Raw genomic sequence first — 111,023 nt, 5'->3', positions numbered from 1 at the left:
TGCGCATGGCCGCCGGCTGCTGCGGCACCACCGGGTGCGGGGTGACGTTCAAACCCTCCACGACCACCAGCAGCAGCGGCAGCAGCGTGGCCAGCCGCAGCCACGGCCCGGGCCACGGGGGGACCCGCTCGGCGGCCAGCTCGCGTACCCGGGCGCAGAACGCGGTGACCGCGCCCGCGGCGAGCAGGCCGAGGAACAGGGTGGCCCAGAGCATCAGCCGACCGGGCGTGCGCAGCCCGTTCCAGCCCGGCAGGTACTCGAAGAGCGGCACGAAGGTGTAGGTGCCGCCGAAGAACCGGGTGCCCATCGCCAGGATCATGCTGATCAGCACCCCGGCGAGCAGGTAGAGCCGGTGCCGGACCCGCCAGACCGAGAAGAACAGCCCGCCGGCGGCCAGGGCGTAGAGCGCGAAGCCGGGCAGCAGGGTCATCTCGGGGTGCCAGGGCAGCACGGCCCGCGCCCCCTCGTGCAGCTGACCCCAGATCCGCGACTCCGCCGGGGCGGTGAAGAACCCGCTCGCGGGCGGCGAGTAGATGGCGATGTCGCCCAGCGTCCGGGCCGCGTTCGGGTGCAGCTCCGCGACCTTGAAGAACGGCACCGCCAGCAGCGCCCCGACCGCGCCGAAGAGCAGGCCGCCGACCAGGTCGGCGAGGAACAGCCGGCCGCCGAACGGGCGCTTCACCGGCCGGACCAGCCAGCGCCGGGCGAACCAGATCACCGCCGCCACCAGCACGATGCCGGCCAGCAGGTACGCGAACATCAGGCCGATACCGAAGCCGAGGCTGAGCTGCCACGCCGCCACCAGCCAGCCGAGGAACGCCCAGCCGGCGTGCCGGCGCTCGGGGCGGTACCCGTACCGCAGGGACCAGCCGTGGCCCCGGGCGAGCATCGCCAGCGCCAGCGGGATCCCGCCGTTGGAGACGATGTGCAGGTGCCCGGCCTGGGCCAGCAGCCAGGGGGCGTACGTGTAGCTGGCCCCGGCCACCGCGGCCCCGATCCGGCCCGCGCCCAGCTGGCGGGCCAGCGCGTACGCCCCGAGCGTGGCGAGCGCGTGCGCCAGCACGAACATGATGTTGTAGCGCACCAGGGCGGCCTCGGGACCGTGACCGATCATGCCGGCCGGCGCGTACCCGAGGAGGGTGTCCGAGAAGGCGAAGCTCCACGGGTCGGGGAAGAACGTGTTGGAGTTCCACAGCTGCGCCGGGTCGGTCAGCAGGATGTGCCCCGACCAGGCCATCTGCCAGGCCTGCAGGCTCGGGTCCCAGTAGTCCTGGGGCAGCGTGTAGCCGGGGTAGCGCAGGGTGGGCCAGGTCATCAGCACGGCCAGCGCCAGCACGGCGACGGTGGCCAGGGTCCACTCGTGGATCAGGAACCGGCCGACCGCGCGGACCGCCCGGCGGGGGCGGGTGAGCACCCGTTCCGGGGCGGGGCCGAACGCGGTGAAGGGGTCCTCCGGCTTCGTACTCTTGCCGGGCTCGGTCTTGTCGTCGGCCTTCGCCGGACCGGTCGGGCTCGCCTTTCCGGCACCGCCCGGGTCGCCGTCGCCAGCCGTCCCGTCGGTGGCCTTGCCCGCGCCGGCCTTCGCGGCGGCGTCGGTGGTGTCGGCCTTGGCGTCGGCGTCGGTGTCGCCCGCGCCGGCCGTCCCGTCGGTGGCCTCGCCCGTGCTGGCCTTCGCGGCGGCACCGGCAGTGTCGGCCTTGGCGGCGATGTCGCCCGCGCCGGTCCTGGCGGCGTCGTCACGAGCCGTTTCGTCGGTGGCCCCGCCGGTGCCGGCCGTCGTGGCGGCGTCGGTCGTGGTGACCGTGCTCTCGGCGTCGGTGGTGCCGGCCTTTGTCTCAGCGTCGGTGATGCCGGTCTGGGCGTCGCCCGAGCCGGCCTTGGCGGCGGTGGCGCCCGGGCCGGTCTTCGCCCCGGGGGCACCCGCGCTGGCCGCGCCGTCGCCGTCGCCCGGGGCGGTCTTCCCGCCGGCGGTCGCGTCCGACTGCTCAGTGGTCATGCCGCGGTCCCCAACTGCTCGCGCAGGAAGGCGATGTCGGCCGCCTGGCCCTCGACGCCACCCGGGGTCTCCACGATGACCGGCGCACCGGCCGCGCGGATCACCGCCACCACCAGTTCCGGGTCGATCGTCCCGCCGGTGAGGTTGTCGTGCCGGTCCTGGCCGGAGTTGAACGCGCCCTTGGAGTTGTTGGCGTGGATCAGGTCGATCCGGCCGGTGATCGCCTTGATCCGGTCGACCAGCCCCAGCAGCTCCTCGCCGCCGGCGTACGCGTGGCAGGTGTCGAGGCAGAAGCCCACCTCGTAGTCGCCGAGCGCGTCCCAGAGCCGGGCCAGCGCGTCGAGGTGGCGGGCGCAGGCGTTCTCCCCACCGGCGGTGTTCTCGATCAGCACCGGCAGCGGGAAGCCACCCGAGTCCGCCGCGTACGCGAAGGTCTTCCGCCAGTTGTCGAAGCCGACCGCGAGATCGTCGCCCGCGTTGACGTGGCCACCGTGCACGATCAGGCCCTTGGCCCCGACCTCGGCGGCGGCGGACGCGTGGCCGAGAAGGAGTTTGCGGCTCGGGATGCGGATCCGGTTGTTCAGCGTGGCCACGTTGATCACGTACGGCGCGTGGACGTAGAGGTCGACCTCGGCGTCGCGCAGCCGCTGCGCGTCCTCCCGGGGCTTCGGGGCCTTCCATCCCTGTGGATCGGCGAGGAAGAACTGCACGGCTTCGGCGTCCCGGGCGGTCGCCTCGGCCAGCGGGTCGGTCGGATCGACGTGGGCTCCGATTCGCATGGAGGGCAGCCTACGTCGCGCCCCCGACGCGCGGGGCGACCGTGGCGGGCCGGTTTCCGGCGTACGGACCGGGGTGGCGGGTCGGGGTCAGGCGTGAATCCGCGTCACCAGCCGGCCCGGCGGTCGTTGTCCGAGGTGGGATCGACGGTCGACGCCCCGCCCGGGCGCGGTCCACAGGCGCCCGGGCGAGGAGAGACCCCCGGTAACGGGGCGCCCCGCCGTGCGGCCCGGCACGACGGGGCGTGATCCGGCTCTTCACACCGAACGGCAGCGTGGCAGCGCCGCCGGGCAAATTCCTCCATTTACCCCAAGAGGTGACGAGAGCCGTTGTATGGTCAGACCAGGTGACAACACGATAAAGCTCCGCGGGGCGTCCTCGATCCAACCTCATCGGTGTGGTCGTTCCTCCCCAGGTCCCACCCAAGGAATGCGGACGGGACGCCCCGCGGCCCCGTGGATAGGGGTCCACCTCCGGCGTACGACGTCGGCGGTGGACCCCTGTCGCCGCGTCCGGGCCGTCCGGTCCGACCGGCCCGGTCATGATCGTCCGGACCGGGTATCCTGGTCCGGTTGTCCGCGTCCGGACGGGTTCCCCCGCACCGGGCACGGGCCACGACGCACGACCTCCTGCCACGGAAGGACCGTGGCCGCTTAGCCCACAGGAGGTGAGCACGTCTTGCGTCATTACGAGATCATGGTGATCCTCGACCCCAGCCTCGAGGAGCGCACCGTCGCCCCGTCGCTCGACACGTACCTGAACGTGATCCGGACCGCGGGTGGCTCGGTGGAGAAGACCGACGTGTGGGGCCGCCGGCGCCTCGCGTACGAGATCAACAAGAAGGCCGAGGGCATCTACGCCGTCATCGACCTCCAGGCGACGCCGGAGGCGGTGGCCGAGCTGGACCGCCAGCTGCGACTCAACGAGTCCGTGCTGCGCACCAAGGTCATCCGGCCGGAGATGCGCTGAGCATCTGACCCGGCACGTCCGGATCAAGCCTCATCGACGCTGTCAGAGGGCTCTGAGAGCCTGAGAGGGCGAAACGATGAGTGCGCGAGGAGATGGTCATGGCAGGAGACACCACCATCACGGTCATCGGCAACCTGACCGATGACCCCGAGTTGCGGTTCACCCCCTCCGGGGCGGCGGTCGCCAAGTTCCGGGTCGCTTCGACGCCCCGCTTCATGGACAAGGCGTCCGGCGAGTGGAAGGACGGCGAGCCGCTGTTCCTCTCGTGCACGGTCTGGCGGCAGGCCGCCGAGAACGTCGCCGAGTCGCTGCAGCGCGGCGCCCGGGTGATCGTGTCCGGCCGGCTGCGCCAGCGGTCGTACGAGACGCGCGAGGGTGAGAAGCGCACCGTCATCGAGCTGGAGGTCGACGAGATCGGCCCGTCGCTGCGCTACGCCACGGCGAAGGTGCAGAAGATGTCCCGCTCGGGCGGCGGTGGCGGCTTCGGCGGTGGTGGTGGCCAGGGCGGCGGCGGAGGCAACTTCGACGACCCCTGGGCCTCGGCCTCCCCGGCTCCCTCGCGCGGTGGTTCGGGCGGCGGAAACTTCGACGAGGAGCCCCCGTTCTAATGGCGCCGAGCGCCCGCGATCGCAAACCAGGAGCAAGAGCAATGGCCAAGGCTGCGGCACTTCGCAAGCCGAAGAAGAAGGTGAACCCGCTCGACAAGGACGGGATCACCTACATCGACTACAAGGACACCGCGCTGCTGCGCAAGTTCATCTCCGACCGCGGCAAGATCCGCGCTCGGCGGGTGACCGGCGTGACCTCGCAGCAGCAGCGGCAGATCGCCCGTGCGGTCAAGAACGCCCGCGAGATGGCGCTCCTGCCGTACACGGCCACGACCCGCTGAGAGGAGGCACCGACATGAAGATCATCCTGACCCAGGAGGTGTCCGGTCTCGGTGCCCCGGGCGACATCATCGAGGTGAAGGACGGCTACGGCCGTAACTACCTGCTGCCGCAGGGCTTCGCGATCGCCTGGACCAAGGGTGCGGAGAAGCAGGTCACGGTCATCAAGCGGGCCCGCGCGGCCCGGGAGATCCGCGACCTCGACCACGCCAACGAGGTCAAGGCCCAGATCGAGGGCCTGAAGGTCAACCTGAAGGCCCGCGCCGGCGACGGCGGCCGGCTCTTCGGCTCGGTCACCCCGGCCGAGATCGTCGACGCCGTCAAGGCCGCCGGTGGCCCGGCCCTCGACCGTCGTCGGCTGGAGCTGCCCGCCCACATCAAGTCGCTCGGCGCCTACCCGGTCAGCATCAAGCTGCACCCCGAGGTGACGGCCAAGTTCAACCTGAACGTGGTCAAGGGCTGACACCGACCGCACCACGAAAGGGCCCGCACCGGACCTCCGGTGCGGGCCCTTCTCGCTCATGCCGGGGCAGGCCGGTGCGCCCGCCGTGGCTCAGCCGATCGGCTGGCCGGTCACCGCGCTGATCATCACGGTGGACAGGCCACCGCCCACCACCGCCGCCGCCAGCGCCACCGTCGCCGGCCGCCACGTCGTACCGACCCGGCGCAGCACCACCGCGACGACCAGACTGCTCACCAGCGCCAGCCCGAACCGGGGCACGCCCGCGATCAGCGAGGCGAAGGCGTGCGCCCGCGGGGAATCGCAACCGCCGCCGGTGATGTCGGTGACACACCCCGCCGGGGCCCGCCCGTCCAGGAACAGCAACCCGACGAAGACCAGCAGCGCCGGCACCAGATAGCAGACCGCGGTGTAGATCAGCGGCCGGATCGGCCCGCCCGGATCCGGGTCGAGCAGGTCGTCCTCCAACCGGCGGCCCCACGATCCGCCGCCGACCGTCTCGATCCGCCGGCGCAGCGTCGACGCCCCGCCGCGGCCCCCGCCCACCGGATCGGCCGACGGGCGCCGGGCCGCCGTACGCGGCCGCGGGGCGGTGTAGGGGACCACCGGAGAACGCGGCGCGGACGTCGGCGTCTCCGTCCACCGCGGATCGTCACCGGCCAGCCGGGTCCCGGACCAGAACGCCTCGGCCTGCTCCGCCGACGCCCAGCCCTCCCGGGCCGGCGACGGCGGCACCGTCCGATCCCACTGGTCGACCTCGGCGTACCGGCTCCCCTGGCCGGTGGCGGCGGAGCCGTGCCACTGACCCGCGTCCGCGTAGCGGTCCCACTGGCCGGTGTCCGTGATGCGGTCCCACTCGCCGGTGTGCTCCGTACGCTCCCACCGGCCCGTGCCCTCCCACCGGTCGGCCGCGCCGGCACGGCCCCAGGCGTGCACCCCGGAGGCGTCCCACGGGTCCACCGCCGGCTGCTCCGCCGGATCCGGCTCGGCCGACCGGCGCCCGCCCCACACGTTGACGCCGGGACGGGACCAGGAGTCCGACGACGACGACCACCCGGCCCGTCGACCCGACTCCCGCCGGTCGCCTTCCGCGCCCGACGACGGATCGTCCGCCAGGCCCGACCAGGTCACCTGCGGCCGCCGGGTCCGCGCCCGACGCGGCCGGCTCCACGGGGCCGGCCCCGACACCGGCTCGTCCTCGGTGGACTCGGCCCGCCGGCTCCCGACGTACCCCTGCTCCTGCGGGGCGTCGACGGTCCACTCGGCGGTGTGCTCACTCACCGGACCCACAGCGATGGCCCGCGACTCGCGGCGGTCGCCCTCCCGGCGCCACCCGCCGTCCGCGCCCGCCCGCCAGCCGGCGCCCGAGTATGGCGGCTCGACCTCGTCGTCGGGGGCGGCGTGCCGGCCCGCGCCGTCCGCCCGGCGCACGCCGGACTCCAACGCCCACCGGGGAAGGTACGTGTCGACCGGCTCGTCCTGGCCGCGCTCCATCGCCCGGCGGCGGCTCGGGGTGCGGTAACGCCCGGACGCGTAAGGGTCTGCCGGGAGCGGATCGGGGTCGTCCCACGGGGCGACCGGCTGCCGCTCGCGCGGGCTGCCCTCCCCGCTTCCCCAGTCCCGGTAACTCACGGCCGGAGCGTGACCCTTCTCAACCGAAAGTGCAATCCGCTGTCCAGGTGTAGCCGTCCGCAGAGATAGTACGGGACGAACGGCTTCCAAGCCTCACCCGAAATCTGTCGTCCACAGGGTGTGGATTAGAAAAGCGCAGCTCAGGGCCCATGTGGATGGAATACCCCATCACTTTTCCACACCCTGTGCACACCCTGCGCACATGCCTGCACCCCGGCGTCCACAGGTTGTCCCGAGGCTCGTCCACCGGCATTGTTGAGCGCCTGACCTCGGGTTCCGTATCGTGGTCCCCCGACCGTCCGGGCGGTGGCCCCCGATCGACCGGAGGGTCGTTGGAGCTGTCAGACCCCGGTGGTAGAGCTGGATTCGATCCGTCGCAGCGAGGGGGGACCCGTGTCGGTCAGCGACGACACGCGGGCGGAGCGGGCCGGGGGGCCGTCGCCCGCGCCACCACAGCGGGACGCGCAGTTCGAGAAGACCCCGCCCCAGGACGTGGCCGCCGAGCAGTGCGTCCTCGGCGGCATGCTGCTCTCCAAGGACGCCATCGCCGACGTTGTGGAGATCCTCAAGTCCAACGACTTCTACCGCCCGGTGCACGCCACCATCTTCGACGCGATCCTCGACATCTACGGCCGGGGTGAACCCGCCGACCCGATCACCGTCGCGGCCGCCCTGGCCGATTCCGGCGACCTCGCCCGGATCGGTGGCGCACCCTACCTGCACACGCTGATCGCCAGCGTGCCCACGGCCGCCAACGCCGCGTACTACGCCCGCATCGTCGGCGAGCGCGCGGTGCTGCGCCGGCTGGTCGAGGCCGGCACCAAGATCGTCCAGCTCGGGTACGGCACCGGCCAGGGCGGCAGCCGGGATGTCGACGACGTCGTCGACCTGGCCCAGCAGGCCGTGTACGAGGTCACCGAGAAGCGGGTGAGCGAGGACTTCGCCGTCCTGGCCGACATGCTCCAGCCGACACTCGACGAGATCGAGGCCGTGGGCGCCCAGGGCGGCGTGATGACCGGCGTGCCGACCGGCTTCAGCGACCTCGACCGGCTGCTCAACGGCCTGCATCCGGGTCAACTTATTATTGTGGCAGGCAGGCCGGGTTTGGGCAAGTCTACGGCATCTATGGACTTTGCCCGAAATGCTGCTATTCGCTACAACCACGCGTCGGCGATCTTCTCGCTGGAAATGAGCAAGGTCGAGATCGTCATGCGACTCCTCTCGGCCGAGGCCCGCGTACCGCTGCACGTGCTGCGCAGCGGCCAGCTCTCCGACGACGACTGGACCAAGCTGGCCCGCTGCATGGGCGAGATCAGCGAGGCCCCGCTCTTCGTCGACGACACGCCGAGCATGAACCTGATGGAGATCCGGTCCAAGGCGCGGCGGCTCAAGCAGAAGCACGACCTCAAGCTGATCGTGGTCGACTACCTCCAGCTGATGACCTCGCCGAAGCGGACCGAGAGCCGGCAGCAGGAGGTCGCCGACCTGTCCCGTGGCCTCAAGCTGCTGGCCAAGGAGGTCGAGTGCCCGGTGATCGCGGTGAGTCAGCTGAACCGTGGCCCCGAGCAGCGCACCGACAAGCGACCGCAGCTGTCCGATTTGCGCGAATCTGGCTCAATTGAGCAAGATGCCGACGTTGTCATCCTGCTTCACCGCGACGACTACTACGACAAGGAGTCGCCGCGCGCCGGGGAGGCGGACTTTATCGTGGCCAAGCATCGAAACGGTCCGACGGACACCGTGACCGTGGCCGCCCAGCTGCACCTGTCCCGCTTCGTCGACATGGCCATCGTCTGACCGGCCCGGTCCTCAACCAAGCAGCGGGAACCAGCCGGCGGCCTCGCCGAGGTCGCGCCGGTCGCGGTCGGTGAGCGGCAGCCGGCCGGTGGCCTTGAGCAGGTACTCCGGGTCGTCCCAGCCGGTCGGCCGGACGGCGTCGTCGCTGAGCAGGCCGTCCACGGTGGCCACCGCCACGCGGGTCGGCGTCTCGGCGGGGAGCGGGGCGTCGGGCAGATCCACGATCAGGTCGAGGTGGTGGATGACCGCCTCGGTGGTCAGGGTGGCGAGGAAATCCGGTACGCGCAGCACGTGGCCCTGGGTGGTGACGTGCCCGTCGGGGTCGGCGGCGGCGGCCGCCCGGACGGCGGCGGGGGCGGTGTCGGTCCAGAGCCGGACGACCCCACTGGGACGGTCGAACGCGGCCGCCGAGCGGCGCGCCCACCAGGCGTGTTTCCGGCTGGCCTCGTCGTCGCCGCCCGGGGTGAACGCGCGCCAGTAGCTGACGTCGTCCACGTCGGCCGGGCCCGGCGCCGGGCTGGCCAGCGCGACCAGGGCCCGCTGGGCGTCGCACAGGATGTGGAAGAGCAGGTCGGCGACGAGCCAGCCGCGGCAGCGCGTCGGCCGTTGCAGGCCGGCGTCGTCGAGCGCGGTGACCACCGCGCTGATCCCGTCGTACGCCTGAGCCAGCGCCTCGTGCTGCCGGATCGTGGTCATGGGGTGCAGCCTGCCATGACCGCCGCCGGACGGCACGGCGGATTCCGGTCGGCACGGCGACGGCAGGCCGGACCGGTCAGCGACCCGGCCTGCCGTACCCACGCCGTCAGTCGAAGAGTTCGCCGAGGAAGCCGTGGTGCTTCTTGCGCCGGTAGTGGCCGTGGTAGCCGTAGTGCTGGCCGTGGCCGTACGCGGGCTGGGCGTAGCCGTGGCCAGGCGGCGGCGGAGGCGGCGGCGGAACGGCGCCGTACCCGGGCTGGTGCGGAGCGGCGGGCGGTGGCGGTGGCGGGGTGTAGCCGCCGGTCGCCGGGGCCGCCTGCTGCGGGGCGCCGTGCTGCCGGTTCCAGTTCGCCTCGGCCTCGAACAGCTTCTCGAGCTCGCCGCGGTCGAGGAAGATGCCGCGGCACTCGCCGCACTGGTCGATGATCACTCCGCTGCGCTCGTACTGGCGCATTTCTCCGTGACATTTGGGGCAGGTGAGCTGCATGGGACCGACGGTACCCGGTGCGGTCACGCGGTGGCCTTGAGCGTTTCCGTCACCTCGTCGTCGGAGACCTCGTGGAAGTCCTCGTAGTAGGCCCCGACCGCCATGAAGTCGGGTGGGGCCTCCAGGATGACCACCTGGTCGGCCTCGGCGGCCAGCATCTCGTACGCCTCCCGCGAGCCCACCGGCACGGCGACGACGATCCGGGCGGCACCCAGGTGGCGGGCCACCTGCACGGCGGCGCGGGCGGTGGCGCCGGTGGCCAGCCCGTCGTCGACGATGACCGCGGTCCGCCCGGCGAGGTCGAGCGGCGGGCGGCCGGCCCGGTAGAGGCCCTCACGGCGCTCCAGTTCGGCCTGCTCCCGCTGCCGCACCCCGGCCTTGTCGGCCTCGCTGATCCGGTCGGCGACCATCTCGTTGAGCACCTGCACCCCGCCGGGGCCGAGCGCGCCGTACGCCACCTCGGGTGCGTACGGCACGCCGAGCTTGCGAACCACGAGCACGTCCATGGGTACGCCGAGCCGTTCGGCGATCACCCGGCTGACCTCCACGCCGCCGCGTACCAGCCCGAGCACGATGACGTCCGGCCGTCCGGCGAGGTCGGTGAGCTTGTCGGCGAGCCTGAGGCCGGCGTCGGCCCGGTCGCGATAGGTGGTCATGTCTTCAGGTGTACGCCCTGCGGGCGGGGCGCGTCCGGGAGTTGCGCGGAAAGCCGGTCAGGCGGGCGCCGGCCGCCGGGCCCGGGTCTCCGCGAGCGCCAGCGCGGGGGCCAGCACCAGCAGGGCGACCGGGTAGAGGAGGTAGCCGAACCGGGTCGAGGGCATCAGCAGGATCGCCCCGAGCAGCCCGTACCCGCAGATCAGGGCGGTGGCGGCGGCGGTGCGCGGCGGGCGGCGCAGCAGCCGGACGGCGATCGCCACGCCCACCGCGACCAGCAGCGCGGCGGCGACGATCCGGCCGGCGGGCAGTGCGGTGGCGATCAGGTGGCCGGGGAAGGGGGACTGGGCGGGACTGGTCACCAGCCCGTGCCCGAGTGGGAAGCGCAGCACGTTCTCGACCAGGGCGTCCCGGTCCACGAGCAGGGCGGGGAGCAGCGCGACGACCGGCAGGCCGAGGGCGCCGAGTGCGGTGCGCGGGCTGGCCCGCCGGGTGGCGGCCCAGCAGACCAGCACGATCGCCACCGGCCAGGCGAAGAGCTTCAGCGCCCCGGCGACACCGACGGCCAGGCCGGCCCGGCCGGGCCGGCCGGCGGCGGCGAGGGCCAGCGCGAGCAGGCAGAGCGCGAGTACGGGCAGGTCGTCGCCGCCGGTGGCCAGGGTGAGCGCGCAGACCGGCAGGACGGTGGCCGCCTGTACGCCGCGCAGCACGGCGGCGTCCCGGCGGGGCGCGTCGGGGGCGGACGCGGTGCGCAGGGTGGTCACGGCGGTGGCCAGGACCAGGGCGGTGACCAGCGCGAACCAGACCCGGGCGTCGGTCCACCAGGCGTCGGTGGCGGCCCGGGGCAGCCCGAACAGCGCCATCCCGGGCTGGTAGGGCGTGTAGCCGAGCAGCTGTTCCGCCGGCGGCAGCGCGGCGATGGCGTCGTGGCCCAGGTAGGGGGTGCCGTGTTCGACGAGCCGGGCGCCGGCGTGCTCGACCACCACCACCTCCTCCTGTGCCCGGTCGGTACGCCCCGCCGCCCGCTGGACGCTCTGCGCCGCGATCGGCAGCAGCGCCGTGGCGGCCCAGGCGAACCCGGCGACCGCCCAGCGGGCGGGCAGCCCGGCGAGGGCCGTGTCGAGGTGGCGGCGCCGGGCGAGGAGTTGCCCGGCCACGAGGAGCGCGGCCAGCAGGTAGCCGACGGCGGCGACGGTGCCCCAGGCGCGGTGCGGTGACAGGGTGGAGGTGGCGGCGGTGACCCCGGCGAAGACCGCCGAGACGGTGTAGAGGCCCAGGTCGAGGGCGAGGCCACCGGCGGCGGAGTCCACGGCCTGCCAGCGGCGGGCGGCGGGGGCGGCCCGGTCGGGGTCGGCGGTCACGCCGGCCAGTCTGGCAGACCCGTCAGGGCCGCCCGCTTCCGCTGGGCATCCGGCACCGTCGGGCTTGATTGACTCAACATGCGGCAAACCGCTGTGTCCCGGCCTCGGGACCGCCCGGCATGCGCACCTTGGGTGGATCAACCGGGCTCGCCGGTCCGGCCGGTGGCGGCGCTGCCGGCGGTCCGGTTCCTGCCGCCGGTGCGGCGACCGGGCAGGCGGATCACCGCGCCCTCGTCGTGCAAGGGCGGGGCGAGGGCGCCGGGGCGCCCGCCCGCGCCCCGCTGGAGGGCGGCGAGCAGCGCTCCGGCCGGCAGGGGCCGGGCGAAGAGATGGCCCTGCCCGGCCGTGCAGCCCAGTTCCCAGAGCGCCCGCCGTTGCGGTTCGCTCTCCACGCCCTCGGCGACCACGGTCAGGTCGAGGCTGCGGCCGAGGTCCAGCGTGGAGCGGATCACCGCGGCGGCCTCCGGCGCGCTCTCCATCGCGGTGACGAAGCTGCGGTCGATCTTCAGCTCGTGCACCGGGATGCGGGAGAGCAGGGAGAGCGAGGAGTAGCCGGTGCCGAAGTCGTCCAGGGCCAGCCGTACGCCGGAGTCGCGGAGCCGGCTGAGCACCCGGTCGACCACGTCGAGCTGGCTGAGGGTGAGGGTCTCGGTCAGTTCCAGCACCAGCCGGTCGGGCGGCAGGTCGTGCGCCCGCAGCCGGGCCAGCACCGCCCCGGGGAAGCGGGGGTCGAGCAGGCTGCGCGGGGACACGTTCACCGACACGGGCAGATCGAACCCGGCGGTGCGCCAGGTGCCGGCGGCGATCAGCGCCTGGTCGAGAATCGCCTCCGCGAACGCGGGCAGCAGCCCGGAGCGTTCCACCGCCTCCAGGAAACGCAGCGGGTCGATCATGCCGTGCGTCGGGTGGTGCCAGCGGGCCAGCGCCTCCGCGCCCATGGCCGCGCCGCTGCCCAGGTCGACGATCGGCTGGAAGGTGACGGTGAACTCGTGGTCCGCGACCGCGCGGGGCAGCTCGCCGCCGAGGGTGAGCCTGCCCAGGTCGGCGGTGTCGCGGGTGGGGGCGTACGTGGAGATCCGCTGGCCGGCCCGCTTGGCCTGGTACATCGCCACGTCGGCGCGACGGAGCAGCTCCGGCATCCCGCCGCTGGCCGGCGCGACGGCGATGCCGCCGCTGGCCTCCACGCTGATCCGCATGCCGTCCAGGTCGAGCGGCTCGTGCAGCGCGCCCAGCAGCGACTCGGCCCGGTGCGCCGCGACCGCCGGGGCGGGCAGCCCGCGCAGCAGGACGGCGAACTCGTCGCCGCCCAGCCGGGCCACCAGGTCGCCGGGGCGGGCCGCCGCCCGCAACCGGTCGGCGACCTGGATCAGCACCTGGTCGCCGGCGCCGTGCCCGAGCGTGTCGTTGACCTCCTTGAAGTGATTGAGGTCGATCAGCACCAGCGCGGTGACCCCGTCGGCGTGGCGGGTGGTGAGCTGCTCGGTCCCCTCGTCCAGCAGGTGCCGGCGGTTGGAGAGTCCGGTGAGCGCGTCGTGGGTGGCGGCGTACTCGTGCTCCTCGGCGACCCGGGCCAACTCGGCGTACGCCTGGGCGTTGCGGACCGCGGTGCACAGCGCCGAGGCGAAGGTACGCAGCGTGTACTGCTCCCGCTCGGAGAGCTGGACGGGGCCGGCGAAGCGCAGCCGGAGCGTACCGATGCCGGCGTGCTGGTCATGCCCTTCGAGGGGGGTGGACAGCACCGAACCCTCGATCGCGCTGGGTTCGCCGGTCACGCCCTGGAAGGTGATGGCTCCTCCGGCGCCACGGACGAGGCGGTTCTCCTCGTGCAGTTCGATGTCGACCTCGTCGGCCGAGAAGAGTTCGGTGGCCTGGGTGACCGCCGTGGTCAGCACCTCGTCCAGGTCGACCACGTTGAGCGCGTCGGTGGTGCGGGCGAGACGTTGCCAGGCGTCCCGCTCCGCCCTGCTCCGCAGTCGTCCCGAGTACGCCAGGTGCAGGCTCAGCACGACTGGCGGGACGACGATGAGGAAGGTCGGGTTGATCCGGAGGATCAGCAGGGTCGAGAGGATCACCGAGAAGCGGGCGACCACGCTCGCCAACCGAAGGTCGATCTGCTGACGGAACCGGTTGCGGATCGGAGTCCGGGTTGCGAACGCGAGGACGGGAAACATCAGCAACTCGTCCAGCACGACGACCGTCAGGTATGCCAGCACCAGCGCTGGGAGCGAGTGCGTGACCGGTCCGGACCAGGGCCACGTCCAGCCTGAGAGGATCAGGACAATCCCGCCGACCGCGGCAAGGGTCATCTCCTTGGCGACGCCGAAGGCCAGCTTGATGGGCGAGAGCCGACCGAGCACCCGGATGATCGCGACGCCCACACCGGTGCCGATGACCACCCACGGCACCGGGGCGACGGCCAGGCCGATCACTGAGGCCGCGTCCGTCCAGGAGATGCCGTGCGTGGTGGCACGGATGCGGATGCGGACGTTGACGGTGGCGGCGACGGCGACGAGGAACGTCAGGGTGGCCGCCCGGGTCAGGTCCGCCGAAGTGGTCAGGCCCTGGGTGTAGATGAGCCGGAGGCTGACCACCAACGCGATCGTGGCCGCAAACACGACGAGACCGACAAGCAGCAACAGCCGCCGATCGGTCCCATTGTCGCGTGCGATGGCGCGAGTCACGTCTTCTGCCTCCACCGCGCTCATCTGGTAGCGGTGCGTGTACCCGTACTGTACGACCCGCCCAGGTACCCGGAAAGGTTTGATCACAGCCAGTCGTTGCCACGCATTGGCCTCACCCTTCACTTGATCCCGGGGGCCGCTTCTCGGGACCCCCACCGACGGGAGTCATGTTATGGCCTTTTAGGCCGAGTTGATGACATTAGATGTCCATATGCGCATAATGCGCGAATGCGGAAGCCTATTGTCACTCACTGTCTTTGCCTGAAGACTGAACGCATATTCAGTGATGTGCCCAATGGCGATTATCGAGCCCGCGAGGACGAGATGTCTCCAGCCGTTTGGTGTCCGCTGGACGGAGGCCTAGTGCTTGCCGGCCTCCTACCTGCGGTTCCACGGACAGAGAAAATGTCGTCGCTCTCTGATATCTTTTGAAGTCGTGCGGCGGATCGCGCGCAATCTGGCGTTAAGACGTCTTATGCGTGGCGTTGCGGGAATTGCAGAGTTGTTTGAATTTCGCCACCATTGCGGAGGAAGGATTGGCGGCGATCCGTCTCCTGGGGGCGCTCGAGGCGTGGTGCGGGCCTGCCCAGGTTCCGCTGGGTACGCCGAAGCAGCAGCTCGTGATGGCGATGTTGGCCGCCCACGCCGGTCGCGTCGTCACGACCGAGTCGCTCATCGACGAACTGTGGCCGGAAGAGCCGCCACGCTCCGCAATGGCGAACGTGCGGACGTACGCCGCGAACCTCCGCCGGGCGTTCGACAAACACGCGGGTCCCAACCTCTCTCGACTGTCCGGCGGTTACCGACTCGAGCTGACGGAGGACTCGGTGGACCTCCCCCGGTTCGAACGCCTCGCCACAGCCGCCGAGACGGCATGGGCGCGTGATGAGATCGACACGGTCGACCGGCTGCTGACCCGCATCGAGCCGCTCTGGCGAGGCTCCCTGCTCGCCGGACTGCCCCTCGGGCCGGTCCTTGCCGCTCGCCGGGCCGCCGTGGAGGAGCAGCGCCTGTCGGTGATCGAACTCCGGGCGAAGCTGGATCTGCGTGTCGGCCGCACCAGGTCGGCGATCGCCTTCCTCACAGACCACGTGGTCGTCCACCCGTACCGGGAACAGGCGCATGCTCTGCTCGTCCGCGCGTACTACGCCGACGGTGATGCCGGCGGTGCCCTGTCCGCCCTGAGCCGGGCCGAGGGCGCGCTCATGGAGCAGTTGGGCATCGAGCCGGGAGCCGAGCTGCGCTCGCTGCGCCACCGCATCATGAACCGCGAGCCGGTCGACCGGTTCCTTGAGGAGCCGGCGTACCCGGCCGATGCCCCGGCTCCGGCTTCCCCCGCCCGTCGGACCGAAGCGTTGGCCAGGACGGCCGGCAATCACCTGCCCCGGCTGGTGGCGAACTTCGTGGGACGCCGGCGGCTCACCGAACGCCTGATGGCGGAGACTGCTGCGGCTGAGGAACATCAGTCGCCGGTGCGGGTGGTCGACGGGATGGCGGGCAGCGGCAAAACCGCCTTCGCGGTGCATCTGGCGCAGCAGCTTGCTGATCGTCACCCCGACGCGCAGCTCTTCATCGACCTGCGCGGGCACTCCGGGGGCGTGCCGGTGGACCCAGCCGATGCGCTTACCGTGCTGCTCCGTCAACTCGGGGTCCCCGCCGGCCGGATACCGACGGACCGCGTGCTCCGCGCCGAGCTGTGGCAGCGCGAGCTGCGTGGGCGCCGGACCGTCATCGTGCTGGACAACGCGGTCAGCAGTGAACAGGTGCAGCCGCTCCTGCCGGCGGCGCCGGGCTCGGTCGTCCTCGTGACGAGTCGCCGTCGGCTGTCCGCCGACGACATCGGGCCACCCGTCCCGCTGCCGGCGCTGACTCCCGAGGAGGCGGTCCAACTGCTGGCGCGTACGGCCGGTGAGGGCCGGGTACGCCAGGAGCCGGCGGCAGCGGCCGAGGTGGTACGTCGGTGCGGCTACCTGCCGCTCGCCATCCGCCTCGCCGGGGGACGCCTCCTGCACCGGCCCACCTGGCGGGTCGCCGACCTGGCCAGACGGCTGAGCGACGGGCGGACGGTGCTGCGGCAGCTCGCCGTCGAGCAGCAGACGGTGGCCAGCGCCTTCACCGCCTCGTACGAACCGCTCGCCGAACCGGTCAGGCGGTTGTTCCGGCTTCTCAGCGTCCACCCCGGCATCCACCTCGACGCGCCGATGGCGGCCGCTCTCGCGGACCTGCCGTTGGACGTGATCGAGACGATGCTGGACGACCTCCTCGACCAGCACCTGCTCGAGGAGGTCGAGCCGGGCCGTTACCGGCTGCACGACCTGATGCGCCAGTACTCCGCCGAGCTGTCCCGCGATCCCCACGAGGTGCGCGACCGCGAGGAGGCCGCTGGTCGGCTCCTCGACCACGTGCTGCACGAGGTGGTCGGCCGGGCGCAGGCGCTCGAGCAACTCGCGCTGGGGGGCCAGCTCCGTCTGGGCCCGGCCCGTCGTCCCGACCTGCTGGGGCACTCCGATCCCGCGGACGTCGAGTGGTTGGAGCGGGAACGCTCCAACCTGCTCGCGCTGATCTCCTTCGCCGAGCAGGAGTCACACCACGGGTACGGCTGGCGGATCGCTCGTGCGATGTGGCGGTTCTGCTACATCCGGGGTTACTTCGACGACATCATCGTCACCCACCGAACCGGACTCGTCGCCGCCGAGAAGGGCGGCGACCAGGCGGCGCAGGCGGTCATGCACAACTACCTGGCCTCCGCGTACACCCGTACCGGGAGCTATCTGGATTCGCTGCGGCACCTCGAGGCGGCGGTGTCCATCTCCCGCGATCTCGGTGACCAGTTCAACGAGCATCGCTACCGGGCAAACCTCGTGGTCGTCCACATGCTGACGGGTGACCTGTCGCGTTCGGTCAGCCTCGGACGGCAGTTGCTCCGGGAGCGCCCCGGCGGGGCCGCCGTCGAATCGAGCCTGGCGCTGGCGAACCTCGGTCTCGCCCTCACGGTCATGGGACGTTACGAGGAGGCGCTCCACGCCCACCGACTTCACCTCTTCCTCGCGCGGTGCCGGGGAAGCCGGTACGACATCTCAAGTGCCTTCGGCCACATCGCTGCCGTGGAGAACCGGCTCGGGCACTTCACCAAGGCCGTCCGACTCATCACCGCGTCACTGCGGCTCCGCGACCGGACCGGCCACCGGTTCGGCGAGACGGAGGCCCGCAACGACCTGGGGATCGCGTACCGGCACCTGGGTCGGCTGGACGCGGCGCGGGAGCAGCACGAGTTGGCCCTCGACCTCGCCGTGGACTCGGGGGAACGGCACGTGCAGGCGGCCGTCTGGAACGACCTCGGTATCACCTTGGCGCTCGCCGGGCAGGCCGATGACGCCATGGCGGCTCACCGGCGCGCGCTTGAGTTGGCGACGCGGATCGCTCACCCGTACGAGCAGGGCCGTGCCCTCGTCGCGCTCGCCGACCACCTCGGCGACGACGAGCGGGAGCAGGCCCGCCGGTACCGGCAGCGGGCCCTGGCGATCTTCCGCCGGATGGGAGCGCCGGAACGGGAGGCGCTGGAGCGGATCCTCGCCAGGTCGGGACGCAACTGAGGAACTTATCGATTTCTTATCGCGGGGTCCCCTAACGTCTCCCCGGTCGGCGAACGGGGGAGGTCCTGCACGGGGGAAGGGCCGAGTCGACGAGACGCCCGCCGGCGGGTTCCCCCCAGCGACCGGCCGGCGGGTAGGTGGGGAGGAGCGCCACCGGCACCCGCTGCGGCGCTCCTCCCCACCGGTACGGGCGGCGCGTCGTACCCGGGGGGATAGGCTCCGGCGGTGACCGAACCCGCGCAGCTCACCCACGTCGACCCGGCCGGCGCGGCCCGGATGGTCGACGTCTCCGAAAAGGCGGTCTCCGGCCGGCTCGCGGTCGCCGCCGGCCGGCTCCGCACCACCGCCGAGGTGGTGGAGCTGCTGCGCCGCGACGGCCTGCCCAAGGGCGACGCGCTCGCCGTCGGCCGGCTCGCCGGGATCATGGGGGCCAAGCGCACGCCCGACCTGATCCCGCTCTGCCACCCGATCGCCCTGCACGGCGTCACCGTCGACCTGCGGCTCACCACCGACACCGTGGAGATCACCGCCACCGCGAAGACCGCCGACCGCACGGGCGTCGAGATGGAGGCGCTCACTGCCGTGGCCGTGGCCGGGCTGGCCCTGGTCGACATGGTCAAGGCCGTCGACCCGGCCGCCTCGATCGACGCCGTACGCGTGCTCCGTAAGGAGGGCGGCAAGACCGGCGAGTGGGTGCGGCCGGAGGACCGGCCGTGATCCGGGCCCGGGTCGTCGTCGCGTCCAACCGGGCAGCCGCCGGGGTGTACGCGGACACCAGCGGTCCCCTCCTCGTCGCCGGCCTGCGGGAGCTGGGCTGCGAGGTCGACGAGCCGGTGGTGGTGCCGGACGGTGACCCGGTCGGCGTGGCGTTGCGGGCGGCCCGCGACGAGGGCGTCGACGTGGTGCTGACCAGCGGGGGCACCGGCATCACCCCGACCGACCGGACGCCCGAGGTGACCCGGGCGCTGCTCGACTACGAGATCCCCGGCATCGCCGAGGCGATCCGGGCGCACAGCCGGGACAAGGTCCCCACCGCCGCCCTGTCCCGGGGGTTGGCCGGGGTGGTCGGCCGGATGCTGGTGGTCAACCTGCCCGGGTCGCGGGGCGGGGCCAAGGACGGGCTGGCCGTGCTCGGGCCGATCCTGACCCACGCGGTGGACCAGCTCCGCGGCGGCGACCACTGATCATGCTTCGACCGCTCCCGACCGGCCGGCGGCCCCGGTGCGGCCCTCGCGCCGCCGGGCGACGCTCCGGGCCGGATGACGGCCGGTCCGGCGCCGCGCAGCGCCCTGGACCCATCGGCCCCCGGGCCGGCGATAGGCTCGCCGGATGAGCACGGAAACCGCAGCCGCCGCGGCGCAGGTCGCCGCGCCGCCGGCCGGGTGGGAGGAGGCCCGCTCCCGGGTGTACGCGGTCGGCCTCGCCGCCGCACTCCCCGCGGTCGACCGGCCGCTCGCCGACGCCGACGGCCACACCCTCGCCGAGCCGCTCACCACGCGTACCGACCTGCCGGCGTTCCCCACCTCCAGCGTGGACGGCTGGGCGGTGCGCGGGGACGGTCCGTGGCAGGTGGTGGGGCGGGTGCTCGCCGGGCACACGCCGGCCCCGCTGACCGAGGACGGCACCACCGCCGAGATCGCCACCGGCGCGATGGTCCCCGCGGGCACCACCGCGATCCTGCGGATCGAGGAGTCGACCCGTACGGCCGACGGCCGGGTGGCCGGCACGCCGCGCCAGCAGCCGGAGTGGCGGGAGCCGGGCGAGGAGGCGTACGCCGGGGAGGAACTGCTGCCGGCCGGCACCCCGGTCGACCCGGCGGTGCTCGGCCTCGCCGCGTCCTGCGGCCACGACACCCTGCGGGTCCGGCGGCAGCCGCGCGCCGCACTGCTGGTCTTCGGCGACGAGCTGCTCACCGCCGGCCCGCCCGGCGCCGGCCGGGTCCGCGACGCCCTCGGCCCGGCGGTGCCGGCCTGGCTGCGCCGGTACGGCTGCCAGGTGCGCCCGGCCGACGTGGTCGGCCCGGTCGAGGACACCCTCCCCGCCCACCTGGCCGCCCTGCGTGGCGCGCTGGCCGACGCCGACCTGGTCTGCACCACCGGCGGCACGATGCACGGGCCGGTCGACCACCTGCATCCCACGCTGGCGGCGCTCGGCGCGGACTACGTGGTCAACACCGTCGCGGTCCGCCCGGGCTTCCCGATGCTGCTGGCCCGCGTGGTGGACGACGCCGGCCGGGTCCGCTTCGTGGCCGGCCTGCCGGGCAACCCGCAGTCGGCGATCGTCGCGCTGGTGTCGCTGGTCGCGCCGCTGCTCGCCGGGCTGGCGGGCCGGCCGATGCCGGTGCTGCCGCAGGTCACCCTCGCCGAGCCGATTCCCGGCCGGGGCGACTACACCCACCTCGCCCTGGTGCGGGTGGACCGGGCCGCCGGCACCGCCCAGCCGCTGCGCCACGTCGGTTCGGCGATGCTGCGCGGGCTGGCCGGGGCGGACGGCTTCGCGGTGATCCGGCCGGGCACCTCCGGCGAGGCCGGCGACCGGGTGCCGGTCGTACCGCTGCCGCTGACCCCTGGGGAGCGGGCGTGGTGAGCCCGGTCGAGGGGGTCGTCCTCGGCGCGGTGACCGACCAGCCGCTCGACCTGGCCGCGCACGAGGCGGCGGTCGCCGACCGGCGGGCCGGCGCGGTGGTCTCGTTCCAGGGCGTCGTCCGCGACCACGACCACGATCGCCCGGTCACCCTGCTCGAGTACGAGGGGCACCCCACCGCCGAGGCCGTGCTCCGCGAGGTCGCCGCCGAGGTCGCCGGCGACCCGCAGGTGTACGCGGTGGCCGTGTCACACCGGATCGGCCGGCTGGAGATCGGCGACGTGGCCCTGGTCGCGGCGGTCAGCACCGCGCACCGGGCGGCGGCCTTCGCGGCCTGCGCGAGGCTGGTCGACGAGGTGAAGGCGCGGTTGCCGATCTGGAAGCGGCAGGTCTTCGCCGACGGCACCGAGGAATGGGTGAACTGCCCCTGACCGGTCCGCCCGCCGACGGTGGCGGGGCGGACCGTCAGCGGCGGGCGGTCAGCTGGGCGGCGCGGACCAGCCGGTCGTGGTAGAAGGCGGGTTCGGCGCCGGGTCGCCACGGCAGCGCCGCGACCAGCACGATCAGCGCGATCGCCAGCGAGTTCTCCATGAGCGCGCCGAACAGGCCGTCCTGGTAGTGCGACACCTCGGGAAGCTGGTGCTCGTACGGCCAGATCGGGGAGACCAGGAAGAGCAGGTAGAGCGCGAGCGCGCCGACCCCGTGCCGCAGGCCGGTGAGCGTCGGGTACCAGATCGGCGGGCGCAGCGGCGGCACCCCGCCGGTGGGCGGCGTGCCGGCGATCCGGGCGGACAACCCGCGGCTCGCCTCACGGCGGCGTACCGCCGCGTCGGCCAGCACGATGATCGCCGGGATGACCCAGACCAGGTGGTGCGACCAGGAGATCGGGCTGATCACGTTGGCGGTCAGCCCGACCAGGGTGAACGCGGTCAGCTCGTCGCCGTCGGCGCGGGCGCTGGCCGCCCGGGACAGCCCCAGCGCCAGCACCAGCACCGAGAAGGCCAGCCAGAGCAGGCCGGGCGTCTCGATCGAGTCGTAGAGCCGGGCCAGCAGGCCGGCGAGGGACTGGTTGGCGGTCATGTCCGCCGCGCCGACCCGCTCGGTCTGCCAGAGCACCGAGCTGAAGTACGTCCGGGACTCCGCGCCGCAGAGGGCGAAGGTTCCGAGGGTCACCGCGATGGTGGTGCTGATCGCGGTCAGCGCGGCCCGCCACTGCCGGGTGATCATCAGGTACGCGATGAACAGCGCCGGGGTCAGCTTGACCGCGGTGGCCAGGCCGATGCCGACGCCCGCCCAGGTGCCGCTGTAGACGAACCGGGCCAGCGCCGAGTCGGCGGTGTCGTGGTGGGTCCCCCGCTTGGCCCGCCAGCGCAGCCCCACCATGTCCGCCATGATCAGTGCGAAGAGCAGCAGGTTGACCTGGCCGTACCCGAGGGTCTCCCGGGACGGCTCGATGGCCAGCGCCATCGGCGTGGCGACGGCGACGGTGAACCACAGGGGCCAGCCGAGCCGGTCGACGATCGGGCGCAGCAGCGCGGCCAGCACCACGGCGAGCGCGGCGATGCTGGCCAGGGCGTTGAGCCAACCGGCGGCCGCGACCGGCAGCCAGGACATCGGCAGCATCACGAGCCCGGCGAAGGGTGGGTAGGTGAAGCCCAGGGTCGTCGAGGGTGCGATGAAGTCGTACAGCTCGTTGCCGCTCGCCCACCACACCACGGCACCGTGGTAGATCTTCATGTCGAAGAAGTTGTACGGCCGCCCGAACGCGCCGATGGCGAGCCATGCGGCGTAGGCGACGGCGGCCACGGTGCCGGTCCGTACGACTGTCCTGCGATCGATCCCACGCGTTCCGCGACGGACTGGAGCGAGGCGGTCGATCCGTCTACCGACAGTCGCCGGCATGGCGGTGCCACCCCCGTACCAAGATCGTCCTACCCGTCCAGGTCCCGAACGGAGCCTAGAACGGCGCCTCACGTTGCTGCCTCCCGCGTTATCCGACCGTGTCCGATCCCACACACGTTTTTGACATTTCCACCGCGTTAACGGGTGTCGGACGGTTCAGGTGATTAGTGGCCTTGCGGGGGGTGGTGGGCGTATTGATGCAGGTCAGCCCGGAAGTCGGCGGGCAGTGGCCGCCGAGCGTGCGGCGATCTTCGCTTCCCGGCGGGCGGTCTGGACCCCACGACGGACGGAGCTCCGCGTGTGGTTGATCCGGTGACCCGCGCGCCAGCGCAGTCCGGGCTTGCCCTCGGTGTCAGCGGCGGCGAGGAGCAGACCGCCGAAGAGTCCGAGGTTCTTCAGGAAGTGGACCTGGTCGTTGTTCCTCGCCATCGGATCGTCTCTCTCCCAGAAGCGATGGGCGGCGACGGTGACCGGCACCAGGGTGCCGGCCAGGACCAGGGCGGCGGGCCGGTTGAACCTCCCGGTCGCCAGCATCAGCCCGCCAATGAGCTGGGTGGCCGAGTTGGCGCGGATCAGCGTCTCGGTGTCGGTGGGGAGGCGGGGGTGCAGGTTCTGGATCAGCGGGGTGGCCCGGTCGGTGACCGGCTTCGCGACCTGGGCCAGCCGGCCCGGGTTCTGGAGGTTGCGGGCGCCGCTGACCACGAAGATGCCGCTCAACATGACGCGGGCGAGGGTACGCACGGGCTTCATGGATCAGTCATACCCCGTCGCGCCGGCCGCCACCCCGGCAACGCCCGAAAGGGATCGGCCGACGTGGACGTCCGGCTCGGACCGATTTCAGCGACCGTCGCTGATGGACCGGCCGGGCGCGGTAAGGTCGCGCGGGTGACGACCCTGCGACTCCGACCCGAGGATCCGGCGGACGAGGGACCGGTCGCCCGGGTGCTGGCCGCCGCCTTCGCCCGCCCCGACGTGGCCACGCCGCCCGAGGTGGCCCTGGTCGACGAGCTCCGGCACAGCGCTGCCTGGATCCCCGAGCTGGCGATGGTCGCCGAGCACGGCGGCGAGGTCGTCGGCTACGCGCTGCTCACCCGGGTGCGGGTGTGCACCGACGACCACGCGTACCCGGCCCTGGCGCTCGGGCCGGTGGCGGTCGCTCCGCACCGGCAGCGGATCGGGCACGGTACGGCGGTGGTGCAGGCGGCCCTGGACGCCGCGACCGAGCTGGGGGAGCGGCTGGTGACGGTGCTCGGCGACCCGGCGTTCTACCGGCGCTTCGGGTTCGGCCGGGCCGACCGGATGGGGCTCACCAGCCCGTGGTCGGGGCTCGGGGAGCCGTGGCAGGCGCTGGTGCTGCCACCGTCCACCAGCGACGAGGCCCCGCCGGCGCCCGGCGAGGTGCTCTTCCCGCCGCCCTGGTCGAAGGTCTGACGCCGCCGGTCAGGCTGGCTGGGTCCGCAGGTAGCGGCCGAAGTGTGGGACGGTGAAGGCGACCGTGCCCCGCTCGCCGGAGTAGATCAGCCCCTTCTTGATCAGCGCGTCCCGGGCCGGGGAGAGGCTGGCCGGCTTCCGGCCCAGCGCGCGGGCGATCTCCGCGGTCGGCACCGCCGCGTCCATGTCGTCCCGACCGCTCTCCTCCCCCTCGACCAGGGAGAGCGCCGCCATCGCCCGCATGTACTCGCGTTCGGCCGGGGTGGCCCGCTCGAACCGGGAGCCGAAGAAGCCGACCGCCAGCTCGGCCTCCGCCTCGGGCGCGGCCACCCGGACGTCCGCAGCGGTGATCGGCGAGCGCGGGGCGTGGTCCCAGGTCGCCTTCCCGTACGCCTGGACGAAGTAGGGGTAGCCGCCGGACTTCTCGTAGAGCAGGTCGAGCGCCTTCTGCTCGTACTCGACCTCCTCCCGCTCGGCCGGCGCGCAGAGCGCCTGGTCGGCGGCGATCCGGTCCAGCCGGTCGATGCGCTGGTAGCGGAAGAGCCGCTCGGAGTACGACTTCGCGGCGCTGAGCACGGCCGGCAGGTGCGGCAGCCCCGCACCCACCACGATCAGGGGCGCGCCGAGCTGGGACAGCTCGTGGCAGGCGGCGCAGAGGGCGGAGACGTCCTCCGCGCCGAGGTCCTGCATCTCGTCGATGAAGATCGCGATGCCGGTGCCCACGTCGGTGGCGACCGCCGCCGCGTCGCTGAGCAGCTCGACCAGGTCGATCTCGATGTCGCCGGAGTCGGCGCGCCCGCTGCTGGCCGGCACGTCGATGCCGGGCTGCCAGCGGTCGCGCAGCTTCGGCGCGGCTCCGCCCCGGCCGGTGGACGCGGACCGCTGGGCGAACGCCTTGAGCACGCCGAGAAACGCGTCGATCCGGTCCGGGGCGCGGTGTCGGGGCGCCAGCTCGCGGACCGCCATGTGCAGCGCGGCGGCGATCGGCCGGCGCAGCGACTGGTCGGGCCGGGCCTCGATCTTGCCGGTGCCCCAGAGGTGGTTGATCGCCTCCGAGCGGAGGGTGTTGAGCAGGACGGTCTTGCCGACGCCGCGCAGGCCGGTGAGCATCAGGCTGCGCTCGGGGCGGCCCCGGGCGATCCGCTCCAGCACCACGTCGAAGACGTCCAGCTCGCGACCCCGCCCGGCGAGTTCGGGCGGACGCTGGCCGGCGCCCGGGGCGTACGGGTTGCGGACCGGATCCACGAATCGCAGAGTATCGGGCCGTCTAGCTGGCAGGCTAGACATCCGTAGATGGGGCTACCGGCGTGTCGAGTCCTTCGAGACAAAACTAGGGCTGTCTAGCGTCCGTGCTAGACAGCCCTAGTTTTCACTACGGCGGGGTCACCGATGCTTCAGGCAGAGCACGAAGTCGAGCGTGTCCAGCTCGCTGTTGAAGAAGAACCAGTCGGTGTAGCCCGCCACCTTGGCGCACTTCGCCTCGGCGTCCTGCTGGCCGCTCGTCGGACCGTCGATGCGGCGCAGCACCTCGTACGTCTTCGGGGCGCACTCGGTGACCACCAGCCTCGGCTCGGCGACGCTCCCGTCGTTGCGGACGCACTGGCCCGCCTTGGCGAAGCGCGGGTCGGTCGAGGAGGCCGGGGCCGGTGCGCCGGCCGCCGGGCCGGCCGGTTCGCTCGCTGCCGCCGACGGATCGACGGCCGGTGCGGTGGGCTCGCCGGGCCCGCTCACCGGGGCCGGCGTGTCGCGGCCGAAAAGCCAGAACGCCGCCGCGCCGCCGAGCAGGAGCACCACCACCATGGCCAGCACCGCGACGAGTGGACCCCGGCCACGCTTCGGTCGAGGCGGCTCCGGGTACGGCGGGCCGCCCTGGTCGGGTCCGGCCGGCGGGAAGGTCGGGTGGGCGGGCTGCCCGGTGTCCCGGCCGGTCGACGGCTCGTACCACTGGGCGGGCGGCTCGTACTGCGGAGCGGTCGGCGCGTACCGCTGGTTGGCCGGTGGTTCCCTCCAGTCGTCCCGTCGTCCGAAGTTCGACATGGAAGGCCCTCCTGGGTACAACCGCGCTGAGAGGCCGGCCACCAACGGAGGACGGCGACGTCCTGGTCACCGTAGCGTGGTCCACCGATGAGCTCACGCCCCGCGAGTGCGACACCGGTCGCCCACCCCGCCCCGCCCGCTGCCACCACCCGACCGGCGCTGATCTGGACCGCACTGGTCATCGTCTACCTGCTCTGGGGCTCGACGTACCTGGGTATCCGGGTCGCGGTCGAGTCGCTGCCGCCGCTCACCTCCGCGGCGATGCGGTTCACCGCCGCCGCCGGGGTGCTCGCCCTGGTGCTGCGGCTGCGCCGGGGACCGGGTGCGCTCCGGGTCGACCGGCGGCAACTCGGCTCCGCCGCCCTGGTCGGCGTGCTCCTGCTCGCCGGCGGCAACGGGCTGGTGGTGCTCGCCGAGTCCGGCCCGCCCGGGGTGGCCCTGCCCTCCGGCATCGCCGCGCTGCTGGTGGCCACCGTCCCGCTCCTGGTCGTGCTCCTGCGTACGCTCGGCGGGGACCGGCCCCGGCTGTGGACCTTCGCCGGGGTGGCCCTCGGTTTCGCCGGCCTCGTCCTGCTGGTGGTGCCCACCGGCGGGACCGGGACCGGCAGCGTGCCGGTGGTCGGTGCGCTCACCGTGGTCGCCGGGGCCACCTGCTGGTCGGTCGGCTCCTACCTCTCGGGGCGCATCCGGATGCCGGCGGACCCGTTCGTGGCCACCGTCTACGAGATGGTGGCCGGCGCGGCGGCGCTCGGCGTGATCGCCGTCGGCCGGGGCGAGCTGCGCGGCTTCTCCCCCGCCGAGGTGACCGGCCGTTCCTGGGCGGCGCTGGCGTACCTGATGGTGGCCGGCTCGCTGGTCGCCTTCACCGCGTACGTCTGGCTGCTGCACCACGCGCCGATCTCGCTGGTCGCCACGTACGCGTACGTGAACCCGGCGGTCGCGGTGGCGCTCGGCGCGCTGCTCGCCGCCGAGCCGGTCACCGCCCAGGTGCTGCTCGGCGGTGCGGTCATCGTCGCCGGCGTGGCGGTGGTGGTGAGCACCGAGCGGCCCCGGCGACCGGCCGACGGGGCAGCCGCCGAGGCGGCGCGCCGGTAACGGGGCCGGCGCCCCCTCCTGCTTCGCCGGGCACGTGCTGGTCGCCGCCCGTGTGCTTCGCCGGGGAACGACAGGACCGGAGAGCGATATGACTCTCAGACATATTTATGTCTCAGAGTCATATCGCTCTCAAGTTGGTGTTCGGTTGCACGGGCCGCAGCCGGCCGCCCACCGTGACCACCGGCGGGCGCGAGAGCGGGTCCGGAAGGCGTTCCGGTGCTGTCAGATCAGCCGGAGTTGGCGGTCCTTCGGGCGGCGGGCCTCCGGTTCGCCGAACCGCTCGAACAGGCCCGGGTCGATCACGTCGAGGAACGGCGACGGCCGGCACTCACGTTCCGCGCCGTGCCGGGTGCGTCGTGCGGCGTGGCTGACGTACAGCCGGTCCTGGGCCCGGGTGAGCCCGACGAAGAAGAGGCGCCGCTCCTCGGCCACCGCGTCCTCGTCCGGTTCCGTCCCGGGCCAGCGCAGCGGCAGCAACCCGTCCTCCGCCCCGACCAGGAACACCACCGGGAACTCCAGGCCCTTCGCGGCGTGCAGCGTGAGCAGGGTGACCGCCTCGGCGCGCGGGTCGAGGGCGTCCACCTCCGCGCCGGTGGCCAACTGGGACAGGAACAGCTCCAGGTCGTCGCCGCAGCGGCGGGCCAGCGGGGTGAGCAGGTCGACCGCCACCCGGACGTCCTCGGGGCGTACCGAGCCGGAGCCGTCGAGGGTCGGCACGGCGAAGCGGTCCGCCAGCACCTGCCCGGCCAGCCGGACCCGGGCGGCCAGTGAGCCGTCGAGGCCGGCGTGCCGCAGCTCGCGGGCGATCGCCATCACCCCGGGGCGGTCCCGGAGCCGGTCGTGCGAACGCTTCTGCACCGGGATGTTCGCCCGGGCCAGGGCGTCCACGATCGGGGCGGCCTGGGAGTCGGTCCGGTAGAGCACCGCGATGTCGGAGAACGACAGCGAGGTCGAGCGGCCGTCGATCCGGCCCGAGTCCAGCGACCGGTGGGAGAGGCCGCCGACCAGGTCGTCGATGGTGCGTACCAGGAAATCCGCCTCGTCCGCGACGGAGGCCGCGGCGTAGCGGCCGACCAGCGGGGCCTCCGGGTCGAGCCGGGCCGGGTCGAGCCGGCGGCCGCGCACCAGCGACGACGGCGCGATGGCCTGCACCGCGGCGGCCAGGATCGGCGCCGAGGAGCGGTAGTTGCGGTTCAGCCGGACCAGGCGGGCATCGGTGAAGTCCTGGGAGAAGCGCAGGAAGTAGCCGACGTCCGCGCCCCGGAACGAGTAGATCGCCTGGTCGGGGTCGCCGATCGCGCAGAGGTTGCCGTCGGCGGGGGAGAGCAGCCGCAGCAGCTCGTACTGGACCGCGTCCACGTCCTGGTACTCGTCGACGAAGATCCACTTCCAGCGCTCGCGGTACTCGCGGACCAGCTTCCGGTCGGCCTTCAGCAGCGCCACCGGCAGGGTGAGCAGCTCGTCCAGGTCGACCAGGTCACGCTTGCGCAGCAGCCCGGCGTACGCCTCCGGGTCGTCGCCGGCCTCGGTCCGGGCCGCCGCGCGATCGGCGTCGTCGGCGATCCGGAAGTCCACGGGCAGGCCGGCGGCCTCGGCGTTCTCCCGCAGGATGGTGAGCCCCAGCGAGTGGAACGTGCCGACGGTGACGTCCTCGGCCACCGGCCCGAGCAGCCCGTCGAGGCGGTGCCGCAGCTCCTCGGCCGCCCGCCGGGTGAAGGTGATCGCCAGGCACTGCTCCGGGAAGACGTTCAGCTCCGCGCAGAGGTACGCGATCCGGTGGGTCAGCGTCCGGGTCTTTCCGGTGCCCGGACCGGCCACGATCAGCAGTGGGCCGCCCGGTGCGGAGGCGGCCACCCGCTGCATCGCGTCGAGCCGGTCCAGCAGGCCGGTGCCGACCTCCTCCATGCCGGCGAGCATCGGCTCGAACGGCTCGTGCGGCGAGGGCGCCGGCGCGATCGGCGGGGGCGGCGGCGCGGCCTTCCGCTTCGGCTCGGCCTTCGCCGCCGTCGGGCGCTTGGCCCGCGGCTTCGGCGCCGGCTCCGCGGATTTCCGCTGCGCGGGCACGGGTACGTCGAAGAGCGTGTCCTGCGTGCCCGCGCCGTCCGTGCCGCCCAGCTCGGCCGGGTCGAAGAGGGTGATCACGCCGTACTCGCCGTCGTAGCCGGGCACTCGGCGGACGTCGCCCCGGCGCAGCCGGCCGATCCCCTCGGCGAGCACTTCCCCGGCGACCCGGCCGATCTCGTCCAGCGGGGTGCTGGTCAGGATCTCCAGCTCCGGGCCGAGCGCGGCGATCAGGTCGTTGAGCTTCCCCTCGACCTTCTTCGACCGGGCGCCCACCTTGTTGATCTCGCCGAGGATCTCGGCGAGCGGGACCAGGTGGGTGACCTCCCGGGCGTGCGCCGGCCGGTGCCCCTCGGGCCGGTCCGCCAGCTCCTCGACCCGGCTGAGTACGCCCACCGTCAGCGGCTTGCCGCACTCCGGGCACCGCCCACCGGCTTCCCGGGTCCGCTCCGGGGACCAGTTCACCCCGCAGAGCCGGTGGCCGTCGGCGTGGTACTTGCCCTCTTCCGGGAAGAACTCGATGGTGCCGGCCAGCCCGTCCCCGGTGCGGAGTGCCTCGCGGATGGCGAAGTAGTCGCGGGCCGAGTTGAGGACCGTGGCCTCGCGGGCCAGGGCCGGCGGCGAGTGCGCGTCCGAGTTGGACACCAGCTGGTAGCGGTCCAGGCTGCCGACCCGCCAGTTCATCGCCGGGTCGGAGGAGAGGCCGGTCTCCACCGCGAAGACGTGCTCGGCGAGGTCGGCGTAGCAGTCGGCGATGGCGTCGAAGCCGGATTTCGAGCCGAGCGCGGAGAACCAGGGCGTCCAGATGTGCGCCGGCACCAGGTAGCCGTCCGGGCTGGCCTCCAGGGTGATCTCCAGCAGGTCCCGGGAGTCCAGGCCGAGGATCGGCCGGCCGTCCGAGCCGAGGTTGCCGATCCGCCCCAGCGCGGCGTTGAACCGCGCCACCGCGTCCAGGTCCGGCAGGTAGATCAGGTGGTGCACCTTCCGGGTCCGGTCGTCCCGCTTGTAGATCGTGGAGATCTCCACGCTGAGCATGAACCGGACCGGGTCCGCCTCGGCCGTGCTCGCCAGCCGGGGCGGCAGGCGGCGGGCGATGTCCCGCTCCGCCTCCGGGCTGAGCCGGTACAGGCCGGGCTCGGCCGGGTGCAGCGTCTCCCGGAGGTGGTCGTACCAGGCGGGATGGGTGAAGTCGCCGGTGCCGAGCACGCCGATGCCCTTGCGTCGGGCCCACCAGCCCAGGTTCGGCAGGGTCAGGTCGCGGCTGCACGCGCGCGAGTACTTCGAGTGGATGTGCAGATCCGCGACGAATGGCGGGAGGCCACCGGGGGGTGCGGCGCTGAACGGAGGCACGCCGCATCCTGTCACGCCCGGTCCCCTGCCCGCCCGCCGCCACGCGTACGCGTGACCTGAGCAATCCGCCGCTGGACTGCGCGGCCCCGGCGCGCTATTGGGCGCGCAGCTCCACCAGGGTCACCTGTGGCGGGGCGCCGACCCGGACTGGCGGGCCCCAGAAGCCGGCGCCGTTGGTCACGTAGACCTTGGTGCCGTCCACCTCGCCGAGACCGGAGACCACCGGCTGCTGGAGCGGGACCAGCAGGTTGAACGGGGCCATCTGGCCGCCGTGGGTGTGCCCGGAGAGCTGGAGGTCGACGCCGAACTTCGCCGCCTCGTGCGCGGCCACCGGCTGGTGGGCCAGCAGCACCACCGGGCGGCTCGGGTCCCGGTCGGCCAGGGCGGCGGCGTAGTCGGGCGGGGCGGCCAGCCCGGTGCCGGCGGCGGTCACGTCGTTCACCCCGGCCAGGTCCAGCACCCCGCCCCGGGCGTGGATCTCCTGGCGCTCGTTCTGGAGCACCCGTACGCCGAGCCGGTCCACCTCGCGGACCCACTCCTCGACGCCCGAGTAGTACTCGTGGTTGCCCGTGACGAAGAAGCTGCCGTACCGGGAGCGCAGGTCACGCAGGGGTGCGGCCTCGTCGCCCAGTTCGGCCACCGAGCCGTCGACCAGGTCACCGACGATCGCCACCAGGTCGGCGTCCAAACGGTTGATCAGCGCGACGATCCGCTCGGTGTGCGCCCGGCCGGTCAGCGGCCCGAGGTGGATGTCCGAGACCGTGGCGATCCGCAGGCCGTCCATGCTGCGCGGGAGCTTCGCCAGCGGGATCCGGACCCGGTCCAGCTGCGGCGGACCCAGCGCGGTGCGGACGCCGTAGCCGGTGATGCCGGCGGCGGTGAGCCCGGCGAAGATGGCCGCTCCCCGGGCGAGCAGCAGCCGCCGGGAGGGGTCGTGGGCCGGCTGGCCGACCGCCGCGGCGGCCGGCGGGTCGACGAGGGGCCCGGTCGGGTCGTCGGCGGTGCTGCCGGTGGCGAGCGGGTCGGCGGCGCCGACCAGGGCCGGCTCGGGGGCCGCCGCGGTGGGTTCGGCGACCACCACCCGGCGACGCAGCACCAGCTTGGCCACCGCCATCGGCACTTCCAGCACCAGCAGCACGACCAGCAGGTAGAACATCAGGGCCAGCCAGAGGTAGCCCGGCCAGGCGACCCAGTGCACGCCGGCGTTGGTCACGATCATGGTGGCCGGGATCAGCACCGCCAGCAGCAGTACGACGATCCCGCCGATTCGCCGCCGGCGCCCGGGGACGGTCGTGTCCTTCACCAGCCGCTTCCACAGGTACACGTGGATCAGGGCGGTGACGAGCAGGACGAAGCCGACGAACGTCGCCATCGCCAACACCTGGGCTCCCCTCAGCCGCCGGCGAACGGCGGCAGCACGTCGACCGTCACGCCGGCCGGCAACGGTGCCTGCCGATCATGGCAGGCCACACCGTCGACCAGGAAACTTGCCGCCTTCAGCACCATGGCCAGCCGCTCGCCGTGTCGCGTCGACAGCTCGTCGACGAGTTCGTCCAGCGAGCGGCCCGCGGCCAGGGTCTCCTCGGACCGGCCGGCAGCGGCGCGCGCCCCGGCGAAGTAGCGGACGGTGAGCTGCACCCGTCAGCCTCCGATCGCCGACATCGGGCGGGCGGGTTGCAGGAAGGTCGGGTCGTCGATGCCGTGTCCGGCCCGCTTCCCCCACATCGCGGTACGCCACCGGCGGGCCAGCTCGGCGTCGTCCGCCCCGGCCCGCAGCGCGCCCCGCAGGTCGGACTCCTCGGTGGCGAAGAGGCAGGCACGCACCTGCCCGTCGGCGGTGAGCCGGGTGCGGTCGCAGTCGCCGCAGAACGGCCGGGTCACGCTGCCGATCACCCCGACCCGGGCCGGCCCGCCGTCCACCAGCCAGGTCTCGGCGGGGGCGGCGCCCCGCTCGGCCGGGTCCGGCGTCAGCGCGAACTCCCGGCCCAGCGCCGCCAGGATCTCGTCGGCGGTGACCATCGTCGTGCGGTCCCAGCCGTGCTGGGCGTCCAGCGGCATCTGCTCGATGAACCGCAGCTCGTAGCCGTGGGCCAGGGCGAACCGCAGCAACGCGGGCGCCTCGTCGTCGTTGACCCCGCGCATCAGCACCGCGTTCACCTTCACCGGGGTCAGCCCGGCCGCGGCCGCGCCGGCCAGCCCGGCGAGCACGTCGGCGAGCCGGTCCCGCCGGGTCAGCGTGGAGAAGCGGGCCCGGTCCAGGGTGTCCAGCGACACGTTCACCCGGTCCAGGCCGGCGGCGCGCAACGTGGGGGCGAGCCGTTCCAGCCCGAGGCCGTTGGTGGTCACCGAGATGCGGGGCCGGGGCTCCAGCGCGGCCACCGCCGACACGATGCCGACCAGCCCGGGCCGGATCAGCGGCTCCCCGCCGGTGAAGCGGACCTCGGTGACGCCCAGCCGCTGCACCGCGACCCGGACCAGGCGGACGATCTCGTCGTCGCTGAGCAGCTGCGGGCCGGCCAGCCAGGGCAGCCCTTCCGCCGGCATGCAGTAGGTGCAGCGCAGGTTGCACTTGTCGGTCAGCGAGACCCGCAGGTCCCGGGCGACGCGGCCGTACCGGTCGACGAGGACCCCGTCGGTCGTCGTCGGGGCGGCGCTCACCTGTCGACCGTAGCGCGTCCGGCACCCCGCAGCGCGGCCCGGGCGGCGGATCCCACCGCGTCCCGGTACGCCGCGCCGAACAGGGCGGTGTGCACCAGCATCAGATGGAGCTGGTGCAGCGGCACCCGCTCCCGCCAGCCGTCGGCCAGCGGCCACGTCTCCTGGTAGCCGGCCATGATCCGGTCCAGGTGGGGCGCGCCGCCGAAGAGCGCGAGCTGGGCGAGGTCGGTCTCCCGGTGGCCGCCGTGCGCGGCCGGGTCGATCAGCCGCACCCGGTCGTCGGCCCCCCAGAGCAGGTTGCCCGGCCAGAGGTCGCCGTGGATCCGCGCGGGTGGCTCGTCGCCGCCGAACTCCCCGATCCGGTCGGCCAGCTCCTCCACCACCCCGGTCTCCGCGGCGGTGAGCGCGCCGCCGTCCACCGACATCCGCAGGTACGGCAGGATCCGCCGCCGTACGAACCAGGCCGACCACGGGCCCGGGTCCGGCGTGTTGTCCTGCGGCAGCGCGCCGATGAAGCCGGCCCACTCCGCCCCGAACGCGGGCGCGCCGGCCCGGTGCAGCCCGGCCAGCTCGCGCCCGAACCGCTCGGCCGCCGCCGGGCTGGGCTCGCCCGGCTCGACCCAGTCGAGCGCCAGCAGCTCCGGCAGCGCCACCAGCACCTCCGGCACCGCGACCGTGCCCGCGTCGCGCAGCCAGCGCAGCCCGGCCGCCTCGGCGGCGAAGAAGCCGTCGGGCACGGGGCGTCCCGCGCGCTCCGGCCAGGTCTTGGCGAAGACCGAGTGCCCGTCGTCGAGGGTGAGCCGGGACGTGGCGCAGATGTCCCCGCCGGAGACCGGCGTCTCCCGGATCCGCTGATGGGTCAGGAAGGTCGGCAGGTGCTCCGGGTGTGCCCGCAGGTACGCCAGGTCCATGAGCGCAAGGTAGCGGGTCGGACCGACGGTCGGGGGTCGTGTCCCGCTGTCGACCGGTGCCGATCGGCGCCCACCTGGGCCGATACTCTCCGTATCTGTGGACAACCCGCGTGTCGTCCACAGGGCCTGTCGGGGTGGGCCGGGGTCGCCGCACGCTCCCGGCATGACTCCCACCGACCAGCTCCGGCTCGCCGTCCGCTCGCCCGCCGACCTCATCGCCGCCGTGCCGTACCTGCTCGGCTTCCACCCCGCCGACAGCGTGGTCGTGGTGGCGCTGCGCGGTCGCCGGGTCATCTTCGCCGCCCGGGGCGACCTGCCCGAGCCGGGCGCCGATCCGCAGCCGGCCGCCCAGCACCTGGCCGAGGTGATCGTCCGGCAGGGCAGCGAGTCCGCCACCGTGATCGGGTACGGTCCGGCCGCCCGGGTGACCGGGGCGGTCGACGCGGTCGGCGAGGCGCTGGACCGGGCCGGGCTGCTCGTCCTCGACGCGCTGCGGGTGACCGACGGGCGCTGGTGGTCCTACCTCTGCACCGAGCCGGAGTGCTGCCCGCCCGACGGCACCCCGTACGACCCGGTGACCAGCGAGGTCAGCGCGGCGGCCGTCTACGCCGGCCAGGTGGCCCTGCCCGACCGGGCCGCGCTGACCGCGCAGGTGTCCGCGCTCGACGGTCCGGTCCGGGTGGCCATGCGCCGGGCCACCGCCCGGGCCCGTCGCCGACTGGCGGCCCTGACCGAGGAGGCGAGCGAGACCGCGCTGGTCGGCGGCCGGTCCGTACGCTCCGCCGGGGTGGCGGCCGTCCGCACCGCGTTCCGCCGGCACCGGCGGGGCGAGCGGTTGACCGACGACGAGGTGGCCTGGCTGACCGTGCTGCTCACCCAGCTTCCGGTACGCGACCACGCCTGGGAACGCACCGATGGGCGGGACGCCGACATCAGCCTCTGGACGGACGTGCTGCGGCGGGCCGAGCCGGAGCTGAGCGCCGCCCCCGGCAGCCTGCTCGCCTTCGCGGCCTGGCGGGCCGGGTACGGAGCGCTGGCCGCGGTGGCCCTGGAGCGGGTGCTCGGCGCCCACCCCGACTATTCCCTCGCGCTGCTGCTGGACGACATGCTCCGCCGCGGGTTTCCCCCGTCCGAGCTGGACGGCTGGCCGGAGGTCGCCTTCCCCGGCGTGGTACGCCGCAAGCGCTCCCGCCGCCGCGTCACCCGCCGGCGCATCTGATGGTCCCGGCCGTCGGCGCCGACCCGGTGGCCGGCTCAGCCGGCCGGTTCGGCGACGCGGTGCGACCCCGCGTAGACGTTCATGGTCCGGCCGCGCAGAAAGCCGACCAGGGTCATGCCGGCCTCCTCGGCCAGCTCCGCGGCGAGGGTGCTGGGCGCGGAGACCGCCGCGAGCAGCGGCACGCCGGCCATCCACGCCTTCTGGGTCAGCTCGAAGCTGGCCCGCCCGGAGACCAGCAGCACGTGCCCGGCCAGCGGCAGTCGGCGTTCCCGGACCGCCCAGCCGACCACCTTGTCCACCGCGTTGTGCCGGCCGACGTCCTCGCGCAGCACCACCAGCTCGCCGTCAGCGGAGAAGAGCCCCGCCGCGTGCAGGCCACCGGTCCGCTCGAAGGCGCGCTGCGCGGCCCGCAGCCGGTCCGGCAGGTCGGCGAGCACCTTCGCGGGCACGCGCAGCGGGTCGTCGCGGACCGCGAAGAGCGACCGGGTCCGCACCGAGTCGATGCTCGCCTTGCCGCACACGCCGCACGAGCTGGTCGTGTAGAAGTTGCGGGCCGGGTCGGTGGTGGGCTCGGGTACCCCGGGGGCGAGCACCACGTCGACCACGTTGTAGGTGTTCGGCGTCTCCGCCCCGGCGCAGAGCTGGGCGGTGTGCACGTCGTCGGCGGACCGGATCAGCCCCTCGGTGAGCAGGAACCCGATCGCCAGGTCCAGGTCGTCGCCGGGGGTACGCATGGTCACCGCGAGCGGGTCGCGCCGGCCGGGGCCGGCCCGGCCGACCCGGATCTCCAGCGGTTCCTCCACCGCCAGGGTGTCCTGCCGGCGTATCTGGGCGCGCCGGTCGGCCGCCGCGTCGAGGTCGATCCGGAGTACGCCGCGCCGGTCAGTCGCCCGTCCCATCCCGCCATCCTGCCTCGCGAGGCCGGCCGTACGCACGGCGACGCCCGCCGCGCGGTGCGGGACCGGCGCGGTTACGGTGGCCCGGTGGGAACGGCGTACGCGGCGGTGGTGCTCTCCGGGGGCGCGGCCCGTCGGATGGGCGGGGTGGACAAGCCGGCCCGCCCGATCGGGGGCCGCCCGATGCTGCACCGGGTGCTGGCGGCGGTCGCCGACGCCGCGCCGCGGATCGTGGTCGGCCCGGCCGGCCCGGTTCCCGAGGGCGTACGGGTGACCCGGGAGGATCCGCCCGGCGGTGGCCCGGTCGCCGCCACCGCCGCCGGGCTGGCCCTGCTCGACCCCACCACGACCACGGTCGCCCTGCTCGCCGCCGATCTGCCCCTGCTCACCCCGGCGGCGGTGGCCGCCCTGCTGGGCGCGCTCGACGGGTCGACCGCCGACGGCGCCTGTTACCTGGACGGCGACGGGCGCCGGCAGCAGCTCTGCGGGGTGTGGCGGATCGCCGCGCTGCGGGCCGCGGTCGACCGGCTCGCCGCCGAGCGGGGTGGCACGGTCGACGGGGCCCCGGTACGCCGGCTGCTGGCCGGCATGGCCGTGCGGGAGGTGTCCTGGTCCGGCTCCGGGCCGCCGCCCTGGTTCGACTGCGACACTGACGAGGACGTACGCCGGGCCGAGGAGTGGACACGATGACGGTGATGGACGACTGGGTCACGGCCGCCTGCGCCGAGCTGGGCCTGGACCCGGCCGAGGTGTCGGTGCCGGTCGTGCTCGACCTGGCCAAGGACGTGGCCCACCAGGTGCTGCGCCCGGGCGCGCCGGTCACGGCGTACCTCCTCGGGGTGGCCGTGGGGCGCGGGGCGGACCTCGCCGCGACGGCCGCCCGGCTCGGTGAGCTGGCCGGCACCTGGCCGGTCGAGCTGGACGGCACCGCACCGACCGAGTAGGCCGTCCCGGGTGGTCCGCGACCCGGTGTCCGATCCCGGTCCGGCGTGATTCGACCTCCACCGTCCGTGGGTAGGGTGGCCCCTGACGGACGGAGGCGATCATGACGGCAGAGCACCCCTCGGCAGCCGGTGAGCCCGCCGGCGGCATGCCGGAGCAGTACGAGTCGATCCTGCTGGACGAGCCCACCACGGCCGATCTCCGGGCCAAGGTGACCGAGGCGTGGCGGGAGTTCGCCCGCGCGCTGGCCGACCGGCTGCGCGGCCTCCCCGCCGGTACGCACCTGGAGCTGACCCTCGACCCGACCGCCTCCGGGACCGGGGACGCCGTCTACTCGATCAGCGTCGACGTCGGCGACGAGGGCCGGCTGTCGGCGCGGGCGGTCGGCAACGCCACCCTGCCGCAGGGCTACCGCCTGGACCGCGCCGCCGTCGCGGACATGATCGCGCTCGGCTGGTCTCCGCCGGGGGTGGTCGAGGGTTCCGGCGAGCACTTCGGCCTGGACTGCGCGGTCGACGAGGCCACCCGGCTGGCGGCGGTGCTGTCCCGCACGCTGCGCGACGTCTACGGCGCCCCGCATCCCGCCTTCCTGGTCTACCTGGTACACGACGCCGAGGGCGAGGCGCTGCCGGTGGAGCCGCTCGGCACCGCCCGCAGCGAGTTCGGTCCGGACCGCGACGTGGAGACCGACCTCGACGAGGCGCTGGCCGCCGCCGGTAAGCAGGCCGCCGACAACGACGTGCTCGCCCTCGAGGAGCGGGTCCGGACCGTCGTCTCGACCATGCTCAAGTCGAAGGCCGACCAGGTGCAGGTCGACTCCGACGGTGACATCAACATCCGGGCCGGCTCGGCGATGGTCTTCGTCCGGGTACGCGACAACCCGCCCCTGGTGGACGTCTTCTCCCCGGTACTCACCGAGGTCGAGCCGACCGAACGCCTCTACGTGAAGCTCTCCGAGCTGACCAACCGGATGCCGATCGGCCGCCTCTACTGCGCCGACGACACCGTCTGGGCCTCCATCCCGGTCTTCGGCCGCAACTTCCAGGCCACCCACCTGATGCTCGCGGTCCAGGTGATGACCGGCCTGGCCGACGAGCTGGACGACCGGCTGCACGGCGAGTTCGGCGGCAAGCGGTTCTTCGGCGAGGGCGACAAGCCGGCCCGCGCCCAGTCCGAACACCGCACCGGCATGTACCTCTGACCCGCCGCCCGCCGCCCGCCGCCCGCCGCCCGCCGCCTGCGGGGCGGGAGGGCGCTGATTCACGGAAAGAGTGGCCATCCCGCGCGGAATGGCCACTCTTTCCGTGAATCAGGGCGTATCTCGGGGAGCGGGGCGAGAGGCGGCACAGTCAGTGGAGGTCGAGGAGGGTCTTGCCGAGCGTGGCGCGGGACTCGATGGCGGCGTGCGCGTCGGCGGCCCGTTCCAGGGGGAAGCGCTGCCCGATCAGCGGGCGGAGCCGCCCGGCCGCGCCCTCGGCCAGCGCCCGCTCGGTGAGCGAGCGCAGCTCGTCCGGCCGGGCACCCGGACGGAGCAGGGTCACCCCGCGCGCGGCGGCCACCTCCTCGGGCAGATCCGCCCAGGCGCCCCCGGCCAGCCCGAAGCTGAGCATCCGGCCACCCCGTTCGAGCAGGTCGAACGCGGCCCGGGCGAGCGGGCCGCCCACCCCGTCGAAGACCACGTCCACCCCGCCCGTGGCGGCGCGGACCCGGTCGGGCCAGTCCGGCTCCCGGTAGTCGACCACCACGTCGAGGCCGCGTTCGCGCAGCAGCGCCACCTTGCGGGGGCCACCGGCGGCGGCGACGACCCGCGCTCCGGCCGCCGTGGCGAGCTGGATCAGCAGGCTGCCCACTCCGCCGGCCGCCGCCTCCACGAGGACCCGTTCGCCGGCCCGCAGTCCGGCCGCCCGCAGCAGCATGAGGGCGGTACGGCCGTCGGCAAGCAGCGCGACCGCCTCGTCCAGCGGCAGCCCGTCCGGCACCGGGAGGGGGGCGTCCCGGTCCACCGCCACGCGTTCGGCGTACCCGCCGGTGCCGCCGGTGGAGCTGACCACCCGTCGTCCGACCAGCCCCGCGTCCACGCCCGGGCCGACCTCGGTGACCACCCCGCCAACCCCGTTGCCGGGGATCACCGGCAGGTCCCGGGGGAACGGCCCGAACCCGGTCGCCCGGAACATGGTCTCGACGAAGGTCAGGTTGGCGTGCGCCACCTCGATCAGCACCTGCCCCGGACCGGGCACCGGGTCCGGGGCCGGCCCGGGGACCAGCATCTCCGGACCGCCGAACTCCCGCAGCCACACCGCCCGCACGTCACCCTCCCGACCGGGGACCACCCCCGCGGCGGTCCCCCGGTGCCCAGTGGACCACCTGAAGCGGACTTGAGGTCAAGGAGCGGACGGGCCGACGCCGGGGGACTCGACGAGCCGGGACAGGACGATGGTGCTCCGCGACGAGGTGACGAAGGACTCGGCGCGCAGCCGTTCCAGCGCCTCCTCCAGGTGGGCGATGTCGGCGGCCCGCAGGTGCACCAGCGCGTCCGCCTCCCCCGAGACGGTGTACGCGCCGACCACCTCGGGGTGCCGCCGGGCCGCCGCCCCGATCTGCGCCGGCGTGGTCCGGCCGGCGCAGAAGAGCTCGACGAACGCCTCGGTGGTCCAGCCGACGGCGGCCGGGTCGACCACCGCGGTGAAGCCCCGGATGACCCCGGCGGATCGGAGTCGGTCGACCCGACGCTTGACCGCGGGGGCGGAGAGTGACACCCGGGTGCCGATGTCCGCGTACGAGGCGCGGGCATCTGCCACGAGCAACGCAATGATTCGCTGGTCGACCGCGTCTATCTGCAACGTTCCGCCTCTGGGAAGCAATGGTTGTGGCTGTTACCAAAGTTGTACCGTACCTACTCTTGGTGACCGTGAACCAGCAGCGAGTCCCGCGAAAGCGGACATACCTCATGTGCTCGCCCGAGCACTTCGCGGTCGAGTACGCGATCAATCCGTGGATGGACGTGACCGCGCCGGTCGACGCGGAGCTGGCGGTCAAGCAGTGGGACCGCCTGCGGGAGACGCTCGTCGGCCTCGGCCACGAGGTGCACCTGCTCACCCCCGAGCGCGGGCTGCCGGACATGGTCTTCGCGGCCAACGGCGCGTTCGTGGTGGACGGCACGGTCTACGGCGCCCAGTTCAAGCACGAGCAGCGGGCCGCCGAGGCCGCCGCGCACCGGGCGTTCTACGAGGAGCACGGCTGGCGGTTCATCGCGCCGAGCGAGACCAACGAGGGCGAGGGCGACTTCGCGTACCTGCCGGACGCGCACGGTGGGCTGATTCTCGCCGGCCACGGCTTCCGGACCGAGCTGGCGGCGCACGCCGAGGCGCAGGAGGCGCTCGGCCGGCCGGTGGTGTCGCTGCACCTGATCGACCCGCGCTTCTACCACCTGGACGTGGCGCTCGCCTCGATCGACGACGAGAACATCGTCTACTACCCGGGCGCCTTCTCCGCGGCCAGCCAGAAGGTCCTCGCCCAGCTCTTCCCCGACGCGGTGCTCGCCGACGACGAGGACGCGCTGGCCTTCGGCCTGAACCTGGTCAGCGACGGCCTGAACGTCGTGCTGAACAGCGAGGCGACCCGGCTGGCCGGCAAGCTCAAGGCGGCGGGCTACCACCCGGTCCCGGTCGAGCTGGCCGAGCTGAAGAAGGGCGGCGGCAGCGTGAAGTGCTGCATCGCCGAGCTGCGCCACTGAGGGCGCGCACCCGGCACCGGACACGGAACGGGCGGCCGCCCGCGGGGAGGCCGCCCGTTCCGTGTACGAGGGGGGTCAGCCGAGCGTGGCCAGCTCGTTGACGACGACGTTCGACAGCAGCCGGCCGTCGAGCATGACCCGGCGCAGGTACCACTTCTGCTGCGGGGTACGCGGCTGGTTGAACTGCCAGGCGCCGCGCGGGCTGTCGATCTGGCCGATCTTGCCGAGCGCCAGGTTGACCGCCTGCGGGGTCGTGTAGTCGCCGACCAGCCGGATCGCCTTGTCCAGCACCTGTGCGGCGTCGTACGAGGCCATCGCGTAGGTGGTCGGGGAGGCGTTGTAGGTCTTCCGGTACGCCGAGGCGAACACCCGGTTCGCCGTGTTGTTCAGGTCGGGCGAGTAGTTCAGCGCCGTCTCGATGCCGTGCTTGAGGATGCGCGCCCGCTGCTCGCCCTCCTCCCCGTCGTCCAGCTGGCTCAGCACGGTGCCCTCGGTGAGGAAGCCGGGGGCGTAGAGCTTGCCCTCGTAGCCCGCGTCGTAGAGCTGCTTGATGAACTGCACCGCGGCGGTGCCCGCGTAGTTGCAGAAGATCGCGTCGGGCCGCTTGCCGAGCGCCTTCTGGATCACGCCGGCGAACGCCCCCTTGCCGGGGTTGGGGTCGTCGCTGGTCAGCACCGGATCCTCGGTGAGCCGGTGGCCCTCCTGCTCGTAGCCGCGGCGGAAGCCGTCGATGACGTCCCGGCTGCCGGTGCCCTGCGGGGCGAAGATCGCGATGCGGCCGGAGACGCCCTGCTGCCGCAGGTACGCGCCGAGCGCCTCACCGGGCTCGTCCAGCACGTACGAGGTGCGCCAGATGTAGACGACGCTCTGCAGGCTGGTCGGCGAGGCGTTGGAGCCGATCAGGGGCACCCGGGCCTGCTCGACGGTGTCCCGGATGCCGGACATCACCGCGGAGCTGACCACGCCGGTGAGCGCGAGGACGCCCTCCTTGACCAGCCGGTCCACGGCGGCCTGTCCGCTCTTGGCGTTGTCGCCCTCCTCGGCTGGGACCAGCGTCACCGGGTGGCCGCCGAGCTGCTGGTTGTTGAGGCTGAGGAAGAGCTGGAAGCCGTTGGTGATCTCGTCACCGATGGCCTTGTTCGGGCCGATGCTCGGGACGATCAGCCCGATCTTGATCGGACTGCGGGGGCTGGGCGTGTCCTCGGTGTCGGTGTCGGAGCCGCAGCCCGCCGCCAGCCCGGTGGTACCCAGTGCGGCGAGCAGTTGGAGTGCCCGCCTGCGGTTCATCTGCGACACCGATTTCCTTCCTGACAGGGCTGCCGGGCGCACGCCCCATCGGCGTTCTACCTGCTCCGCGACTCTGCGTCAATGGTCGGAAGATCATCGTGCAGGGACCGCAACGCAGCCACCACCTCGGGCCAAGCCGCCGAAGTGGGGGAGATTAGTCCGAAATGCTCGCATTCCGGCAGCTCAATCAGCGTGGCGGGGCTGCCCGCCGCCCGGGCCGCAGCCACCCAGGAGCGGCTGATAGCGAGCGGGACCTGCTGGTCGAGGCCCCCATGCACGACTACGGTGCGTGGTCGGAACGGCACCAATGCCGATGGATCGGTGGCCGCGTACCGCTCGGGGACGTCCGCCGGGCCGCCGCCGAGCAGCGCGGCCACCGCCCCGCCGTCCAGGTCCAGCCGGTACGCCTCGGCCAGGTCGGCGACCGGGGCCAGCGCGAGCACGCCGGCGACGCTGGCCGGGGCCTGCGCGGCCGCGTAGAGCGCCAGGTGACCGCCCGCCGAGTGGCCGACCAGGATCGGCGGCCCGGGCGCCACCCGACCGGGCAGCGCGGCGGCCGCCAGCCCGGGCAGCGCGGCCACCCCGGCGAGCACGTCGGCGAGGGTGTTCGGCCAACCGCCGTCGGGCTGCCCGGTGCGCCGGTACTCCAGCTGGGCGACCGGGTGGCCGAGCGCGGCCAGCGCGGTGGCCATCGGGCCGGTGTGGCCGCGGTCGTACTCGGCCCGCCAGAAGCCGCCGTGCACCACGACCACCAGCGGCCGGGCCGGGCCCGTACCTGCGGGCCGGCGCAGATCGGCAAGCTGGTCCGGGTGGTTGCCGTAGGCGACCGTGGCGTCCGGCGGCGGGGACGGCTGGGTGAGCACGGCGCGCGGGTCTGCGGACATGTCGGCGACGGTAGCCGGTGCGCCGGCGTGGGTGGCCCGCCCGGGTGGTTCAGGGGGCGCGGGGCCCGTCCCGGCGCGTGCCGGTGGCGGGGGGTGGGTAAAGATGGGTGCCATGACCGAAGCGCATTCCGCCGGACACAACGACGAGCAGGACAAGGACGGCATCCCCGGCACGGTGGTGGTGGTCGGGCCGGACGGTCGGCCGGTCGGCACGGTGCAGACCGACGAGGGCCAGGGCGAGGACCCGACCCGCCTGGTCGAGCAGCCGGCCAAGGTGATGCGGATCGGCAGCATGATCAAGCAGCTGCTGGAGGAGGTGAAGGCGGCCCCGCTCGACGATGCCAGCCGGCACCGGATGCGCGAGATCCACGAGCGGTCCATCGTCGAGCTGAAGGAGGGCCTCGCCCCCGAGCTGCGCGAGGAGCTGGAGCGGATCTCGCTGCCCTTCACCGAGGACAAGGCGCCCAGCGAGAGCGAGCTGCGGATCGCCCACGCCCAGCTGGTCGGCTGGCTGGAGGGGCTGTTCCACGGCATCCAGGCCGCGCTGGTCGCCCAGCAGATGGCCGCCCGCGTACAGCTCGAGCAGATGCGCTCCGGCCGGGCCGCGCTGCCCAGCGGCCCCGGCGGGATGGCCCCGGGCATGCCGGGCATGCCGCCGACCAACGAGGGGCACGCGCCCGGCCAGTACCTCTGACCCGGCGGCCGGCGCGGCCGTACCGCCTGACCGGCTGGGCGCGGGCGCGCCCGGCCGGTCAGGCCACCCCGAAGACCTGCTCCAGGTACGCGGCCACGCCGTCCTCCTCGTTCGCCCCGGTCACCTCGTCGGCGATCTCCAGCACGGCCGGGTGCGCGTTGGCGACCGCCACCGCCCGACCGGCCCAGGTCAGCATCGGCACGTCGTTCGGCATGTCCCCGAAGGCCAGCACGTCCCGCTCGTCGATCCCGAGCCGGCCGGCGTACCAGGCCAGGCCCGCCGCCTTGGTCACCCCGGCCGCGGAGATCTCCACCAGCCCGCTGTACGAGGAGTGGGTCGCCTCGGCCAGCCCCTCCAGCGCCCCGGCGACCACCCGGACGAACGCGTCCGGGTCCTGCTCGCCGGCCCGGGCGAGCAGCTTCACGGCGGGCGCGGCGAGCAGCTCGTCGGGCGACTCGACCGCCCGGATCGCGTCGAGGTCGGCGTCCCAGCGCAGCGGGTAGTGCGACTCGTGCCGCATCTGCCGGCTGTCCACGATCTCCACCGCGAAGCTCACCCCGGGCACCGCGGCCCGCAGCCGGCGGGCCACCTCGGCCAGCAGTTCGGGTGCGAGCGGGTCGGCCCGCAGCACCTCGTCGGCGACCGGGTCGTACACCACCGCGCCGTTGGCGCAGATGGCCGGCAGCGGCTCGGCGAGTTGCTCGTACACCAGCGGGAGCCAGCGGATCGGGCGGCCGGTGACCAGCACGACCGGGGTGCCCGCCGCGGCGATCCGGGCCAGCACGGCCGCGGTACGCGGGCTGAGCGTCCGGTCGTCCCGCAGCAGCGTGCCGTCGATGTCGGTGGCGATCAGGCGAGGTGGCTCTCCCATCACCGGGAGAGTAGCCGGTCGAGGTAGACGGCGACGCCGTCGTCGTCGTTGCGCAGGGTGATCTCGTCGGCCGCCGCCCGGACCTCCGGGTGGGCGTTGGCGACCGCCACCCGCGCCCAGCCGGCCCAGGCGAACATCGGCAGGTCGTTGGGCTGGTCGCCGAAGACCAGCACCTCCGCCGGGTCGACGCCGAGCCGCTCGGCGACCACGCTCAGCCCGGTGGACTTGTCCACCCCGGGCGGGCAGATCTCGATGAAGCCGAGGCCGGCCTGGGTGAGCGTGGCCAGCTCCGGCGGGACGATCGTGCGGGCCACCGCCAGCAGTTCGTCCACGTGGTGGTCGGCGGTGCGGGCGAACGCCTTGATCACGTCGCAGGAGAGGCACTCCTCGCGGCTGCGCGCCTCGAACCGGTCCTGGTACGGCCAGCTGGCGTGGTAGTCCCCCCACAGCGGCGAGTCGTGCTCGTCCGACGCCTCCACCATCACGGTCAGCGGGCCGACCGCGGCCTCCAGGTCGGCGAGCAGCCGGGCCAGCACCTGGCCGGAGAGCCGTTCGTCCCGCAGCACCAGCGGCCCGTCCGGGTCGCTCTGGTCGACCACCCGGCCACCGCCGGCCATCACCAGGAAATCGGCGGCGCGGATGTCGTTGCGGGTGAGTTCGGTCAGGCGCGGTCCGCGTCCCGTCGCGCCGACCACCGGGATCCCGGCGGCCCGCACCCGGTCGAGCACCTCGTGGGTGTACGCGGAGACGGTGTCGTCGCTGCGGACGAGCGTGCCGTCGAGGTCGGTGGCGATCAGCTTGGGCAGTCCCGGGCGGGTCATGGTTCCTCCTTCGCCCGCCGCCGTCGCGCCGGCCGCCCTGGTCCTCGGTGCCTGGGCCCACGAACGGCGGGCAGCAACCGTATCTCGCGGAACCGGCCGCAACCATGGCTTTTCGGCGAATCGGACACCAACCCGCGGCGACCGCCGGGTGTCCGACCGTGCAGGTCAGTGCGGGTCGGGATGGGCGAACGGCACGGTGGGTTCCACCGTCAGGTCGGCCGGCGCGGGAGGTAGCTCGTCCTCGCGCGACCGGCGTCGGCCCGGCGCCGGCCGTCCGCCGTCCGCCGTGCCGGGGTCGCCGTCCGGTTCCGGTGCCGGGTCGAACGCCCGCCCGGACAGGTGGAGCGCGGCGGCGAGCAGCGCGGTGGCCACGAAGGCGCTGACCAGGCCACGCCCGTACTCGACCCGGAAGCCGTCCGCCGAGGAGTAGAAGAGGGTGCGCTGGCTCGAGTCGTCCAGGGAGAAGGCGGCGGCGGTCAGCACGGCCAGCACCGCCGCGGCGAGGCCCAGACCGGCCACCCGGGCGTTCTGCCGGACGGCCGTGGTGCCCCGCAACGCGAGCGCCGCCGCGACGGCCAGGCCCAACAGGCCCACCAGGTAGCCGACCCCGAAACCGCCCACGTCGGCGACGCCGACGGGAACCCGGATGGGGCTGTTGCCGTCCGGGCCGCCGTTCGGCACCGTCATCACCAGCCACTCGCCGACCAGGGAGGCGATCGCGGCCACCGCGCCGAGCCCGACGAGCACCGGGGGCAGGCGGTGGTCCCGGGCGAGGCCGGCGAGGGAGCGGCCGGCCCGGCGGGCCGGGACGGGTTCGCCGTCGCCCCACTCCACGACGGTCGTGCCGTCCGACCGGTCCTGCCTGGGGATGGGGAGATCCTGGGACATCGGCCACCCTTCCGCGTACGCGGGTCTGCGTCGAATCATGACACACCCGGCAGGGGTGACAAGGACCGCAAGCGCGTCGCGCCGGTGCGGGGCCGCCCGCTTTCGGATAGCGTCGGTGCCATGCCTATCCGTACCGCTTCCGCACGTTGGCAGGGCAACCTCACCGAGGGTGCCGGCACGGTCCGCACCGGCAAGGGCGGCCTCGCCGGCAACTACTCCTTCAAGTCCCGGTTCGAGGAGGGCGAGGGGACCAACCCCGAGGAGCTGATCGGCGCCGCGCACGCCAGCTGCTTCTCGATGGCCCTCTCCAAGCAGCTCGCCGACGCGGGCGCCACCGACACCTCGGTCGAGACCGCGGCCAAGGTGCACTTCGACAAGACCGACGCGGGCATGACCGTGACCCGGATCGACCTGGAGACCGTCGGCCAGGTCCCGGGCATGGACGAGGCGCAGTTCACCAAGCTGGCCTCGGCGGCCAAGGAGAACTGCCCGATCTCGCGGCTGCTCTCCCCGGGCGCGCAGATCACCCTGAACGCCCGCCTCGCCTAGCGCGCGCCGCCCGCCCACGCCGGGCGGACACCGCTCCTGGAAGCCGCAGATTCACGGAAAGAGTGCCTGTCCCGGGCCGGACAGCGCCTCTTTCCGTGAATTTGTGCGGATCTTGGCGGGCGACGGGGCGGCGCGCTTGGGGGGAGAATGGCGGCGTGGCCGTGGAGATGAGCCGGGAGCGGTTCGAGGAGCTGGTCGGCGAGGCCCTCGACGAGGTGCCCGAGGAACTGCTCGGGCTGATGAACAACGTGGTCATCCTGGTCGAGGACGACCCGCCCCCGGGCGAGGACCTGCTCGGCCTCTACGAGGGGCACGCGCTCACCGAACGGGGCTGGGACTACTCCGGCGTCCTGCCCGACCGCATCCTCATCTACCGCCGCCCGATCCTGCGCATCTGCGACACCGAGGAGGACGTCGTCGAGGAGGTCGCGGTGACCGTGGTGCACGAGATCGCCCACCACTTCGGCATCGACGACGACCGGCTGCACGCCCTCGGCTGGGGCTGACCGGGTCCGCGCTGCGCCCCGCTCGGCCGATCCCCCGCCTTGCGCGGTTCCCCTAGCCTGCGGGCAGGCACACCCCGATGCAGGAGGAAGAAGCCCATGCGCAGCGCGCTGTTCTCCGCGGAGAACCTTGAGAAGGAGTCCCAGCAGCCGGGCATGCGGCTGCAGAACTCCAAGATGCTGAAGATCGAGCTGAACGGCGAGGCGATGGCCCGCGTCGGATCCATGGTCGCGTACCAGGGTCAGGTGCAGTTCCAGGCGCTCGGCTCCGGCGGTATCGGCAAGTTCATCAAGCAGCGGCTCACCGGCGAGGGTGTCCCGCTGATGAAGCTCAGCGGCCGGGGCGACGTGTTCCTCGCCGACCTCTCCAAGGACGTGCACATCATCGACCTGGAGCCCGGCGACGCCCTCTCCATCAACGGCTCCAGCGTGCTCGCCTTCGACTCCACGCTGACCTACGACATCAAGATGGTCAGCGGCGTGGGCTTCGCCTCCTCCGCCGGCCTGTTCAACTGCGTCTTCACCGGGCACGGCCGGATCGCCATCACCACCAAGGGCACCCCGGTGGTGCTCAACGTGGACGCGCCGACCTACGTCGACCCGCAGGCCGCCGTCTGCTGGTCGGCCAACCTCCAGACCGGGTACCACCGCGCCGAGCAGCTCGGCCTCGGCACGCTCCTCGGCCGCAGCACCGGGGAGGCGTTCACCATGAGCTTCGCCGGTCAGGGCTTCGTCGTGGTGCAGCCGTCGGAGGAGCCTCCGGTGCAGGGCAGCGGGGCCCAGCAGCAGCAGGGCGGCCTGCTCGGCGGCCTGCTGCAGTGACCGTCCGGTGCGGGGACGCCCGGACCGGGCGTCCCGCGCACCGTCAGCTCAACTCGCCGGCGCGCAGCCGGGCCAGCCAGGCCGCCGCGTCGGCGTAGTCGGCGTCGGAGAGGCCGGCCGGCGCGGGGACCGGCCGGTCGTTCGCCGCCGGGCTCCAGCGGTGCCGGGGGTACGACCCGAGGAAGCGGACGTCCGCGCAGACCCGGCGGAGCCCCTGCAACGCCTCGCCGAGGCGTACGTCGGCGACGTGGCCGGTGCAGTCGAGGAAGAAGACGTACCGGCCGAGTGCCTCGCCGGTCGGCCGGGACTCGATCCGGGTCAGGTTCACCCCGCGCACGGCCAGCTCCATCAGCACGGACAGCAGCGCGCCCACCCGGTCGTGGACGATGTAGACCGCCAGCGAGGTCACGTCGTCCCCGGTCGGCGGCGGGGGCGGCCCGGGGCGGGAGAGCAGCGCGAACCGCGTCACCGCGTCCGGGTGGTCGGCGATCTTGTCGGCGAGCACGGCCAGCCGGTGCCGGGCCGCGCCGATCGGGGCGCAGATCGCGGCGTCGTACTCGCCGGTCGCCGCGCCCGCCGCGGCGGCGCCGTTGGAGAGCACGTCGACCACCGTCGCGTCGGGCAGGTGGTCGCGGAGCCAGTTGCGGCACTGGGTGGACGCCTGCGGGTGCGCCGCGAGGCTCCGGACCTCGGCGAGCGAGACGCCCGGTCGGGCGGCGAGCACGAACTCCACCGGCAGGATCACCTCGCGGGTGATCACCAGCGGCTCCCCCTCGGCCAGTTCGTCGAGGGTCACCCCGACCGCGCCGCCGATGGAGTTCTCCAGCGGCACCAGCGCGGCGTCCGCCTCTCCGGCCCGTACGGCGTCCAGCGCCTCGCCGACGCTGCGGGCCGGCGTGCGGCTGCCCCGTTCGGCGGCGGGCACGGTACGCAGCGCCTGCTCGGCGAAGGTGCCCTCGGGACCCAGGTAGACGAAGCGGGTCGGCGGTGTTCCCGGCATGGCGACCAGCCTACGCACCCGGGGTGCCGTCGCAGGCCAGGGTCCGGATGCCGGGCGGGCCGGCGGCGCGTACCTCGGCGGAGCAGACGTCCGTCCCGGCGGTCACCAGCTCCAGGGCGTTGGGCTTGCCCCGGGTGACCACCTGGAGCTCCTCGTGCCCGCTCACCGCCAGCACGGTGTACTGCCAGTCCGCCGCGCAGAGCGGCCCGGTCCGGACGGTGACCCGGACGTCCCGTGGCAGGACCCCGGCCCGGCCGCGCAGCAGCGACACCACGCGGTCGCTGGCGGGTCCGGCCGCGCAGGCGGTGGCGACCAGGTCGGCGGGGCTGGGGGCGGCCGCCGGGGTGGTGGGCGTGGCAGGGGTCGCCGGCGTCGCGCTGGGCGTGGCGGTGGGCGTGGCCGAGGCGGTGGCGGGCGGGGCGGTCGACTGGCGCAGCTCGGGCGGGGCGCCGCAGCCGGCGAGGGCCAGCAGGGCGACCAGGGCCGCCAGAAGGCTCCGGCAGCGGGCGGTGGGGCGTGGGGTGGGTGACACGGTCCGATCCTCGGCATCGACGGACGTCGTTAAGGCGACTGGCCGAGCCCATCGTAGGAGGATCGCCCGATCGCGTGAAGGTCACTTGTGAATCCGGTGGCCGGCCCGCTCCAGCGCGCTCGTCGCCTCGGCCAGCCGGACGGTGGGCACCAGCACGTGGTCGGTGTCGTACGTGGAGAAGGCCACCACGTTCACCCGTGCCCGGGCGAGCGGGTCGATCAGCGCGGCCAGGGTGCCGGTCAGCGGCAGGTCGAGCGGACCGACGATCCGCAGGCAGCGCCAGTCGGTCTCGACGACCGCCTGCTCGGGGACCCGACCGGCCGGGCAGATCAGCGAGATGCCGTCGACGGTCCAGCTCACCGTCACCACGTCCCCGTCGCCCAGCTCGCGCCACACCCGCTGCGGCAGGGCGGTGCCGGCCGGCAGGCGGCACACGGCGTACTCGCCCGGCAACAGTGCGACATCGAGCATGAGGGCACCCTACGGCGTCGGCGAGGGACCGCCCAGGTATCGCCCGGTGCGCCGAACTCGCGCGTTTTCGCAGGTCAGACGCGAGAGAAGAAGGTGAGCGATCCGGCGACCTCGCCCTCGGCCAGCACCGGGGTGGAGATGGCGTCGACCGTGGTCCCGACGTCGTCGCCCGACCCCTGGACCCGGAGCAGCCCCCGGGCGAGCCGCCCGGAGTGCAGCGCGAGCAGCGGCGGGATCTTGTCGGATTCCTGCTCGGTCAGCTCGCTCGGCTGGGCGGTGAAGTCGACCAGGCGCAACCCGCCCTCCAGGAGCGGCCGGCCGATCACGTCCTCCGGCGCGCCGAGGCAGAGCAGGTCGCAGCCGGACGCGGAGATCGCCACCACGGTGGTGTCGCCGTCGATCAGCAGGCACGGCTCGGCGGCCCGGGAGACGATGCCCGACCACTGCCCGAAGTTGTCGGACTCCTGCTCGGCCGGGGTCCCCGCCGCAGGGGGGAACACTTCCGAGAGCGAGAGCTCGACGTGGGCCACCGCGCCTCCTATGTACACCGACGGTCCGTCCACGCTAGCCGGTCGTCACGGCGGCCGCTCGACCGCGCTCGGTCCACCGGCCACCGGTGCTGCTCGGGAATCCGGGGCGTCGGCGGGACCGGGGACGGATGTCGGTGCGACGGGTTTCTGGTGCCGGGCGGCCGGCGACGGCGCGGCCGACGGAAACCACCGGGGGCGGATCCGCGGACCGCGTGGCGTCGCCGGAGACGTTACCGCCGGGCGGCCCGCTTGTCAGCGGCCGTTCGGCCCTCGTCGTACCACCGGTAGTCGGCTGCTGGACGGTACGTGCCGTTGAGCCAGGTGGCGGGGGCCTGGGCGACCCGGGAGAGCTTCTCGGCGGTGGCCGGGCTGATGCGGTTGCCCCCGGCGACGAGCAGGCGGTCCAACTCGCGGTGGGTGGCCATCAGACAGTCCTTCGGCAGGCCGTACACGCTGATCACCCCGGATCCGACGAAGGTCAGCACCGGGGTGACGGGGATCGGCAGGCCCACCGCGTCGGAGAGTGCCTTGCTCGCCCGCTTCGCGTCCCGGCGGGCCTCGGCCACATAGGGGGGACGCTTGCCGTTGATCTGCACCACGTCGCCGGCGACGAGCACCCGGGCGCGGCCATGGTCGGCGATGGTGACCGCGAAAAGGCCGCTCGGTCCGATGGCGAGGAACCCGGCCCGCTCGTCCTGACCGCGGTCGAGGAGAACGTCTGCGGCGTCGGTGCGGGGCCACTCGATGACGTGCCAGGCGGGCCCGAGGTGGTCGAGCTGACCGAGGGCCCGGGCCCCGGCCGCCTCCAGCCGGCGCGCACCCCGCTCGGCCCGGCGGCGACGGGCCCACTCGAGGGGGGTCGGTCGGGCCGGTTCGAGCACCGAGGTGGACTCCACCCGGGGGTGTGGCAGTGCGACGGGCGGCAGCGCCCGGGTGGGTACGGCTCGACGAGCGGGAAAGACAGTCATCGCGACCTCCGGCAAAAGGTCTCTCGAAGTTATGTCTCCACTACCCTACGTTGCCTACCCCCGTGCTCGGCAAGTTGGAGCGCCGGAATGAGTGCGGATGAATGCCATATTCATTCACACTTCTTTTCCCGGATGGTGCGGAAGCCTGCCCTACGCTGCGAGAGTGACCCACTACGTGGACAGCGAGGTCGGTCGGCTCGGCACCGTGCTGCTGCACCGCCCCGGGCCGGAACTCGCCCGCCTCACCCCACGCAACAACGACTCGTTGCTCTTCGACGCTATCCCATGGGTGGGAAGGGCGCAGGAGGAGCATGACGCCTTCGCCGCCGCCCTGCGCGAACGCGGGGTGGAGGTGCTGTACCTCGCCAGCCTGCTGGCCGAGACGCTCGCCGTGCCGGACGCCCGGGCCGAGCTGACCGAGCTGGTGCTCCGCTCACCCCGGCTGGGCGACACCTTGCGTCGGCGGATCGCCGACCATCTCGCCTACCTCGACCCGGCCGCCCTCGCCGACGTCTTCGTGGCCGGGCTGGCCCATGAGGAACTGCGGATCGGCCGGGACCGGCCGGGCGGTCTGGTCTGGACGCTGATGGACCGGCACGACTTCGTCATCGATCCCCTGCCGAACCTGCTCTTCACGCGGGACTCCTCGGTGTGGATCGGGGAGCGGGTCGGGGTGACCAGCCTGGCCATGACCGCCCGGCGGCGGGAGACCAGCCTCACCGACGCCATCTACCGCCACCACCCGCGCTTCGCCGGCACCGAGTTCGTCTACCACCCCGAGCTGGAGCACCTGGAGGGCGGCGACGTGCTGCTGCTCGCGCCGGGCGTGCTCGCGGTCGGGGTGGGCGAGCGGACCACCCCGGCCGGTGCGGAACGGCTCGCCCGGCAGGTGTTCGCCGCCGGCCTGGCGCACACCATCCTGGTGGTGCCGATCGCCCAGGAGCGGGCCACCATGCACCTGGACACCGTCTGCACGATGGTCGACGTGGACGCCGTGCTGATGTACCCGAACATCGCCAGCACGCTGTTGGCGTACACGGTGATTGCCGGGGCGGACGGCGACGAGCCCCGGGTGGACGGGCCGGCGCCCTTCCTGCGCGCCGCGGCCGACGCGATGGACCTGGACCAGCTCCGGGTGATCGACACCGGGCTCGACCCGGTCACCGCCGAACGGGAGCAGTGGGACGACGGCAACAACACCCTCGCCCTGGCACCCCGGCTCTGCGTAGGCTACGAGCGCAACGTGGAGACCAACGCCCAGCTGGAACGGGCCGGCATCGAGGTGATCGCGATCGCCGGCTCGGAGCTGGGCTCCGGCCGGGGCGGCCCGCGCTGCATGTCCTGTCCGCTGGTCCGCGAGCCGCTGCGCCGCTGACGGCGACGGGCCCCGGTCGACAACCGGGGCCCGTCATGGCAGACCAGGTCAGCGCAGGGTGAGCTGGCGGCCGAGGAGCCCCTGCCGGGCCCGACGGCCGGCGGCGTCCAGCGGCTCCTTCTCCTCCAGCGCCTCGGCGTACCGCTTGGCGAACTCGGTCACCGGCTCCTCCCAGTCGGCGGCCGGGACGTCCTCGGGCAGGTCCCAGACCGGCACCAGCCGGCCGTGTGCCCGGAACATGCCGGCGAAGCGGGTCTGCTCGCCGAGGGTCAGCGTGCCGGCCACGCTGAGCCGGGACAGCGCGTCCAGCGCCACGTCCTCGTCGTCGGGGAGCACCCAGCGCACGTGCGCCTTCTCCGGCACCTGGCACCAGTACGCGGCGCGCGCCGCCGCCAGCTTGACGGTCGGGTAGATCGCCGCGTTGGCCCGCTCCAGGGACGCCTGCACGTTCGGGTCGTCGGCGGCGCCGGGATCCAGCCAGAACTCGAAACCGTCGTGCATGGTGATCTCCAGCGGGCCGTCCACCAGGACGTCCTGGAGCCGGGGACCGGGACCGGGCAGCGGCGGCACGCTCACCTGGCCACCCGGCTCGGTACGCAGAGCGCAGAGCAGCGCCTCGGCCAGGTCCCGGGAGACGTCGCCGGACTGCTGGTGGCGCTGCAGGCCGATGAAGACCCGCCCGTCCGGCTTGGTCATCGCGGGGGCGGCCATCGGCAGCACGGTGGCCAGGGTGACCGGGCGGTCGCCGTACTCCCCGACCAGCTCGGGGGTCACCTTCAGCGGCGCGGAGGCGGCCGGGACCAGCTCGCGCAGCGCGATCCACTCCGGCTCGTCGACCAGACCCTCGAACGGTCGGGGCACGAAGACGTCGCGCACCTTCTCCCGCTTCGGGGTGGCTTCGGCTACCCGCTGGCTCTTTCGACGCTTGCTCATGCGGTCGCCTCACTCCGCTCGGCGGCCGCGTGAGGCTCCACCGCACAGAGCCTGATGATTCGCTCGCTGCGCTCGCTCATGGCGACACAGCCTAGATGCCGGGTGGGACCGGGGTGGGCAGGACCCGCCTCCGGACGCCGGTCAACCCGCCACGACCAGGTCCGGCCGGGGCGAGCCGGTCGGGTCGAACTCGGCCCAGACGCTCTGGCCGAGGCCGTCCCGCTCCACCCCCCAACGGCTGGACAGGCCGGAGACGATGTGCAGCCCGCGCCCGTCGATCGAGTCGGGGGTCGACGGCCGCATCAGCGGGCCGGATACCGACCCGCCGTCGGTCACCCGGAGCTGGACGGTCTGCCCGTCGGTGCCGGAGCGCAGCCGCCAGGCCACCCGAACCACGCCGCCGGGCAGCGGATCCGCGTGCCGCACGGCGTTGCCAACCAGCTCGGCGAGGACGGCGACCAGGTCCGCCAGCAGGGCCGGGGGCACGACGTCGGCCAGCTCGCCGGCGAGCCGGTGCCGGGCGAGGCGCGCGCCGGTGGCGTGGTGGGGCACCACCACGCACCACGATCGTTCGCCCGGACCCCTCGCCACCGTCGTCCCTTCCACCCCCGGGCACGCCCAGGTCATCCCCGCGGCAGCCACACCTCTGCGACCGTACCCCCACCGACCCTCGGCCGGAGGGATACCCATCCATTCTGCTGTTCAACGATCTGCCGGACGAGATAGAGACCCAGTCCCGCCCCCGGGTAGCGGCGCCGGTCACCGGACTCGCCCTGCCAGAACCGGTCGAACGCCCGTTCCACGTGCTCGGGACGGATGCCGATGCCCCGGTCGGCCACCCGGAAGGAGACGGTCCGCTCGTTCGCCTCGGCGGTGACCTCGATCGGGGTGTCCGGCAGCGAGTACTTCCCGGCGTTCGTGCCCAGTTCGGTCAGCACGGTGGCGAGGCTGTGCCGGTCGCCCAGCGCCTTGGGCAGGTCGTCGGGGAGATCGAGGACGATCCGGTGCCGGACGTCCGCCGGCAGGTCGGTCACTGCGGTCCGCAGCGCCTCGCCCAGGTCGAACGGGGCGGCCGGCTCCCCGCCGGGCCGGTGCTCCGTGGCGGCGGTGAGCAGCCGGTCGACCAGCCGGGCGAGTTCGTTGGCGCGCTGTCCGATGATCATCGCGGCCTGCCGCCGGTCGACGTCGCTGAGCGACTCCCAGTGGTCGGTGAGGGTGTCCGCGTACCCCTTGATCACGGTGACCGGGGTGCGCAGCTCGTGGCTGGTGACCGCGACGAAGAGGTCCCGGTCGTGGTCGCGGCGCTGCTGGTCGGTGATGTCCCGGAAGGTGACCACCCGCAGGCCGCCGGGGCCGGGCAGCTCCCCGGCGGTGATCCGCAACCAGCGCCCGTCCGGCAGGCGGTGGTCCAGCACCTGGCCGGGTGGGGGCAGCGGGAAGGGCAGCGGGCGGTTCAGCGCCTCGCCCGCCGGCCGGCCGGTCACCTGGGCGGCGGCCGGGTTCCAGAGCCGTACGTGGTGCTGCCGGTCCACCACCGCCAGGCCGTCGGCGAGCGCCGCCACCACCGGGCCGTCCCCGTGCACCGGCAGGCCGGTCTGGTCGCCGTACATGTGGCCGATGCAGGCGGCGACGTACCCGATGACGGCGCGCTGGGCGGCGTCGAGCGGCTCGCCCTCCGGGTAGAGGGCGTGCAGGCTGCCCACGGTGAGGCCGCCGATCTCCGCCCGGGCGACGATCATCCGGCACAGCCCCCGCCCGGCCACCTCCACGGCGAGCGAGCCCGGGATGGCGTCCACCCGGACCTCGCGGACCGGCGGACCGGAGAGCAGGCAGACGGTGGCCGGGTCGGTGGCCGGCAGGGGGCGGCCGATGACGAACTCCGCGCTGCCGGTCGCCGCGATCACCCGGCCCCCGGCCGGCGCGAACTCCACCCAGACCAGGCCGGCCGCGCCGACGGCGGGCTCCACCACCTGGAGCAGCCGGGTCAGCACGGAGAGGCCGGACTCGCCGGCGTTGATCCTGGCGATCACTTCGGTGTGGCCGGTGATGAGGGCACTGAAGTCGGTTCGCTCCGGCATGTCCCGAGTGTGCCGCGCCGACCGGTCCCGGGACACCCCCGGCCGGCCGGGCGGGACCGTCCACCGGGCCGGTCGACCAGGCTCAACGGCCCAACCGGGCCAGGGTCCGGGCGGGCCGGTCGGTGATCACGCCGTCCACCCCGGCGGCCAGCACCAGCTCCAGGTCCTCCGGCTCGTTCACCGTCCAGACGTAGACCTGGTTGCCGGCGGCCCGCAGGGCGGGCACGAGCTGCGGCCGGGCCCGGACCAGGCCGATGCCCGGACCGGCGATCCGGGTGCCGAACGGCAGCCGGCCGAGCCGCAGCCAGCGCGGCAGCACCTCCAGCAGCAGCACCGTGGGCAGGCCGGGCGCGAGGTCGTGGATCCGGCGTACGGCCAGGGGGGAGAAGGACATCACCGTCACCTGGACCCGGTCGTCCGGCTTCGGGTCGGCCAGCCCGTACCGGCGCAGCAGGGTGACCAGGCGGCGCTCCACGTCCCGGCCGTACCGGGAGGGGTGCTTGGTCTCGATCAGCAGCCGGACCGGCCGGCCTGCGGCCAGCACCGCGTCGAGCAGCCGTTCCAGGGTGAGCAGCCGGGTGTGCGACTCGTCCAGGGGCTCGTCCCCCTCGGCAGCCACCGCGCCGGGGTGCCAGGAGCCGAAGTCCAGCGCCTCCAGCTCGGCGAGGGTGCGCGCGCTGACCAGCCCGTGACCGTTGCTGGTCCGGTCCAGCCGGCGGTCGTGCACGCAGACCAGGTGCCCGTCCCGGGTGAGCCGGACGTCGCACTCCAGCCCGTCGGCCCCCTCCTCGAGGGCGCGCAGGTACGCGGCGAGGGTGTGCTCCGGCAGGTCGTAGGAGGAACCGCGGTGCGCGAAGACCAGGGGCGTGGTCATGCCGCCGGCGCGCCTCAGGCGACCCGGCCCGGCTGCCCGTCGTCGGTGACCACCGGGCGACCGGCGCCGGCCCAGTCGCCCATCCCGCCCTCGACGTTGCGCACCTGGTCCCAGCCGTTGCGCATGAGGTACGCGACGACCTGCGCGGAGCGCCCGCCGGATCGGCAGATCACCGCCACCTCGCGGTCGTTCGGCACCTCGGCGATCCGGGCGGGCAGCTCGGTCATCGGCAGGTGGTGGGCGGTCGGCGCGTGGCCGGCGGCCCACTCGTCGTCCTCCCGGACGTCGAGCAGGTAGGTGTCGTCGGGCACGGCCGACGCGGGCACGCTGGGAACCTGGGGTCCGAACACGGCTACCAAGCCTAGCCGGGGCGTCCCGGTCACAGCCGATTGACCCAGCGGGGATTGGCGCCGGCCCACTCCGGCAGCCGGGTGTCCCGGAGCGCGTCGAAGAGGCCCCCGCCGCCGTTGTCCAGCACCACGTAGGAGACCTGGTCGATGGTCTGCGGGTACGAGGGCACCCGTACCCCCTGGAGGGCGTCCGCGGGCAGCGAGCGGAGCGCGAAGAGCAGGTCCTCCAGCGGTACGCCGTTGGTGTCCACGGTCAGCGCGCCGCCGACGGCCCGCAGCACCCGGTCCAGCTGGACCGGGTCGTTGCGCAGGTGGGTCTCGCCGGCCTTGTCGAGCACCGCGCGGAGCATCTGCTGCTGGTGCCGCTGCCGGTCGTAGTCGCCGTCGGGCAGGTCGTAGCGCTGGCGGACGTAGTCCAGCGTCCGGGCGCCGTCCATCTGCTGGCAGCCGGGGGTGAAGAGGGTCTTCGTGTGGACCGATCGCACCTCGGTGTCGACGCACATCCGGATCCCGCCGAGCAGGTCGATGACCTGCTTGAACCCGGAGAAGTCGACCAGTGCGGCGCCGTCGAAGCGGATCCCGGTGAGCCGGGTGAGGGTGGCGGAGAGCAGCCGGGCGCCGGCCTCCCCGCCGCCGCCGTGCTCGTACGCCGCGTTGATCTTGTCCTGGCCGCCGCCGTAGCCGGGGGCCGCCGGGATGGCGACGAGCAGGTCGCGCGGGATGGAGATCAGGTACGCCTGCCGCATCCCGGCCGGCACGTGCACGATCAGGATGCTGTCCGAGCGCTGGTCCTCGGGATTGGCGCCGGGCCGGTGGTCCGAGCCGATGAGCAGGTAGTTGAGCGGGCGCGACAGGTCGGTACGCCGCTGCCGGGCCGTGTCGTCGAGCAGTTCCTGCTTGGTCACCGCACGGTCGTACCGGTTGGTGAGCCAGTGCAGCCCGGCGACGCCGAGCGCGGCGAGCAGGACTAGGGCGAGGCCGGCACCGATCAGGAACCGGGTCCAGCGGGCGGGTCGACCCCGCCCGCGTCCGGTCCGTGCCGCCCTGGACGTGACACCCCTCCCCGTGGCCGTACGTGAGACCCGCTCACGTCAGGCTACGGGCCGGGGAGCCCGGCGGTGGCCGCTTCGCCGCAGCTACCGCCGGGTCCGGGTCATTTTCGGGTGGAGAGGACGCCCGGGTTCGCCACCACGAAGTCGGCGAGTTTGTCGTTCTTGACCGCCCGGAACATCTCCATGCTCGTCTCGTTGAGCGTCTCGAACCGCTTGTCGGGCGTCGAGTTGTAGGTGCCGCTGTTGGTGCGCAGGGTGACCAGGTCGTTCCCGGTCACGCCCTTGAGGGTGAAGATGAAGTCGGCGATCGGCACGTTGCCGGTATCCAGGATGAGGGCCTTGCCGGCCGCATCGATCAGCTGCTTCAGCTTGAGCGGGTTGGTCAGCATGCCCTTGTCGGTGGCCTTCTTCGCCATCGCCTTGATCAGCTGCTGCTGGTTCTGCTGGCGGTCGTAGTCGCTGTTCGGCAGACCGTAGCGCTGGCGGGCGTAGTCGAGGGCCTCCCAGCCCTGCATCTCCCGGCAGCCCTTCTTGTGCACCACCGGGGTCATCGGCTTCCCGGTCTTGCGGGCGTCCGCGTTCCACATCGGTTTGCCGTCGACGTACGACATGTGGTGCGACGGCACCTCGTGACTGACGCAGATCCGGACGGTGCCGAGGGCCTCGATGACGTTCTTGAAGCCGCCGAAGTTGATGATCGCGGCGCCGTCGAAGCTGATCCCGGTCATGTTCTTGATGGTCTTGGCCATCAGCCGGGCACCACCCTCCCAGCCGCCGCCCCTCTGCGCGCCGAAGTAGAAGGCCGCGTTGATCTTGTCGACGCCGCCCCGGTAGCCGGACTTCGAGTCCGCCGGGATCTGCGCCTTGGTGTCCCGGGGGACCGAGATCAGGTACGCCTGGTCGTGGCTGGCCGGGATGTGCAGGATGATGATCGTGTCGGAGCGGACGTTGTCCGCCGCCCAGCGCTCGCGGGCGTCCACGCCGAGCAGCAGCATGTCGATCGGGCCGTCCAGGCTGTTGCCACCCTCGGCGTCCGACTTGCCCGCGTCGCCGAGCAGGTCCCGCTGGGCGATGCCGCTGGTGGCCTGATTGATCACCGCCTTGCTGCCGACGATCGCGATACCACTGGTCATCATCAGCACCGCGCCGAAGATCAGGGTGAGCCGGGCCCAGAGCGGGTCCTTCCGCTTTGCCCGCTTCTTTCCTCGACCGGGACCGCGACCGCCCGGGCCGGGCTGGGTGGGAATGACCGGGGGCACCCGCCCGGGTGCTCCGGGATCCAGCGAGTGGGGGCGATGGCTGGTCTGAACCGGCATGCGTGCTCCAGCTCGATGATCGGTGGGCGGGACCACTGTACGTATCAGTTCCCGTCTTGGCGACCTCATCTGCCAGCCATCGCCGGTTAACCCGGCGGACGTCCCGGTGTTGTGACCGAACGTCTGAGTAACAGCAACCGGTCGGCGGTTGGCTCGTTATGGGACAAGCCTTGACCGCCGACCGGTCGGAGGGTTTCACGCGCCGCGTCAGCCGCCGTTGCCCGCGCCGTCCGCCGGCTGATTGGCCTTCACCCAGTCACCCATCGTGTCCGACGCGATGGCCTGGTACATCGCCAGCGCCTTCTCCCGGTCGGAGACCACCACCGACTGGCCGCCGACGTCCTGGCCCCCGAGGTTCGGGCTGGTCAGGAAGGTCAGGTTCTCGCCGCGCAGGTTCCGGAACTCCAGCGCCATGTCGGTGACCGAGAAGTCGTTGTCCACCGTGACCGCGGCGGTGACCGCCTTGAGGAAGTCGTTCAGCTTCTTCGGGTTGCTCAGCGTGCCGGTGCTGGCCGCCTTGTCCATCAGCGCCTTGAGGAACTCCTGCTGGTGGCGCATCCGGGCGAAGTCGCCGTCGGGGAACTGCTTGCGCTGCCGGACCCAGTCCAGGGCCTCGGCGCCGTTCATGTGGTTCAGGCCCTTGGTGAACGTCCGGTACGGCTTGTGGATCGAGGTGATGGTCCGCTCCACCTTCAGGTCCACCCCGCCCAGGGCGTCGGTGACCTCCTTGAAGCCGGCGAAGTCGATCGCCATGACGTGGTCGATCCGGACGTCGGTGAAGCACTCCACGGTCTTCACCGCGAGCGGCAGGCCGCCGAACGCGAAGGCCGCGTTGATCTTGTTGCGCGAGCCGGAGTCGCAGGACGCGCCGGCGTTCTCCGGGATCGGCACGTACAGGTCACGCGGGATGGAGACCAGGTAGGCCGCCTTGTGGTCGGCCGGCACGTGCATGAGGATGATCGTGTCCGACCGCCACTTGCCGGCGGCCTCCACCGAGGCGTCCGGGTCCCGCGAGTCGCTGCCCACCATGAGGATGTTCAGCGCACCGTCGACCTTCTTGGCCGGCCGTCCCCCGGTGATCTCCGAGAAGGGGTCCGTCCGGGCCAGGTCGTTGTTGAGGTTGCGGGCGTAGAGCCAGGCACCCGCCCCGCCGAGCAGCGCGAGCACCAGCACCGCGACGCCGGCGACCAGACCGATCCGTCCCCAGCGCGGGCGGGGACCACGCCGCCCCGGGCCGCCGGCGCCACCGGGCCCGCCCGGGTCAGACGGTCCACCGGGGCCGCCGGGCCCACCGGAGCGCGGCTCGCCGTCGTACGGGGGGTACCAGCGGGCGTCGGTCGCGCGGGCCCGCCCGGGGGTGCCCCGGCCGGGGCCGGGAACGGAGGCGCGGCCCGCGCTCCGGCTCAGGTACGGGAGCGGGGCGCCGGCAGACATGGTCGCTGACATGTAACCGAGGGTAGGTCGACCACACCAGTAGCGCGCTGAGGCGGAACCGGGTGTCAGCCTCCTCCCAGCCGGGCTCAGTACCCTAGCCGCCCGCGGAAGTACTCGATCGTGCGTCGGAGGCCGTCTTCGGGCGCCACGGTGGGTTCGTATCCCAGCAGTTCACGGGCGAGCGTGAGATCGGGGCGGCGCATCTCCGGGTCGTCGGCGGCGCGGGTGATGTAGCTCACCTCCGAGCTGCTTCCGGTGAGTGACACGATCGTCTCGGCGAGTTGCCGCATCGACATCTCGTGCTCGGTGCCGCAGTTGATCGGGCCGGTCTCGGTCGAGTCGAGCAGCAGCAGGATGCCGCGGACCAGGTCGTCGACGTAGCAGATCGAGCGGGTCTGGTTGCCGGTGCCGTGCACCGTGATCGGGTCGCCGCGCAACGCCTGGGAGATGAAGGTCGGGATGGCCCGGCCGTCGTCCGGCCGCATCCGCGGCCCGTACGTGTTGAAGATCCGCACGATCGCCGTGTCGGTGCCGCGGTTGCGGTGGTACGCCATGGTGGCCGCCTCCGAGAAGCGCTTGGCCTCGTCGTAGACGCTCCGGACGCCGATCGGGTTGACGTTGCCCCAGTACGTCTCGCGCTGCGGGTGCTCCTTCGGGTCCCCGTACGCCTCGGAGGTGGAGGCCATCAGGAAGCGGGCGCCGTCGGCGGTGGCCCGGTCCAGCAGGTGCAGGGTGGCCACCGAGCCGACCCGGAGGATCTCCACCGGCAGCTTCTCGAAGTCGGTCGGGCTGGCCGGGGAGGCCATGTGCAGGATCGCGTCGAACCGCTCGGCCATCGCCGGGTGGTCGGTCGGCAGCCCCTCGGAGATGTCCGCCTCGATCAGCGTGAAGGTCGGCGTGCCCAGCAGGTGGGCCACGTTCTCCTTGGCGCCGGTGACGAAGTTGTCCAGCACCACGACCGTGCAGCCGCGCTCGATGAGCCGGTCGACCAGGTGGGACGGCACGAAGCCGGCGCCGCCGGTGACGAGGATCCGGTGTCCGGTGCCGAAACGGGGAGCGACCTTCATACCGGCCAGCCTATAGCGGAAGGAAGGGCCCCCTCTTAACGCCTCGCGTTGTAGAGGGGGCCCTTCTTAACCCACTCGTGTCAGTGTGCGCCCGCGCCGGTGAGCGACCGCACCTCCAGTTCCGCGTACTTCTCCTCGTCGTGCTCCTTGGAGAGCAGCGTGCCGATCCAGCCGCAGAGGAAGCCGAACGGGATGGAGATGATGCCCGGGTTGGACAGCGGGAACCAGTGCCAGTCGTGCTCCGGGAACATGGCCGTCGGCGCCCCGGAGACCACCGGGGAGAAGAAGACCAGCACCACGGCCGCGAGCAGGCCGCCGTAGATCGCCCAGACCGCGCCGGACGTGTTGAACCGCTTCCAGAACAGGCTGTAGAGGATCGCCGGCAGGTTGCCCGAGGCGGCGACCGCGAAGGCCAGCGCCACCAGGAACGCCACGTTCAGGCTCTGCGCGAAGATCGAGAGCACGATCGAGATGGCGCCGATGACCAGGGCGGAGATCCGGGCCACCGTCACCTCCTGGCGTTCGGAGGCCTGCCCGTTCTTGATCACGTTGGCGTAGAAGTCGTGCGCCAGGCTGGACGAGGAGGCCAGGGTCAGGCCGGCGACCACCGCCAGGATGGTGGCGAAGGCGACCGCCGCGATGATCGCCAGCAGGGTCGCGCCGCCCAGGCTGCCGCCGAAGAAGTCCTTGCCCAGCGCCTCCGCGAGCTGCGGCGCGGCGGTGTTGCCGGCCTTGTCCTGCGCGGTGATCGCCTTGCCGCCGACCAGCGCCGCGGCGCCGAAGCCGAGGGCCAGGGTGAGCAGGTAGAAGGTGCCGATGATGCCGATCGCCCAGAGCACGCTCTTCCGGGCCGCCTTGGCGGTCGGCACGGTGTAGAAGCGGATCAGGATGTGCGGCAGGCCGGCGGTGCCGAGCACCAGCGCGATGCCCAGCGAGAGCAGGTCCATCTTGCTGTAGAAGGTCTTCAGCGCGTCGCCGGGTGTCTCGACGCCGTACCGCAGGCCGGGTTCGAGGAAGTTGGCTCCCTTGCCGGAGGCGGAAGCGGCGTCGCCGAGCAGCGAGGACAGGTTGAACTTGTACTTCGCCAGCACCAGCAGCGTCATCACGATCGCGCCGGTCATCAGCAGGAACGCCTTGACGATCTGGACGTACGTGGTGCCCTTCATGCCGCCCACGGTGACGTAGATGATCATCAGGGCGCCGACCAGGATGATCGTGGCCACCTTCGCGGTGTCCGCGTCCATGCCAAGGAAGGTGGTGCCCGGCTTGATGCCGAGCAGCAGGGCGACCAGCGCGCCCGCGCCGACCATCTGGGCCAGCAGGTAGAAGATCGAGACGGTGATGGTGGAGACCGCCGCCGCCGTCCGCACCGGCCGCTGGCGCATCCGGAACGCCAGCACGTCGGCCATCGTGTACCGGCCGGAGTTGCGCAGCAGTTCGGCGACGAGCAGCAACGCCACCAGCCAAGCGACCAGGAAGCCGATCGAGTAGAGGAAGCCGTCGTAGCCGTAGAGGGCGATCAGGCCGGCGATGCCGAGGAAGGACGCGGCCGACATGTAGTCGCCGCCGATCGCCATGCCGTTCTGGAAGCCGGAGAAGGAGCGACCGCCGGCGTAGAAGTCGGTGGCGGTCTTGGTCTGCCGGCTGGCCCACACGGTGATGGCCAGGGTGATCGCGACGAAGATCAGGAAGAGCGTGATGGTCAGGTTGCGGGCGGTGGTGCCGCTCGCCTCAGCCGCGAGGACCGTGTTCATGGGTCACCTCCCCGATCTCGGCGCGGATCCGGTCGGCGACCGGGTCGATCTTCCGGTCGGCGAACCGGGCGTAGAGCCAGGCGATGACGAACGTCGAGACGAACTGGAGCAGGCCGAAGACCAGGGCGACGTTGATGTTGCCGAAGAGCTTCGTGCCCATGAAGCCCCGCGCGTACGCGGAGAGGATGACGTAGAGCGCGTACCACAGGAAGAACGCGACGGTCATCGGGAAGATGAAGCCGCGCAGCGCGCGCCGCAACCCGGCGAACTCGTCCGACCGTTGTACGGCGAGGTACCGCTCCGCCGCGGACTCGGCCGGAGCGGACGCGGGTGTGTCCGTGGACATCTGTGGATCACCACCTTCGCAGGCGTCGGGGATTTTCGCGCACGGTAAAGAGCGCGCTCCCAGCCCGGGAAGACGCAGATCGACCCCGGCGACCCGCTGCGCCGAACGGTCGCCCCGCTGCGCCGAGTGACCCAGGTCACTCCGCTGAACGGTAGCTGTTCAATTCGTGAGTTCGCGGTACCGGCCCCGGTAGTGCAGCAGCGGGTCGGTCTCCTCGGCCAGGTCGACCGCCTCGATGGTGGCCTCGACCAGCAGGCCCCAGCCGTACTCCCGGGCGGTGTCGAGCCGGCAGCCGGCCCACCCGCCGGCGTCCGACGGCACCGGCCCGTACGGCGTCTCGGTCCAGGAGCCGGTCGCGAAGAGCCCCCCGGGCGACGGGAAGAGGCCGGCGAAGCGGTCGGCGAGCTGCCGGTGCGGCGGGCCGAGCGGCGCGACCGCGAACCGGCCCGCCGCCTCGACGGCCGCCCACAGGTCCGACTCCGGGTCGATCAGTCCGAGCAGCCGGTCCGGCTCCCCCTCGGCGACGAGCGTGGACGAGACGGTCAGCCCGGCCGGCCCGGGCGCGGTCCAGAGCGTCACCGGGGCGGCCAGCCGGCCACGCAGCCGACGTACCGGCGAGCGCTGCCCGGCCGGCACGGCGAACGGGTCGGTGTGGTGGATCTCGGCGCCCGGCTCATGATTCACGTGAAACATTGTGCCGCTCCGCCCCCGCGCCCAGCCCAGGAAGCGGCCGTGCAGGTCGGGGGCGTGGCGAAGCTGCTCGTGCGCCTCCGCCAGCAGCCCGCCCAGATACACCAGCAGCGCCGTCCGGTCGTGCCGGTACTCGACCAGCAGGGCGAGCCGGGCCGGCTGGCACGGCCACGGCGCCCCGCACGCCCGGCACCGCCACGACGGCCGCATCGCCAGATGCTCGCCCAGGACGCGGCCCATTCGCGATCTTGGAAGGAAACGGCCTCTGGAGGGGCCACTTCCGTCCAAGATCTCTCCGTCCGTCACCAGTGGCCGCCGTTCGCGCGCCACGCCTGCGCCGGGGTCAGCCAACCGGCCCGGCCGGGTCTCGGGAAGGCCACCGTCGGGTGGGTCGCCCAGGTCGGTGCGGCGTTCGGCCGGGGTGGGCCCGGCGCGGCGTCGGGGGGCGGTGGGCTGACCTTCCGGTACGACGGCGCGGTGGCCGTCGAGGTCGGCCCGCTCCTCCGGTACGAGTGCCTGCCGGCGTTCCTGCGGCGGAACAGGGCGAACATCCGGTGCCTCCTCTGCTCGGAAGGGGGCGCCCCGGCCGGGGGAATTGGCCGGGGCGCCCCGTCGCAGGACCGGCCGCCGGGTCGTCGCCTCCACCAGCCGGGCCGCGTGTCTCCACCCTGGACTCGGGCGCGCGGACAGGGGAGGATGCCAGGGCTTACTACGCAGCGCGGTCGCGTACTTACCGGAGAGGTAAGGGATGGACATCGAGATGTGGATCCGGGCGCTCAAGGCCGCTCGGGCCGGCGCGGACGTCTCCCAGGAAGGGCTGGCCGCCCTGATCAAGTGGAGTCCGTCCACGGTCGCCGCGATCGAGACCGGCCGCCGCCGGCCGACCATGGAGTTCGCCGTCGCCGCCGACCAGGCCCTCGGCACCGGCGGGCTCCTCGCCGAGCTGCTCAAGGCGACCGACCGGGAGCGCGGACCGTCGTGGTTCGTGCCCTGGCGCGGCTACGAACAGCAGGCAACCCGGCTCCGCGCCTTCGAGGCTTGCCTGGTGCCAGGTCTGCTCCAGACCGAGGAGTACGCCCGCGCCGTCATCTCCACGGGCGGCCTGCACCCACCGGCGACAGTGGACGAGCTGGTGGCCGTTCGCATGGAGCGCCAACAGCTGCTGCACCGGGACCAGCCACCGCACTGCGTCTTCCTCCTGGACGAGACCGCCGTGCGTCGCCCGGTGGGCGGACCGGCGGTGCTCGACGCCCAACTCGGGCGGCTGTTGGAGGTCGCCGAGGTTCCAGCCGTGCGACTGCACGTCATTCCGCTGGCTGTCGGACAGCATGTGGGCCTCGGCGGTGGCTTCGTGCTGGCCGAGTTGCCGGACGCCGAGCGGGTTCTCTACCTGGAGAATGCCGTGCGGGGACACGTCGTCGACGACCCGGAGACGATCGGTCTGATCGAGCGGAAGTGGGATAGCCTCCTCGGCGAAGCGCTGTCCACCAGCGCTTCCGTGGATTTCATCCGCAAGCTGAAGGTGACGCCATGACCATTCTCGAACCGCGCTGGCGCACTTCGTCCCGATCGACCGACTCCGGTGGCAACTGCGTCGAGGTGGCGGGGAATCTGCCCGGGGTGGTGCTGGTCCGGGACAGCAAGGACCGGTCCGGCCCGACGCTCACCTTCACCCCGGACGCCTGGCGCGGCTTCCTCGGATCCGTCCCGTCCAGCCGGGCGGGTTGACCGGAGGTCCCGTCAAGGTCGCGCTCGAACCTGGATGTAGTGCCCTCGCGCCGAGGTGGAGGCCACTACATCCAGGTTCGAGCGCGACCTTGAGAGGCGGTGCGCGACGCCGGGCGAAGGGTCAGGTGAGCACGCGGCGGGCGGCGGCCAGCACCTCCGGGTCGGCGCAACCGGCGGCGTAGCCGGCGATCCGGCGGCGGATGTCCCGGCCGAGCAGCCAGACCCCGATCCGCTCGGTGAGCGGGCGCAGCAGGGCCGGCCGGCAACGGAAGTTGTACCGCCAGGTGGCGACGGTCGTCCCCGGCTCCGGGCCGGGCGCGAACCGCCAGCCGCCGCCGAACCGCTCGAAGAACCACGGCCCCCGCACCATCTTCATGCCCACGTTGCTCGGCGGCGCGTACGAGACGTACTCGCTGACCATCGTGAGGCCGTGCCGGGACCGGGTGAAGGTGCGTACGCCCTTTCCCGGACGGGTGGCCCCGCCCTCGAAGTGCTGCTCGCGGACGAACGGATCCCAGCGGTAGCGCACCGGCGCCACGGTCTGCGACACCGCGAAGGCCAGTTCCGGGGGCACCGGGACGGTGGTCACCGCCTCGACGACGGGCATCAGCGCCTCGGCGTGACGCTGGCCAGCAGCTCCGGCTGGCGTCGGTCCAGCACGTCCCCGGCCAGGTACGACCCGAGCAGCGCCGCGCCCACCCCGTACGCCAGACCGACCGGCAGGGCCAGCCAGAGCCAGACGTCGCCGAGCAGCGCGGCGGCCACCACCACCGGAGTCGCGGCCAGCCCCGAGGCGACCATGGAGAGCAGGGTGAGCAGTCCCTTCGCCACCCCGGTACCGCTGTTCATCGCGAACGGGTTGCTCGTCTCCGGCAGCGCGTACCCGCCGAGCACCGCGACGAAGGCGTTCACCGCCAGCCCGCAGCCGTACGCGGCGACCAGCCCGCCGGCCGTCACCCCGAGCCAGCCGGGCCGCCCGAGCAGGACGGCCAGGATGACCGCGACCGTGCCGAGCAGCGGCGCCACGTAGAGCGAGAACGCGGTCATCCGGGCCCGCAGCTCCAGCCGGCCCGGCACCCCGGCCACCAGGTTCGCCGCGTACGCGCTGCCGTCGAAGCCGAACTGGTTGGCCAGGGTCATCGAGGCGAGCACCCCGACGAAGACCATGGAGAGGCTGACCAGCACCGGCGAGGAGTTGGCCGTGGCCTCGCCGAACGCCTCCCCGCCGTCCACGGCCAGCCGGGAGCCGCCCAGGTTGACCATCACCGGCACGAAGACACCCACCACCGCGATGGTGATCAGGTTGGCCCGCCGCCGGGCGTCCCGCCACCAGTAGCGGCACTCCCGGGCGACCAGCGCGCCGAACCGGTCCCGTCGCGCCCAGCCGACCGCCCGGGGAAAGAGCTGGGCGACCGGCCCACCGGCCGGTCCGCGTCGCTGCCGGGACGGGCCGGCGCTGGCCGCGCCCACCATCGCCGACTCCAGCGTTCGCGACCACCAGACCAGCAGCGCCGCGATGGCCGCCCCGGTGATCAGCAGCTTGACCACGGCCGCCCACGGGCGGCCCTCGGCCACCTCGACCCCGGCGGTCCACGGCGCCCCGAACGGGGTCCAGCCGACCACCCGGGCCACCCCGGTCAGCCGGTCCCAGTCGGCGCGGCGGACCGCCGCGAGCACCGCGATCTGCACCGGTCCGATCAGTGCGGCGAGGACCGCGAGCAGGACGGCCGCCAGGTCGCGGACCCGGCGGGACCGGAGCATGGTGGCGAACGCGTTGGTCACCGCGCGGGCGGCGGCCACGCAGAGCAACAACCCGCCGACGATCCCGACGACCGCGACCAGGACGGCCGGCCACCCGCCGAGCGCCCCGGCGCCGACCACCAGCCCGGACACCGCGACCAGCGTCGCCAGCAGCGGGACACTGACCAGCGCGGCGGCGAACAGGCCGGTGACCAGGGTGCGGCGGGGCAGCGGGAGCAGGGCGAACCGGGCCGGGTCCAGGGTCTCGTCCACGCCGAAGAAGACCAGCGGCAGCAGCAGCCAGCCGAGCACCAGCAGCCCACCGCCGAACGCGGCGGTCAGCAGGGCGAAGCGCGGCTCGTCGGCCAGGCCGGGGGCGGCGAGGGCGAAGAAGGCGCCGACGGCGACCCAGAGCCCGAACAGCACACCCACCACGAAGAGGGCGATCCGCCAGCCCTGGCCGCGGAAGTTGTTGCCCATCACCCGCAGCTTGAGCCGGACGAAGTGCCGGGCGGAGACCCGCCGCGCCGGCCGGTCCGGCGTGCTCACCGGGACAGCCACGACAGCTCCTCACCCGTCGCGGTCCGCCCGCCGACCACCTCGACGAAGACCTCCTCCAGGGAGCGGTCGCCGCGCACCTCGTCGAGCGTGCCCACCCGGGTGATCCGGCCCTGCGCCAGGATCGCCACGTGCGAGCAGAGCCGCTCGACCACCTCCATGACGTGGCTGGAGAAGACCACGGTGCCGCCGCCCACCACGTACCGGTGCAGGATGTCCCGGATCAGCGCCGCCGAGACCGGGTCGACCGCCTCGAACGGCTCGTCGAGCACCAGCAGCCGGGGACCGTGCAGCAGCGCGCAGGCCAGGCCGATCTTCTTCTTCATGCCCGCCGAGTAGTCGACCACCAGGGTGCGCCCGGCGTCGGTGAGCGCCAGCACGTCCAGCAGCTCCGCCGCCCGCTGGTCGACCACCGCCGGGTCCATGCCGCGCAGCAGACCGTGGTACGCCAGCAGCTCCGCCCCGCTGAGCCGGTCGAAGAGCCGGACCCCGTCGGGCATCACGCCGAGCAGGCCCTTGGCCCGCACCGGATCGGCCCACACGTCGTACCCGAGCACCCGGGCCTGGCCGGCGTCGGGCCGCAGCAGGCCGACGGCCATGGAGAGGGTGGTCGTCTTGCCGGCCCCGTTCGGGCCGAGCAGCCCGTAGAACGAGCCGGTCGGCACGTCCAGGTCGACCCCGGCGACCGCCACCTTGGTGTCGAACCGCTTGGCCAGGCCCCGGAGGGACAGTGCGGGGTGCTGATCGGTCATGCCCCGAACCTAGCCCGGTCGTACCAGTGGGCTGTCCGGCTGGAGGATGATCTCCAGTCATCCCCCAGCCGTACGCGATCGGCGGCTCACCTGGACAGGCGCAGCGTCTCCGGGGCGTGCAGGCGCAGCATGGTCACGCCGACGTCGGCGGGGAGCCGGCGCCGGGTGGCCATCGACACCGCCACCATCACGGTGAACGCCAGCGGCACCGTCCACGCCGCCGGCTGGGTGGTCAGCGTGGCCGGCCAGCCGCTCAGCGGCGGCCCGAGCACCGTGACCAGCACCGCGCCGACCGCGGCCCCGCCGCCGACCAGCACCCCGGCGGCGGCGCCCAGGTCGGTCAGCCCGCGCCACCAGATGCCCAGCACCAGCAGCGGGCAGAAGCTCGACGCGGCCACCGCGAAGGCCAGCCCCACCACCTGCGAGACGTCCAGGCCGGAGACGTTCAGCGCGAGCACCGCGGGCACCCCGCCGGCGATCACCGTGGCCAGCCGGAAGCCGCGTACCGAGCCGCGGCCGAGCACGTCCGTGGAGATCACCCCGGCGACGCTGGTGAGCAGCCCGGACGAGGTGGAGAGGAAGGCCGCGAAGGCCCCGGCCGCGACCAGGGCGGCGAGTAGCCGGGCCACCGTGCCGCCGCCGAGCGCCGCCTCGGGCAGCAGCACCACCACCGCGTCGGTCTGCCCGGTCACCAGCAGTTGCGGCGTGTAGATCCGGCCCAGCACGCCGTAGATCGTGGGCAGCAGGTAGAAGAGGCCGACCAGGGCCAGCACCACCAGGGTGGTGCGGCGGGCCGCGGCGCCGTCCGGGTTGGTGTAGAAGCGCACGAGTACGTGCGGCAGGCCCATGGTGCCGAGGAAGGTCGCCAGGATCAGCGAGTACGTGGCGAACAGTCCCCGGTCGTCGTCCCCGGCGGTGTCCGGCAGCAGCCAGTCCGCCGCCTCGGTGGCCGTACCGGAGACCTCGGGGACCGGGTCCCCGGCCGCGAAGTCGAGGCGGTCGCCGGGGCGTACCTCCCGGACGTCGCCGCCGGGGAAGGTGAGGGTCGCGGGGTGCTCGACCACGACGGTGACCGCGGTCCGGAACGCCGGCCCGTCGGGCGGGGTCACCGCCGGGCGGGCGTCGGCCTGCCACTGCAACGCCAGGAAGATCGCGGGTACGGCGAGCGCGGTCAGCTTCAACCAGTACTGGAACGCCTGGACGAAGGTGATCGCCCGCATGCCGCCCAGCGCCACGTTCGCGGTCACCACCACCGCGACCAGCAGCGCCCCCACCGGGTACGGCGAGCCGGCGACCGTGGCCAGGGTCAGGCCCGCGCCCTGGAGCTGCGGCACCAGGTAGAGCCAGCCGATGAAGATCACGAAGACGGTGGCCAGCGTGCGCAGCCGCCGCGAGCCGAGCCGCACCTCGCAGAAGTCCGGCAGGGTGAACGCCCCGGAGCGGCGCAGCGGCGCCGCCACGAAGAGCAGCAGGGCCAGGTAGCCGGCGGCGAAGCCGACCGGGTACCAGAGCACGTCCACGCCGTACTTGAGGATCAGCCCGGCCACGCCCAGGAAGCTCGCCGCCGACAGGTACTCCCCGCCGATCGCGGCGGCGTTCCAGGTCGGGCTGACCGCGCGGGAGGCGACCAGGAAGTCGGAGGTGGTCCGGGCCAGCCGCAGCCCGTAGAAGCCGATCCCGACGGTGACCAGGGTGACCACCACGATCGCCGGGACGACGTACCCGTTGCCCATCTCAGCGCTCCGGCCGCTGGACCAGGTCGGTGAAGTCCTGCTCGTTCCGTTCCGCCAGCCGCACGTACGCCCAGCCCACCACGATCAGGAACGGGAAGGCGACCACCCCGAGCAGCAGCCACGGCAGGTTGATCCCGAACACGGTGAGACGCCCGACCGAGGGTGCGATCGCGAAGAGCCAGGGCAGGCCGCCCAGCCCGATCAGCACCAGCAGGCTGAGCCGCAGCGCCAGGGTGAGCTGGGCCCGGACCAGCCCCTGGACCAGCGTCTCGCCGACCCGGGTCTGCTGGGTCAGCTCGGAGCGGGTCCGGTCCGCCCGGCTGGCCGGGCGGGACACCTCGGCCAGCACGATCCGGGTCCGCCGGGGCGGCTGCGGGAGGCGCGGGCCAGGGACCGGAGCGGCCGCGCCGGCCCGCTCCGGGGCGTCCTGCTCCTCGCCTCCGGTCATCCCCGGCAGTCTCGCCTGATCAGCGGGAATGTCAAGGGCAGGAAGCCGCGGCGACGGTGGTCGGGTCCGCGCCGAGCACCGCCCGGGCCTGCGCCCGGCCCGCGTTCGCGGCCCGCCAGCCGTCCGCCGGCAGCTCGGCGGCGATCTCCCGGAGCGCGCAGGAGCGCAGCGGCTCCGGCAGCCGATCCAGGGCCGGTACGGCGTCCGCCGAGAGCCGGGACAGGTACTCGACGTCCAGCCGGTCGATCCGCTGCCACCGGTCGACGTTCCGCTCGGCGATCAGCCGGTCCGGGTTGACCACGGCGAGCCCGAGCAGGGCGACCACCCCGGCGCCCAGCACCAGCCGGGGCAGCCAGGCGCCCCGGAGCCGGACGGTGGCCACCCCGACCAGCAGGAAGAGCAGTCCCAACCAGAGCTCCACGGTCGCCACCACCAGGCGCAGCCGGGTCGCCCCGTACGCGTCGGTGTAGACCTGCATCCGGTATTGCGCCGAGGCCACGATCACCAGGCTCAGCGCGGTCAGCCCGCCGATCAGCAGCCGGATCAGGGCCCGGTCGGCGCGGGTGCGCCGGGGCGCCCAACGCAGCGCGCCGGCGATCACCAGCAGGGTCAGCGCGGAGACCGCGAGCAGCTGCCAGAACCCGCTGCGGGCGTACTCGGCGTAGGTCAGCCCGGCGGTGCGCAGCACGTGCCCCGAGCCGCCGAAGAGCACGGTCAGCTGCACCAGCACGAAGGCGGCGAAGAGCGCGTCGAGCAGGGCCAGCGGCAGCACCCACTCCAGGCGCCGGACCGCCCGGGCCGTCCCGGCCCGCAGCTCCAGGTCGGGCGGCGCGGCCAGCAGGTACGCCCCACCGAGCAGCACCGCCCCGACCAGCAGCAGGCGGACCACCCAGCCGAACACGCCCGGCGTGGAGACGTCGGGCAGCGCCTCGGCCACCAGATCCGCGAAGACCGCGTCGGCCGAGGCGAAGAGCAGCCCGAACAGGAGCAGCAGCACGACGGTGACCGCGACGCTGACCAGGCTCCGTCCCACGCTCGGGCCGCCCGGCCGGGGCCGGGGCAGCCCCCGGGCCGCCCAGGGCAGCGCCCGCAGGGTGGCGACCGGCGGGAGCAGGCCGGCCGTCAGCAGGCCCAGCGGGGTACGCCCGCCGGTCACGGCGAGCGAGGCGGTGCCGGCGGCGGCGAGCAGGCAGAGCGCGAAGAGCCAGCCGGCGGCGCGTACCGTGCCGACCCCGACCAGGGCGACGGTCGCGACCGCCCAGACCAGCCGGGCCACCCGCCCCGACGCCCCCGTGGCGTCGGGACGGGCGGTCGCGGTGGTGCCGCTCTCCTCGGGTACGCCCACTGCCGGCGACCCGGCCGCTGCGGGCCGCCGCGGCCCGGCGTCCTGCGGCGCGGTGGACTGTGGCCCGGTGGCCTGCGGCGTCGGGATCACCGGAGCGGACGGTGCCGGCCGGGGGCGGGCGACGGCGGCCGTGCCGAGGGCGACGGCTCCGGCCACCGTGGCGACCAGCCAACCCAGCCCCGGCCGGTCCAGCGGCACCACCGAGGCGCTCACCCCGGCGGCCACCGCCACCGCGCCGAGCACCACGGGCGGGACCGCCCCGGTCGCCCCCGGCCAGCGCCGCTCCCAGGCGGTGGGCTGCGGTGCCGGGCGGGCGACGGGCGGCGGGGCCGCGTACGGATGCGGGCCGGCGGGATGGGGCAGCACCAGCCGGGGGTCGACGGGCGGTCGGGGCGGGGGCGCGGTCGTCATGCTGCCTCTCCTCGGGCGGGCTCGGTACGCGGAAGGGTGACCTCGATGCGGCAGCCGGCGCGGGTGCCCGGTGCCCGGGCGGGCGGGTCGGCGACCCGGATGGTGCCGCCGTGCAGTTCGACCACCCAGCGGGCGATGGCCAGGCCCAGCCCGGTCCCGCCCCCGGCGGCCCGCTCGCCCCGGGTGAACCGTTCGAACACCCGGGACCGCTCGGCCGCCGGGATGCCGTCGCCCTCGTCGGTCACCTCGACGTGCAGCTGCCCGGCCCGCTCCTCGGCGGCGACCAGCACCGTCCCGCCGGGTGGGCTGTGCCGGGCGGCGTTGTCGAGCAGGTTGGCGAAGACCTGGTGCAGCCGCCCCGGGTCGGCGTGCACGGCCAGCGGCGCGGGCAGTGGCCGGAGCCGGAAGTGGACGTCCTGCCCGGTGCCGGCGGCGGTCGCGGCGGCGTGTTCCACCGCCTCGTCGAGGAAGTCGGCGACGTCGATCCGGACCCGGCGCAGCGGGACCACCCCGGCGTCGAGCCGGGACAGGTCGAGCAGGTCGGCGACGAGGTGCCCGAGCCGCTCGGTCTGGGCGAGCGCGGCGCGCAGCGCCGCCGGTTCGGGGGTGGCCACCCCGTCGACCAGGTTCTCCAGCACGCCCTGCAACGCGGTGATCGGCGTACGCAGCTCGTGCGAGACGTTCGCGATCAGCTCGCGCCGGCGCTGGTCGGCGGCGGCCAGGTCGGCGGCCATCTTGTTGAACGCGTGGGCCAGCTCGCCCACCTCGTCCCGGGAGGTGGCCCGGACCCGGCGGGTGTAGTCACCCCGGGCCATCGCCCCGGCCGCGGCGGTCATCTCCCGCAGCGGCGAGGTCATGCCGTGCGCCAGCACCTGCGCGGTGAGCAGGGCGATGGCGATGGCGGTGAGCGAGGTGCCCGGCGGGAGCCAGCCGATGCCCCACCAGAAGTAGGCGACGGCGACGGCCCAGGAGGCGACCAGCAGGACGCCGAGCTTCATCTTGATCGAGCGGACCGGGTCCAGCGGGCGGGGCAGGTGATCGTTCAGCCAGTCCACCAGACGGCCGGTCACGCCGGGACCTCCAGCGCGTACCCGACGCCGTGCACCGTCCGGATCAGGTCCGCGCCGAGCTTGCGTCGCAGCGCCTTGACGTGGCTGTCGACGGTACGGGTGCCGGAGCCCTCCGCCCAGCCCCAGACGTCCGCGAGCAGCCGTTCCCGGGGCAGCACCGTGCGCGGCCGACCGGCCAGGTGCACCAGCAGGTCGAACTCGGTGGGCGTCAGGTGCACCTCGACGCCGCCCTTGGCCACCCGCCGCTCGTCCGGGCTGATCTCGATGTCGCCCAGCCTCAGCGTGGCCGGCGCGGTCGTGGTGGCGCGTTCCACCCGTCGCAGCAGCACGTGCACCCGGGCCGCCAGCTCCCGCATCGAGAACGGCTTGGTCAGGTAGTCGTCGGCGCCGACGGCGAGCCCGACCAACAGGTCCGTCTCGTCGTCGCGGGCGGTGAGCATCAGCACCGGCACCGGCCGGTCGGCCTGGATCCGCCGGCACACCTCCAGCCCGTCGAAGCCGGGCAGCATCACGTCGAGGACGACGAGATCGTGCTGACCGGCCCGGAACTTCTCGACGGCGCTCGGACCGTCCCCGGCGATGTCCACGGCGAAGCCCTCCGCGCGGAGGCGGGCGGCGACCGACTCGGCGATGGTCCGTTCGTCCTCGACCACCAGTACCCGGCGTTCCTTCATGGCGTCCGACTGTAGGGACCGGCCGTGGAGATCGGTGGCGCGCGTTGTGAACAACCTGTGGAGAACGCGTCACTCCTGTGGATAACCCGGTGGATGACGGCCGGGTCGTTGTGGACAACCGGGCTGGATGTCAGGGTTGGCCGGTAGAGAGGAGGTGTGACGGTGATCAGCCCAGCTCGGCCCGGCGACGGCGGAGCCTGGACGGTGGACGACCTCCAGGACCTTCCCGAGGACGGCCAGGACTACGAGATCTTCGACGGGAGCCTGCTCGTGTCCCCTCATGCGGACGTCTTCCACGGGGCGGTCGCCAATCGCCTCCGGCGGCTCCTCGACCGGCAGGCGCCGCCCGGTCTGCTTGTCGGGCAGGACATCGGGGTCAGCGCGAAACGCTCCTCCTACTTCGTCCCGGATCTCTTCGTGGCGCGGGAGGACGCCCTGGACCGGGGTGGGCCAGCGCTGGCGCCGGCCGACGTGCTCCTCGTGGTGGAGGTCGTCTCGCCCGGCAACGCCGGTCGCGACCTGGTGCTCAAACGCCATGAGTACGGCGTGGCCGGGATACCCCACTACTGGCTGGTCGAGCCCCGCAAGCAGACCCTGACCGTGCTGGAGCACGTCGGCACCGGCTACCGGGAGGCCGAGGTTCTCTCCGCCGCGGACGTCTTCCGGACGGATCACCCGTTCCCGCTCGTCCTGTCGCTCGCCGACATCTTCTGAGCGGGCGGCACTGAGCCGGGGCTCACTCGAGGCCGACCCGGACCGGGTGGGCGGTGGCCGAACCGAGCCAGGTGTGCGGGTTGCCGTACCAGCACCAGCCGAGCTTCGGCGCGCCCTGGCTGATCCAGAGCGCCGGCACCCGCCTGTCGCCGCAGCGCGAACCGACCAGCGAGAAGCACCGGTTGCTGGCCAGCGCCGGCGGGTGCAGCGTGATGAAGGCCAGCCCTTCGTCGATGGTGAGCGGCAGCCGGCCCTGCGCGGTCATCTCCTCCAGGGCGGTGGACGGGGGCAGGTTCCTGTACTCCTCGCCGCGGTCCACGTCGAAGAGCAGGTATGCCGGCCCGGCCGGCACCTCCAGTTCCTTGATCGGGTGGAACGTCGGCAGGTCGCCGTCGGCGAAGTGCCGGTCGAGGAAGCCGGGCTTGCGCTTGCCGGCGAGGGTGGTCAGCGCCAGCCGGGCCTCGACGGGCACCAGTTCACGGGTGACCACCAGCAGGAACGGGACCCGGGCCTCGGTCGGGGCGGACAGTTCGGGCGTGGGCCGGCCCGGGGTCGCCGGCGGCCCGGCGAGGGCGGCGGCGCGCAGCGGGGCGACCAGTTCGCGGAATTCCTCCTCGGTGCGCCCGGCCAGCGCCGGGTAGCCGAGGCGGAGCAGGGTGTCGACCTGGCGGTCGAACTCGGCGGCGGCGTCGAAGGGAGCGGCGACGGACGGTGAAGCGGGCACGGGGACCTCCACGATTGTCGTACGGCCTACCGTACAGCGTACGATCTCGCGGCGATTATTCCCGTCCTAGCGGTTCCAGTCCTGTTTCGCCGCTCGGACCAGCTTGTCCTTCAACTCCCGGGTGTGCCGGCGGCTCACCGGCAGCTCCGTACCGTCGATCACCACCACGTAGCCCGAGTTGACCAGCCGCAGCTCGGCGATCAGCTTCAGCTGCACCAGGTACGACCGGTGGATCCGGACGAAGCCCGCGTCGGCCCAGCGCTCCGCCAGCGTGGCCAGGGAGACCCGGACCAGATGCGAGCCGTCCGCGGTGTGCAGCCGCGCGTAGTCGCCCTGCGCCTCCACCCAGCGCACCGCCGAGCGGGGCAGCATCCGGGTCGTCCCGGCCAGCTCGATCGGGATGGTCGGATCCTCCTCCGCCCGGGCCAGGGCCGCCGGATGCGACGGGACCACCCGCGAGCCGATGACCCGGCGCAGCGACTCGGCCAGCCGCTCGGCCCGCACCGGCTTGCGGACGTAGTCGGTCGCCCCGAGGTCGAAGGCGTCCACCGCGCCGTCGTCGTACGCGGTGACGAAGACGATCGCCGGCGGCCGGGCGAACCGCCGCAGCACCCGGGCCAGCTCCATGCCGTCCAGCCCGGGCATCCGGATGTCCAGGAAGACCACGTCCACGTCGCCGTCGCGGAGCACCCGCAGCGCCTCGGTCGCGTCCCCGGCCGTGTGCAGCCGGGCCACCCGCGGGTCGGCGCGCAGGTGGTACGCCAGCTCGTCCAGCGCCGGCGGCTCGTCGTCCACCGCCAGCACCCGGAGGAAGCCCGTCGTCTGGTTCATGAGCCTGCCCGAACCCCGGGGTGGAACTTCGGCACCCGCATGCTCACCTTCGTACCCGAGCCCAGGCCGGTCTCGACGACCAGGCCGAACCGGTCCCCGAAGGCCGACCGGAGCCGTTCGTCGACGTTCGAGAGGCCGACGTGCTGGCCGGGGTCGTCGGTCGGGTCGCTGCCGGCGCCGGCCAGCTCCGCGATGCCGGCGGTCAGCGTCGTCGGATCCATTCCCACTCCGTCGTCCTCCACCGTGATGTGGCATTCCGCGCCCGCGTCCCGGGCCTCGATGCTCACCATGCCGGTGCCCGGCTTGCGGGACAACCCGTGGCGCACCGCGTTCTCCACCAGCGGCTGGAGGCAGAGGAACGGCAGCGTCACCGGCAGCACCTCCGGGGCGATCTGGAGGCGCACCTGGAGCCGCTCGCCGAACCGGGCCCGCTCGATGGTCAGGTACCGGTCGATCGAGCGCAGCTCCTCGGCGAGGGTGGTGAACTCGCCGTGCGCCCGGAACGAGTAGCGGGTGAACTCGGCGAACTCGAGGATCAGCTCCCGGGCCCGCTCCGGGTCGGTCCGGACGAACGAGCCGATCGCGGTCAGCGCGTTGTAGATGAAGTGCGGGCTGATCTGGGCGCGCAGCGCGCGTACCTCGGCCCGGGCCAGGCGCTCCCGGGACGACTCCAGCTCGGCCAGGGCGAGCTGGTCGCCGGCCCAGTGGGCGGTCTCCAGGGTCGCCTGCACCAGCCCGGGAGCCGGCCGCTCGTCCGCGATCGCCACCAGCGCCCCGACCACCCGGCCGTCCGCGCTCAGCGGGGCCACCACGGCGCCGCGTACCGGGCAGTCCACCAGGTCGCAGTGCAGCTCCGACTCCCGCAGCACGGTCGACCGCCCGGTGCCGACCGCCTTCCGGGCCGCCGCGAGCAGTTGGTCGCCGTGGTGCGCGCCGCGCCCGTCGACGGCGAGCAGGGCCTCCCGGTCCGTCAGGGCCAGCCCGGCCGCGCCCACCAGGGTCCGCAGATGGCGTACGGCCTTCGTCGCGCCCGTGGTGCTCAATCCGGCCCGCAGCGGCTCGGCGGCCAGCCCGGCGGTGTGCAGGACCTCGTACGTGGCCCGCTGGGTCGCCGTCGCGATCCCCCGCCGGCCGCGCAGCCGCAGCACCGCCCAGAGCGCCGCGGCGAGCGCGCTGACCAGCGAAACCACGCCGAACACGGCCGAGAGGTTGGCACTCACGGAGCGATCCTGGCCTGTTCCGGCCCGCACGCCAAGGGGTCAGTACGCGCCCTTGCGCGCCAGCACCACCCCGACGGTCCGCCACAGGATGCTCAGGTCGTACGCCAGCGACCAGTTGTCGACGTAGTAGAGGTCGAGCCGGACCGCCTCGTCCCAGGACAGGTCGGAGCGGCCGGAGACCTGCCACAGCCCGGTCATGCCCGGCCGGACCAGCAGCCGGCGCCGGACGTCGCCCAGGAAGTCGCCGTCGTCGGCGGGGAGCGGACGCGGCCCGACCAGCGACATCTCGCCCCACAGCACGTTGATCAACTGGGGCAGTTCGTCCAGCGAGGAGGCGCGCAGGAAGCGGCCCACCGGGAAGACCCGCGGGTCCTGCTTCATCTTGAACAGCATGCCGTCGGTCTCGTTCTGGTCGACCAGGCCGGCCAGCCGTTCCTCGGCGTCGACGTACATGGTGCGGAACTTCCAGACCCGGAAGGTCCGCCCCTCGTGCCCGACCCGGGGCTGCCGGAAGAAGACCGGCCCGGGGTCGGAGATCCGGATGGCGATCGCGATCGCGGCGAAGAGCGGGATCAGCAGCACCAGGCCCAGCCCGGCGGCGACCCGGTCCATCAGGTTCTTGGCCAGCAGCGCCGGGCCCGACAGCGTCGGCTCCTCGACGTGCAGCAGCGGCAGGCCCTCGATCGGGCGGATGTGCACCCGGGGGCCGGCGATGTCGGTGAGCTGCGGCGCGACCACCAGGTCGACGCCGGAGCCCTCCAACTGCCAGGCCAGCCGGCGCAGCTCGCCCGGCTCGGCGCTGGCCGAGCCGCAGACCGCGATGGTGTCCCCGCCCACCTCACGCACCAGGGCGAGCACGTCCCGGCCGGCGTAGACCGGCACCGGGGTCTCGATGCCGCGGGCGGCGGCGTACCCGTCGGTGAGGTGGATGGCCACCGGCACCAGGCCGGCGCTCGGGGTGCGGGTGACCGCGGTGTAGACCTCCAGGCACTCCGGGAGGGTGCCGACCAGCACCATCCGGTGCCCGGCCTGACCCGCCCGGCGTCGGACGAAGTGCAACAGGAAGCGGGCGGTCAGCCGACCGATCAGGATCAGCAGCAACGCCCCGAGCAGGGCGAAACCGACCGACCACCGGGACAGGTCGGTCTTGGTGGCGAACGCGATGAAGGAGACCGTCGCGGCGACCGCCACGCCGCCGCGGATCACCCGCTTGAACTCGTCCGGGCCGAGCCCCAGGTAGCGCCGGTCGTAGGCCCGGTTGCCCCAGAGGATCACCAGCCAGCCGAGCGGCAGGAGCAGGAAGGCCACGGTGTAGAACCAGGTGGGGTCTTCCTTGGCGTTGTAGAAGCCGGCGCGGGCCTGACCGAACGCCTCCTGGGCCATCCAGTCGGCCAGCACCACGGCGGCGAAGTCGACCAGCAGCAGCACCGCGATGTAGGGACGGTGCCAGCGGGAGACCCGGCGCCGGGCGCGGGCCCACGCCGACCGGGGTACGCCGTTGTGCGACGGCGGAGTCGGCGGCTGGATCTCGAAGCTGTCGACGTGCCGCACGCTCTTGCTCCGGCCTGTGTTGGTTACCGGGCGCTGGAGGCTTGTCGTCACCTCAACCCATGTCCTCCCGCATGACCCGTGCCCTCACTCGGCGTGAGGACCCGGGTCGCCCACCGTTCCAGTCTCCCACGCGGGTCCGGGCCGGACGGTCGCCCGAGGCGAAGTGCCGTCCGTCGGTGCTCGCGGGGATCTGGCCGGCTCCGTATCGGTTGTGAAGCCGGGGACCGAGCCACTATACCGATGGATGGCGGCCCCGGTAGAGGTGCGGAGCGGGAGCTTCGGCGATCCGCGGCCGATTCCTCTCCGTAATCAGCGCGTGGGATTACTCACCGTACGAGCCGGGACAACCGACGGTCAGCGAGCGGCTTGCCGCCGGTCTGGCAGGTGGGGCAGTACTGGAGGCTGGAGTCGGCGAACGAGACCTCGCGGACGGTGTCGCCACAGACCGGACAGGGCAGCCCGGTCCGGGCGTGCACCTTGAGCCCCGAGCGCTTCTCGCCCTTCAGTTCGGCGGCCCGCTGCCCCATCGAGCGGCGGACCGCGTCGCCCAGCACCGCCCGGGTCGCCCCGTGCAGCGTGGCCAACTGGTCGTCGCTCAGCCGGTCGGTGATCGCGAACGGCGACAGCTTCGCCGCGTGCAGGATCTCGTCGGAGTACGCGTTGCCCACCCCGGCCAGCACCGCCTGGTCGGTCAGCACCCCCTTGACCTGGCCCCGCCGGCTGCGGATCCGCTCGGCGAAGGTGGCCAGGTCGGCCCCGAGCGCGTCCGGGCCCAGCTTCGACACCCCGGGCACCTGGGCCGGGTCGGTCACCAGGTACGCGGCCAGCTTCTTCTGGGTGCCGGCCTCGGTGAGGTCGAAGCCGGAACCGTCGTCGAGGCGTACCCGGAGGGCGACCGGGCCCTTGCCGGGGCGCAGCGGGACGGTCGACGGGAACGCCTCCCGGTAGTGCAGCCAGCCCGCCCGGGCCAGGTGGACCACCAAGTGGAGCCCGCCGTCGAAGATCACATCCAGGAACTTGCCGTGCCGGCCCGCGCCGACCACCGCCCGACCCGATACCGCGCTGGGCGGCGGGTCGTATGTCTTCAGGGCACTGATCGCGGCGACCTCGACACGTTCGACACGCCGGCCCACCGCCCGCTCACGCAGATAGCCGGCGAGCGCTTCCACCTCCGGTAGTTCGGGCACCGTACAACGGTAGCCTTCTTTGCCGTGAGAGTCGTGGTGGCGCACAACCGGTACCGGGAAGCTCAGCCTTCCGGCGAGAACACGATCGTCGACGCCGAGATCGGGCAGCTCACCGCGGCCGGCGTGGAGGTGCTGCCGTTCCTGCGCAGCTCCGACGAGATTCCGGCCATGTCCACGGTGTCGAAGGCGCTGCTGCCGATCTCGCCGATCTGGGCGCCGAAGGCCCAGCACGACCTGGACCGGCTGCTGGTCGAGCATCGGCCGGACGTGCTGCACCTGCACAACCCGTACCCCCTGATCTCGCCCTGGGTGGTGCGGACCGCGCACAAGCGGGGGGTGCCGGTGGTGCAGACGGTGCACAACTACCGGCAGGTCTGCTCCTCCGGGCTCTACTTCCGGGACGGCGTGATCTGCCAGGACTGCCGGGGCCGGGCGCTGGGCGTGCCGGCGATCGTGCACCGCTGCTACCGCGGCTCCCGGGCGCAGAGCGCGCTGATGGCCACCACCCTGGCCGTGCACCGCCCCACCTGGCGGTCGGTGGACCGGTTCATCGCGCTCACCACCGCCGTCGCCGACCACCTGCGCGACTACGGCATCCCGGACGACCGGATCGTGGTCAAGCCGAACGCGGTGCCCGACCCGGGTGCCCCGGCGCCGCTCGGCGAGGGCTTCCTCTACATGGCCCGGCTCACCCCGGAGAAGGGGCTCGACCTGCTGCTGGAGGCGTGGCGGCGGCACCCGGTCGGCGCGCTGGGCCCGCTGCGGATCGCCGGCGACGGCGAGCTGCGCCCGCTGGTCGAGGCGGCCGCCGCCGAGCGGCCGGACGTGGTCTACCTGGGGCAGCTCGACCGGGCCGGGGTACGTGCCGCGCTCACCGAGTGCGCGGTGGTGCTCGCCACCTCCACCTGGCACGACGTGCTGCCCACCGTGATCATCGAGGCGCTGGCCAGCGGCCGGCCGGTGCTGGGTACCGCGCTCGGCGGCATCCCGTACCTGGTGGGCGCGGACACCCCTCGCGAGCCCGCCGGCACCGGTCCGGCCGAGGTGGCCTCGGCGCCCGCCGGGTCCTCCGACCGCCCGGCCATCCCCGACGGCATCAAGCGGGGCGACGCCGGCTGGGTGGTCCCGCCGGAGCCGGCCGCCCTGGCCGCCGCCCTGCCCGTCGCGCGAGCCGGGGCCGCCGCGCTGGCCGCCCCCGCCCGGACCCGGTACGAGCGGATCTTCCACCCGGACGTGGTCACCAAGCGCCTCATCGACATCTACGCCGACGTGGCGCGGAACCCGACGACCACCGGCCGCTGATCCCGCGCCCCTCGGCGGATCCTCACCGAGGGTGACCTCGGCTTGACGATCGCTCCTTGGTCACCCACCGTGACCGACGGGGAGCGGTTGGCAGGGCGATTCCCCGCCCTCCCCGGGGCGGGACGCCGTTGACCTGGACTTACGCCGGAGCCGCTGCCTCCCGCCGACACCCTCGTTCGCCGCCTTTGCTCTGCAGCCATCCACGCAGCAGTCACTCTCTGCTGCCTGCTGCGTCCGTGGCTGCAGAGCAAAGCGAGTGAGCTGGCGGGGCGGGGGCGCGGAGGCGGATCACTCACCGTTACTGAGGCTGCCGCCGAGGGGTGGCGGGCCGGGTGGTGGAGGGCCGGGTGATGGAGGGCCGGGCGAGCCGCTGCGCGGAGCCGGCCCGGGGGATCAGCGGAGGGAGGCGCGGGCGGAGAAGGCGATGCTGGCGAGCAGGAAGCCGCCGTTGACGATGGTGAAGGCGACGATCACCCAGACGGTCAATGCCGGGGCGAAGGCGAGCACCAGACCGGCCAGGAAGATCACCGCGCCGTAGTCCCGGACCAGCTTCACCAGGCGTACCGGGAGCGAGGTCGAGGTGACCATGCTGGCCGCGTTGGGACCGGCCTGCATCACCGAGGTCACCAGGTTGACCATCCAGGTGCCCGCGAAGACCGCCACCAGCCAGGTGGGCGTCGACGGGCGCTGTGCCACGGCGGTCGCCCCGAGGGCGGTGACCAGGGCGATCTGGGCGGCCACGTCACAGAGCACGTCGACCCGGGCACCGGCCGCGCTGCCCTGCCCGGTGACCCGGGCAAGCTGCCCGTCCGCGCAGTCCAGGGCGTACGCGATCTGCCAGGCGACCAGGGCGAGCAGCCCGACCGGCCAGGCCGGGACCTCCCCGGCGGCGACCTTCGGGGCCAGCGCGACCACGGTGACCGAGGCGGCCAGGCCGAGCACCAGGTTGGTGACGGTCAGCGCGGTCGGGCGCAGGCCGAGCCGCTGGGCGACCAGCGCGAAGGCCGCGCCGATCCACTGGCTGACCGACTCGCTGAACAGACCGCCGCCGCGGTTGACGCGGTGGAAGTCGGCGACGGTGGGGCGGGACGGCTCAGCCGAGGTGGTCGCGGAGTGCACCGGCGTAGTCTGCCAGCCGCTCCCGCGTCTCGGTAGGCGACATCGCGAGGTGTTCGAGGATGGTGTAGCGGTCCGGCCGGGTGGCCGGGGCGAACTGCACCGCCTCGACGAACTGGTCGTCGGTCAGCCTGACCTCGGCCGGGAGCCGGGGCAGGCCGTGCCGGCCCAGGCAGGCCGACATCTCCGCGAACCGGCGCTCGTCGCCGCGCAGGAAGGTGCAGAAGAGCGCACCGAGCCCGGCCAGCTCGCCGTGCGAGGCGGTGCCCGGGTAGAGGGCGTCGACGGCGTGCATGATCTCGTGGCAGCCGCCGCTGGCCGGGCGGCTGGTGCCGCACACCGCCATCGCCAGGCCGGTGGAGATCAGCGCCTCGGCCAGCACGGTGACGAACGCGTCGTCACCCATGTCGCCCGGGTGGGCCAGCACCGCCTCGGCGCCCATCCGGGCCAGCGAGGCGGCCAGCCCGTCCACCGGCTCGCCGCGTACCTGGCGGGCCAGTTCCCAGTCGGCCAGCGCGCTGATGTTGCTCACCACGTCGCCGATGCCCGCCCGGTTGTGCCGCTCCGGCCCCGCCTCCACGAAGTCCAGGTCCACGATCACCGCGATCGGGATGTGCACGCCGTACGAGCCCTTGATCCCGTCGGTGATCAGGCTGGCCACCGGGGAGGCGATCCCGTCGTTGGCCAGGCCGGTCGCCACCGTCACCATGGGCAGGCCGCGCCGGGTCGCGGCGTACTTGGCCACGTCGATGGTCTTGCCGCCGCCGATGCCGACCACCGCGTCGTACGACCGGTTGCGCAGCTTGGCGCCGAGGTCGTCGGCGGCGTCCAGGGTGCCGCCGGCTACGGTGAACACGTCCGCCGAGCGCAGCGACGGCCGGATCAGCTCGGCGATCTGCTCGCCCTGACCCGGCCCGACCACCACCGCCACGTCGCCGCCGGCCGAGATCCGCCCGTCGACGAGGATCGCGGCGAGGTCCGCCACCGCGCCCCGCCGCACGTCGATGTGCAGCGGGGTGAGGATGGTCCGGGCTAGTAGCGGCACGCGATCTCCCGGGCCCGGGCCAGGTCGGCGTGGTTGTCCACCTCGACCCAGGCCACGTCGCCGATCGGCGCGGCCCGCACCTCGCCGCCCCGGTCGGCGAACTCCTGGTAGCCGTCCTCGTAGTAGAGGTTCGGGTCGCGTCGCCAGGTCGCCTCCAGGGCGTCGGCCAGCGCGTCGGCCACCTGCGGCTCGATCAGCGTCGCGCCGATGTACTCGCCGTACGCCTCGCCCGGGTCCATCAGCTTGGTGATCCGGGTGAGCTGGCCGGCGGCGTCGAAGGTGGTCTTCATCTCCTCCTCGGCCAGCACCTTGATGTTGTCGACGGCCAGCAGGATGGCCGGACCCCGCTCGGCCAGCAGGGTCTTCTCCACGCTCACCGGGTGCACGGTGTCGCCGTTGACCAGCAGCACGCCGCGGGAGAAGTGCTCCCGGGCCAGCCAGAGGGAGTACGCGTTGTTCCACTCCTCGGCCTTGTCGTTGTGCACCAGGGTGAGGGTGACGCCGTACTTCTCCTCCAGCGCCGCCTGCCGCTCGCGGACCGCGTCGGCGGCGTAGCCGACCACGATCACGATCTCGGTGAGTCCCACCTCGGCGAGGTTGCGCAGCGCGATGTCGAGGATGGTGGTCTCCCCGTCGACCGGCACCAGGGCCTTGGGCAGGGTGTCCGTGTACGGGCGCAACCGCCGCCCCGCACCGGCCGCGAGCACCATCCCGATCATGCCGGCATCCTCCTCAGTACTACTGCTGGTCACCGGTGGAGGATAGCGCCGGGCCGCGGGCGCCCGCCGTCATCCATGGTTCAGCCCGGCAGGGCGGCCAGGTCCGCGAGCACCGCGAGCCGCTCCTCGGCGGTCAGCACGGTGTAGGGCCCGGCGGCCCGGCGGTCGGTCTCCTGCTCGATCGCCAGCCGCTCCGGCCCCGGTGCCAGCTCGGCGATGCTGGTCGCGGTGTGCCCGGCGGCCGTCCACGCCGCCGCGTGCGCGTCCGCCCGGTGGTACCGCAGCGTGCCGAGCCGGTTGAGCAGCAGCACCCCGGGCGGGGTGCCCGCCGGCTCGTGCGGCGGGGCCATCGTCGAGAAGGCGCCGGGCTCGTCGTCCTCGGCCAGCAGCAGCGCGTACGCCAGCACCCGGCCGAGCGCGGTCACCAGGCGTGCCACCCGGTCGTCGTGCCCCGCCCACAGCTCCTCGGTCACCTCGGCGTGCACCCCGTACAGCTCGTCGAGGAAGGCGAGCCCTCGTTCGGTGGCGCAGAAGCCGCCGTCCGGGACGCGCTGGAGCATCCCGTACGCGACCTGCTTGTCCACCGCCCGCCGGCAGGCGGCCGCGTCGCGGTAGCGGGTGACCGCGGCGAAGCCCGGCCCGTCAACCGTCCCGCCCGGCGCGGCGAGCCGGGTGCGGAACTCGACCAGGAAGCCGGTCGCGGCCGGCCCGCCGTACCGGGAACTCAGCTCCGCGCCGCCGCCGTCACGGCCGGCCAGCATGCCGGCGACGAAGGCCCGGTCGACCGCCGGGGCGATCAGCTCGGCGAACCGGTGCGGCGGCAGCTCGACCGCCTCGACCATTCCGGCTCGGCGCGTCGGAGGCCGCGCCGCGCCGCGACCCGGAACGGTCGCGCTCACAGACCGATCGACCGCAGCGCGGCGAAGGCATCCTCGGCGATCCGCCGGATCAGCCCGTCGTTGACGTCGCGGTGCTCGTCGAGCAGGTCGACGTCCTGCTCCGCCAGCCAGCGGAACTCGGTGTGCTTGCCCGCCTCCAGCGCGGGGCGGCTCAGGTCGCCGTCCACCCGGACCAGGAAGTCCGTCTCCACCCGGGCCAGTCCGTCGTCGCCGGTGTACGCGTACTCGCCGACCAGGCCGAGCACGTGCGACACCGTCCAGCCGGTCTCCTCGGCGACCTCCCGCCGCAACGCCTCGTCGACGGTCTCGCCCGGTTCGAGGTGGCCGCCGACGATGTCCCAGCAGTTCGGGAAGAGGCGCCGCTCCGGGGATCGGCGCTGGATGAAGAGCCGGCCGTCGTCGTCCACGATCAGCGCGCCGGCGCAGCGGAGAGGCTCGGTGGGCACGGGAACGACAGTAGCGAGCCGGTGCCGTTTTCGGCGATGCCCGGTCTTGTCCCGGTACGCATCGATGGCCCACCATGTCCGTACCGAGGCCACCGTCCCATAGGGGTGATGCGTGATGCAGGTTCGGGAAGCGATGTCCAGCCAGGTACTCGTGGTCGGCCCGGAGCACACGCTCCGCCAGGCGGCCCGGATGATGTCGACCCGCCGTGTCGGGTCGGCGGTCGTGATCGACCCGGACTCCGAGGGGGTCGGCATCATGACCGAACGCGACGTGCTCAACGCCATCGGCGCCGGGCTCGACCCGGACGTGGAGCGCACCGGATCCCACCTGACCTGGGACGTCGTCTACGCCGGTCCGGACTGGACGGTCGAGGAGGCGGCGGCGGCCATGGCCCGGGGCGGCTTCCGGCACCTGGTGGTGCTGGACGGCCGCGAGGTGGCCGGGGTGATCTCGGTACGCGACCTGATGCGGGTCTGGGCGGGCCGGCACGCCGCCACGACCGTCTGACCCGGGACGTCCGCCGGGGCCCGTCAGGGCCCCGGCGACGGGGTGTTCGCGAGCCCGCTTCGGGTCTCGGATCGGCCGGTCGGACGGATCGACCGCCCGCATGTTGAACTTCGCGTGTATGCCGGCCGGACCGCCCGGAGCAGGCCCTAGGCTCGTGCGCATGACCGCCGAGCAGCTGATCTCCTTCGCCCGTGGCGCTCCCTCGCTGGACATCGTCGATGTCGAGGGGCTCAAGGCCGCCGCCGTCCGCGCCTTCGACGCCGACCCCGCCGGGATCACGGCGTACGGCACCTCCGTCGGTTACCCGCCCCTGCGGAAGTGGGTCGCGGAGAAGCACGGCGTCGAGGCCGACCAGGTGCTGATCACCAACGGCTCGCTCCAGGCCGACGCCTTCCTCTTCGACCACCTGGTCCGGCGGGGCGACGCGGTGGTCGTCGAGCGCCCGACGTACGACCGGACGCTGCTCAACCTCCAGCAGATGGGCGGCGAGATCCACGGGGTGACCATCCAGCCGGACGGCCTGGACACCGCCGAGCTGCGCAAGCTGCTGGAGTCGGGGGTCCGGCCGCGGCTGGCCCACGTGATCCCGAACTACCAGAACCCGGCCGGCGTGACCCTCTCCCTGGAGAAGCGCCGGGAGCTGCTCGACCTGGCCGCCGAGTACGGCTTCACGATCTTCGAGGACGACCCGTACGCGGACATCCGGTTCCGGGGCGAGCCGCTGCCGTCGATGCTGTCGATGGACACCCGGGGCGTGGTGGTGCACGCCTCGAGCTTCACCAAGACGGTCTGCCCCGGGGTCCGGGTCGGCTACCTGGTCGGCCCGGCCGAGCTGATCGCCGCCATCGCCAAGAAGGCCACCAACCTCTACATCTCGCCCGGCATGGTCTCCGAGGCGATCGTGCACCAGTTCTGCGTCTCCGGGGAGATCGAGCGGTCGATCCGTACCGTGTCCGCCGCCCTCGGCGAGCGGGCCCGGGTGCTCGCCGAGTCGCTGCGCCGGCACATCCCGGAGGCCCGGTTCGTGGAGCCGGACGGCGGCTACTTCCTCTGGGTGGAGCTGCCGGAGGACGTCGAGGTGGACCGCCTCGCCCCGGCGGCCGCCGAGCGCGGCGTCGCGGTGGTCAAGGGCAGCGACTTCCTGATCGAGGGCGGCCGGCACGCCCTGCGGCTGGCCTTCTCCGCGGTGACCGCGGACCGGATCGACGAGGGCGTCCAGCGGCTGGCCGAGGCGATGGCCGCCGTTCGCGGCTGAATTTCTGTCGGGTTTCCGACAGTTCGGCGATGCCGGCCGGCTCAGCCCTCCCGCTGGGCCGGCCGGCGGCCCACAATGCTGCGAGCGCCGTTCGCCTTTCCTCGGTGACGGGTCCGCCATCCGGGGAGCCGCCTCGCGCCCCCGCCCGGACCGTCGGCGCCCACAGCACCACTCCCGCCCCCAAAGGGTGCCGGGTGGGCCGTGTCGCCCCTCACCCCCCTGACGCGGCCGGCCCGCCCGGCGCCACCCACCCGGTGACGCCCGTCGCACCCGCCCGCGCCGCCGCACTCGCCCGCGCTGCGGTCCGCCCGAACCGGCGTAACCTGCAAGCCGCAGCATCGTGGGGAGGGGGCGAGATGACCGACCGAGTGGCACGTGACCGCACCGCCGGGCAGAACGGCGGCCGGGGGCTCAGGCCACGGGCCTGGGCGGCACCGGTCCGCGCCATGTCCCGCATCCTCAACGCCGACGGCTCCCCGCGCACCCCCCAGCCGGCCGGACCCGGGCGGAGCGGGGTCGTCGACTGCGGCCTGTACGTCGACGGCGAGCGCCAGCCCGGCGAGTGGCACTACGCCGACGCCCTGGCGGCGGCCCGGCGGGAGCGGAACGCCTTCGTCTGGATCGGCCTGCACGAGCCGGAGCTGGACGAGATGACCGAGATCGCGGCCACCTACGGCCTGCACGAGCTGGCCGTGGAGGACGCGGTCAAGGCCGAGCAGCGCCCCAAGCTGGAGCGCTTCGGCGACGTCTCCTTCCTGGTGCTGCGCACCGCCCGCTACTGCGAGCACACCGAGCTGACGGAGAACTCCGAGGTGGTGGAGACCGGCCAGGTGATGCTCTTCATCGGGCCGAACTTCCTGATCAGCGTCCGGCACGGGGACGCCTGCCGGCTCTCCGCGGTGCGGGCCGACCTGGAGGCGAAGCGGGACCTGCTGGAACACGGCCCGTGGGCGGTCGCGTACGCGGTCACCGACCGGGTGGTGGACCTCTACCTGGAGGTCGCCGACCGGCTGGAGGACGACCTCGACGTGCTGGAGGCGGACGTCTTCGACCGGCACGGCAGCGGGCGGATCCAGCGGATCTACCAGATGAAGCGGGAGCTGGTGGAGTTCAAGCGGGCGGTGGCGCCGTTGCAGCGCCCGCTGCTCACCCTCACCTCCCAGGTCAACCGGGACGTGCCGCAGGAGGTGCGGCGCTACTTCCGGGACGTGCAGGACCACCTCAGCCGCACGGTCGAGCAGGTCAACTCGTACGACGACCTGCTCAACTCGATCCTCCAGGCGCGGCTGGCCCAGGTCACCGTCGACCAGAACAACGACATGCGCAAGATCGCCGCGTGGGCGGCGATCGGCGCGGTCTGGACCGCGATCGCCGGCATCTACGGCATGAACTTCGAGAACATGCCCGAGCTGAAGTGGACCTACGGCTATCCCGGGGTCTGGGCGCTGATGCTGCTGTCGTCGGTCGCCCTGTACCGCCTGTTCCGCCGCAACGGCTGGCTGTAGCGGCCCGAACACGCGGAAGCGCCGGCCGCCCCGGGGTACCCGGTGCGCCGGCGCTTTCCACGGACCGCCGGGTCAGCGGCTGCCGCTGGCCTTGGCGGAGTTCTTCCCTCGGTTCACCGCCTTGGTGATGTCGTCGGCCGGGCGGCCGGAAACGTCCCGGGCACCCTCGGCGACCGACGGGACCTTGTCGGTCGGCTGGATCACCGGCTGGCTGCTCGACCGGGCGGTGGACGCGCTGCCGTTCCCGGCCACCGCGGGGCTGCCGGTGCCGGCCTGGGTCACCTTCGCCGTCGGGTCGGGCGTCTCCACCACGATGGTGTCCACGTCCTCGCGCAGCGGCTCCAGCTTGTCCTCCCGCGCCGAGCCCAGCTTGGTGCCCGGGTCGTACTCGGTCCACTCCATCTGCTCGCGGCGGCGGCGCATGGCCATCGCCCCGGCCAGGCCGGCGACGGTGCCCGCGGCCAGCAGGCCGGCCATCATGCCGCGCGACTTCTTCTGCTTCTTCCTGGCGATCTTCATGTTCTTGGCCTTGACCTTCTTCGACACGGCGGCCTGCTTGGCAGCGGCGGCCTTCCGGCTCTTCAGGCTCTTGCCCGCGGCCTCGGCCTGCGCGTTGCGCATGGCCAGGAGCAGCGGCGCGAGCGCCGCGGCCGTCGAGGCGACACCGCTCGACGCCCGGTCCCGGACCATGACCGCGGTGGGCACGACGGCGACCCGGGCTGCCTGGACCCGCGGGCCGACCGTGGCGCCGGCACCCTTCGCCGCGTGCGTCGCGGCCTGCCTCAGGTGACCGATGCCCTGGTTCAGCTCGGCCTTCGCGAGCTGCCCCTGGGTCCTGCGCCGCCCGATTCCAAACACGGTCCCACCTCCTGGGAGTTGTTCCTCCGACATCCTCCACCTTCGGATGCCTCCGCATGGCCAGATCGGGCACATGGGAGGATCCGCATGGAAACTGACCAACGAGTGAGGAGTACCCGTGGCCGAGGCTGTCTACGCCACCTTGCACACCAACGCTGGCCCGATCCGGCTGGAGCTCTTCCCGAACCACGCGCCGAAGACCGTCCGCAACTTCGTCGAGCTGGCCGAGGGCACCAAGGAGTACATCGACCCGCGCACCGGCCAGCCGGGCAGCGGTCCGTACTTCGACGGCACCATCTCGCACCGCGTGATCAGCGGCTTCATGATCCAGATGGGCGACCCGACCGGCACCGGTCGCGGTGGACCGGGCTACAAGTTCGCCGACGAGTTCCACCCGGAGCTGCGCTTCGACCGGCCGTACCTGCTGGCGATGGCGAACGCCGGGCCGGGCACCAACGGCTCGCAGTTCTTCATCACCGTGTCCCCGACGCCGCACCTGAACAACCGGCACACCATCTTCGGTCAGGTGGCGGACGAGCAGTCGGCCAAGGTCGTGGACTCGATCGCGAACACGCCGACCGGCCCGAGCGACCGGCCGCTCCAGGACGTCGTCATCGAGCGCGTCGAGATCGAGCGCAAGCCGTCCTGAGCGGTCCGCGGGTACCTTTGCTCGCATGACTGAGCGCTCCGGGCAGGCAGGTGACGCCACCGAGGGGTCGGTGCCGGCCGCACCGGTCTGCTACCGGCATCCCGACCGGGCGACCTACGTCCGGTGTACCCGCTGTGACCGGCCGATCTGCCCGGAGTGCATGCGGGAGGCCTCCGTCGGGCACCAGTGCCCGGAGTGCGTCAGCGAGGGACGCCGCAGCGTGCGGCCGGCGCGTACCGCCTTCGGTGGCGGTGCCGCCGGCCGTCAGGGCTACGTCACCAAGACGCTGATCGCACTGAACGTGCTGGTCATGCTGCTCTCCATCGCTTCGGCCCGGAGCGGGACGGCGGTCGCCGGCGGCGGTCTGGGTGGCCTGCTGGGTGGGCCGACCCCGCTGACCGACTGGGGGGCGGTGCTGGGCCGGGCGACCCTCCCGGACGGCACCATCGGCGGTGTCGCCGAGGGGCAGTGGTATCGCCTCGTCGCCGCGATGTTCCTGCACTACGGCGTGGTGCACCTGCTGCTCAACATGTGGGCGCTCTGGGTGCTCGGCCGGACCCTGGAGGCGGTGCTCGGCCCGCTGCGCTTCCTCGCGCTCTATCTGATCGCCGGGCTCGGCGGCAACGTCGCGGCCTACCTGTTCAGCGACCCGCGCTCCGCGACCGTCGGGGCGTCAACCGCCATCTTCGGCCTCTTCGCCGCGATCTTCGTGATCATGCGTCGGCTCGGTCGGGACACCTCGTCCATCGTGCCGATCCTGGTGATCAACCTGATCTTCACCTTCACCGTGCCGGGCATCTCGGCCGCCGGCCACCTCGGCGGCCTGGTCACCGGCGCGCTGATGGCGCTGGTCCTGGCGTACGCGCCACGGATGCGGCGGACCGTGTTCCAGGCGGCGGGCGGCGCGATCATCGCGCTGGCGCTGCTGGGCCTGGTCCTCGTCCGCACCGGCATGCTGATCGGCTGACCCGCGCCCGTCCGCCCGCGGCCCGGCGCCAGCGCTTGGCACCACCGGGGCGGGCAGGTCAGCGGGCGGCGGCGGCCCGGGCGGCCCGCAGCGCCTCGGCGACCTCCTCCGGCGGCGCGTCCAGGTCGTACCGGCCGAACAGGTGCAGCGACTCCCCCGCGTCGACCTCCAGCGTCTCGGCGGTCAACCCCCGCCGGGTACGCCGCTCGACCCGGATCGCCTCCACGGCCGGCCAGGGCAGCCGCCGCCGGCCGGCGAAGCCCCGGATCACCGTGATCCCCTCCGGGTCGACCGCCAGCCGGACCGGCGCGACCAGATCCCGTACGCCCCAGCCGACGAGCGCGGCGGCGGCCAGCCCGGCGAGCACGAGCTGGACCCGGTCGCCGCCGGCGAAGAGCAGACCCAGCGCGACCAGGACCAGCGCGCCGGCCAGCTTGGCCACCGGCAGGACCGTCGGCACCCGCCACTGGCGGGCCGGGGGCGACTGTGGCATCACCGCCCCAGCATGCCAGCCGCCCCGCGCGTCGCGCCGACCGCCGGAACGGCGGCGGCCGGAAAACCGGGGGAGGACGACCGGCCGGCTCAGGACGTAGGATCGGGGACAGCCCAAGTTACCGGGGAGTAAACATGAGTGACGCGGTCATCGTCGGTGCGGTACGGACCCCGGTCGGGCGGCGCAAGGGCAGCCTCGCCGGCGTGCACCCGGTCGACCTCTCGGCGCACGTGCTGCGCGCCCTCGCCGAGCGGACCGGGATCGACCCGGGCCAGGTCGACGACGTGGTCTGGGGCTGCGTGTCGCAGGTCGGCGAGCAGTCGTGGAACGTGGCCCGCAACGCCGTCCTGGCCGCCGGCTGGCCGGAGTCGGTCCCCGGCACCACGCTCGACCGGCAGTGCGGGTCGAGCCAGCAGGCGTTGCACTTCGCCGCCGCCACGGTCCTCTCCGGCCAGGCCGACCTGGTCGTCGCCGGTGGCGTCGAGTCGATGACCCGGGTGCCGATGGGCTCCAGCGTCGCCGGCGGGATGCCGTTCAGCCCGGCCATCCTGGAGCGCTACCGGGGCGTCGAGGGCGTCGCCGACGACAACCCCCTCCCGTTCAACCAGGGTGTCGGCGCCGAGTTGATCGCCCGGCGCTGGCGGTTCTCGCGTACCCAGCTCGACGAGTTCGCGCTGGCCAGCCACGAGAAGGCCGCCGCCGCGCAGGACGCCGGGGCGTTCGATCCGGAGCTGGCCCCGGTGGCGCTCGCCGACGGCGGCAAGTTCGCCGCCGACGAGGGCATCCGCCGGGACACCTCGCTGGCCAAGCTCGGCGAGCTGGCCACCCCGTTCAAGGCCGACGGCGTGGTCACCGCCGGCTCCGCGTCGCAGATCTCCGACGGGGCCGCAGCGCTCGCGGTCACCACGAGCGAGTGGGCCAGCCGGCACGGCCTGCGCCCGCTGGCCCGGGTGCACACCGCCGTGGTCGCCGCCGACGACCCGGTCACCATGCTCACCGCGCCCATCCCGGCCACCGCGAAGGCGCTGCGCCGCGCGGGGCTGGGCATCGAGGAGATCGGGGTGTACGAGGTGAACGAGGCGTTCGCCCCGGTGCCGCTGGCCTGGCTGGCCGAGACCGAGGCGGACCCGGAGCGGCTGAACCCGCGCGGCGGCGCGATCGCTCTCGGCCACCCGCTCGGCGGGTCCGGCGCCCGGATCATGACCACCATGCTCCAGCACATGCGGGACAACGGGATCCGCTACGGCCTGCAGACCATGTGCGAGGGCGGCGGGATGGCCAACGCGACCATCGTCGAGCTGCTCTGAGGTAGGTAACCGTCCGGCCCAGGCTGTCCATTCTGGACGGCCTGGGCCGGTTTCTGCTGGCCGTGCACGGTCGCCCGGTGGCCTCGGCGGGGACCGCACGGCCAGTCCCTGTCCTGGCAGACGAACCGCCGCGAAAGGGACGAGATTCGGTTCCGGGGTCGACAGACGGCCGTTGACCTGGCAAGAATCTTGGGGCCGGTGTGAGCGAGTGACGCCAAGCGTCCGCCGCCGGCCTTCTGACCACGGGGACAGATTCGGGGAATCATGACACCCACCTTCTCGCTGCCCGGGCTGCGCCGGGCGGCCCGCCGGACGCTGGCCGCCACGGCCGCCGCCGTCCTCGGGGCCGGCACCGCGGTCGCCGTCTCCACCGCGCCCGCCCAGGCGGCCATCGGTCCGCAGCCCGGCACCTTCACCGGTCTCGGCTTCGACGCCTGCACCGCGCCCAGCAGCACCGCCATGCAGGCCTGGCGGGCCAACTCGCCCTACCAGGCGGTCACCATCTACTTCGGGGGGGTGGACCGGGGCTGCCTTCAGCCCAACCTCACCGCCGACTGGGTCGCCCAGCAGGTGGCGGCCGGCTGGCACCTGGTGCCGATGTACGTCGGCCTCCAGGCGCCCTGCCTTGAGACGAGCAAGGCCAAGATCGATCCAACCCAGGCCGCCGCCCAGGGCCGGGCCCAGGCCGAGGACGCCATCGTCCAGGCGCAGAACCTCGGCCTGCCCCGGGAGAGCGTCCTGGTCTACGACATGGAGGACTACTCCGGCGGGGACACCGCCTGCACCACGGCGGTCCTCAATTTCATGAGCGCGTGGACCGCGCGCCTGCACGACTCGGGCTACCTCTCCGGCTTGTACAGCAGCATGGCGCGCGGTGTGGCCGACCAGGTCGCGGCCTACAACAATGCCGGCTACGTCCGTCCCGACTACGTGCACTTCGCCCGCTGGGACAACGTGGCCACGGTCGCCGACTCGGGCATCCCGAGTAACTACTGGTCGCCGAAGCGGCGGATGAAGCAGCACGTCGGTCCGCACGACGAGACGTACGGCGGGGTCACCATCAACATCGACGGCGACTACCTCGACGTCGCCCCGATGCCGGCCACGCCGTTCGGTGACTACACCGGCAACGGCTGGTCCGACGTCGCCTACCGGGATCCGTCCACCGGCCAGCTCTACCTCTACGGCGGCAACGGCACCACCCTGAGCGGCCGGCTGAGCCTGGGCTCCGGCTGGAACGGGATGGACGTCATCTTCCGCGCCGGCAACTTCGACAAGTCGGGCGGAGAGGACATCATCGCCCGGGAGAAGTCGACCGGCTACCTCTACCTCTACCCCGGCAACGGGTCGACCCCCACCAGCCGGGTGTACCTCGGCGCCGGCTGGAACGGCTTCCGGGAGATCACCCCGATCGGTGACTACAACCGCGACGGCTACCAGGACCTCGTCGCGGTGAACTCCTCCACCGGGGCGATGTACCTGTACCCGGGCACCGGCGGCACCGCGTTCAAGACCCGCGTGTACCTCGGCGCGGGCTGGAACACCGTGGACGAGTTGAACGGCGGCGGCAACTTCAACGCCGACGGCTACCCCGACCTGGTGGCCCGGGAGAAGAGCACCGGCGACCTCTACCTCTACGCCGGGCGCGCGGGCGCGTTCACCACCCGCACCAAGGTCGGCAGCAGCTGGAACACCATGCGGGACCTGGTCCAGGTCGGCGACTTCGACCGGGACGGCCGGCCGGACATGGTCGCGGTGCAGAAGTCCAGCGGCTACCTGTACCTGTACCGGTGGACTGGCACCGCCTGGGCGTCGGCGCTCCGGATCGGCACCGGCTGGGGCAGCCTCACCCCGCTGCTCTGAGTCCCGCACGCCGTCCCGACGGCCCGCGCCGGACCAGCCGGCGCGGGCCGTCGCACGTCCGGATGTCGCACCGCCCGTGCGATTTGCACGGGTGGAAGTTCCGCAATTCGGGAGTGAGCCATATCACTCCTGCTCACATGCTCGTTGCATCTTGCATGGACGTGTTCTCGCGAACGTTCCTTCCGGCCGCCGCCGAGACCGGCCTGGCGACCCAGACCGTCAGTCGGCACATGCCTGTCTTCCGCCGGTGCGTCGGCTCCGGCGACGCCACCATCCTGGTCACCCGGTGCAGCCGCCCGGACCACCCGATCGGCGGCGAGTACCTGATGCTCCTCACCCACCGCCGCTTGGTGGTGACCCAGCAGACCCGGGTGCTGCACCGGCTGCGGCTGCACCTCAACACCGAACTGCGCGAGCTCAGCAACGTCACCTGGAGCCCCGACGCGCGCTCGCAATGCGTCGAGCTGGCGGCCACCGCGATCGACGGGATCCGCGAGCGGTTCCTCATCCGTACCCACCACCCGAAGCAGGTGTGGCAGCTCGACGCCCTGCTCAACCACGCCTTCCGGACCCGGCTGCGGACCCCCGCCGAGCGGCTGGTCGCCACCATCGGCGAGCCGCCGGCGTTCGCCCGCCCGGCCGTGTTCCGCCCCGCGCCGGTGCGCTGACCGGCCTCTTACCGAATCCGAACATTCCCCTGCCGTCCCCCGCGCCCGTCGGTCGGTAATCATGGGCCGGTGACCGCCGACAACGCACCGCGCGGGCTCGTCCTCGTGGTGGAGGACGAGCCGGCCATCGCCGACCTGGTCCGGCTCTACCTGACCCGGGACGGCTTCGGCGTACACCTGGAACGGGACGGGGTGGCCGGCCTGGCCGCCGCGCGGCGGCTGCGCCCGGTGGCCTGCGTGCTCGACATCGCGCTGCCCGGCCTGGCCGGCACCGAGATCTGCCGCAAGCTGCGCGAGGCCGGCGACTGGACCCCGGTCATCTTCCTCACCGCCCGGGACGACGAGGTCGACCGGATCGTCGGCCTGGAACTGGGCGCGGACGACTACGTGACCAAGCCGTTCAGCCCTCGCGAACTGGTCGCCCGGGTCCGGGCCGTGCTGCGCCGCACCGCCGGCGCGCCCGCCGGGGCCGAGCAGCCCCGGGTGGTCGGCCCGGTCACCCTCGACCCGGCCCGCCGGACGGTCACCGCGGCCGGCGCCCCGGTCCAGCTCACCTCCACCGAGTTCGACCTGCTCGCCCACCTGATGGCCCGACCCGGCCGGGTGTTCACCCGGGAGGAGCTGCTCGCCGGCGTCTGGGGGTACGCCGCGCACGCCGGCACCCGGACCGTGGACGTGCACGTGGCGCAGGTCCGGGCCAAGCTCGGCGCGGCCAGCGTGATCCGTACCCACCGCGGCGTCGGGTACGCGGCCGATGCCTGAGCCCGCCCACCAGCCCACCGTCGCGCTGCCGGTGATCGGGCCGCGCCCGACCCCGACGCCACCCCGGCGCGGCTTCGCGCACACCCTGACCGCCCGCGCGGTGCTGGTCACCTGCGCGGTGGCCCTGGTGTCGGTGCTGGTCACCGCGCTGGTCGCGGTCCCCCTGGCGGTTCGCGGCGCCGAGCGACGCGACCAGGCGGCGCTGGCCGCCCAGGCCCGGCTCGCCGCCGACGTGCTCCGCGTCCGCGCGGTACGCCAGCGGGACACCGCCGGGGAGCGGCTCATCCGCCAGCTCCGCCAGCAGGACATCGAGGTGTACGTGGTCCGGGCCGGCCAGGTGGACCGGTCGGGCCTGCCCCGGCAGGTGGTGAACCGGATCGCCGCCGGGCGGGACGTCTCCGGCCGACGCCTGGTCGACGGCCGGCGGACCCTGGTCGAGGGGCGGGCGCTCCCCGGCGGCGACGGCGTCGTGCTGACCCGGGCCACCACCAGCGGCCCCTGGCGGCAGGTGTTGCTCAGCCTCTGGTTGCCGCTGCTCGCCGGGCTCGCCGCCGGGGTGGGTGCCGGCCTGCTGCTGGCCCGCCGGCTGGCCCGGCCGATCCGGGTCGCGGCGGGCGCCGCCGCGCGGCTGCGCGCCGGGGACCGGGCGGTCCGGGTGCCGGTCGAGCCGCCCGACGAGGTCGCCGACCTGGCGTACGCGCTCAACGGGCTGGCGGCCGCGCTGGCCACCAGCGAGGGGCGGCAGCGGGAGTTCCTGCTCTCCGTCTCGCACGAACTGCGCACCCCGCTCACCGCCATCCGGGGCTACGCCGAGGCGCTCGCCGACGGGGTGATCGACGCGGACGGGGTGCCGGACACCGGCCGGACCATGCTGGCCGAGGCCGAGCACCTGGACCGGCTGGTCAGCGACCTGCTCGCGCTGGCCCGCCTGGAGGCCGCCGACTTCCCGCTGGAGCCGGGGCCGGTCGACCTGACCCGGCTCGCCGCCGACGCGGAACGGACCTGGTCCGACCGGTGCGCGGCGGTCGGGGTGCCGTTCCGGGTGGAGGTGCCGGACGGGCCGGTGCCCGCGTACACCGATCCGGGACGGATCCGGCAGGTGGTGGACGGGCTGCTGGAGAACGCGCTGCGGGTCGTACCCCCGGGGGCGCCGGTGGTGCTCGCGGTCCGCCCGGCCGGCGCCGACCCGGCCGCCGGCGGCGTCGTGGAGGTCCGCGACGGCGGACCCGGCTTCACCGACGACGACCTGGCGGTGGTGTTCGAGCGCGGCGCGCTGCACCAGCGGTACCGGGGGGTGCGCAAGGTGGGCAGCGGGCTGGGCCTGGCGCTCGCCGCCGGGCTCGTCCGCCGGCTCGGCGGCGAGATCGCCGCCGGGCACGCCCCGGAGGGCGGCGCGGCCTTCACCGTCCGGCTGCCCGCCGATCCTTACCTGATCCGAACATCCGCCTGACGCTCCGCTCGCCCGGGTGGGGGAGGCTGGGGTCACCACGGACGAGAGAGGACAACCGATGGCACGTCAGGGAATCGTCACCGGCGTCACCGCGCTGTTCGCGGCGGCCGCGCTCGGCCTCGCCGGTTGCGCCCCCGCCCAGGTCGCGCAGGGCACGGCGAAGGAGACCGCGGTCGAGGTGGCCGCCGCCATGGGGGTGGACGGCCAGGCGCTCGCGGCGATGGGCTTCGACGCCGCCGACCTGGACGTGGACCCGGTCGCCGACCCGGCCCCCTCGGCCTCGGCCGGTGCCCAGGACAAGCGGGGCGAGCGGGGCGAGCGGGGCCAGGAGTGGCGCAAGCGGCACCGGGCCCGGGTGCTGCTGCGGAAGAACATCCTGCACGGCGAGGTCGTGGTGCAGACCAAGGACGGCGACCCGAAGACCGTCGCCGTGCAGCGCGGCCAGGTGACCGCCATCGACGATCGGTCGATGACCGTCAAGTGCGCCGACGGGTTCACCATGACCTGGACGTTCGACGAGAAGCTGCGGGTGATCGAGCGCCGCACCACCGTGCGGTCCAGCGACATCAAGGTCGGTACGACGGTCGGCGTGGCCGGCGCCAAGGACGGCGACGGCGGCGTGGCGCGGCTGATCGTGGTCCCGTTCAAGCAGCAGTGAGCCGGCGAGGGCGGCCGTTCCGGAGGGGCGGCCGCCCTCGTCCACGTCCGTCCCCGACAAGACCTTGACAAAGCTCCGGGCGCTGCACTCACCGTGGTGAGGACCTGCCAGGTTAGGCTAGGGCCGACTTACCGTCGCCACCGTGGAGAACCCGTGAAGCTCTCGATCCTCATGCCGGTCTACAACGAGGAAGAACGCATAGCGGATGCCCTCAAGCAGGCATTGGCGGTGGACTACCCGTGCGAGATCGAACTCGTCGTCGTGGACGACGGCAGCCGGGACGGCACCGCCGAGGTCCTCGGCCGGGTCGACGACGCGCGGTTGCGGGTCATCACCCACCAGCGCAACGCGGGCAAGGGGGCGGCGATCAAGACCGCCGTCGACAACGCCGAGGGTGAGTACATGGTCATCCTCGACGCCGACCTCGAGTACGACCCGCAGGACATCCCGAAGCTGCTGGAGCCGGTGCTCGACGGCCGGGCGAAGGTGGTCTACGGCAATCGCACCTTCGGCAGCCACAGCGCCTACAGCTTCTGGTACGTGATCGGCAACAAGGGCGTCACGACCGTGGCGAACGTGCTCTACAACTCCTACATCGGCGACCTGGAGACCTGCTTCAAGCTGATGCCGTTGGAGCTGTACCGGTCGCTCGAGATCCGGTCCCGGGGCTTCGGCATGGAGGCCGAGGTCACCGGCAAGCTGCTGCGCCAGCGGATCCGCCCGTACGAGGTCCCGATCAGCTACCGCGCCCGGGGCCGCGAGGAGGGCAAGAAGATCACCTGGAAGGACGGCGTCGAGGCGGTCTGGATCCTGGCCCGCGAGCGGGCCCGCCGTCGCCCGGTCACCCGCTGACGCCGTCCCTCCCCGCTCACCCGGCCGGGGCCAGGAACGCGTCGACCGAGCGGCGCAGGCCGGCGGCATCCAGGCCGTGCCAGCGGTCGTGGTCCTCCGCCGTGCCGTAACGGCGCAGGTCCGCGCGCCCCACGCCGAGGGCGAGCAGCCGGTGCGGCCGGTCGGCCAGCGCCGCGCCGACCACCCGGGCCGAGGTGCCCGCCAGGTACGGCTCGACCAGGATCACCTCGGTGCCCGCGAGCGCCCGCAGCCCGGCGGTGTCGAACGGCCGCGGCCGATGGGTGTACGCCACGGTGACCGGCCGGTCGGCGACCGCAGCGAGCGCCTGGTCCAGCAGCGGCCCGACCGCCACCAGCAGTGGCGCGCCCGGTCCGGCGTCCCGGACCACCCGCAGGTCGCCCGCGTCCCGGTACGCGGTCCCGTTGCTCTGCGTGGAGAGCCGCACGTACGCCGAGTCGTCGCCGCACACCACGTCGCGCAGCACCCCGGGGACCTCGTCCCGGTGCCCGGGCACGTGCACCGTCCAGTCGCGCAGCGTGTCGATCAGCGCCACGTCGGCCGGCGCGAGGTGGGTGCGTCCCGCCGCCGCCCGGTCGTACGACGCGCCGACGCTCACCAGCACCGCCCCCACCCCCTGATGGTCGAGGTCCAGCTTGAGCTGCTCGTACGCCCGCTCGACCAGGAACGGCGCGTAGCTGTGCACGATCGGGCGCAGCCCGGTCAGCGCGAGCCCACCGGCAACGCCCACCATGAGCTGCTCCCGGATGCCGACGTTGAGCACCCGGTCAGGGTGGCGCGCGGCGGCCGGGGCGAACGCGGCGGCGGAGATGTCGGCCAGCACGATCGCGGTCCGCGGGTCGTCCAGGAAGCCGGTGGCGGTGGTCACGAAGGTCTCGCGCATGGTCACTTCCCCTGATCGGTGACGACCGCGACGACGACGTGCGGCCGGTGCTGGTCGTGCCCGGTGAGGGCGGTGTGCAGGGCGTCGTGGTCGCGGCCGTCGACGGTCGCGGCGGTCCACCCGTTGACGGTGAACCGGCTGGCCGCGCCGCCCGGCCAGCCGTGGCTCGCCGACCGGTTGTCCAGCACGATCGCGGTGAGGTTGCCCAGGCCGGTCGCGCCCGCGTACGCGATCGCCTCATGGTTGGAGCCCTCGTCCAGTTCGGCGTCGCCGAGCAGCACGTACACCCGGGGGTCGAGCCGTCCCTGGGCGCGCAGGCCCAGCGCGGTGCCCACGCCCAGCCCGAGGCCGTGACCCAGCGACCCGGACCCGATCTCCACCCCCGGCACCAGCACCCGGTCCGGGTGGTCGCCGAGCCGACTGTCCGGACCGCCCTGGTCGTCCAGCCACTCCACCGGCACGAAGCCCTTCGCGGCGAGCAGCGCGTAGTAGCCGGCGACGGCGTGCCCCTTGGAGAGCAGGAACCGGTCCCGGTCCGGGTCGTCGACGGTCTCCGGGGTGACCCGGAGCACCCGGTCGTAGAGCACCTGGAGCACGTCCAGCGTCGAGTACACGTTCGCGCCGAAGTCACGCCCGGCGCGCACCCGATCCAGCAGTGCCGCCAGGAGAGCGGGATCGGTGGCGGTTGTCGTCGTCATGCGGATAGCCTCGGAGTTGAAGCGCACTTCAACTCAAGGCCCTGTGATGCACGAAGCAACCCTGACCATCGGACAGCTCTCCGCGCGCAGCGGGGTGGCCCCCTCCGCGCTGCGCTACTACGAACGGCTGGGACTGATCCGGGCCGAGCGCACCGGCGGCAACCAGCGCCGGTACGCCCGCACCGAGCTGCGCAGGGTGGCGTTCGTCCGGATCTCCCAGCAGGTCGGCGTCTCGCTGGAGGAGATCAAGGAGGCGCTCGACTCGCTGCCGTCCTCGCGTACGCCCACCCCGGACGACTGGGCCGCCCTGTCCCGCGCCTGGCGGGACCGGCTGGACGAGAAGATCCGGCTGCTCGGCAAGCTCCGCGACGACCTGGACGGCTGCATCGGCTGCGGCTGCCTGTCGTTGCAGCGCTGCACCCTCTACAACCCGGGCGACACACTCGCCGCCGAGGGGCCGGGCGCGCGGCTGATGCTGCCCCGCACGGCGGAGCTGGACGGCGACGCGGCCTGACCGGTCACCGGACCAGCAGCACCTTGCCCAGGTGCTCGTTGGTCTCCACCAGGCGGTGCGCGTCCGCGGCGTCGGCCAGCCGCGCCCGCGCGTGCACGATCGGCCGCACCGTGCCGGCCTCGACCAGCGGCCACACCTGCTCGCGTACGCCCCGGACGATCTCCGCCTTCTCGGCCGGCGGGCGGGAGCGCAGGGTCGTCGCGTGGACCGAGGCCCGCTTCGCCAGCAGGACGCCCAGGTCCAGCTCGCCCTTGCGGCCGCCCTGCATGCCGATCACCACCAGCCGCCCCCCGGTGGCCAGCGCCGCCACGTTCCGCGGCAGGTACGCGGCCCCCATGATGTCGAGGATCACGTCGGCGCCCCGGCCGTCGGTCACCCGGGTGACCTCCTCGACGAAGTCCTGCTCCCGGTAGTCCACGGTGTGCGCGGCGCCCAGCTCGCGCAGCCGCTCGTGCTTCTCCGCCCGCGCGGTCGCCACCACGGTCGCACCCAGCGCCACGCCGAGCTGGACGGCGAAGGTGCCGATCCCGCTGCCGCCACCGTGCACCAGCAGCGTCTCGCCCTTCGCCAGCCGGGCGAGCTGGACCACGTTCGACCAGACCGTGCAGGCGACCTCCGGCAGCGCCGCGGCGTCCACCAGGTCGACCCCGGCCGGCACCGGCAGCAGCTGCCCGGCCGGCACCGCCACCCGCTCGGCGTACCCACCGCCGGCCAGCAGCGCGCAGACTTCCTGCCCGACCGCCCACCCGGTCACCTCGGCGCCGACCTCGGTGACCACCCCGGAGCACTCCAACCCCGGGTACGCGGGCGCGCCCGGCGGCGGCGGGTAGTGCCCCTGCCGCTGCAGCAGGTCCGCCCGGTTCACCGCGCTGGCCCGCACGTCCACGACCACCTCGTCGGGGCCCGGCTGCGGATCGGGCACCTCCGCCCAGACGAGGGCCTCCGGTCCGCCGGGCTTCGGGATCGTCATCGCGTGCATGGCCCAGTCTTACCCGATCCGCCCCTCCGTCCACGCCCGGGCCACGATCTCGTCCACCGTCTCCGCCGGCGTCTGCGCCGAACTGTCCAGCCACAGCCCGATCCGGGGCGTGTCGGCCCGGAACCCGGCGTCCAGGTCGGCGACCGGCCAGTCGCCGTACCCCTGCTTGGACCGGCCCCGCTCGCGGGCGGCGACCACCTCGGCGTCGGGAGCGAGCACCACCACGGCGAGCGGCCGGTGCCGGATCCGGTTGACCATGGCCGGCAGTTCGGCGCCGAGCACCACGTCCTGGAGCACGACGGTGAAGCCCTCGGCCGCGTAGCGGTCGGCGGCCGCGGCGGCGAGGTCGTAGCGGAGCCGGAGCTGGCGCCACGCCTCCGGGGAGAGCTGCTCGGTCATCTCAGCCCGCCCACCGACGATCATCCGGCGGAACACGTCACCGCGCAGGTGCACCGACCGGGGCAGCCGCCGGGCCAGCAACTCGGCCACTGTGGACTTGCCGGCGGCCATGATCCCGCTGATCAGCACCACCGCCGGCGTCTCCCACACGCGCCCATGGTGCCAGTGGGGGTGGGACGCCGGCTCGCCCGGTGAGGGGTCCGTGGCAGACTATGCACGGCCGCGTGCCCCTGCCGGGGACGCGTCCGGGAGGGTTCGCCTAGTGGCCGATGGCGCTGGTCTTGAAAACCGGTAGGGCGGCAACGTCCTCGTGGGTTCGAATCCCACACCCTCCGCCTTGTGAGTTGTCGCGCGGTAGCGGACACGACGTGCATTCGGTTCGTTCCGGGGCGCGGAGGGGGTATGAAGGGGCGCAGGAATTCGCGCGCACCCGGAAGGACCGTTTCGATGACCCTGGAACGACCGATCGCCCCGGACCCGTACGAGCTGCTGCCGACGGTGCCGTCGTTCACCCTGACCAGTGACGACGTGCACAACGGCGAGCCGATGGACGCGCGGTACGCGCACGGCAGCGCCGGCGGCGAGAACGTCTCCCCGCAGCTGTCCTGGTCGGGCTTCCCGGACGAGACCAAGAGCTTCGTGGTGACCTGCTTCGACCCGGACGCCCCGACCGGCAGCGGCTTCTGGCACTGGGTGCTGGTGGACGTGCCCACCTCGGTGACCGAACTGCCCAGCGCGGTGAAGGAGAGCGACCTGGGTGGCGCCTTCAGCATCCGCAACGACTACGGCGACACCGGCTACGGCGGTGCGGCCCCGCCGCCCGGCGACCGCCCGCACCGGTACGTCTTCGCCGTGCACGCGGTGGACGTGGAGCGCCTCGACGTGGGCAAGGACGCCAGCCCGGCCTTCGTCGGCTTCAACCTGGCGTTCCACACCCTGGCCCGGGCGGTCATCCGCCCGACGTACCAGATCAAGGACTGACCGGACTCGACGAAGGGCCCCCGGAGCATCCGGGGGCCCTTCCTCGTACGGTCAGGCAGGGACGCGGGCGACGGCGAAGACGGACTGGCCGAACGGCGGGCGCACGGCCTGCTCGGCCGCCTTGGTGGCGGGTAGGACCAGGGTGTCGTAGATCTTCACCATCGGGCCCTCCTTCGGCATCAGCCGGAAGACCTTGGTGGCCATGAAGTAGCCGATCAGGCCGAGCGCGTTCGCGTAGTGGATCTTCTCCACGATGAGGCCGGCCTCGGTCATCGCCGCGGCGAGCGTCTTCTTCGTGTAGCGCCGGACGTGGCCGGTGGCGATGTCGGCGGGGCTCATCGCGAACTGGAACGCCGGCACGATGATGATCACCGCGCCGCCGGGGCGGACCAGGTCGCGCATGCTGCGCAGCGCGCCGACGTGGTCCTCGATGTGCTCCAGCACGTTGTACGACACGGCCGCGCTGTAGTCGCCGCGCTCGGAGTGCGGCAGCAGCATCTGCCGGACCTCGACGGTGGGGTGCTCGACCAGCCGCTCCTTGAGCCGGACCAGCCGGTCCGGGTCCGCCTCGGTGGCGGTGATCCGGGGCACGTGCTCGGACCACTCCAGGGCGTAGTCACCCAGGCCGCTGCCGATCTCGATGGGGTTGTCACCGAGGTAGGGCACGGCCAGCTCGACGAACCACCTGCGGTGGTTGACCGCCGTAGCCAGACCTTCGAGCACCTCCGACTGGACGCGCTGATCCCCAGTGATTTCTGCCATGCGTCGATTCCTCACGATATGACTGACCCGCGCCTGGACCGACAGAGTCAACCATCTGGATGGCTGGTGTGGAAATCGGGGCACCGGGGGTGGCCGAATTGCGGTCGGGGGTGGGCACGTGATCGGCGGTCGGCGAACCCGGCACATAGTACGCCAGTACCCCGAAACATGTCACGGCCCTGCCATACCCTGACTACGCTCTGAATTGTCATGACTACTCCTCAATCGGACGCCGCCGCCGGCGGGGCCGCCGCCGAGGGTGTGCCCGACGAGGGCGAACGGTGGGCGCGCGGGCGGTGGATCGACCTCGCCGCCGTGCTCAGCTTCCTGCTGCTGGCCTTCTGCGTGACCGTGCGCTTCTGGGTGAGCCCCGACGCCGGGGTCCGGGACAACCGCTCCGACCAGGCGCAGTTCGAATGGATGATGGCGCACGGTGCGCGGGTCGTGACGCATTTCGCCGATCCTTTCACCACCGACCGGATGAATGTGCCGGACGGCGTGAATCTAATGGCGAATACGTCCGTATTATCCATTTCACTGCCAATGACGCCGATCACCGTCGGGTTCGGGCCGCGCTGGGCATTCCTGGTCTTTCTCACCCTCGGAATGGCCGCCACCGGCGTCGCGTGGTACTTCGTCCTTTCCCGGGTGCTGATCGGTGCCCGGGGACCGGCCTGGCTCGGCGCCGGCTTCTGCGCCTTCGCGCCGGCGATGGTCTCGCACGCCAACGCCCACCCCAACATCGTCAGCCAGTTCGTGGTGCCGTTGATCGTCTGGCGCACCCTGCGCCTGGCCGAGCCGGGCCGGTGGCTGCGCAACGGCGTGCTGCTCGGCCTGGTGATCGTCTGGCAGGCGTTCCTCAACCTGGAGATCCTGCTGATGACGGCGATCGGGCTGGGCGTGGTGGTGCTCGCGCTCGCCGTCGGCCGGCCAGAACTGCGCCGGGCGGCCCGCCCATTCTGCGCCGGACTCGTGGTCGCCGCCGTCCTGTCCGGCGTGTTGCTGGCCTACCCGTTGTACGTGCAGTTCTTCGGGCCCGGCGCGTATCAGGGGCTGTCCCGGCTGATCCGGGGCTACCGGACCGACCTCGCCTCGTTCGTCGCCTGGTCCCGGGAGTCCCTGGCCGGTGACGCCCGCGGCAGTGTGTGGCTGGCCAAGAACGCCACCGAGGAGAACGCCTTCTTCGGCTGGCCGCTCGCCGTCCTGGTGGTCGCGCTGGTCGGGTGGCTGCGGCGGAACGTCGTGGTGCTCGCGCTGGCCGGGGTCGGGCTGCTCTTCGCCGTCTTCTCCCTCGGCCGGGAGATCCGCTACGACGGGCACGACACCGGCATCCCCGCGCCGTGGGCCGCGCTGGAGCACCTGCCGATCCTGCACTCGGTGGTGCCCACCCGCTGGTCGCTGGCGCTCACCCCGATCGTCGGGGTCCTGCTCGCCTTCGGCGCGGAGCACGTCCGGCAGCTCACCCGGCGGCACCCGGCCGCCCGGCGGCAGATCCGGTTCGCCACCGCCACCGTGCTGGCCATGGCGCTGCTGCCGATCCTGCCCACCCCGCTGCCCTCGGTACGCCTCGACCCGATCCCCGCCTTCGTGACCTCCGGGGCCTGGCGGCCGTACGTGGCCGGCGGGCACAGCATCGTGACGCTGCCGCTGCCCGACACCAACTACCCCGACCCGCTGCGCTGGTCCGCGGACACCCGGCTGGACCTGCCCCTGGCCCGGGGCTACTTCCTCTATCCGGACACCCGGCCAGGAAAGGGGCGGGTGGCGCTCTTCACCGCTCCGCCGCGTCCCACGAGCACCTTCTTCACCACCATCCGGACCACTGACGCGGTGCCACCGATCACCCCCCAGGACCAGGTGGCCGCGGTCGACGACCTGCGCTACTGGCGGGCCGGCGCGGTGATCCTCGACCCCCGGCTGCGACAGGCCGACGCGCTGCGGCGGGGGATGACGGGGCTGACCGGCATCGACCCCAGGTACACCGGCGGGGTCTGGCTCTGGGACGTCCGCCCGCTGGTGGACTGAGCGGCGGGCGGCCGGGACGCTCAGGCCGGGCCGAGGCAGCAGCCCTGGCAGATCTTCGGCCGGGGCAGGGTGAAGGCCAGGCAGCAGGTCCGCCGCTGCACGGTCGGCTCGCCGGCCGGGCCGGGTACCAGCTCCACCAGGTCGTCCAGGTCGAGCGCGGCGAGCAGCGTCCCGATCGTCTCGGCGGCGGAGCCGGGAAGGGCGTCCGAGGCACGCAGGACGCCGTGCGCGATGCCCGAGGCGACCGAGCCGAGCAGCGTACGCGTGCCGAGCCGGACCTCGGTCTGGATGGCCGCGATCAGCGGCGCGAAGTGGGCGTCGAGCAGCGTGGCGCGCAGCGCGCCGAGCAGCGCGGCCTCGTCGGCCACCACCCGCACGTCCGGGTGGCCGGCCAGCGCCAGCGGGTCACCGGGCAGCACGGCGATCGTGGTCGAGCGGCGCAGGCCCAGGGTGAGCAGCTGGTGGTGGTCCTCGAAGTGGATCAGAACGTCGGCCGGATCGAGCAGCGGCACCCGCCGGGCGGAGGCCCAGCCGAGCACCACCGGCAGCGCCGTCCAGTAGCTGTACGACTTCCAGGCCAGCGCGGCGCAGGCGTGCGGCGTGCCGCCGAAGCGCCGGGTGGCCGCGCGCAGGAACTCCGGCAGCAGGGTGCCGTCGATCAGCCGGGTCGCCGGGGACCAGCGGGCCTCGTCGGTGGTGACCAGCAGGCCGGGCGCGAGCCCGGGCAGGTCGTCGGTGCCGAACATCGCGCGCAGGGTGGCGGTGATCGGGGCGAGCGGCGTGGCGACGTCACGCGTCGGCATCACCGCAGTCACCTTGATCCGTCCCCTGTCTGGTGGTCGCCACCGGTCGGCACCCGTTGCCGGCTCGAACTAAGGCTAGCCTAACCACAGCTTCCGGTCGGGGGGAAGTCGACCCAGGGGTGGTCGGATGAGGTCCCGATCACTCCGCGGCCCGTCGTCGCGTGCCGCGTATTACCCGGCCGGGCGGGCGGAAAACACCGGCGGAGGGGTGGGCGGGCCGCGCAAGCATCGACGTTTACCGCTGAATTGTCAAGATGAGTGTCGAATACGAGGCAGTTTCCGTACACGTTCGGCCACTGAACGTGAAAATGGTGCTCCCGCGTACGAGGAAGCCGATGTCGACCTCACCCATCGAGCGCGCCGCCGACTCGTTCGCGGCCGAGCTCGCCCGGCACCGCACCGGCCGAGGGCTGTCCAAGAAGCAGTTGGCGACCCTGATGGGCTTCGACCCGTCGTACGTCAGCCACGTCGAGGGGCGCCGGCACCGGCCCACCGAGGACTTCGCGCGCCGGGCCGAGGCCGTCCTGGAGGCCAGCGGCGCCATCTGGCAGCGCTTCCGCGAGTACGACGAACTGCGGCACGGCCGCTCCGGGGGCAACCACCGCGAACCGTCGATCCCCGGCCAGTGGCTGCCGCCCGGCACCGGACTGGTGGTCGAGCGGGAGTCCGCCACCCTCACCTACACCGACGAGAGCTACCACTGCGTCATCCGGCGCGAGCTCTACAACGCCGGCACCGAACCGGTCACCCGCTACCTGGTCCGGGTCGCCGTCGACCGGTACCCCAACGATCCGGGCCGCTCCAACCGGCACCACCGGGAACACCCGCTCACCTTCGCCGAGCTGCAACTGGCGGCGTACCGCGACGACGGGGGCACCCGGGAGCCGATGCACTGGCGGGCCAAGCACGACCGGGACGCGTTCAAGGAGATCTGGCTGCTCTTCGAGAACGCCGAGGGTCGCTTCCCGCTCTACCCCGGCGACCGGGTCACCATCGAGTACGCGTATCGGGTCGGCCGGGACAAGTGGGGCCCCTGGTTCCAGCGCGCCGTACGCCTGCCCACCCGGCACCTGTCCGTCCGGCTCGACCTCCCCGCCGACCTCGACCCCAAGGTGTGGGGGGCGGAGACCTCCCTCTCCTCCGAGGAGGGGCCGCTGCGTACCCCGATCCACCGGCGCGACGAGGGCGGCCGGGTGCTCTTCGACTGGGCCACCGACGACCCGCCGCTGAACGCGCGCTACCGGATGCAGTGGCGGTTCCGCAGCCCGCCACCCGACACCGAGCCGGACGGTCCCGGTCCGGGCGCCCGGGTGCGGGCCAGCGACCGGATGCGCGGCATCGGCATCGTGCAGCGCGGCGACGACCGGCTCCGGCAGCCCGCCCGCCAGTTCGACCTGCCCCGCGAGGAACGCGTCGCGCGCGAGGTCGTCGACCGGCTCACCGCCATCCTGGTCCGCCTCGACGAGCTGCATCCGTTCAGCAAGGGCGTGGGCATCGCCGCGCCGCAGCTCGGGCACGCCTGGGCCGCCGCCGTGGTCCGCCCCGCCGACCGCGCCGCCGAGCCCGTCGTCCTGCTCAACCCCCGGGTGGTCGACACCGCCGCCGAGACCGACGAACAGTACGAGGGCTGCCTCTCCTTCTTCGACCACCGCGGCCTGGTGCCCCGGCCGCTGCGGATCGACGTGGAGCACGCCCAGTGGGACGGCAGCCGCATCATCACGTCCTTCGAGTACGCGATGGCCCGGCTGGTCGCGCACGAGATCGACCACCTGGAGGGGCACCTGTACGTCGACCGGATGGCCCCCGGCGTCCCGCTGGTCCCCGTCGAGGAGTACCGCGACACCGGTCACCCCTGGCGCTACTGACCGGCGCCGGCAGATTCCGGTACGCGGGCCGGTTGCCGGCCCGGCCCGCGCACCGGCGAACGGGGGGCCGGGGCGCGGGCCCCCCGGGGGCCGGGGCCGCGGCCCCGGGGCGGGGGGGGGAACGCGAAGGGGGGCCGCACGTGGGGTACCCGCGGTTTTTCCGCCGGGGGGGGGGTGGGGCGCGCGCCCGC

General features: G+C 73.3%; 111 protein-coding genes and 1 tRNA gene (1 of these 112 running past the window's edge). 43 read left to right on the top strand and 69 right to left on the bottom strand.

Annotation, left to right across the window (positions count from 1 at the left end; all coding sequences use genetic code 11):
- Both ACGFI9_RS19990 and ACGFI9_RS19985 read right to left on the bottom strand, forming a co-directional pair.
- Positions 1–1,996: the 5' portion of a hypothetical protein gene (locus tag ACGFI9_RS19990; protein WP_393179695.1), read on the bottom strand. Its footprint begins 329 nt before the window's first position; only the first 1,996 of its 2,325 coding nucleotides appear in the window; it begins with the start codon at positions 1,994–1,996; its stop codon lies beyond the left edge, outside the window.
- The gene (locus tag ACGFI9_RS19985) at positions 1,993–2,775 is read right to left on the bottom strand and encodes a deoxyribonuclease IV (protein WP_393179693.1); all 783 of its coding nucleotides are present in this window, start codon (positions 2,773–2,775) and stop codon (positions 1,993–1,995) included. The genes ACGFI9_RS19990 and ACGFI9_RS19985 overlap by 4 nt, the downstream gene beginning before the upstream one ends.
- Positions 2,776–3,451: 676 nt before the next feature.
- On the opposite strand from ACGFI9_RS19985, the gene rpsF reads away from it, so the two are divergent.
- The 4 genes from rpsF (at position 3,452) to rplI (ending at position 5,092) form a co-directional block, all read left to right on the top strand.
- Positions 3,452–3,742, top strand: a complete 291-nt coding sequence (gene rpsF / locus ACGFI9_RS19980; RefSeq protein ID WP_089004747.1) for a 30S ribosomal protein S6 — start codon at positions 3,452–3,454, stop codon at positions 3,740–3,742.
- 80 nt (positions 3,743–3,822) lie between these two features.
- Complete coding sequence (locus ACGFI9_RS19975) at positions 3,823–4,350, top strand: single-stranded DNA-binding protein (protein ID WP_199737222.1); 528 nt, start codon at positions 3,823–3,825, stop codon at positions 4,348–4,350.
- Between the two features lie 41 nt (positions 4,351–4,391).
- Positions 4,392–4,631 carry a 30S ribosomal protein S18 gene (gene rpsR, locus ACGFI9_RS19970; RefSeq protein WP_013289355.1) on the top strand — a complete coding sequence of 80 codons (240 nt, stop codon included), beginning with the start codon at positions 4,392–4,394 and terminating at the stop codon, positions 4,629–4,631.
- A gap of 14 nt (positions 4,632–4,645) precedes the next feature.
- On the top strand, positions 4,646–5,092 hold the full coding sequence (gene rplI, locus ACGFI9_RS19965; RefSeq protein WP_393179690.1) for a 50S ribosomal protein L9: 447 nt from the start codon (positions 4,646–4,648) through the stop codon (positions 5,090–5,092).
- Between the two features lie 90 nt (positions 5,093–5,182).
- On the opposite strand, the gene ACGFI9_RS19960 is transcribed toward rplI, so the two are convergent.
- Positions 5,183–6,721 carry a hypothetical protein gene (locus tag ACGFI9_RS19960; protein WP_393179688.1) on the bottom strand — a complete coding sequence of 513 codons (1,539 nt, stop codon included), beginning with the start codon at positions 6,719–6,721 and terminating at the stop codon, positions 5,183–5,185.
- 393 nt (positions 6,722–7,114) lie between these two features.
- Here ACGFI9_RS19960 and dnaB point away from each other — a divergent pair, with 393 nt between their 5' ends.
- Complete coding sequence (dnaB, locus tag ACGFI9_RS19955; protein WP_393179686.1) at positions 7,115–8,518, top strand: replicative DNA helicase; 1,404 nt, start codon at positions 7,115–7,117, stop codon at positions 8,516–8,518.
- 12 nt (positions 8,519–8,530) lie between these two features.
- Here the strand turns inward: dnaB and ACGFI9_RS19950 are convergent, their stop codons facing one another.
- The 5 genes from ACGFI9_RS19950 to ACGFI9_RS19930 form a co-directional block, all read right to left on the bottom strand.
- On the bottom strand, positions 8,531–9,214 hold the full coding sequence (locus ACGFI9_RS19950; RefSeq protein WP_393179684.1) for a maleylpyruvate isomerase N-terminal domain-containing protein: 684 nt from the start codon (positions 9,212–9,214) through the stop codon (positions 8,531–8,533).
- Between the two features lie 106 nt (positions 9,215–9,320).
- Positions 9,321–9,701: a zf-TFIIB domain-containing protein gene (locus ACGFI9_RS19945; RefSeq protein ID WP_393179682.1), complete on the bottom strand. Its 381-nt coding sequence runs from the start codon at positions 9,699–9,701 to the stop codon at positions 9,321–9,323.
- Positions 9,702–9,724: 23 nt separating this feature from the next.
- Entirely contained in the window at positions 9,725–10,357 is a 633-nt protein-coding gene (locus tag ACGFI9_RS19940; protein ID WP_393179680.1) for a phosphoribosyltransferase, read from the bottom strand.
- A gap of 57 nt (positions 10,358–10,414) precedes the next feature.
- Positions 10,415–11,716, bottom strand: a complete 1,302-nt coding sequence (locus ACGFI9_RS19935) for a glycosyltransferase family 87 protein (RefSeq protein WP_393179679.1) — start codon at positions 11,714–11,716, stop codon at positions 10,415–10,417.
- Between the two features lie 137 nt (positions 11,717–11,853).
- Entirely contained in the window at positions 11,854–14,421 is a 2,568-nt protein-coding gene (locus tag ACGFI9_RS19930) for a putative bifunctional diguanylate cyclase/phosphodiesterase (protein ID WP_393179677.1), read from the bottom strand.
- 455 nt (positions 14,422–14,876) lie between these two features.
- Between ACGFI9_RS19930 and ACGFI9_RS19925 the strand changes: the two genes are divergently transcribed.
- From ACGFI9_RS19925 to ACGFI9_RS19905, 5 genes are all read left to right on the top strand, one after another.
- A complete protein-coding gene (locus tag ACGFI9_RS19925; RefSeq protein ID WP_393179675.1) occupies positions 14,877–17,990 on the top strand; it encodes a BTAD domain-containing putative transcriptional regulator in 3,114 nt (1,037 codons plus the stop codon).
- Between the two features lie 225 nt (positions 17,991–18,215).
- Positions 18,216–18,707, top strand: a complete 492-nt coding sequence (moaC, locus tag ACGFI9_RS19920; RefSeq protein ID WP_393179673.1) for a cyclic pyranopterin monophosphate synthase MoaC — start codon at positions 18,216–18,218, stop codon at positions 18,705–18,707.
- Entirely contained in the window at positions 18,704–19,174 is a 471-nt protein-coding gene (locus ACGFI9_RS19915; protein WP_393179671.1) for a molybdenum cofactor biosynthesis protein B, read from the top strand. Before moaC ends, ACGFI9_RS19915 begins: the two co-directional genes overlap by 4 nt.
- 145 nt (positions 19,175–19,319) lie before the next feature.
- On the top strand, positions 19,320–20,576 hold the full coding sequence (locus ACGFI9_RS19910) for a molybdopterin molybdotransferase MoeA (RefSeq protein ID WP_393179669.1): 1,257 nt from the start codon (positions 19,320–19,322) through the stop codon (positions 20,574–20,576).
- Positions 20,573–21,004: a molybdenum cofactor biosynthesis protein MoaE gene (locus ACGFI9_RS19905; protein ID WP_393180145.1), complete on the top strand. Its 432-nt coding sequence runs from the start codon at positions 20,573–20,575 to the stop codon at positions 21,002–21,004. The genes ACGFI9_RS19910 and ACGFI9_RS19905 overlap by 4 nt, the downstream gene beginning before the upstream one ends.
- Positions 21,005–21,038: 34 nt before the next feature.
- Here ACGFI9_RS19905 and ACGFI9_RS19900 read toward each other — a convergent pair whose 3' ends face one another.
- The gene (locus ACGFI9_RS19900) at positions 21,039–22,475 is read right to left on the bottom strand and encodes a glycosyltransferase 87 family protein (protein ID WP_393179667.1); all 1,437 of its coding nucleotides are present in this window, start codon (positions 22,473–22,475) and stop codon (positions 21,039–21,041) included.
- A 204-nt stretch (positions 22,476–22,679) separates the two neighbouring features.
- The gene (locus ACGFI9_RS19895; RefSeq protein ID WP_393179665.1) at positions 22,680–23,225 is read right to left on the bottom strand and encodes a DoxX family protein; all 546 of its coding nucleotides are present in this window, start codon (positions 23,223–23,225) and stop codon (positions 22,680–22,682) included.
- A gap of 135 nt (positions 23,226–23,360) precedes the next feature.
- On the opposite strand from ACGFI9_RS19895, the gene ACGFI9_RS19890 reads away from it, so the two are divergent.
- Positions 23,361–23,906, top strand: coding sequence for a GNAT family N-acetyltransferase (locus tag ACGFI9_RS19890; RefSeq protein ID WP_393179663.1), 546 nt, complete (start codon positions 23,361–23,363; stop codon positions 23,904–23,906).
- A gap of 9 nt (positions 23,907–23,915) precedes the next feature.
- On the opposite strand, the gene ACGFI9_RS19885 is transcribed toward ACGFI9_RS19890, so the two are convergent.
- Together ACGFI9_RS19885 and ACGFI9_RS19880 are read right to left on the bottom strand one after the other, a co-directional pair.
- Positions 23,916–25,151, bottom strand: coding sequence for an AAA family ATPase (locus ACGFI9_RS19885; protein ID WP_393179662.1), 1,236 nt, complete (start codon positions 25,149–25,151; stop codon positions 23,916–23,918).
- A 138-nt stretch (positions 25,152–25,289) separates the two neighbouring features.
- On the bottom strand, positions 25,290–25,943 hold the full coding sequence (locus ACGFI9_RS19880; protein ID WP_393179660.1) for a flagellar basal body protein FliL: 654 nt from the start codon (positions 25,941–25,943) through the stop codon (positions 25,290–25,292).
- An 87-nt stretch (positions 25,944–26,030) separates the two neighbouring features.
- Here ACGFI9_RS19880 and ACGFI9_RS19875 point away from each other — a divergent pair, with 87 nt between their 5' ends.
- Positions 26,031–27,038, top strand: coding sequence for an EamA family transporter (locus ACGFI9_RS19875; protein ID WP_393179658.1), 1,008 nt, complete (start codon positions 26,031–26,033; stop codon positions 27,036–27,038).
- 222 nt (positions 27,039–27,260) lie between these two features.
- Here ACGFI9_RS19875 and ACGFI9_RS19870 read toward each other — a convergent pair whose 3' ends face one another.
- The 5 genes from ACGFI9_RS19870 to ACGFI9_RS19850 all read right to left on the bottom strand — a co-directional run bounded on the left by ACGFI9_RS19870 (position 27,261) and on the right by ACGFI9_RS19850 (position 34,018).
- The gene (locus ACGFI9_RS19870) at positions 27,261–30,449 is read right to left on the bottom strand and encodes a UvrD-helicase domain-containing protein (RefSeq protein WP_393179656.1); all 3,189 of its coding nucleotides are present in this window, start codon (positions 30,447–30,449) and stop codon (positions 27,261–27,263) included.
- 94 nt (positions 30,450–30,543) lie between these two features.
- On the bottom strand, positions 30,544–31,821 hold the full coding sequence (locus ACGFI9_RS19865; RefSeq protein WP_393179654.1) for a metallophosphoesterase: 1,278 nt from the start codon (positions 31,819–31,821) through the stop codon (positions 30,544–30,546).
- 20 nt (positions 31,822–31,841) lie between these two features.
- Positions 31,842–32,087, bottom strand: coding sequence for a MoaD/ThiS family protein (locus tag ACGFI9_RS19860; protein ID WP_393179652.1), 246 nt, complete (start codon positions 32,085–32,087; stop codon positions 31,842–31,844).
- 3 nt (positions 32,088–32,090) lie between these two features.
- Positions 32,091–33,107, bottom strand: a complete 1,017-nt coding sequence (gene moaA, locus ACGFI9_RS19855; RefSeq protein ID WP_393179650.1) for a GTP 3',8-cyclase MoaA — start codon at positions 33,105–33,107, stop codon at positions 32,091–32,093.
- Positions 33,104–34,018, bottom strand: coding sequence for a fructosamine kinase family protein (locus tag ACGFI9_RS19850; RefSeq protein WP_393179648.1), 915 nt, complete (start codon positions 34,016–34,018; stop codon positions 33,104–33,106). Before ACGFI9_RS19850 ends, moaA begins: the two co-directional genes overlap by 4 nt.
- Positions 34,019–34,181: 163 nt before the next feature.
- Here ACGFI9_RS19850 and ACGFI9_RS19845 point away from each other — a divergent pair, with 163 nt between their 5' ends.
- Positions 34,182–35,237, top strand: a complete 1,056-nt coding sequence (locus tag ACGFI9_RS19845) for a DUF4192 domain-containing protein (RefSeq protein ID WP_393179646.1) — start codon at positions 34,182–34,184, stop codon at positions 35,235–35,237.
- Between the two features lie 35 nt (positions 35,238–35,272).
- Here ACGFI9_RS19845 and fdhD read toward each other — a convergent pair whose 3' ends face one another.
- A complete protein-coding gene (fdhD, locus tag ACGFI9_RS19840) occupies positions 35,273–36,136 on the bottom strand; it encodes a formate dehydrogenase accessory sulfurtransferase FdhD (RefSeq protein WP_393179644.1) in 864 nt (287 codons plus the stop codon).
- An 84-nt stretch (positions 36,137–36,220) separates the two neighbouring features.
- On the opposite strand from fdhD, the gene ACGFI9_RS19835 reads away from it, so the two are divergent.
- The 3 genes from ACGFI9_RS19835 (at position 36,221) to ACGFI9_RS19825 (ending at position 38,276) form a co-directional block, all read left to right on the top strand.
- Positions 36,221–36,823, top strand: coding sequence for a molybdenum cofactor guanylyltransferase (locus ACGFI9_RS19835; RefSeq protein ID WP_393179643.1), 603 nt, complete (start codon positions 36,221–36,223; stop codon positions 36,821–36,823).
- Positions 36,820–37,077, top strand: coding sequence for a DUF6457 domain-containing protein (locus ACGFI9_RS19830; RefSeq protein WP_393179641.1), 258 nt, complete (start codon positions 36,820–36,822; stop codon positions 37,075–37,077). The genes ACGFI9_RS19835 and ACGFI9_RS19830 overlap by 4 nt, the downstream gene beginning before the upstream one ends.
- A 101-nt stretch (positions 37,078–37,178) precedes the next feature.
- The gene (locus ACGFI9_RS19825) at positions 37,179–38,276 is read left to right on the top strand and encodes a hypothetical protein (protein WP_393179639.1); all 1,098 of its coding nucleotides are present in this window, start codon (positions 37,179–37,181) and stop codon (positions 38,274–38,276) included.
- A gap of 148 nt (positions 38,277–38,424) precedes the next feature.
- Here the strand turns inward: ACGFI9_RS19825 and ACGFI9_RS19820 are convergent, their stop codons facing one another.
- On the bottom strand, positions 38,425–39,381 hold the full coding sequence (locus ACGFI9_RS19820) for a zinc-binding dehydrogenase (protein WP_393179638.1): 957 nt from the start codon (positions 39,379–39,381) through the stop codon (positions 38,425–38,427).
- Positions 39,382–39,456: 75 nt separating this feature from the next.
- Positions 39,457–39,915 carry an Lrp/AsnC family transcriptional regulator gene (locus tag ACGFI9_RS19815; RefSeq protein ID WP_302770476.1) on the bottom strand — a complete coding sequence of 153 codons (459 nt, stop codon included), beginning with the start codon at positions 39,913–39,915 and terminating at the stop codon, positions 39,457–39,459.
- Positions 39,916–39,974: 59 nt separating this feature from the next.
- Here ACGFI9_RS19815 and ddaH point away from each other — a divergent pair, with 59 nt between their 5' ends.
- Entirely contained in the window at positions 39,975–40,808 is an 834-nt protein-coding gene (ddaH, locus tag ACGFI9_RS19810) for a dimethylargininase (protein WP_393179636.1), read from the top strand.
- A 75-nt stretch (positions 40,809–40,883) separates the two neighbouring features.
- Here the strand turns inward: ddaH and ACGFI9_RS19805 are convergent, their stop codons facing one another.
- Complete coding sequence (locus ACGFI9_RS19805; protein ID WP_393179634.1) at positions 40,884–42,104, bottom strand: ABC transporter substrate-binding protein; 1,221 nt, start codon at positions 42,102–42,104, stop codon at positions 40,884–40,886.
- Positions 42,105–42,151: 47 nt separating this feature from the next.
- Positions 42,152–42,979, bottom strand: coding sequence for an alpha/beta hydrolase family protein (locus tag ACGFI9_RS19800; RefSeq protein ID WP_393179632.1), 828 nt, complete (start codon positions 42,977–42,979; stop codon positions 42,152–42,154).
- Between the two features lie 103 nt (positions 42,980–43,082).
- Between ACGFI9_RS19800 and ACGFI9_RS19795 the strand changes: the two genes are divergently transcribed.
- The gene (locus tag ACGFI9_RS19795; RefSeq protein ID WP_393179631.1) at positions 43,083–43,673 is read left to right on the top strand and encodes a bacterial proteasome activator family protein; all 591 of its coding nucleotides are present in this window, start codon (positions 43,083–43,085) and stop codon (positions 43,671–43,673) included.
- Positions 43,674–43,731: 58 nt separating this feature from the next.
- On the opposite strand, the gene ACGFI9_RS19790 is transcribed toward ACGFI9_RS19795, so the two are convergent.
- The 3 genes from ACGFI9_RS19790 to ACGFI9_RS19780 all read right to left on the bottom strand — a co-directional run bounded on the left by ACGFI9_RS19790 (position 43,732) and on the right by ACGFI9_RS19780 (position 46,253).
- Entirely contained in the window at positions 43,732–44,544 is an 813-nt protein-coding gene (locus ACGFI9_RS19790) for an HAD family hydrolase (RefSeq protein WP_393179629.1), read from the bottom strand.
- On the bottom strand, positions 44,544–45,365 hold the full coding sequence (locus ACGFI9_RS19785; RefSeq protein WP_393179627.1) for an HAD family hydrolase: 822 nt from the start codon (positions 45,363–45,365) through the stop codon (positions 44,544–44,546). The genes ACGFI9_RS19790 and ACGFI9_RS19785 overlap by 1 nt, the downstream gene beginning before the upstream one ends.
- Before the next feature lie 165 nt (positions 45,366–45,530).
- The gene (locus ACGFI9_RS19780) at positions 45,531–46,253 is read right to left on the bottom strand and encodes a hypothetical protein (protein ID WP_393179625.1); all 723 of its coding nucleotides are present in this window, start codon (positions 46,251–46,253) and stop codon (positions 45,531–45,533) included.
- Between the two features lie 120 nt (positions 46,254–46,373).
- Here ACGFI9_RS19780 and ACGFI9_RS19775 point away from each other — a divergent pair, with 120 nt between their 5' ends.
- The 3 genes from ACGFI9_RS19775 to ACGFI9_RS19765 all read left to right on the top strand — a co-directional run bounded on the left by ACGFI9_RS19775 (position 46,374) and on the right by ACGFI9_RS19765 (position 48,127).
- Positions 46,374–46,802: an OsmC family protein gene (locus ACGFI9_RS19775; RefSeq protein WP_393179623.1), complete on the top strand. Its 429-nt coding sequence runs from the start codon at positions 46,374–46,376 to the stop codon at positions 46,800–46,802.
- A gap of 161 nt (positions 46,803–46,963) precedes the next feature.
- A complete protein-coding gene (locus ACGFI9_RS19770) occupies positions 46,964–47,308 on the top strand; it encodes a metallopeptidase family protein (protein WP_393180143.1) in 345 nt (114 codons plus the stop codon).
- 96 nt (positions 47,309–47,404) lie between these two features.
- On the top strand, positions 47,405–48,127 hold the full coding sequence (locus ACGFI9_RS19765) for an AIM24 family protein (protein ID WP_393179621.1): 723 nt from the start codon (positions 47,405–47,407) through the stop codon (positions 48,125–48,127).
- Between the two features lie 43 nt (positions 48,128–48,170).
- On the opposite strand, the gene pheA is transcribed toward ACGFI9_RS19765, so the two are convergent.
- The 5 genes from pheA to ACGFI9_RS19740 all read right to left on the bottom strand — a co-directional run bounded on the left by pheA (position 48,171) and on the right by ACGFI9_RS19740 (position 51,628).
- Positions 48,171–49,127: a prephenate dehydratase gene (gene pheA, locus ACGFI9_RS19760; RefSeq protein WP_393179619.1), complete on the bottom strand. Its 957-nt coding sequence runs from the start codon at positions 49,125–49,127 to the stop codon at positions 48,171–48,173.
- A gap of 10 nt (positions 49,128–49,137) precedes the next feature.
- Positions 49,138–49,659, bottom strand: a complete 522-nt coding sequence (locus ACGFI9_RS19755) for a hypothetical protein (RefSeq protein WP_393179617.1) — start codon at positions 49,657–49,659, stop codon at positions 49,138–49,140.
- Positions 49,660–49,740: 81 nt separating this feature from the next.
- Positions 49,741–50,130 carry an ACT domain-containing protein gene (locus tag ACGFI9_RS19750; protein WP_393179615.1) on the bottom strand — a complete coding sequence of 130 codons (390 nt, stop codon included), beginning with the start codon at positions 50,128–50,130 and terminating at the stop codon, positions 49,741–49,743.
- 74 nt (positions 50,131–50,204) lie between these two features.
- Positions 50,205–50,660 carry a PAS domain-containing protein gene (locus tag ACGFI9_RS19745; RefSeq protein WP_393179614.1) on the bottom strand — a complete coding sequence of 152 codons (456 nt, stop codon included), beginning with the start codon at positions 50,658–50,660 and terminating at the stop codon, positions 50,205–50,207.
- Between the two features lie 230 nt (positions 50,661–50,890).
- Entirely contained in the window at positions 50,891–51,628 is a 738-nt protein-coding gene (locus ACGFI9_RS19740; RefSeq protein WP_393179612.1) for a hypothetical protein, read from the bottom strand.
- Positions 51,629–51,791: 163 nt separating this feature from the next.
- Here ACGFI9_RS19740 and ACGFI9_RS19735 point away from each other — a divergent pair, with 163 nt between their 5' ends.
- A complete protein-coding gene (locus ACGFI9_RS19735; protein WP_393179610.1) occupies positions 51,792–53,003 on the top strand; it encodes an arginine deiminase in 1,212 nt (403 codons plus the stop codon).
- Between the two features lie 48 nt (positions 53,004–53,051).
- Here ACGFI9_RS19735 and ACGFI9_RS19730 read toward each other — a convergent pair whose 3' ends face one another.
- From ACGFI9_RS19730 to ACGFI9_RS19670, 13 genes are all read right to left on the bottom strand, one after another.
- The gene (locus tag ACGFI9_RS19730) at positions 53,052–53,936 is read right to left on the bottom strand and encodes a DUF5926 family protein (RefSeq protein WP_393179608.1); all 885 of its coding nucleotides are present in this window, start codon (positions 53,934–53,936) and stop codon (positions 53,052–53,054) included.
- Positions 53,937–54,077: 141 nt separating this feature from the next.
- Entirely contained in the window at positions 54,078–54,494 is a 417-nt protein-coding gene (locus tag ACGFI9_RS19725) for an ATP-binding protein (protein ID WP_393179606.1), read from the bottom strand.
- Between the two features lie 65 nt (positions 54,495–54,559).
- Positions 54,560–56,014: an ATP-binding protein gene (locus tag ACGFI9_RS19720; protein WP_393179605.1), complete on the bottom strand. Its 1,455-nt coding sequence runs from the start codon at positions 56,012–56,014 to the stop codon at positions 54,560–54,562.
- Between the two features lie 82 nt (positions 56,015–56,096).
- Positions 56,097–56,888, bottom strand: a complete 792-nt coding sequence (locus ACGFI9_RS19715) for a glycerophosphodiester phosphodiesterase (RefSeq protein WP_393179603.1) — start codon at positions 56,886–56,888, stop codon at positions 56,097–56,099.
- A gap of 14 nt (positions 56,889–56,902) precedes the next feature.
- A complete protein-coding gene (locus ACGFI9_RS19710; protein WP_393179601.1) occupies positions 56,903–57,238 on the bottom strand; it encodes a rhodanese-like domain-containing protein in 336 nt (111 codons plus the stop codon).
- 29 nt (positions 57,239–57,267) lie between these two features.
- Positions 57,268–58,203, bottom strand: a complete 936-nt coding sequence (locus tag ACGFI9_RS19705; RefSeq protein ID WP_393180141.1) for an LCP family protein — start codon at positions 58,201–58,203, stop codon at positions 57,268–57,270.
- Positions 58,204–58,391: 188 nt separating this feature from the next.
- A complete protein-coding gene (locus tag ACGFI9_RS19700) occupies positions 58,392–59,606 on the bottom strand; it encodes an LCP family protein (RefSeq protein ID WP_393179599.1) in 1,215 nt (404 codons plus the stop codon).
- Positions 59,607–59,813: 207 nt separating this feature from the next.
- Positions 59,814–61,052 carry an LCP family protein gene (locus ACGFI9_RS19695; protein WP_393179597.1) on the bottom strand — a complete coding sequence of 413 codons (1,239 nt, stop codon included), beginning with the start codon at positions 61,050–61,052 and terminating at the stop codon, positions 59,814–59,816.
- Between the two features lie 74 nt (positions 61,053–61,126).
- On the bottom strand, positions 61,127–62,107 hold the full coding sequence (locus tag ACGFI9_RS19690) for an NAD-dependent epimerase/dehydratase family protein (protein WP_393179595.1): 981 nt from the start codon (positions 62,105–62,107) through the stop codon (positions 61,127–61,129).
- An 80-nt stretch (positions 62,108–62,187) separates the two neighbouring features.
- A complete protein-coding gene (locus ACGFI9_RS19685; protein ID WP_393179593.1) occupies positions 62,188–63,861 on the bottom strand; it encodes a cation acetate symporter in 1,674 nt (557 codons plus the stop codon).
- Positions 63,839–64,207: a DUF485 domain-containing protein gene (locus ACGFI9_RS19680; protein ID WP_393179591.1), complete on the bottom strand. Its 369-nt coding sequence runs from the start codon at positions 64,205–64,207 to the stop codon at positions 63,839–63,841. Before ACGFI9_RS19680 ends, ACGFI9_RS19685 begins: the two co-directional genes overlap by 23 nt.
- Positions 64,208–64,366: 159 nt before the next feature.
- Complete coding sequence (locus ACGFI9_RS19675; RefSeq protein WP_393180139.1) at positions 64,367–65,107, bottom strand: flavin reductase family protein; 741 nt, start codon at positions 65,105–65,107, stop codon at positions 64,367–64,369.
- A 92-nt stretch (positions 65,108–65,199) separates the two neighbouring features.
- Complete coding sequence (locus ACGFI9_RS19670; RefSeq protein WP_393179589.1) at positions 65,200–65,448, bottom strand: hypothetical protein; 249 nt, start codon at positions 65,446–65,448, stop codon at positions 65,200–65,202.
- A gap of 197 nt (positions 65,449–65,645) precedes the next feature.
- Between ACGFI9_RS19670 and ACGFI9_RS19665 the strand changes: the two genes are divergently transcribed.
- Together ACGFI9_RS19665 and ACGFI9_RS19660 are read left to right on the top strand one after the other, a co-directional pair.
- Positions 65,646–66,431, top strand: coding sequence for a Scr1 family TA system antitoxin-like transcriptional regulator (locus ACGFI9_RS19665; protein ID WP_393179588.1), 786 nt, complete (start codon positions 65,646–65,648; stop codon positions 66,429–66,431).
- Positions 66,428–66,625: a DUF397 domain-containing protein gene (locus tag ACGFI9_RS19660; protein WP_393179586.1), complete on the top strand. Its 198-nt coding sequence runs from the start codon at positions 66,428–66,430 to the stop codon at positions 66,623–66,625. The genes ACGFI9_RS19665 and ACGFI9_RS19660 overlap by 4 nt, the downstream gene beginning before the upstream one ends.
- Positions 66,626–66,746: 121 nt before the next feature.
- On the opposite strand, the gene ACGFI9_RS19655 is transcribed toward ACGFI9_RS19660, so the two are convergent.
- The 8 genes from ACGFI9_RS19655 to ACGFI9_RS19620 form a co-directional block, all read right to left on the bottom strand.
- Positions 66,747–67,232 carry an SRPBCC family protein gene (locus tag ACGFI9_RS19655; protein WP_393179584.1) on the bottom strand — a complete coding sequence of 162 codons (486 nt, stop codon included), beginning with the start codon at positions 67,230–67,232 and terminating at the stop codon, positions 66,747–66,749.
- The gene (locus ACGFI9_RS19650; RefSeq protein ID WP_393179582.1) at positions 67,232–68,926 is read right to left on the bottom strand and encodes an ABC transporter permease; all 1,695 of its coding nucleotides are present in this window, start codon (positions 68,924–68,926) and stop codon (positions 67,232–67,234) included. Before ACGFI9_RS19650 ends, ACGFI9_RS19655 begins: the two co-directional genes overlap by 1 nt.
- Positions 68,911–69,675, bottom strand: coding sequence for an ABC transporter ATP-binding protein (locus ACGFI9_RS19645; protein WP_393179580.1), 765 nt, complete (start codon positions 69,673–69,675; stop codon positions 68,911–68,913). The genes ACGFI9_RS19650 and ACGFI9_RS19645 overlap by 16 nt, the downstream gene beginning before the upstream one ends.
- 86 nt (positions 69,676–69,761) lie before the next feature.
- The gene (locus tag ACGFI9_RS19640; protein WP_393179579.1) at positions 69,762–71,408 is read right to left on the bottom strand and encodes a cation acetate symporter; all 1,647 of its coding nucleotides are present in this window, start codon (positions 71,406–71,408) and stop codon (positions 69,762–69,764) included.
- A gap of 1 nt (position 71,409) precedes the next feature.
- Entirely contained in the window at positions 71,410–71,856 is a 447-nt protein-coding gene (locus ACGFI9_RS19635; RefSeq protein ID WP_393179577.1) for a hypothetical protein, read from the bottom strand.
- Positions 71,857–71,887: 31 nt separating this feature from the next.
- Positions 71,888–73,612, bottom strand: coding sequence for a DUF4153 domain-containing protein (locus ACGFI9_RS19630; RefSeq protein ID WP_393179575.1), 1,725 nt, complete (start codon positions 73,610–73,612; stop codon positions 71,888–71,890).
- Positions 73,609–74,682, bottom strand: a complete 1,074-nt coding sequence (locus tag ACGFI9_RS19625; RefSeq protein WP_393179574.1) for an ATP-binding protein — start codon at positions 74,680–74,682, stop codon at positions 73,609–73,611. The genes ACGFI9_RS19630 and ACGFI9_RS19625 overlap by 4 nt, the downstream gene beginning before the upstream one ends.
- Positions 74,679–75,356, bottom strand: coding sequence for a response regulator transcription factor (locus tag ACGFI9_RS19620; RefSeq protein ID WP_393179572.1), 678 nt, complete (start codon positions 75,354–75,356; stop codon positions 74,679–74,681). Before ACGFI9_RS19620 ends, ACGFI9_RS19625 begins: the two co-directional genes overlap by 4 nt.
- A 162-nt stretch (positions 75,357–75,518) precedes the next feature.
- On the opposite strand from ACGFI9_RS19620, the gene ACGFI9_RS19615 reads away from it, so the two are divergent.
- Complete coding sequence (locus ACGFI9_RS19615) at positions 75,519–76,070, top strand: Uma2 family endonuclease (RefSeq protein ID WP_393179570.1); 552 nt, start codon at positions 75,519–75,521, stop codon at positions 76,068–76,070.
- 22 nt (positions 76,071–76,092) lie between these two features.
- On the opposite strand, the gene ACGFI9_RS19610 is transcribed toward ACGFI9_RS19615, so the two are convergent.
- The 5 genes from ACGFI9_RS19610 to ACGFI9_RS19590 form a co-directional block, all read right to left on the bottom strand.
- On the bottom strand, positions 76,093–76,794 hold the full coding sequence (locus ACGFI9_RS19610) for a DUF5701 family protein (RefSeq protein WP_393179568.1): 702 nt from the start codon (positions 76,792–76,794) through the stop codon (positions 76,093–76,095).
- A 66-nt stretch (positions 76,795–76,860) separates the two neighbouring features.
- Positions 76,861–77,625, bottom strand: coding sequence for a LytR/AlgR family response regulator transcription factor (locus ACGFI9_RS19605; RefSeq protein WP_393179566.1), 765 nt, complete (start codon positions 77,623–77,625; stop codon positions 76,861–76,863).
- On the bottom strand, positions 77,622–78,845 hold the full coding sequence (locus tag ACGFI9_RS19600; protein WP_393179564.1) for a sensor histidine kinase: 1,224 nt from the start codon (positions 78,843–78,845) through the stop codon (positions 77,622–77,624). The genes ACGFI9_RS19605 and ACGFI9_RS19600 overlap by 4 nt, the downstream gene beginning before the upstream one ends.
- 39 nt (positions 78,846–78,884) lie before the next feature.
- Positions 78,885–80,396, bottom strand: coding sequence for a sugar transferase (locus ACGFI9_RS19595; RefSeq protein ID WP_393179562.1), 1,512 nt, complete (start codon positions 80,394–80,396; stop codon positions 78,885–78,887).
- Positions 80,397–80,722: 326 nt separating this feature from the next.
- Entirely contained in the window at positions 80,723–81,583 is an 861-nt protein-coding gene (locus tag ACGFI9_RS19590) for an Fpg/Nei family DNA glycosylase (protein ID WP_393179560.1), read from the bottom strand.
- A gap of 24 nt (positions 81,584–81,607) precedes the next feature.
- Here ACGFI9_RS19590 and ACGFI9_RS19585 point away from each other — a divergent pair, with 24 nt between their 5' ends.
- Entirely contained in the window at positions 81,608–82,885 is a 1,278-nt protein-coding gene (locus tag ACGFI9_RS19585; protein WP_393179558.1) for a glycosyltransferase family 4 protein, read from the top strand.
- A gap of 393 nt (positions 82,886–83,278) precedes the next feature.
- On the opposite strand, the gene ACGFI9_RS19580 is transcribed toward ACGFI9_RS19585, so the two are convergent.
- The 5 genes from ACGFI9_RS19580 to ACGFI9_RS19560 all read right to left on the bottom strand — a co-directional run bounded on the left by ACGFI9_RS19580 (position 83,279) and on the right by ACGFI9_RS19560 (position 87,110).
- Positions 83,279–84,004, bottom strand: coding sequence for a CDP-alcohol phosphatidyltransferase family protein (locus tag ACGFI9_RS19580; protein WP_393179556.1), 726 nt, complete (start codon positions 84,002–84,004; stop codon positions 83,279–83,281).
- A complete protein-coding gene (locus ACGFI9_RS19575) occupies positions 83,979–85,046 on the bottom strand; it encodes an iron-containing alcohol dehydrogenase family protein (RefSeq protein WP_393179554.1) in 1,068 nt (355 codons plus the stop codon). The genes ACGFI9_RS19580 and ACGFI9_RS19575 overlap by 26 nt, the downstream gene beginning before the upstream one ends.
- The gene (locus ACGFI9_RS19570) at positions 85,034–85,765 is read right to left on the bottom strand and encodes a sugar phosphate nucleotidyltransferase (RefSeq protein WP_393180138.1); all 732 of its coding nucleotides are present in this window, start codon (positions 85,763–85,765) and stop codon (positions 85,034–85,036) included. Before ACGFI9_RS19570 ends, ACGFI9_RS19575 begins: the two co-directional genes overlap by 13 nt.
- Positions 85,766–85,845: 80 nt before the next feature.
- On the bottom strand, positions 85,846–86,607 hold the full coding sequence (locus ACGFI9_RS19565) for a hypothetical protein (RefSeq protein WP_393179552.1): 762 nt from the start codon (positions 86,605–86,607) through the stop codon (positions 85,846–85,848).
- A 53-nt stretch (positions 86,608–86,660) separates the two neighbouring features.
- Positions 86,661–87,110: an NUDIX hydrolase gene (locus ACGFI9_RS19560; RefSeq protein WP_393179550.1), complete on the bottom strand. Its 450-nt coding sequence runs from the start codon at positions 87,108–87,110 to the stop codon at positions 86,661–86,663.
- A gap of 115 nt (positions 87,111–87,225) precedes the next feature.
- On the opposite strand from ACGFI9_RS19560, the gene ACGFI9_RS19555 reads away from it, so the two are divergent.
- The 3 genes from ACGFI9_RS19555 to corA all read left to right on the top strand — a co-directional run bounded on the left by ACGFI9_RS19555 (position 87,226) and on the right by corA (position 90,378).
- Positions 87,226–87,618 carry a cyclic nucleotide-binding/CBS domain-containing protein gene (locus ACGFI9_RS19555; RefSeq protein ID WP_393179548.1) on the top strand — a complete coding sequence of 131 codons (393 nt, stop codon included), beginning with the start codon at positions 87,226–87,228 and terminating at the stop codon, positions 87,616–87,618.
- Positions 87,619–87,778: 160 nt separating this feature from the next.
- Positions 87,779–88,873 carry a PLP-dependent aminotransferase family protein gene (locus ACGFI9_RS19550; RefSeq protein ID WP_393179546.1) on the top strand — a complete coding sequence of 365 codons (1,095 nt, stop codon included), beginning with the start codon at positions 87,779–87,781 and terminating at the stop codon, positions 88,871–88,873.
- Positions 88,874–89,229: 356 nt separating this feature from the next.
- Positions 89,230–90,378, top strand: a complete 1,149-nt coding sequence (gene corA, locus ACGFI9_RS19545) for a magnesium/cobalt transporter CorA (RefSeq protein WP_393179544.1) — start codon at positions 89,230–89,232, stop codon at positions 90,376–90,378.
- A 72-nt stretch (positions 90,379–90,450) separates the two neighbouring features.
- Here corA and ACGFI9_RS19540 read toward each other — a convergent pair whose 3' ends face one another.
- Positions 90,451–91,269, bottom strand: coding sequence for a hypothetical protein (locus ACGFI9_RS19540; RefSeq protein WP_393179542.1), 819 nt, complete (start codon positions 91,267–91,269; stop codon positions 90,451–90,453).
- Positions 91,270–91,354: 85 nt separating this feature from the next.
- On the opposite strand from ACGFI9_RS19540, the gene ACGFI9_RS19535 reads away from it, so the two are divergent.
- Positions 91,355–91,885: a peptidylprolyl isomerase gene (locus ACGFI9_RS19535; protein ID WP_393179540.1), complete on the top strand. Its 531-nt coding sequence runs from the start codon at positions 91,355–91,357 to the stop codon at positions 91,883–91,885.
- A 25-nt stretch (positions 91,886–91,910) separates the two neighbouring features.
- Entirely contained in the window at positions 91,911–92,852 is a 942-nt protein-coding gene (locus tag ACGFI9_RS19530; protein WP_393179538.1) for a rhomboid family intramembrane serine protease, read from the top strand.
- A 58-nt stretch (positions 92,853–92,910) separates the two neighbouring features.
- Here ACGFI9_RS19530 and ACGFI9_RS19525 read toward each other — a convergent pair whose 3' ends face one another.
- Positions 92,911–93,345, bottom strand: coding sequence for a PH domain-containing protein (locus ACGFI9_RS19525; RefSeq protein WP_393179536.1), 435 nt, complete (start codon positions 93,343–93,345; stop codon positions 92,911–92,913).
- Between the two features lie 134 nt (positions 93,346–93,479).
- On the opposite strand from ACGFI9_RS19525, the gene ACGFI9_RS19520 reads away from it, so the two are divergent.
- The 7 genes from ACGFI9_RS19520 to ACGFI9_RS19490 all read left to right on the top strand — a co-directional run bounded on the left by ACGFI9_RS19520 (position 93,480) and on the right by ACGFI9_RS19490 (position 100,905).
- The gene (locus ACGFI9_RS19520; RefSeq protein ID WP_393179534.1) at positions 93,480–94,652 is read left to right on the top strand and encodes a thiolase family protein; all 1,173 of its coding nucleotides are present in this window, start codon (positions 93,480–93,482) and stop codon (positions 94,650–94,652) included.
- 264 nt (positions 94,653–94,916) lie between these two features.
- Positions 94,917–96,515, top strand: a complete 1,599-nt coding sequence (locus ACGFI9_RS19515; RefSeq protein ID WP_393179532.1) for a glycoside hydrolase domain-containing protein — start codon at positions 94,917–94,919, stop codon at positions 96,513–96,515.
- A gap of 155 nt (positions 96,516–96,670) precedes the next feature.
- Positions 96,671–97,183, top strand: coding sequence for a hypothetical protein (locus ACGFI9_RS19510; RefSeq protein WP_393179530.1), 513 nt, complete (start codon positions 96,671–96,673; stop codon positions 97,181–97,183).
- A 69-nt stretch (positions 97,184–97,252) separates the two neighbouring features.
- Positions 97,253–97,945, top strand: a complete 693-nt coding sequence (locus ACGFI9_RS19505) for a response regulator (RefSeq protein ID WP_393179529.1) — start codon at positions 97,253–97,255, stop codon at positions 97,943–97,945.
- Complete coding sequence (locus ACGFI9_RS19500) at positions 97,938–99,395, top strand: sensor histidine kinase (RefSeq protein WP_393179527.1); 1,458 nt, start codon at positions 97,938–97,940, stop codon at positions 99,393–99,395. The genes ACGFI9_RS19505 and ACGFI9_RS19500 overlap by 8 nt, the downstream gene beginning before the upstream one ends.
- Before the next feature lie 58 nt (positions 99,396–99,453).
- Positions 99,454–100,053 carry a hypothetical protein gene (locus ACGFI9_RS19495; RefSeq protein ID WP_393179525.1) on the top strand — a complete coding sequence of 200 codons (600 nt, stop codon included), beginning with the start codon at positions 99,454–99,456 and terminating at the stop codon, positions 100,051–100,053.
- 153 nt (positions 100,054–100,206) lie between these two features.
- Positions 100,207–100,905 (top strand): glycosyltransferase family 2 protein, encoded by a 699-nt coding sequence (locus ACGFI9_RS19490; protein ID WP_393179523.1) that lies wholly within the window; start codon positions 100,207–100,209, stop codon positions 100,903–100,905.
- 16 nt (positions 100,906–100,921) lie between these two features.
- Here the strand turns inward: ACGFI9_RS19490 and ACGFI9_RS19485 are convergent, their stop codons facing one another.
- Together ACGFI9_RS19485 and ACGFI9_RS19480 are read right to left on the bottom strand one after the other, a co-directional pair.
- A complete protein-coding gene (locus tag ACGFI9_RS19485; RefSeq protein WP_393179521.1) occupies positions 100,922–101,806 on the bottom strand; it encodes a transketolase family protein in 885 nt (294 codons plus the stop codon).
- A gap of 2 nt (positions 101,807–101,808) precedes the next feature.
- Entirely contained in the window at positions 101,809–102,504 is a 696-nt protein-coding gene (locus ACGFI9_RS19480) for a transketolase (protein ID WP_393179519.1), read from the bottom strand.
- A gap of 46 nt (positions 102,505–102,550) precedes the next feature.
- On the opposite strand from ACGFI9_RS19480, the gene soxR reads away from it, so the two are divergent.
- Positions 102,551–103,018 (top strand): redox-sensitive transcriptional activator SoxR, encoded by a 468-nt coding sequence (soxR, locus tag ACGFI9_RS19475; protein WP_393179517.1) that lies wholly within the window; start codon positions 102,551–102,553, stop codon positions 103,016–103,018.
- A 4-nt stretch (positions 103,019–103,022) separates the two neighbouring features.
- Here soxR and ACGFI9_RS19470 read toward each other — a convergent pair whose 3' ends face one another.
- On the bottom strand, positions 103,023–103,997 hold the full coding sequence (locus ACGFI9_RS19470; RefSeq protein ID WP_393179516.1) for an NAD(P)H-quinone oxidoreductase: 975 nt from the start codon (positions 103,995–103,997) through the stop codon (positions 103,023–103,025).
- Positions 103,998–104,006: 9 nt separating this feature from the next.
- Positions 104,007–104,546, bottom strand: coding sequence for an AAA family ATPase (locus tag ACGFI9_RS19465; protein ID WP_393179514.1), 540 nt, complete (start codon positions 104,544–104,546; stop codon positions 104,007–104,009).
- A gap of 98 nt (positions 104,547–104,644) precedes the next feature.
- Between ACGFI9_RS19465 and ACGFI9_RS19460 the strand changes: the two genes are divergently transcribed.
- Together ACGFI9_RS19460 and ACGFI9_RS19455 are read left to right on the top strand one after the other, a co-directional pair.
- A tRNA-Ser gene (locus ACGFI9_RS19460) sits at positions 104,645–104,731 on the top strand.
- 112 nt (positions 104,732–104,843) lie between these two features.
- Entirely contained in the window at positions 104,844–105,377 is a 534-nt protein-coding gene (locus ACGFI9_RS19455; protein ID WP_393179512.1) for a YbhB/YbcL family Raf kinase inhibitor-like protein, read from the top strand.
- Positions 105,378–105,428: 51 nt separating this feature from the next.
- On the opposite strand, the gene ACGFI9_RS19450 is transcribed toward ACGFI9_RS19455, so the two are convergent.
- A complete protein-coding gene (locus ACGFI9_RS19450) occupies positions 105,429–106,139 on the bottom strand; it encodes a class I SAM-dependent methyltransferase (protein ID WP_393179511.1) in 711 nt (236 codons plus the stop codon).
- A gap of 210 nt (positions 106,140–106,349) precedes the next feature.
- On the opposite strand from ACGFI9_RS19450, the gene ACGFI9_RS19445 reads away from it, so the two are divergent.
- Positions 106,350–108,164, top strand: a complete 1,815-nt coding sequence (locus ACGFI9_RS19445) for a hypothetical protein (protein WP_393179509.1) — start codon at positions 106,350–106,352, stop codon at positions 108,162–108,164.
- Positions 108,165–108,184: 20 nt separating this feature from the next.
- On the opposite strand, the gene ACGFI9_RS19440 is transcribed toward ACGFI9_RS19445, so the two are convergent.
- Complete coding sequence (locus tag ACGFI9_RS19440; RefSeq protein ID WP_393179508.1) at positions 108,185–108,967, bottom strand: hypothetical protein; 783 nt, start codon at positions 108,965–108,967, stop codon at positions 108,185–108,187.
- Positions 108,968–109,302: 335 nt separating this feature from the next.
- Between ACGFI9_RS19440 and ACGFI9_RS19435 the strand changes: the two genes are divergently transcribed.
- On the top strand, positions 109,303–110,832 hold the full coding sequence (locus tag ACGFI9_RS19435; protein ID WP_393179506.1) for a peptide deformylase: 1,530 nt from the start codon (positions 109,303–109,305) through the stop codon (positions 110,830–110,832).
- Positions 110,833–111,023 lie beyond the last annotated feature (191 nt).

The organism is Micromonospora sp. NPDC048930 (assembly GCF_043197935.1).
Classification (GTDB): domain Bacteria; phylum Actinomycetota; class Actinomycetes; order Mycobacteriales; family Micromonosporaceae; genus Micromonospora.
This window is presented reverse-complemented; position numbering and strand designations above follow the sequence as displayed.

Excerpts from the sequence above, each read along its gene's own strand:
- ACGFI9_RS19515 (WP_393179532.1), top strand. The coding sequence starts at position 94,917 with ATGACACCCACCTTCTCGCTGCCCGGGCTGCGCCGGGCGGCCCGCCGG.
- ACGFI9_RS19655 (WP_393179584.1), bottom strand. The coding sequence starts at position 67,232 with ATGCCCGTCGTCGAGGCGGTGACCACCGTCCCGGTGCCCCCGGAACTG.
- ACGFI9_RS19940 (WP_393179680.1), bottom strand. The coding sequence starts at position 10,357 with ATGACCACCTATCGCGACCGGGCCGACGCCGGCCTCAGGCTCGCCGAC.
- pheA (WP_393179619.1), bottom strand. The coding sequence starts at position 49,127 with ATGCCGGGAACACCGCCGACCCGCTTCGTCTACCTGGGTCCCGAGGGC.
- ACGFI9_RS19445 (WP_393179509.1), top strand. The coding sequence starts at position 106,350 with ATGACTACTCCTCAATCGGACGCCGCCGCCGGCGGGGCCGCCGCCGAG.
- ACGFI9_RS19550 (WP_393179546.1), top strand. The coding sequence starts at position 87,779 with ATGACCGCCGAGCAGCTGATCTCCTTCGCCCGTGGCGCTCCCTCGCTG.
- ACGFI9_RS19565 (WP_393179552.1), bottom strand. The coding sequence starts at position 86,607 with ATGGTCGAGGCGGTCGAGCTGCCGCCGCACCGGTTCGCCGAGCTGATC.
- ACGFI9_RS19765 (WP_393179621.1), top strand. The coding sequence starts at position 47,405 with ATGCGCAGCGCGCTGTTCTCCGCGGAGAACCTTGAGAAGGAGTCCCAG.
- ACGFI9_RS19895 (WP_393179665.1), bottom strand. The coding sequence starts at position 23,225 with ATGAAGCCCGTGCGTACCCTCGCCCGCGTCATGTTGAGCGGCATCTTC.
- ACGFI9_RS19695 (WP_393179597.1), bottom strand. The coding sequence starts at position 61,052 with ATGTCAGCGACCATGTCTGCCGGCGCCCCGCTCCCGTACCTGAGCCGG.
- ACGFI9_RS19950 (WP_393179684.1), bottom strand. The coding sequence starts at position 9,214 with ATGACCACGATCCGGCAGCACGAGGCGCTGGCTCAGGCGTACGACGGG.
- ACGFI9_RS19730 (WP_393179608.1), bottom strand. The coding sequence starts at position 53,936 with ATGAGCAAGCGTCGAAAGAGCCAGCGGGTAGCCGAAGCCACCCCGAAG.
- ACGFI9_RS19555 (WP_393179548.1), top strand. The coding sequence starts at position 87,226 with ATGCAGGTTCGGGAAGCGATGTCCAGCCAGGTACTCGTGGTCGGCCCG.
- ACGFI9_RS19800 (WP_393179632.1), bottom strand. The coding sequence starts at position 42,979 with ATGTCCGCAGACCCGCGCGCCGTGCTCACCCAGCCGTCCCCGCCGCCG.
- ACGFI9_RS19825 (WP_393179639.1), top strand. The coding sequence starts at position 37,179 with ATGACGGCAGAGCACCCCTCGGCAGCCGGTGAGCCCGCCGGCGGCATG.
- ACGFI9_RS19500 (WP_393179527.1), top strand. The coding sequence starts at position 97,938 with ATGCCTGAGCCCGCCCACCAGCCCACCGTCGCGCTGCCGGTGATCGGG.
- ACGFI9_RS19480 (WP_393179519.1), bottom strand. The coding sequence starts at position 102,504 with ATGACGACGACAACCGCCACCGATCCCGCTCTCCTGGCGGCACTGCTG.
- ACGFI9_RS19930 (WP_393179677.1), bottom strand. The coding sequence starts at position 14,421 with ATGAGCGCGGTGGAGGCAGAAGACGTGACTCGCGCCATCGCACGCGAC.
- ACGFI9_RS19660 (WP_393179586.1), top strand. The coding sequence starts at position 66,428 with ATGACCATTCTCGAACCGCGCTGGCGCACTTCGTCCCGATCGACCGAC.
- ACGFI9_RS19715 (WP_393179603.1), bottom strand. The coding sequence starts at position 56,888 with ATGACCACGCCCCTGGTCTTCGCGCACCGCGGTTCCTCCTACGACCTG.
- ACGFI9_RS19690 (WP_393179595.1), bottom strand. The coding sequence starts at position 62,107 with ATGAAGGTCGCTCCCCGTTTCGGCACCGGACACCGGATCCTCGTCACC.
- ACGFI9_RS19450 (WP_393179511.1), bottom strand. The coding sequence starts at position 106,139 with ATGGCAGAAATCACTGGGGATCAGCGCGTCCAGTCGGAGGTGCTCGAA.
- ACGFI9_RS19670 (WP_393179589.1), bottom strand. The coding sequence starts at position 65,448 with ATGTTCGCCCTGTTCCGCCGCAGGAACGCCGGCAGGCACTCGTACCGG.
- ACGFI9_RS19720 (WP_393179605.1), bottom strand. The coding sequence starts at position 56,014 with ATGCCGGAGCGAACCGACTTCAGTGCCCTCATCACCGGCCACACCGAA.
- ACGFI9_RS19900 (WP_393179667.1), bottom strand. The coding sequence starts at position 22,475 with ATGCCGGCGACTGTCGGTAGACGGATCGACCGCCTCGCTCCAGTCCGT.
- ACGFI9_RS19750 (WP_393179615.1), bottom strand. The coding sequence starts at position 50,130 with ATGCTCGATGTCGCACTGTTGCCGGGCGAGTACGCCGTGTGCCGCCTG.
- ACGFI9_RS19665 (WP_393179588.1), top strand. The coding sequence starts at position 65,646 with ATGGACATCGAGATGTGGATCCGGGCGCTCAAGGCCGCTCGGGCCGGC.
- ACGFI9_RS19620 (WP_393179572.1), bottom strand. The coding sequence starts at position 75,356 with ATGAAGGAACGCCGGGTACTGGTGGTCGAGGACGAACGGACCATCGCC.
- ACGFI9_RS19680 (WP_393179591.1), bottom strand. The coding sequence starts at position 64,207 with ATGTCCACGGACACACCCGCGTCCGCTCCGGCCGAGTCCGCGGCGGAG.
- ACGFI9_RS19645 (WP_393179580.1), bottom strand. The coding sequence starts at position 69,675 with ATGACCGATCAGCACCCCGCACTGTCCCTCCGGGGCCTGGCCAAGCGG.
- rpsR (WP_013289355.1), top strand. The coding sequence starts at position 4,392 with ATGGCCAAGGCTGCGGCACTTCGCAAGCCGAAGAAGAAGGTGAACCCG.
- rplI (WP_393179690.1), top strand. The coding sequence starts at position 4,646 with ATGAAGATCATCCTGACCCAGGAGGTGTCCGGTCTCGGTGCCCCGGGC.
- ACGFI9_RS19850 (WP_393179648.1), bottom strand. The coding sequence starts at position 34,018 with ATGGACCTGGCGTACCTGCGGGCACACCCGGAGCACCTGCCGACCTTC.
- ACGFI9_RS19785 (WP_393179627.1), bottom strand. The coding sequence starts at position 45,365 with ATGACCCGCCCGGGACTGCCCAAGCTGATCGCCACCGACCTCGACGGC.
- ACGFI9_RS19880 (WP_393179660.1), bottom strand. The coding sequence starts at position 25,943 with ATGTCGAACTTCGGACGACGGGACGACTGGAGGGAACCACCGGCCAAC.
- ACGFI9_RS19455 (WP_393179512.1), top strand. The coding sequence starts at position 104,844 with ATGACCCTGGAACGACCGATCGCCCCGGACCCGTACGAGCTGCTGCCG.
- ACGFI9_RS19830 (WP_393179641.1), top strand. The coding sequence starts at position 36,820 with ATGACGGTGATGGACGACTGGGTCACGGCCGCCTGCGCCGAGCTGGGC.
- ACGFI9_RS19570 (WP_393180138.1), bottom strand. The coding sequence starts at position 85,765 with ATGATCGGGATGGTGCTCGCGGCCGGTGCGGGGCGGCGGTTGCGCCCG.
- ACGFI9_RS19875 (WP_393179658.1), top strand. The coding sequence starts at position 26,031 with ATGAGCTCACGCCCCGCGAGTGCGACACCGGTCGCCCACCCCGCCCCG.
- ACGFI9_RS19540 (WP_393179542.1), bottom strand. The coding sequence starts at position 91,269 with ATGTCGGAGGAACAACTCCCAGGAGGTGGGACCGTGTTTGGAATCGGG.
- ACGFI9_RS19740 (WP_393179612.1), bottom strand. The coding sequence starts at position 51,628 with ATGACTGTCTTTCCCGCTCGTCGAGCCGTACCCACCCGGGCGCTGCCG.
- ACGFI9_RS19525 (WP_393179536.1), bottom strand. The coding sequence starts at position 93,345 with ATGCCACAGTCGCCCCCGGCCCGCCAGTGGCGGGTGCCGACGGTCCTG.
- ACGFI9_RS19700 (WP_393179599.1), bottom strand. The coding sequence starts at position 59,606 with ATGCCGGTTCAGACCAGCCATCGCCCCCACTCGCTGGATCCCGGAGCA.
- ACGFI9_RS19910 (WP_393179669.1), top strand. The coding sequence starts at position 19,320 with ATGAGCACGGAAACCGCAGCCGCCGCGGCGCAGGTCGCCGCGCCGCCG.
- ACGFI9_RS19530 (WP_393179538.1), top strand. The coding sequence starts at position 91,911 with ATGACTGAGCGCTCCGGGCAGGCAGGTGACGCCACCGAGGGGTCGGTG.
- ACGFI9_RS19780 (WP_393179625.1), bottom strand. The coding sequence starts at position 46,253 with ATGTCCCAGGATCTCCCCATCCCCAGGCAGGACCGGTCGGACGGCACG.
- ACGFI9_RS19605 (WP_393179566.1), bottom strand. The coding sequence starts at position 77,625 with ATGAACCAGACGACGGGCTTCCTCCGGGTGCTGGCGGTGGACGACGAG.
- ACGFI9_RS19635 (WP_393179577.1), bottom strand. The coding sequence starts at position 71,856 with ATGACCGGAGGCGAGGAGCAGGACGCCCCGGAGCGGGCCGGCGCGGCC.
- ACGFI9_RS19985 (WP_393179693.1), bottom strand. The coding sequence starts at position 2,775 with ATGCGAATCGGAGCCCACGTCGATCCGACCGACCCGCTGGCCGAGGCG.
- soxR (WP_393179517.1), top strand. The coding sequence starts at position 102,551 with ATGCACGAAGCAACCCTGACCATCGGACAGCTCTCCGCGCGCAGCGGG.
- ACGFI9_RS19790 (WP_393179629.1), bottom strand. The coding sequence starts at position 44,544 with ATGGGAGAGCCACCTCGCCTGATCGCCACCGACATCGACGGCACGCTG.
- ACGFI9_RS19440 (WP_393179508.1), bottom strand. The coding sequence starts at position 108,967 with ATGCCGACGCGTGACGTCGCCACGCCGCTCGCCCCGATCACCGCCACC.
- ACGFI9_RS19685 (WP_393179593.1), bottom strand. The coding sequence starts at position 63,861 with ATGAACACGGTCCTCGCGGCTGAGGCGAGCGGCACCACCGCCCGCAAC.
- ACGFI9_RS19640 (WP_393179579.1), bottom strand. The coding sequence starts at position 71,408 with ATGGGCAACGGGTACGTCGTCCCGGCGATCGTGGTGGTCACCCTGGTC.
- ACGFI9_RS19435 (WP_393179506.1), top strand. The coding sequence starts at position 109,303 with ATGTCGACCTCACCCATCGAGCGCGCCGCCGACTCGTTCGCGGCCGAG.
- fdhD (WP_393179644.1), bottom strand. The coding sequence starts at position 36,136 with ATGGGACGGGCGACTGACCGGCGCGGCGTACTCCGGATCGACCTCGAC.
- ACGFI9_RS19510 (WP_393179530.1), top strand. The coding sequence starts at position 96,671 with ATGGACGTGTTCTCGCGAACGTTCCTTCCGGCCGCCGCCGAGACCGGC.
- corA (WP_393179544.1), top strand. The coding sequence starts at position 89,230 with ATGACCGACCGAGTGGCACGTGACCGCACCGCCGGGCAGAACGGCGGC.
- ACGFI9_RS19775 (WP_393179623.1), top strand. The coding sequence starts at position 46,374 with ATGCCTATCCGTACCGCTTCCGCACGTTGGCAGGGCAACCTCACCGAG.
- ACGFI9_RS19485 (WP_393179521.1), bottom strand. The coding sequence starts at position 101,806 with ATGCGCGAGACCTTCGTGACCACCGCCACCGGCTTCCTGGACGACCCG.
- ACGFI9_RS19845 (WP_393179646.1), top strand. The coding sequence starts at position 34,182 with ATGACTCCCACCGACCAGCTCCGGCTCGCCGTCCGCTCGCCCGCCGAC.
- ACGFI9_RS19675 (WP_393180139.1), bottom strand. The coding sequence starts at position 65,107 with ATGCGGCCGTCGTGGCGGTGCCGGGCGTGCGGGGCGCCGTGGCCGTGC.
- ACGFI9_RS19865 (WP_393179654.1), bottom strand. The coding sequence starts at position 31,821 with ATGGCGACGTTCGTCGGCTTCGTCCTGCTCGTCACCGCCCTGATCCAC.
- ACGFI9_RS19520 (WP_393179534.1), top strand. The coding sequence starts at position 93,480 with ATGAGTGACGCGGTCATCGTCGGTGCGGTACGGACCCCGGTCGGGCGG.
- ACGFI9_RS19945 (WP_393179682.1), bottom strand. The coding sequence starts at position 9,701 with ATGCAGCTCACCTGCCCCAAATGTCACGGAGAAATGCGCCAGTACGAG.
- ACGFI9_RS19795 (WP_393179631.1), top strand. The coding sequence starts at position 43,083 with ATGGGTGCCATGACCGAAGCGCATTCCGCCGGACACAACGACGAGCAG.
- ACGFI9_RS19470 (WP_393179516.1), bottom strand. The coding sequence starts at position 103,997 with ATGCACGCGATGACGATCCCGAAGCCCGGCGGACCGGAGGCCCTCGTC.
- ACGFI9_RS19495 (WP_393179525.1), top strand. The coding sequence starts at position 99,454 with ATGGCACGTCAGGGAATCGTCACCGGCGTCACCGCGCTGTTCGCGGCG.
- ACGFI9_RS19630 (WP_393179575.1), bottom strand. The coding sequence starts at position 73,612 with ATGACGACCGCGCCCCCGCCCCGACCGCCCGTCGACCCCCGGCTGGTG.